Source organism: Acinetobacter genomosp. 15BJ (genome assembly GCF_000400715.1).
Classification (GTDB): domain Bacteria; phylum Pseudomonadota; class Gammaproteobacteria; order Pseudomonadales; family Moraxellaceae; genus Acinetobacter.
The window spans coordinates 115,343-230,015 of sequence record NZ_KE007350.1 but is presented as its reverse complement, the minus strand read 5'-3'; the positions used below and the strand labels follow the sequence as shown (position 1 = coordinate 230,015).

The following is a 114,673-nucleotide window of genomic DNA, read 5'->3' as shown; positions in this document are numbered from 1 at the left end:
AGGTGGAAGGTTGTAGGCATGTATCTTAGGCAAATCCGGGGTACTCTATGCTGAGAACTGATAGCAAGCTGTACTTGTACAGTGAAGTGGCTGATACCATGCTTCCAGGAAAAGTCTCTAAGCTTCAGTTACACAGGAATCGTACCCGAAACCGACACAGGTGGTCAGGTCGAGTAGACCAAAGCGCTTGAGAGAACTCTGCTGAAGGAACTAGGCAAAATGGTACCGTAACTTCGGGAGAAGGTACGCTGCTGACGGTGATGGGACTTGCTCCCTGAGCTATTGGCAGCCACAGAAACCAGGCCGCTGCAACTGTTTATTAAAAACATAGCACTCTGCAAACACGAAAGTGGACGTATAGGGTGTGATGCCTGCCCGGTGCTGGAAGGTTAATTGATGGGGTTAGCGTAAGCGAAGCTCTTGATCGAAGCCCCAGTAAACGGCGGCCGTAACTATAACGGTCCTAAGGTAGCGAAATTCCTTGTCGGGTAAGTTCCGACCTGCACGAATGGCATAATGATGGCGGCGCTGTCTCCAGCAGAGGCTCAGTGAAATCGAAATCGCTGTGAAGATGCAGTGTACCCGCGGCTAGACGGAAAGACCCCGTGAACCTTTACTGCAGCTTGACATTGAACTTTGACCTTACTTGTGTAGGATAGGTGGGAGGCTTTGAAGTTAGAACGCTAGTTCTAATGGAGCCGTCCTTGAAATACCACCCTGGTAATGTTGAGGTTCTAACTCTGCCCCGTAATCCGGGGCGAGGACCATGTCTGGTGGGTAGTTTGACTGGGGCGGTCTCCTCCTAAAGAGTAACGGAGGAGTACGAAGGTGCGCTCAGCGTGGTCGGAAATCACGCGTAGAGTATAAAGGCAAAAGCGCGCTTAACTGCGAGACCCACAAGTCGAGCAGGTACGAAAGTAGGTCTTAGTGATCCGGTGGTTCTGTATGGAAGGGCCATCGCTCAACGGATAAAAGGTACTCTGGGGATAACAGGCTGATACCGCCCAAGAGTTCATATCGACGGCGGTGTTTGGCACCTCGATGTCGGCTCATCTCATCCTGGGGCTGAAGCAGGTCCCAAGGGTATGGCTGTTCGCCATTTAAAGAGGTACGCGAGCTGGGTTTAGAACGTCGTGAGACAGTTCGGTCCCTATCTACCGTGGGCGCTGGAAATTTGAGAGGATCTGCTCCTAGTACGAGAGGACCAGAGTGGACGAACCTCTGGTGTACCGGTTGTGACGCCAGTCGCATCGCCGGGTAGCTATGTTCGGAAGGGATAACCGCTGAAAGCATCTAAGCGGGAAGCCTACCTCAAGATAAGATTTCCCTAGGAATTTATTCCTCTAAAGAGCCGTTCGAGACTAGGACGTTGATAGGTTGGGTGTGGAAGCACGGTGACGTGTGAAGCTGACCAATACTAATTGCTCGTGAGGCTTGACTATACAACACCCAAGCAGTTGTATATAAAGCTCAATTCGATTCAAAACCAAACAGTCAGAAGTGAAAACAACTGATTGAACTTGATTTAGTGAATAAACTAGTTACAATACAGACCAATTATCTAATCCGTTAATAACTCTTTGGACCGTAAGTAAGGCATACGACAATACATCGTGATTAAGACCCGAAAGCACCACAACAGTTTGCTGGCGACAATAGCAAGAGTGAACCACCTGATCCCTTCCCGAACTCAGAAGTGAAACCTCTTAGCGCTGATGGTAGTGTGGCACTTGCCATGTGAGAGTAAGTCATCGCCAGCTTTTAAATACTAAACACCCCCAACCTAACGGTTGGGGGTGTTTTTTATTGGACGGAAGAAAAGAAAATATTCTGTCAGCCAAGTGTAAATTTGATTATGCTATATTCTTGCTATGCTTAATGGCAGTTAAAATATAGTGTTAGTATACGGCGTGCAGTTCTTATAACTGTAGTTAGGCATAAAATGAAAAAGGATGAATACATATAAATTATTCAAAGATACAGGTTGGTTTAAAGGGCACTTACAAATAATTGAAAATAATTTTGCTATCGATTGTGATCTTTAAAAGAGAGTATTAGAAATTTTGTCTGAATATTCTGGTTTACATATTGGTGACGTTCAAGAAGATGAGAATGTGAGGCAAGTGATATCACTTTTCTCGAAAAATTAAATGGGGTATATGCTGAGGTTAGCGGTATTGGATATTTAGTCTTAGTAGCTTTAGCTCATTATCACTAAATATAAGTGTACTGATTAATAAGCATGGCAAATTTTATTTTACACTGATATAGATAAGAAGTTATATTTTGCTGGTAAAAACTTACGTGAAGTAGCCTCGAAATTATTACTTGGTTTAAATTATAGTCAATCACTATAAGTCGATCTTCGTTATTGTAATTAGATCCATTTAACGGTGATTAGTTAGGTGCATGAAAGTGAATCAAGAAGAACTTATTGAGGAAATTGAGGTTGCATTTTCAGATGTTAAAAGACCTAAAACATCGCTTCGTCAGTTCAAGATAACCGATGAGAAAGGTCTTTCCCAAGAAATATCTGCTGCAGAATGGAATATTGCTGGAATGCGGTGTACCGACAAGATATGGCAGGAAATTTCTGATTCAGAGTTGGAGGAGTGCGGTTGCCAGCTAGCTCATATGAAAGGTGATGAGTTTTTATATTATCTTCCAGCATTTATGCGTCATTCTGTTAGGTACTACAAGCGACCGATTTGGGAAGATAGTTTTGTTTTGTGTACTATATCCTCACTGCAAGATCCAACGCAAGCAGAAAATTATTACCCTGGTCTGGGGGAGTATATCCTAGAGCAGTTTTCAGAGCTTACCCTTAAACATGTAAATGTTATTATTGCCTATCTTAAGTTCATTGCAACAGAAGGTGATTATATTAATCAGCCAGATGCAATACGTGCACTCGATTACTGGCTCAGCTACTAAAGTGTTTAACATGATACCCAATGAATGGTATAGCTGATACGGACGGATAAAGCAGAAAGAATAAACAAAAAGAAGCCCCATCATCCTGACGGGGCTTCTTCATATTCAGTTTATGTCGTTGATATCCTATTAACGACCACATCCTGTGTCTGTTCTTATTCTCAATGAGACTTCCTGTCTCTCTATGCTTTATATATTAGCGATCAAGTCGAAAGTGGAATAGACGTAAATCGATCTAATCAACGTACGCTTAGGCTTACAATTAAGCGATATGATATTTCTGTAATTTGGCAACGAGAGCCGCTAAGCCTTTCACTTCAAACTCATTGGCTTCAAAGTTCTCATCTTTATTGCGTTTAAAGATGTCGCGAATTTCAATTACGGCATTGGGATCAACTAGACCTAAGCTTGAGGTTACTTGGCGAATTTGACTGATTGAACGTGAGCCATTGGTAGAACCATAGCCAATAAAGGCTGCAGGTTTGCCTTGCCATTCTTTACCCACATAATCCAAGGCATTCTTCAGTGCTGGACTATAGCCATGGTTATATTCAGGACTAATGAAGATAAAGGCCTGTGCCTGCGCAATTTTATCCGCCCATTGCTGTTGTTTCGGCTGATCATAGATGCCTGTCGCAGGTGGATGAGAACCTGCAAAGAGCGGTAAGTCCCATTCCTTAAGATCAACAACTTCGGTTTGAATATCTTTTAATGCGAGTTCAGTTGTCGCTTGTTGTACCCAATTTGCGACTTTGATCGCTGTACGACCTTCCCGAACACTTCCAACAATAATATAAATCAGCATGTTTAAATTCCTGTGTTATTGCTTTGATTTTAAAAATGAATGCCTTTAAATGATCTTATACTTTTTTTAGGCGATAAAAAAAGCTCTCATTTGAGAGCTTTTTTGTTACATCAATTTGATGCCTTGCTGGCCTGCTGGGGTGACTTTGAAGATTTCCACTTCAAAAGTAATATTTTTGCCTGCCAGTGGATGATTAAAATCGATTTCTGTGGTGTCATCATTGACCGATTTTACAACACCAAACAGCGTTGCTTTGGCCTTGTCTTCAAACTCAATCATATGACCAACGATTGGGCGTTGTTCAAATTTAACCGTATCAAAGATTTGGATATTTTCTGCATTCCAAGGTCCAAAAGCATCTTCAGGCGGTAAATGTACAGTACGACGGTCGCCTGCACGTAAACCAAATAAAGCCTTTTCAAACCCAGGTAACAGGTTACCATCGCCAATCACAAGACTGACAGGCTCTTCACGACCACGGGTATTGTCGATTTCAACACCATTTTCAACCGATACAGAAAAATGTAAGTCGACTTTTGAGCCATCTTGAATACGAATTTCTTCGTTTGGTTGGATAATTTCGTTCATCTTATGCATCCGTATTTTGGTTGCGTTTCTTCTCTAAGAAGAAAGTATCGATCAGCAGCAAAATCGTGCCTAGAGTAATTGAGCTATCCGCAAGATTGAAGGCTGGAAAATGGCTGTTTTGATAATAAACATGAATAAAGTCGACCACATAGCCTAAGCTGACACGGTCAATCAGATTGCCAATTGCTCCACCAAGAATTAACGCAATTGCCATCGGTAATACAATCATTTTCTTAGGCATACGCATCAGCCAGAAAACAAAAATTACCGAAACAAAACCTGCTAATGAGGTAAAGAAATAGCGTTGCCAGCCGCCTGCATCAGACAAAAAGCTGAATGCTGCGCCATAATTATGCAGCAGTGTCCAATTTAAAAACGGCAGAACGGGAACAGGGTCCGCATAGTTTAAATGCGAACTTGCAATCCATTTGGTCCATTGATCCAACACAATAGCAAGGACTGAAAGTCCAAGCCACATTAAGTTGTGTGGGTAAAATTGGAATAAGCCTTTTTTTGTTGGGCTTGTTTGCACAGAATTATGCATATTTTCTCACTTCGCCACTGCCAGTGACATTGATAATACAACGAGCGCATAAACCAGCATGACCAACGTGTGTATTTACATCAGGCAATACATGCCAGCAACGTACACACTTTTCACCGTCTGCCGCCGAAACTTGGACACGCAGACCTTCGAGGTCTGTGCTTTCGCCTTGTTCAGCATAAGGGTGAACGATGACTTGAGAGGTAATCAAGACAAAACGTAATTCATCAGCCAATTGGTTTAACAATGTTTGTAATGCTTCATCTGCCCAAAGTTCAACTTTAGCAGATAGGTTACTACCAATGAGTTTAGCGTTACGTGCCGCTTCAATCTGTTTATTTACTGCTGATTTTACGCTAATCAATGTTTGCCAATCTGCTTCAGACAGTAAGTTTGCTGTTGATGCAGTTGGAATGTCATACCATTCAGCGGTAAATACATATTTTCCAGTTTGTTCTGGAATCAATGGCCAAGCTTCTTGTGCGGTAAAGCTGAGGATCGGTGACATCCAACGAACAAAAGCTTGCACGATATGATACAGCGCAGTTTGCGCAGAATGACGTGCCTGTGAATCTGCTTTGGTGGTGTACTGACGATCTTTGATGATGTCGAGGTAGAAACCACCCAAGTCATTAATACAGAAGCTTGTTAATGCATTAGTGACGATATGGAAGTTCATCTCTTCATAGGCTTGCTGGATGGTTTTTTGAACCTCAGCAGCACGTTGTAAGATGTATTGATCCAATGCAATCAACTGGTCGACTGGTAAAGCATCTGTTGATGGTTTGAAGCCATTCAAGTTTGCCAACAAGAAACGTAAAGTATTACGAATACGACGATAACCATCTGATGCGCGGCTAAAGATTTCTTTACCAGCCGTCATCTCGTAACGATAGTCAGCAGATGCGATCCAGAAACGTAAGCCATCAGCACCCATATCTTTGATAATGTCTTGCGGGGTAATGATGTTGCCTAATGATTTAGACATCTTACGGCCTTTCTCATCAACCACGAAACCGTGGGTGAGTAGGCCTTTATATGGCGCACGCTCATTGATCGCGATTGAGGTTAACAACGATGATTGGAACCAGCCACGGTGTTGATCTGAACCTTCAAGATATAAGTCTGCTGGATCTTGTAGATCATCACGTTCACGAAGTACAGCGTAGTGTGTAGTTCCAGAGTCAAACCAAACGTCTAAGGTATCGCGTACCGCATTATATTGTTCTGCATCCGCACCGATGAACTCACTCGCTTCACGGTTATACCAACCATCGATACCTTCTTGTTCGATCAGTTTAGCCACTTCTTCGATCAATTCAGGCGTACGTGGGTGCAATGCATTGGTATCTTTGTGCACGAAAAATGGAATTGGCACGCCCCAAGTACGTTGACGCGAGATACACCAATCTGGACGACCTTCAATCATCGACTGAATACGGCTTTGTCCCCAATCAGGCACAAATTCGATATCATTTTCAATCGCATTCAAGGCATTTTGGCGCAGACCATTGGCATCCATGCTGATGAACCATTGCGGTGTCGCACGGAAGATAATTGGGGTCTTATGGCGCCAGCAGTGTGGGTAGCTGTGTTTAATTGGCTGATGCGCCCACAGACGACCGAGTGCACCCAATGCCTCAATGATTTGAGGGTTGGCTTTATAGATATGCTCACCTGCAAAAATTGGCGATGTTGGTAAATAAACACCATTACCACCGACAGGGTTTTCAACTTTAAGCTGATAAAGCAAACCGACTTTGTAATCGTCTACACCATGGCCAGGTGCGGTATGCACTGCACCTGTACCACTGGTTGCAATCACGTGCTCGCCTAAAATGACAGGTACTTGACGATCTGTTAACAGTGGGTGTTGCAATAACAGATTTTCAATTGCAGCACCTTTGAAATCTGCAAGCACGACTGGATTTTCCAGTTTGTAGCGTTCGATTGCAGATTCAACCAGATCTTTGGCCAAAATAAAGTTTTGAGTACCACGGTCAGTGGTTACTTGAACCAATTGATAGTCGATATCAGCGTGTAGCGCGACTGCTTGGTTGGCAGGTAAGGTCCATGGTGTAGTGGTCCAGATCACGATATCTGTCGCATCTTGAACATCAACATTCAAACGTGTGCTGAGATCTTTGAGATCAACAACCGTGAAGCCAACATCAATGGCATCTGATTTTTTATCTTCGTATTCAACTTCAGCTTCAGCCAGTGAAGAACCACAGTCCATACACCAGTTCACAGGTTTTAAACCCGGTTCGATATGACCTGCTTTGGCAATGGCGCCAAGTGCACGCACGATGTCAGCTTCTTGCTTGAAGTTCATGGTCAGGTACGGATTGTCCCAATCACCAAAAACGCCCATACGTACAAAGTCTTTCTTCTGTAATTCGACTTGCGTATACGCATATTCACGACAAGCCTTACGGAAAGTTGAGGCATCGACTTTAACGCCCACTTTACCGACTTTTTCTTCGACTTTTAGTTCGATTGGCAGGCCGTGACAGTCCCAACCTGGTACATATGGTGCATCGAAGCCATCTAAAACGCGGCTTTTAATAATGATGTCTTTTAAGACTTTATTGACTGCATGGCCTAAATGGATTTGACCATTGGCATATGGAGGGCCGTCATGCAGTACATATTTTTTCTTGCCAATACGCGCTTCACGAATCTGCTGATAAATGTTGTCGGCATACCACTCTTCTAACCATTTGGCTTCACGTACAGCCAAGTTTGCCTTCATGGCAAATTCAGTCGCTGGCAAATTGAGTGTGGCTTTATAATCCACTGCATTTTCAGGAGTTTGCTTATCGCTCATGCAAGTTTTCTTCCAGTTTGATCAGTTTGTAAACTGACATGTATTACAAATGAAAATTAAATTTAAAAAGGAAATTCAGCTGTGTTAGTACGATAGTCTCGTAACTTTTGCACATCATCATCAATTCCGGCTTTGAGGGCTTCAAGCGAAGGGTAATTCAGTTCACCATGCAAATAGTGAAGAAAGGTTACCCGCATCAATAAGCCATACAGATTAGCAGAAACATCAGGGAAATGTACCTCTAATCGCCATTCTGGCTGGTCTTGTTTGATGGCTGGACGAGTCCCCACATGACCTGCACCAAACAAACTGTCAGCTTGATAGCCTGCAATACCGTTAAGAGCAGGATCTGAATGTTTTATTTTTGCATTCAGCGAGGCATTTTCACAGACCACATCCACCGCATAAATTCCGTTTAAACAGGGTTTGTGACGGTTTAAACGAACATTAATCGTTGGAAAATCAAGGGTACGGCCAATCTGATCGCCATATTGTACTCGGCCTGTGATGCTATAAGGACGGCCCAATAGTTTTGCCGCTAATGCCAGATCACCCTGTTGAAGGACCTGACGAATACGAGTTGAACTGACACGTTCATCATTTAAAGCCACGGTATTTAAATTGGTGACATCAAAACCATAGTCGCGTAAAAATTCGCTGTTGCCTTGGCGGTCTTTCCCAAAATGAAAATCATCACCCAGCACCAAGCTTTGTGCATTGAGTTTTAATTTAAGTAGGTCGGCAAATTCAGTGGCATTTAAACTTCTAAAATATTGGTCAAATTTCGCAACTGCAATGTAGTCCACACCGAGCTCAGTTAAATATTCTACTTTTTCTCTGAGCGAGCTGATGCGAGGAGGTGCATCATAACCTTTAAAGAATTCAAGTGGTTGTGGCTCAAAAATCATCACCAATGTTTTTAAGCCTTGCGCTTCAGCCAACGTTTTGAGTTGAGCAATCATCGCTTGATGGCCGAGATGGACACCATCAAAATTGCCAATCGTTACCGCAGTTGGGGGTAACTGAAAATCTGGCGATAATGCGTTGAGACGAAGCAACTTCATGGGCGTTAAATACAGTGATTTTGCAAAGGCTATATATTGCCATATTCTCAGCGTTTCGTCTTGTTGTTGTGTTTTTACACAGGAAATTTTCAATATTTAGAGATTTTATATCAATTAAATTGATTCATTAAATAAAAATAAATCAATTTTTCTTATTTATATGTTCCGTTAAAATAGCTGCATAGTCGCTTGATATCGAGATAGAGATGAAAAAGCCGTTTTATCAGCTAGAGCAGAGCACCGATGTAATTCGCCATTTTACCCCGAACTGGTTTACTGCAACCATGGGAACGGGTGTAGTGGCGATGATTTTAGCACAGCTGCCTTTCGCTTCATCTGTCTTATTTATGCTTGCGACTAAATTATGGCAATTTAATATTTTGTTATTTAGCACCTTTAGTGTGCTTTATATCTTACGCTGGATTTTATTTCCGACTGAAGCCAAGCATATTTTTACTCACCCCAACATGAGTTTATTCCTCGGTGCGATTCCGATGGGCTTAGCGACGATTGCCAATGGTTTTCTCAGTTTCGGTACCCATTTATATGGCGATATTGCTGTACAAATTGCCACTTACCTTTGGTACTTCGATGTTGTTCTTGCGGTGGTGATTGCATGGGTAGTGCCATTTTGTATGTTTAGCTGCCAAGATCATCAATTACATCGTATGACTGCGGTATGGTTACTCCCGATCGTGGCGTGTGAAGTCGCTGCCAGCTCTGCGGGGCTGCTATTACAGCATTTAGCAGCAGATCAGCATGCTTTAACGATTTTGATCACAGGCTATGTGTTGTGGGGTATTTCTGTATTACCTGCTTTTGCGATCTTAACGATTCTGATGTTACGTTTGGCCTTGCACCAATTGCCGGAAAAAGAAGTGGCGATTTCAAGCTGGTTATGTCTAGGACCGATTGGAACAGGGGCCTTGGCATTATTATTATTGGGTGAACAAGCACCACGTATTATGCAGGCGATGGGCTTTGAAGGCTTAGCGACATTACTTCCAGCCTTGGGTATTGTGGCAAGTTTGGTGTTATTAGGTTTTGGCTTATGGTGGTTTGGGATTGCGATTTTGACCACACTGCGCCATATGCGTACTGGCATTCCATTTAACTTGGGTTGGTGGGGACTGACTTTCCCATTCGGTGTGTTTATTTTAGCAATCTTCAACTTGGCACATCAGTTACATATCGATTTCTTACAGTATGCGGCTGTGGTTTTAAGTCTGTTGTTGGTTGGTTTGTGGGCATTGGTGATGAAGAAAACGTTGGCAGGGGCATATAGTGGTCAATTATTTTTCTCTCCCTGTTTGGTCTCCTTACAGCAGAAGATGCAATAATATCAAGGTGTGCTAAAGCACACCTTTTTTGTGTCTTTATTTCGATTTGAACGAGTCTTTTCTATGAATGCTGATGTTGCTCTGATTATGGCCCTGCCGAATGAATCTAAAGGTTTGTTTGAACAAGCGGGTATTGACGTTCATTACAGTGGAATCGGCAAAATTAATGCAGCATTCAAGGCATTTGAAGTGATTCAAAAAACGGGGTGTAAAACGCTGATCAATTTAGGCAGTGCAGGCAGTTCGCACTTCGATGCACATAGTCTGGTTGAGGTGATTACTTTCGTGCAGCGCGATATGGATGTGTCGCCTTTAGGTTTTGCCGTGGGTGTGACACCAATGGATGATGAGATTCCTGCGGAGATCCATACCCAACCGCATTTTGAGCTTTTACCTAAAGGGATCTGTGGAACGGGTGATTCTTTTGAAACAGGTGTTCCAAAGGTCAGCTGTAACTTAGTCGATATGGAAGCTTACGCCTTAGCCAAAGTGTGTCAAAAGCTTGGGGTACGTTTGATTTCAGTCAAATATATTACTGATGGTGCCAATGATACTGCGCATCTGGACTGGGAAGAGAACCTGTTGCTTGGCGCACAAAAATTATTGGCGTTGTATCAGGCACATTTTTAAATGCAAAGGCATAATGCAGCTGTATGCATGGATAAACTTGAATTTATTAATAAGTTTTGAAATTAAAAATATTATTTTTAAACCGTAGAGCAACCATTATTTTAAACATTTGACTTACACTTTTAAATATAGTTGTATAGTACAACCATATTTGAAGGTGTAACTATGATAAATAATAAATTAATTGAAGAAATTCGTAGATCTTCCCGAATTATGGTTCGTGAACTTGGTTTTATGAGTGCGACTCTTGCCGCTACAGAATATTCACCTTCAGCGGTTCATACATTATTGGAGATTGAAAATAATGGATCTATGACTGCCATCCAATTAGCACAAATATTAGGCTTAGAAAAATCTAGTGTGAGTCGAATGCTGGCTAAGTTAATTGATGCTGGTGAAATTAAGGAAATTCAAGCAGTGAATGATGGCCGGTCTAAGTCAATTCAATTAACAGATAAAGGGCGAAGTACGGCAAAAAAAATAAATGAATATGGTGAAATGAGGGTTATTCAAGCTATAGAAAATTTAGCACTATCTCAACAAAGACAAATAGCTCAAGGCCTCAGATCTTATGCAGACGCTCTAGTTGCTTGCCGAAGTGATCCGATTACTGAGGTAAATAAAAATATTGAAATAGTATCTGGATACCGTGCAGGAATGATTGGTCGCATTGCAGAGATGCACGGAAATTACTATTCAAGAAACTATGGGTTTGGACATTTCTTTGAAGGTAAAGTTGCAACAGGCCTTGCTGAATTTTCGGAACGACTACATGAAGAATGCAATAACATCTGGCTTGCAATACAGAATGATCAGATCGTCGGTTCAGTCGCTATAGATGGGCAAGATTTAGGAAATAAAGAGGCCCATCTACGTTGGTTTATTCTTGATGATGGATGTCGAGGCAGTGGCATTGGAAAAAGACTATTAGCAGAAGCGATCGCTTTTTGTGATCAAAAAGAATTCTCTGCTGTGCACTTATGGACATTCAGTGGTCTTGATGCAGCTCGTAAACTTTACGAATTATTTGGATTTAAGCTGACAAAGGAATGGGAAGGGAATCAGTGGGGGAAAACAATGTTAGAGCAGCAATTTACCCGATAGATGCTTTGGAAGATCTCCTCAAACTAACACAATACGCCTTACGTGAAATACTTTAAGCCATTCTAGGGTTTAGCACACATGAGCGGTTTTTTTCATCATGTATAGAATAGAAAAAAGCGACTAACAAAGTCGCTTTTTAGTGTATTTCAATCGATAAAATTAAGGCTTTTAAAGAAAATTTAACGTGGCAATACGCCGTATAACATTACATGAATAGTATGTTCGATGGTGCGTTGAAACATGCTACGGTTGCGTAATGTTTTACCTGTGACCATTTCTATTTGCGTTGAAAAATCAGCATAGTTTTGAGTGATGGCCCAAATGTTGAGAATCAATAATTCTGGGTCGACCTCTGCCGACAATTTGCCTTGTTCTTGCCAAGTTTGAATCACCTTGGTTTTACGCTTAAATAGCTTTTTCAAAGGGCCCTTTAAGATTGGTAAAATATGCGGGGCACCTTGAATGATTTCGAGTGCAAATAAACGAGAGGCTTTTGGCTGATCACGTGAGCTTTCAATTTTTTGAATCAAATAGTGAGTGAGTGCTTCAGTAGGCTCAAGCTCAGACTCTAAGGTTTGTAAGGGTGCAAGCCACTTTTGCAATACAGTGGTGAGCACTTCGACATAAAGCGATTCTTTATTTTCATAGTAATAGAAAATATTCGATTTATGCATATTTGCAAGTTGTGCAATCTCATCCAGACTGGCACCACTAAACCCATAGACGGAAAAAACATCTAGGGCAGCATTCAGCAGTTGATTGCGCTTTTGTGTACTTTTCTTCTGTTCCATCTGCGAGCTTGATTCAAAAAATGTCATTGACATTGTAAGATAAATTGTCGGATTTGTGCACAATTGCAAAAATTTTTTATCGAAAAAAATATACTTTTTAGGCCAATGCAAACGATGTATTTGATAATTATTGAAATCTAAAAAAATGCATACATATTTTGTAAATAATTTTTTTCTGATCAGGAGGAAAGAGCACTATATTTTTATTATTTTGGTCACATTTTAGTGCAAATTAATGCGGCTTTAGGTGGCTAAAACCGCATCGAGGACTTGTTGCTCCAGTTGAGCGAATGCAATACTTTTTTTACGTGGTCGTGGTAGATTGACCTGAAAACTATGGGCGATATGCCCCTGATCCAAAAGAATAATTCGATCAGCCAATTGCACAGCTTCACTAACATCATGCGTAACCAAGATGGCGGTAAAGCCTTGTTCTTTCCAAAGGCGCTCAATCAGGTTCTGCATTTCCAAACGGGTCAGTGCATCTAAAGCGCCGAGTGGTTCATCTAACAACAAAATACGGGGTGTATGGGAAAGCGCCCGTGCAAGCGCAGCGCGTTGGCGTTGTCCACCTGAGAGCTGAGCTGGCCATTGCGTCGCCTTGTCTTTTAGCCCGACTTTTTCTAGCAATGCTTCTGCAAGCTGATGCTGATTTTTAGGCAAACCCAATTGTACGTTTTGTATAATACTTTTCCATGGTAACAGGCGTGGATCTTGGAACATGACACGAATATCGTGGTTGGTAATGCCTTCACGGAAATTGCGAGCGGATTGGAACTTGATTTCGCCATAACTGGCTTTTTCGAGTTGGGCAATCAAACGGAGCAGGGTGCTTTTACCACAGCCGCTACGGCCAACGATGGCAACAAACTCACCCGCTTGAATGTTCAGATCAAGGTCTTCAAGGACTTTGACTTCACCATAAAATTTATACAGTTGCTCAATCAGAATATGAGCACCATTGTCTGGCGAGGTTATGGTTTCTGGTTCAGCAACGGGCTGAATCAGGTTGTTATCGTAGAAGTTTAAATTTAAGTTACTCATCTTTATGTCCTTATTATTTTTGATAACCTGCATGCCAGCGCAGTAGATAACGTTCCAACACTTGAGCCAATACATCTGCTAATTTTCCGAGCAGGGCATACAGCAAAATACCCACCAAGACGATATCTGTTTGTAAAAACTCTCGTGCATTCATGGTCATATAACCAATTCCTGCTTGTGCAGAAATGGTTTCTGCGACGATCAGCAGTACCCAAACCAGACCTAAAGAGAAACGTAGCCCAACTAAAATCGAGGGCATCGCACCAGGTAAAATAATGTCTTTATAGAGTTGCCAACGATTGAGTCCGTAACTTTTACCCATCTCGATCAGTTGTGGATCGACCGAACGAATACCGTGATAGGTGTTGATGTACATTGGGAAAAACACACCGATAGCGACTAAAAAAAGCTTGGCAGTTTCATCAATCCCAAACCATAAAATCACCAGTGGAATCAGGGCCAGTGCAGGGATGTTGCGGATCATTTGTAAGGTGGTATCCAGTAAAGTCGATGCAATACGGGATGAACCATTTAATAACCCTAAAATCAGACCTAAACCACCACCAACCAGTAAACCGAGTAAGGCACGACCTGCACTGACTTTGACATGTTGCCAAAGTTCACCACTGATCAGTAAGTGCCAGAAGGCACTCACGACAGCGGTTGGGGCAGGTAATACTCTGCTTTGCAATACACCTGAACTTGAAGCCGCTTGCCAAATAAAAATCAGTAAAATTGGAAACAACCACGGTAGCAGACCTTTGCCTATTTTTTGTGTTCCACGTGAAACATCATTCAAAAAAGGTTTTGTACTCATGCGCCCTCCTTGATCAAGGCTTTAGCTTCCTTGGTCTCAGGGACATAGTTATTGGCAATGATTTCTCCGAAAGGCCCAGTTAAATGCGGTTGTGCCAGTTTTTCACGTGTTTTGAGCGGCAATAATGGGAACACCAGTTCGGCAAAACGGATCGACTCTTCCAAATGTGGGTAACCTGAGAAAATAAAGGTATCAATCCCCAAGTCTGCATATTCTTGAATACGTGCGGCGACGGTTTCAGGATCGCCAACTAATGCAGTACCCGCACCGCCACGAACTAGGCCAATGCCTGCCCATAAGTTTGGAGAAACTTCCAATTGATCTTTACGTCCGCCATGCAGTGCAGCCATACGTTGCTGACCGACCGAATCCATTTGCGCAAATTTTTTCTGTGCTGCGGCAATGGTTGCATCATCTAGGTATTGAATCAGTTCATCTGCAGCGGCCCAAGCCTGTTCATTGGTCTCGCGTACAATCACGTGTAAGCGAATGCCATAATTCAGAGTACGGCCTTTGGCTGCGGCTTTTGCGCGGAGGTGTTCAATTTTCTCTTTTACCGCAGCAGGAGGTTCACCCCAAGTCAAATAGGTATCAACTTGCTCCGCTGCCAACTCAGTTGCGGCCTCTGATGAGCCACCGAACCAAAGTGGTGGATAAGGTTTTTGGACGGGTGGATAGAGTAGTTTTGCATCATCCACACTGAGACGTTCGCCGTGAAAGCTAAACGGTTCACCCGTATGTGAGCGAGTGAGAATTTCGCGCCAGATTTTGACATATTCAGAAGCAGTTTGATAACGGGTACTGTGGTCCTCATAGAGTCCATCACCTTTTAATTCCTGTTCATCACCACCTGTGACAAGGTTGAGCAGGATACGGCCATTAGAGAGACGATCAAAAGTTGCTGCCATGCGTGCAGCAAGTGCTGGTGTGGTCAGCCCAGGACGAAGTGCGACTAAAAACTTAAGCTGGGTGGTTGCATCAATTAAACTGGCTGCCGTAATCCAAGGATCTTCACAAGAGCGTCCTGTTGGAATGAGTACGCCTGCATAACCCAGATTATCCACGGCAACTGCAATCTGTTTCATATAAGCATGATCGACCTGACGAGCGCCCTTGCTGGTGCCTAAATAACGACTGTCACCATGAGTGGGGATAAACCAGAAAATATTCATGTCGATGTTCCTTATGAAAATGAAATCAATGTTTATTGGGCAGACCAGACACTGTGCTGAATATCGATTTGCACAGGAATGAGTTGCTCTTGTTTAAATAAATCGGCGATTTGTTGCTGACTCTGTATGACCTCAGCTGTGAGGATGTGCACAGGCGATGGTTTTGGTCGTTTGTCTAAAACACGTTGCGCCACAGGAAGGCTCAGCCCCGTACTTTGTGCGTAAATCTGTAGTGCCTGATCTTGGTGCTGCACAATCCACTGATCCGCAATGTTGATGCTCTTAATCAGCTTTGGTGCAGAATCAGGATGCTTTTGAATAAAATCAGGATTACCAATATAAAAAGAATAAGTGGTTGGAAAAGCAGAGCCATCGACCAAGGTTTTGGTATGGCCTTGCAGTTCTGCTGTACCTAAGTAGGGTTCCCAAATTGCCCACGCATCAACGGCCTGTTTGTCAAAAGCTGCGCGTGCATCGGCAGGAGGTAACCAAATCGGTTGAATGTCTTGCCAAGATAGCCCTGCTTTTTGCAGGGTTTTGGCGAGTAGTTCGTGTGCACTGGAGCCTTTTTGAACTGCGACACGTTTGCCTTTTAAGTCTTGAAGGGTGCTGATTTTATCGTTGGCATGTACCAAAATAGCTTGGCCTGTTGGTGCAACCACTTCATAAGCCACATAGCTCAATGGTTTAGCTGCGGCTTGCGCAAAGATGGGTGGCGTATTGCCGACATAACCAAAATCGACTGCACCAACGGCAAGAGCTTCAAGCATTTGTGGCCCTGCTGGAAATTCTCGCCATTCAATTTTGGCATTCGGAAATTCTTGCTCAAATAGCTTTTGTTGTTTGGCAACTAATAAATTGAGGGAGGATTTCTGAAAGCCAATGGATAGGGTTTTGACAGCCGTATTTTCAGTTGCTGAAGTTGTCTTCTCCGTACTCTGCTCTGGCTTCTGGCAACCACTCAGTGAAAATGTAGAGATCAGCAACCCCAAAACAGAAACTTTAGATAGCAACTTCATGATGATCCTCAATTATTTAACATCGTTCTTTAATACGGCATCTTGGATCACAAGCTGCTTCGGAATCAGTTTCTGCGCAAAGAAGGCATCGGCGACGTATTGCTGCTCTGTTGCGACTTTTTCAGAAATCGGTTGAACCCCGAAGCCCATGCGTGAAATGGAACTTTTTAAGACATTAAACTCAAGCCCCGTCGGCTTTTCCAGCAATTTAGCTGCATCATCCGGATGTGCTTTGACCCAATCCGTAGTTTGATTGAGTGTGGTGACCAAGGTCGTTAAAACCTGAGGATGACTTTCAGCAAATTGGCGGTCGGCCAAATAGAATTGATGATTGCTGACTAAGTGTTCGCCTGTAGCGATCACACGGGCATGAATCTGATGTTCTGCTGCGGCAAAGAATGGGTCCCAGATCACCCAAGCATCTACTGCACCTTTTTCAAATGCTGCGCGTGCATCTGACGGTGGCAGGTAAACAGGTTGAATATCGTTTAAGCTGAGATTGTTTGCTTCTAATAGTTTGAGTAAGAGGTAATGAACATTGGAGCCTTTATTCAGCGCAACACGTTTACCTTTCAGATCTTGGATCGACTGAATCGGCGAGTCTTTCTGCACGATCAATGCTTCGGCCTTGGGTGCAGGCGGTTGGTTGGCGACATATACCAAGTTCGGATTGGCTGCTTGAGCAAAGATCGGTGGTGCTTCACCTGCCTCACCAAAGACCACACTGCCGACATTTAAACCTTCTAACAGTTGTGGGCCTGCAGGGAATTCAACCCACTTAACATTGACACCTTGAGCAGCAAGATTTTTTTCTAATTCACCTTTTGCTTTGAGAATCGGCAGGATGCCATACTTTTGAAAGCCGATATTTAATGTTGTGGTTTCTTGTTTTGTTGTCTCTTGCTGCTCTGGTTTTTTTGCACAACCTGCAACACTCATCAGACTGGCAAGACTTGCTGCGATGATGCTATATGTTGCCCATGAACGATGGATTGAAATGGTCATGTTGGTTGTGCTCCCCGACAAATCAAAAGATTTAAATAAGATGAGCAACTAAACTAAAACTTTTTTTATTGCATAAAAAATAAGTAATCGGGCTTTGCTTATGCTGAAAAGTGCAAAATAGAAAATTGCATAATCTTATCTATGGGTTGAATAAGTGTTGAATGGATTTTTTTGAATAAATTATTGTTTTTAATTATATTATTTTTATTTTATAGTTTGGTGAATTTATTCTTCATACTCCCTTAAGCAGAGATAATGATGAAGCGGAGATATCTTTATCAAAAATAAAAATATCTCCTTTTGTATGCGTTGCGCTTACGACAATGCTTTTTTAAAGACGAGAGAGTTACGTTGATAGTTATACAGTGCTTGGCGCGCATTAGGTAAATCATCTACGCTGGCAGGACTAAAGCCTTGCTCTAAGAACCAGTGTGCGGTTCGGGTGGTCAGCACAAACAGTCGCTGAATCCCTTGCTGTTTGGCTCTGCTTTCCAAGAATTGCAAAATCTGGCTACCACGATTGGATTTTCGATAGCTTGAATCCACTGCGACACAGGCAATTTCAGCAGAACGAATTTCATCTGATCCTACAGGTATCGGGTACAGCGCTGCACAAGCCAAAATCATACCGTCGCGTTCAATCACTGCAAAATGTTCAATTTCACTTTCAAGACGTTCGCGAGAGCGATACACCAGAATTCCTTCCTGTTCCAGCGGACGCAGCAGATTAATCAAGCCACCAACATCGTGAATATTGGCAATACGCACTTCTTCATAGTGGGCATCGGTGATCAAGGTACCAATACCATCGCGAGTAAATAGTTCTTCAATCAGTGCGCCGTCATAAGCATATGAAATCAAATGTACGCGATGTACGCCAGATAAAGAGGCTTGTTGCGCTTGTTTGAGGTGTAAGGAAAATTCTGGGTATTGTTGTTGGTTTTGTTGAATATAGGGTTCAAGCTGGCGTGGACTTAATTCACGTAATAACTGTTGTTGTTCATTCATCAAGCCTTGTTTTTCACCCAAGAAGATCAGTTTATCTGCTTTTAAGGCCGTCGCTGTTTTAGTTGCCACATCTTCAGCCAGTAAATTAAATACTTCACCTGTGGTTGAATAACCTGTTGGTCCAAGCAAAACAATATTGTGATTGTCTAAATGACGTTGGATGGCATCGGTATCAATGGAACGGACTTCACCTGTCAGTTGGAAGTCGATGCCATCGCGAATTCCATACGGTTTTGCCGTGACAAAATTGCCAGAGACGACATCAATGCGAGCACCATACATCGGTGAGTTCGCCAAACCCATGGAGAGGAGGGCTTCAATTTCTAGACGAATGGAACCCACCGCATTCATGACACCGCGTAAGGATTCGCGTGTGGTAATGCGACGGCTTTGATGGAATGGCGTTTCAATATTGCGTTCAAGCAGATTTTGATTGATCTGTGGACGTGCACCATAGACCAAAATTAACCGAATTCCTAAAGAGTGTAATAGGGCAATATCATGGATGATGTGTTGGAAATTTTCGTGTTGAACTGCTTCACCAGAGAACATCAGCACAAAGGTTTTATCACGGTGTGCATTGATATAAGGTGCGGAGTGGCGAAACCAATGCACATAATCTTTTGTTGTACTATGTGAATTTTCAGTCATTTGCTTCGCCATGTGGATCTCAGATATGCAGCACTTGCTCTGATTCTAACGAAAAAAATCAAAAGATAAATCTATTCCTAAAGCAATGATTCAACTTTAATTCTGCTGAACCAGTAAAAAGGACCTAGAAGCCCATGATTCGGATAATGCTGTTATCATCGGAATTGACTAAAATATAGTCGTTATTGATCTTGTACCACTGTTCGTTACGCCCTGGGCGAGGCAGATTACTGTCTTTATAGTCGACTTTATAACCGTTACCGCGATAGTGCTGTGGCATCACATAGCCTTCCTGCCAACGATGCTGTTTTAAACGTTCGACACCACGCTCTTCACGCATGCGACGTTCACGTTGACGATTTTCACCATCTGGACGATCAAAGCCACGACCATTTTGCCAGCCGCCACCACGCGAATCATCATCGCGATCATGTGGACCTGCAAAAGTCCCCAGGCTACTGAACAGGGTTGTCGAACCTAAAACCAAGATAATGAAAAATTTTTTCATGATGCACCTTATGGACTTCGGATGTCTCTCATGTGAACTACTGTACGTTAAAAATGCAGAGAAACTGTGAAGATCGATTCATTATTCCTTTAAAACAATGAAGATTTTTCACACATTTCTCTGAAAAAAGCAGTTTTAAGGTCAGTGTCCAATGTTATTTAGAATTATTGTAAGGATGAAATTAAGCTTGAGCGTCAATACTTTGGCCATTCATATCTAAACTGTCATCGCCCATGAGGTACAGATAGGCGGGCATAATACTATCTGGAGTTGGGAGCACTTTTGGATCTTCCTCTGGGTAGGCTTTCGCTCGCATAGCTGTACGCGTACCACCTGGATTGATGCAGTTAAAACGAATGTTTGGATAGGTATTTTCTGCCGCAAAGATTTTGCTCATGGCTTCAGTGCCCACTTTAGACACTGAATAGGCACCCCAAAGCGCACGTGCTTCACGGCCAACACTCGAACTGGTAAACACCACCGAGGCATGTTCAGATTTCTCTAATAAAGGCAACAAGGCTTGAGTGAGGGCAAACGGTGCACGCAAATTTACTGCGAGTACATCATCCCAAACATCGACAGGATAATGTGCCAGTTCAACCCGATCACCGAGCATGCCTGCGTTATGCAGGATACCATCCAAACGGCCGAATTGTTGCTCTAGCGTGCTCACCAACAGTTCATAATCATGGGTTGATGCCGTTGACAGTTGTAGCGGCAAAATAGCAGGTTGTGGTGCGCCTAAGCCTTCAATTTCATCATAGATCACTTCAAGTTTATTCAAGGTGCGACCATGTAATACAACGGTTGCACCATGTAGGGCATAACTCATCGCAGCAGCACGACCAATCCCATCACCAGCACCTGTGATCAGGATAATACGATCTTTCAATAAATCTGGACGAGGTTGATATTCTGAGTATTTCATTGTTATGCCTCCTATTCTTATCTTAAAAATTTAATTCATCATACCCTGATTTTCTGACAATACAGTGATTTTCTGTTTGATCAGCTGATGCAGTTCAGGAATGGTTTGAATAATGGCATCGGCTTGCCAAGCAGCAAGATCATCGCGGGATTCGACTGGCAAATAACCGTAAGCAGCCAAAATGGTATACATATCGGCATGACGACCTGCGTCAATATCTCGTGGATGATCACCGACATAGATAATCTCTTTCGCATCAAGCTCGAGTTGCTTTGCAGCCAAATACATCGGTTCTGGATCTGGTTTGGTTTTGCTGACATCTTCTGGGCAAACCAAGACTGCACAACGTTCAGTCAGATCCAATTTTGCCAAAAGAGACTCACTTAGACCACGAGGCTTATTGGTGACAATTCCCCATGGAATTTGATGTGCTTCCAGTTCTTCAAGTAATGGGTACATGCCGACAAACAGGTCGGTATCGACCACAATATTGTCACCATATACATCTAAAAAACGTTGGCGATGTGCCAAAAACACGGGGTCTGTGACCTCTAATTCAGGATAAACCAACTTCACCATGGCACGAGCACCTTCCGATACTTGTGTACGAATGGTATCAGCATCAACCACAGGGCGTTGTTCATCACGACACATTTGTTGAATGATACGAATAAAGTCTGCGGCAGTGTCAATTAATGTGCCATCTAGATCAAATAAAACCGCTTTCATTCGGCACCTGTATTGGTGGTATGCACCATGTAATTCACGTCAACATTCGGCGCTAACCAATAGTGTTTGGTAATTGGGTTGTAGTGCAAGCCTGTCATTTCTTTCAGCGTTAAACCTGCATTGCGAATATCATGTGCCATTTCTGAAGGGCGGATGAATTTATGATAATCATGCGTGCCTTTAGGCAATAAACGCAGCACATATTCCGCGCCAATAATCGCAAATAAATACGATTTAGGATTACGGTTAATAGTCGAGAAGAACACATGACCGCCTGGTTTTACCAAGGTTTGGCAGGCTTTCACGATTGACGCTGGATCAGGCACATGTTCCATCATTTCCATACAGGTCACCACATCGTATTGACCTGCTTGCTCTAGTGCCAATTGTTCAACGGGGATTTGACGATATTCAATGTTTTGTACATTGTCTTGTTCTGCGTGCAAACGACCTACAGCAAGGGGTGCTTCGCCCATATCGATGCCAAGGACATCTGCTCCGCGACGTGCCATGCTTTCAGCCAAGATGCCACCACCACAGCCGACATCAAGTACTTTTTTGCCAGCCAAGCCACCGACACGTTCATCCACCCAGTTTAAACGTAAGGGATTGATTTGATGCAGTGGGCGGAATTCTGAATGTTGATCCCACCATTTGGCAGCCAATGCTTCAAATTTTGCGATTTCTTGTGGGTCAACATTCAATTGCGACATGGTGTCACCTCTATATTAGGATGATTATTTAGGTTTAATCTGTTGGTAGTGTAGCGATTCTGGCAAAAAAAGCGATAAATCCAATAAAAAACTTCACAGAAGCAAAACGAATTGCTCGTGTTTGTTTTATATTTAGCATATAAACTTACGAAAAATGCTTAGAGGAAAAGCAAAGCCAATGAAAAAGTTAGTATTAGGTGGTTTAAGTGCAGTTGCGTTGGCATTCTCAATGAATGCGATGGCAGCAGATTTTGTGGCCGGTAAAGACTATACCGTGATTGCCAACCCAGGCAAAACTTCAGCACCTGCTGGACAGCTCGAAGTACGTGAGTTCTTCTGGTATGGCTGCCCGCACTGCTTCAAGCTTGAACCACATATGCAAACATGGTTAAAGCAAATTCCAAAAGACGTTTATTTCTTACGTACCCCTGCGGCGATGAATAAAGTCTGGGAGCAAGGTGCACGTGGTTATTACGTTTCAGAAGCACTGGGTGTACGCAAGAAAACCCATATTCCATTGTTCCATGCCATTCATGATGGCGGTCAGCAAATCTTTGACCAAGCCTCTCAAGCAAAATTCTTTGCGCGTTATGGTGTACCTGAGCAGAAATTTAACAGCATGTTTAACTCATTCCCAATTACGGCAAAAATTGCTGAGTCGAATAAGTTAGCGCAGCAGTACCAGTTGACGGGTGTTCCTGCCGTAGTCGTGAATGGTAAATATGTGGTTCAAGGTGAAGATGGTAAAGTGACTCAAGTGGTTGATTACTTGTTAGAAAAAGAGCGTAAAGCAAAATAATTTACGCATTTTAAAATAGAGAATGTCATACTCTTTTGGTGGGCATTCTCTTGAAAGGTCGAGTGTAAATAAAATAATGAGGTTCGTGATTAGTCCGTTCCACGGAGTTGGCCCTATCATTTTGGGAACTAGTGCCGCAAATATAAAAAAGTTATTTGGTACGGAATTGTATTATGAAGATTGGATGGGTGGAAATTTAGAAAATTTTCTTTTTTATCAAGGCTTATTGATAGGATTTTATACTGAAGACGTTGATAATCTTACTGATATTTCAATAGTAAGTAGTGTAATTATTAAGCCTACCCATGAACTAATATTATGGAATGAGAATATATCTAATTTTTCTAAATATCAGATAACGAATCTCCTAAAAAGGCAGAAAATGGATTTTAAAGAGATAAATGAAAACTTTATAGAATGTAAGCAGATAAAAATAAGATTTGGTTTCAATTCAGATATGTTTTTAGAGCAGCTTGAGATTACTCAATGAAGTTTAGTATCTCACTGAGTATTTTTAGCTAACTGTGTAAAAAATTTTATATGAAATTGATTTTTATAAAAAATCATTCATATCAATCTGAACTTTCTGTGTCGGTAGAGACAAAGCCTGATTCACATAAAGATTAATCAACTTCTCACGTGAACCAATCGAGCGTTGGTAATAGCTTGAGTTTAATAATAATGCTGCACCGTAGGTCAGTGACCAGATATAAGATAGGTAATCACGAATCGACATATCATAATTCTGTGATTTTAAATATTTTTCAGTCATATCTTTCAATGAAACAATGCGTTGCTGGCGAATCGCATACAGCTCATCAAACAAATGTTTTAACTTCGACTCAGTCATGGTCAGATGTTCTTCTAGCTGATGCAGTAGAATGGTACGACTAGGTGAGGTTAGGTGATAAAGCATATAACGCGGTGCGTATTCTTTGACATCGGTATTGTATTTATCTGAAATTTTTAAAATTTCTTTTTCATTTTGAATAATCAATTCCAGCAACAGTTCATTCTTGCTACGGAAATGTTTGTATAGCGTACCTTTGGCAATATCCAGTTCCGCAACCAGTTCATCTAAGGTCATTTCTTGGTTGTTTTCTAATAATAGCTTTTCCGCAACCTGCAAAATTTTTTCTTTACGAATTAAGAACTGAGTATGACGATCAGGATTCATGATGCTTATAAGCTCCTCATAGTGTTCTAGACTGCGTTTGCATTAGTGTCTAATGCATCATAACGCTAAGCAATGCTTTTATATATCAAACTTTGGTTTGGATCAGGTCAAGCGTTTTGTGGTTCCCAGTTGGAGATGCCACTGAAGAGTAAACGGACTTGAGTCGCTGCATTGTCGATAAATAGGTTCTGTTGTTCGAGTAGATGATCAATCGTGAATTGTTTTGGTAAATTGATCCACGTCATTGCCCACGTAAACGACATATTAATCAAAATCGTAGATAAGACTTGCAAGTCTTTGGCTTCTTTAATGTGTTTGAAGGTTTCGAGTTTGCATAGATCAATGGCGAGGTCTTCAATCAGAAACTCAATTTCACGTGCAATCGCAATGCGGACTGTTTCTGAGCCACCCCAACGTTCTGCAATCATAAATTGCCATTGTTGCGGGCTATGATTCACTGCCTGTACAAAAAGTTCAATACTGGTGCGGGTTTTGGCACTGCCACTGTGTTTCAAATAGCTTTGTCCTAATTGATGGATCAAGCTTTTTAAATGCAAAGAGACTTGATCAACCAGTTCTTGGCCCAGTGTGTCCATATCTTGGAAATGACGATAAAACGCTGTTGGGACTAAACCAACCTCGCGAGCAACTTCACGCAAGCTAATACTACTAAATGAGCGCCCAGCAGTGCTGAGATGAAGTGCTGCATCTAGTAGAGCCTGCCGACTCTGTTGTTTTCGTTCATCTCTAATCGACATGAATAAGACTCGTTGAAACCGTACAGCAGAGTCTAGCAAAAAAAACAGAAACTTTTTAGTCCTTGTCCATTGCTAAATGCCAATGTTTTTGATCTTTCACTGATCAACGCTTGCTATATATGAGTTCAAAGCCTGAGCAAATTTTAATTTTTTTCCTTATTTTAAATGGCTTATTAAAAAGTATAAAAAATATTCAAAAAATTAGTGAACAAGTGTTGACTCAGTGAGCACAAATAAATATAGTGTACACATGTTCACTACACGAACATTTGTTCACTCAAAATAAATAGCCAGATACAAAACGAGGAACGTATGAACGCAGAGTTAAGTTATCAGCCACATTGGATTCGAGAAGATTTTGTTGATTTTATTTTGCAAAAAATAAAGCCAACCTTTGCTTGGAAACGCATTCTTGCAGAAGTGACCGCCGTACAGCCACTTAGCTCGGATATGGTGTTATTGACTGTAAAGCCAAATCATAATTTTGATTTTAGCCAAGTCCAAGCAGGTCATAGTGTTTTGATTACCTTGATGATCAATGGGGTATATCAACAACGTAGTTACTCAATTATTGATGTCACACCACAGGGCGAAATTCGTCTTGGGATTAAAGTTCAAGGTGTGGTATCGAAAGCAGCACAACAATTGTGTGTAGGCGATCGTTTCGAGATCTCACAGGCACAAGGTGACTTCGTCTTACATCAAGGGCAGCAACCTGCATTACTGATTGCTTCAGGTTCAGGTATTACCGCGATTTATTCTTTATTGCAACAAGCGCTACAACAGCAGCTTGAACAGGTTCATGTGGTTTATTTTAACCGTGCAGAAGTGTTGCATCAGGACATTTTGGCATTGGCTGAGCAATATCCACAGTTGCACTATCATTTCTTTAATACCGCAGAGCAAAAACAGCATTTAGATGCAGCATTGTTAGAGAAATTAGTTCCAAATTTTAAAGAGATGCAGGCTTATGCGTGTGGTCACCACAGCATGATGCGCCAAGCGCAAGACATTTATACGCAACAGGATGCGGCTGGAAATTTCCATCAAGAGTTTTTCCAACCGATCCAGATTGAACATTCAAGTGCAGCTCAACCCATTAGTTTCCGTCGTGCGCAACAGAATTTTATTGCAACGACCAATCTGTTAAGTAGTGCAGAACAAGCAGGTTTACGTCCACAACATGGTTGCCGTATGGGTGTCTGTAACCGCTGTAGCTGTACCAAAGTCAGTGGTGTGACGCAGAACGTGGTCACAGGCGAAATTGATGATCAACCGAATCGTCCAATCAAGTTATGTGTGAGCCAGGCCTTAAGCCCAGTCACGATTGACCTATAAAAACAAAGATATTTGAGGATTAGTACAATGAATATGGCATTAGAATTTAAAACCGTATCAAAGTCAGCACATTTAACCCCTGAACAAGTCGAAGAGTTTGGTCGCCGTGTCGAGCAAATACGTCTAGATGTGATGCAAAATCTCGGTGAGCAGGATTCAAAATATATCTATAAAGTGCGTAACTTCGTACGTTATACCGAAATCGCCTCACGCGGCATGTTGATGTTCGGTGGCTGGATCCCACCTGTATGGTTGCTGGGGACCGCCATGCTGGGTGTGTCTAAAATCGTAGAGAACATGGAGCTTGGACATAATGTGATGCATGGTCAGTTTGACTGGTTGAATGACCCAAGCTTGCGTGGCGAAGACTACGATTGGGATAATACCTGTTCAGGCAATGACTGGCGCTATACCCATAATTATATGCATCACACTTATACCAATATTGTCGGTAAAGACCATGATGTCGGTTATGGCATTTTACGAGTGACAGAAGATCAAAAATGGGAAGTGCGTCATTTGGCCAATATTCCGTTGGCTTTACAGTTGATGTTCTTTTTCCAATGGTATGTCGGGGTACAAAACCTGCATTTGGAAGATGCGTTGGTCTATAAAACCAAAACTTGGAAACAGGTTTGGGCAGATGCATCTGATTTCCGTAAAAAAGCGACGCGTCAGGTGTTAAAGGACTATGTGTTTTTCCCTGCAATTGCAACGATTAACTTTATTCCAGTATTGGCTGGAAATGCAGTTGCAAACATCATGCGTAATTTATGGTCGTCAGCCGTGATTTTTAATGGTCACTTTACTGAAGATGCGGAAACCTTTGAAGCAGACAATACTGAGAATGAGACCAAAGCACAGTGGTATCTCCGTCAGATTCGTGGTTCGAGTAACTTTACTGGCGGTAAATGGATGCACTTTATGAGTGGTAATTTGAGCCATCAAATTGAGCATCATTTGTTCCCAGATATGCCTGCCAATCGTTATGAGCAAGTTGCACCACAAATCAGAGCTTTATGTGCTGAATATGGCGTGAACTACAACGAAGCCAACTTTATGAAGCAGTTCTGGACGGTTTGGGTTCGTTTAGCAAGATGTTCTTTGCCAAATGATATGGCTGCACAAGTGGCTCAAACTTGGACGAATCTCAAATCGAAGTTTAAGTTTGCTTAAGTGAAGACTAATTCTGTGAATTGTAACGAATAAGTAAAACTGGAAGCACGTGTAATTGAGATATACTATGGCGCAATGATATTTGTGCCATAGTTTTAAGGAATCGTTATGCGTATTGACCAAAGAACATTAGACCAATTACGTGAGGTCAAAATTACCCGTAACTTTACTCGTTACGCAGAAGGCTCAGTTTTGGTTGAGTTTGGTCATACTAAAGTGTTGTGTACCGCAAGCATTGAGAACTCAGTACCTCGTTTCTTGAAAGGTCAAGGTCAAGGTTGGGTAACGGCTGAATATGGCATGTTACCTCGCTCAACGCATACTCGCAGTGATCGTGAAGCGGCACGCGGTAAGCAAACGGGTCGTACCCAAGAAATCCAACGTTTAATTGGTCGTAGCTTACGTGCCATGGTGGATTTGAAGAAATTAGGCGAGAACACCATTACGATTGACTGTGATGTGATTCAAGCGGATGGCGGAACACGTACAGCAGCAATTACCGGCGCAGCAGTGGCTTTGGTTGATGCGATGAACGTATTACTCAGCAACAAGAAAATTAAACAGGATCCATTAAAAAGCTTAGTCGCAGCAATTTCAGTCGGGATGTATCAAGACGAAGTTTTACTCGATTTATGTTACGAAGAAGATTCAAATTGCCAAACCGATTTAAACGTGGTGATGACACAGGCTGGCGAATTTATTGAAATTCAAGGAACGGCAGAAGACAAACCGTTTACGCGCCAGCAGTGCAATGCCATGTTAGAGCTTGCAGAAAAAGGAATCGCGGAATTGATTCAGAAGCAACAGCAGGCACTCGGTTGGTAAACTCCAGTTGATAGTGCGGGCGGTCTGGTTTTTTTAGACCGCCTTTTTTTATCCAGTTTTGTCATCGAATTGCGATCAAATCATCATTGAACTGTCATTTAGATTGTATTGACTATCTGCACTGATATTTAACGGATAGTCAAATGCGAAATTTCCTTTTAGCGTTGCTCAGCAGCAGTTGCTTGTTACTCAGTGCCTGTAACGACAGTGATGGCGATAACAATAATAATCCTATACCAAGTCCAAAGCCGCCTACATCTACCTGCAAAATTCACTGCGCACCATAAACAATAATAATAAGGAAATAAACCAATGAATCGTCGTGATTTTTTATTAAATTCAACCAAAGCCTTGTTTGGTACAGCAGCACTCACCAGTTTCCCAATGAGTATTCAAAAGGCACTTGCGATTGATGCTAAGGTAGAAACAGGCACCATCAAAGACGTTAAACATGTGGTGATTTTGACCCAAGAAAATCGTTCTTTTGATAATTATTTTGGCACGCTAAAAGGTGTACGTGGTTTCGGTGACCGCTTTACCATTCCTTTAAGTCAAGGTCGTAAAGTCTGGGAACAGTATGATGCCAATAAGAATAAGGTCTATCCGTATCACTTAGACAGCAGCCGTGGTAATGCACAGCGTGTCAGCGGTACACCACACTCATGGACCGATGGGCAATATGCTTGGGATCATGGTCGTATGGGTAGTTGGGTTCAATACAAGCAACCGCAATCGATGGGCTATTACAAGCAACAAGAAGTTGAATTTCAGTTTGCTTTAGCCAATGCCTTTACCCTATGTGATGCTTACCACTGCGCGATGCACACGGGCACTAACTCAAATCGTATGTTTATCTGGACAGGAACCAATGGTCCAACAGGTGCCAATGTTGCCAGTGTGGTGAATGATTTAGATGCCATTGGCCCATCGACCACAGGCTATGACTGGACCACCTATCCTGAGCGTTTACAGCAAGCAGGCGTAAGCTGGAAAGTTTATCAAAACATGCCTGATAACTTTACTGATAATCCATTAGCGGGATTTAAAAAGTATCGTCGTGCCAATGAGTTATCAGGAAAACCAGTCAATAACAGCACCATTTGCCCAGCTTATGATCCAGCAATTGATGCCAGTCAACCTTTGTATAAAGGCATTGCCAACACCATGCCAGATGGTGGTTTCTTAGGGTCATTTAAAGAAGACATTGCTAAAGGGCAATTACCGCAAGTGAGTTGGTTGGTCGCACCCGCAACCTATAGTGAGCATCCAGGGCCATCAAGCCCAGTACAGGGAGCATGGTATATCCAAGAAGTTCTCAATGCACTCACAGAGCGTCCTGAGCTGTGGAGCCAAACCGTTTTCTTGATCAATTTTGACGAAAATGATGGTTTCTTTGACCATGTGCCTTCACCAAGTGCACCTTCAATGGATGCTTCAGGCACGGTATATGGCAAATCGACGCTCAGCAAAGAACAGATGTCGTATGAGTATGCAACGCATGCTAAAGCGTCGAATGGGCAGCCTAATTTCACCGATCCAAAAGTGAGTAATGGGGTCGGGGTCTATGGGCCGGGGATTCGTGTGCCGATGTATATCATTTCACCATGGAGTCGTGGTGGTTGGGTCAATTCCCAAGTGTTTGATCACTCTTCAGTAATTCGTTTCTTGGAACAATGTTTTGATGTGAAAGAGCCGAATATCAGTCCGTACCGTCGTGCAGTCTGTGGTGATTTAACCTCGGCATTTAATTTTAAAACCCCTAATTTACTCCCTATGCCAGATTTATCTGGTAAGAAGAGCAAAGCTGAGGCCGATGCGATTCGTAAAGCACAGGAGAGTTTATCTCAGGTCAGCCGTCCGCTCAGTCAGACCGATCCAGTGCAGGACATGGGGATTCGTCCATCGCGTGCACTGCCTTATGTCTTGCATAGCAGTGCCAAAGTCGATGCCGTGGCTAAAACTGTGAAATTGATGTTCTCAAATACGGGCACACATGCAGCCGTGTTTCATGTCTATGACAAATTGAATTTAGAAGCAGTTCCACGCCGTTATATGGTGGAAGCAGGTAAGCAACTGGATGATGTTTGGCAAAGCAAAGACAATCAATATGATTTATGGGTATTGGGGCCAAATGGTTTTCATCGCGGTTTTAAGGGAAATTTGGCTCAGCTAGCACAAATTCAAGCCCTTCCAGAAGTTCGTGTCTGTATGGAAGAGTGTGATCCAAAGATTTTCCTAAAAGTCCGCAATGATGCTACCCAACCTATAAAACTGGTGGTCAAAGCCAATGCCTACCTACCGAATAAGAGCTGGCAAATTGAAACGGCTGCGACTGAAAAAGAATTGAGTTGGGACATGACTGAGTTTGGTGGTTGGTACGATTTTACCGTCACGATTGAAAATGATCCGAGCTATAGCCGTCGCTTTGCTGGACGTATTGAAACCAATGAAGACTCAATTTCTGATCCGTATATGGGCTTTTCAGGAAATTAAGGTTGTTTGAAATGAGCCTAAAGCAGTCTAAGTAAATCTTAGGCTGCTTTTTATAGGTTGAAGATTATCGTAGTAGAAACCAGTAGATACATAGAAATATCAATATGAGCAGCGTGATAAAACCGACGACAAATACTTCAGTACTGTCAAAATCTACTCGTTGTCCAAGCCGATAGCAACGTACAACTCCATAGCCAAGGCTACGAATTACACCTTCAAAAATAATCTCAAAAATCAGGTCAATGATTAGAAAACGGAACAGCTTAAACAGCATATGAAATATGGCTTCGAATACGGTATCCATACTTATTATTTTAATAAATTGAGCTGTTTAGCATTTTAAGCTTACACAGATGGAAATGAAAGCAGACATAAAACTATCATCGTCAACACAACATTACCGAGAGTTTACATGCCTGTAACACAGCCCACTGATTTGACTCATTTTAATTTGATAAATTGAGCAAAATTGAAAGAAACAAGTTTAAGGGGAAATAAGGATGCTACAAGTATTTTTGGTTTTACTGACCGCAGTGACTTTTGTATTAATGGCGGCTGACCCTCGTCCAACTGATTCGACCGAAGCCAAATCAGCGTGGAGTGAGCGAGTCGGAACGACGCAACCGATTCAGACAGAGACTGTTGCTCAACAACAGTCTGTAAAGCAAGAAAAAGATATTGATCAGGCTTAAGCGTTAAAACGCATGGATAAATCAATTGCGCGTACATCTTTAGTCAATACGCCCATTGAAATGTAGTCCACGCCAGTGCTTGCCACTTCACGTAAATTCTCAATGGTAATATTGCCAGAGGCCTCTAATTTACAACGGCCACCCACGTGTTTGACCGCATCAATCATTTGTTGCTGACTAAAATTATCCAGCATCACAATATCAGCACCTGCTTCAAGTGCTTGATTGAGTTCATCCCATGTCTCAACTTCAACCTCTACAGGTTTACCTGGTGCAATGGTATGTGCCTTGGCAATTGCTTGGGCAATTCCACCCGCTGCCATGATGTGATTTTCTTTAATCAAAAATGCATCAAATAAACCTAAACGATGATTTTGACCACCGCCGACAGCAACCGCGTATTTTTGTGCAATACGTAAGCCGGGTAATGTTTTACGGGTATCGAGTAGTTTGGTGTGTAATCCATCAAGCTGTTGGACATAGCTAGCCGTTTTGGTTGCCACTGCTGAAAGGGTTTGCACAAAGTTCAAAGCAGGGCGCTCTACGGTGAGTAAACTACGCGCTGAACCCGCCAGTTTTAAAAAGGCTTCATTTGCTGCAACATGTTCGCCTTCTTGCTTGAGCCATGTGATTTGAACAGAGCTGTCGTAGGCTTGAATTAACGCATTGACCCAAGGCTGACCTGCCAACACCATATCTTCACGTGTAATAATGGTTGCAGTGGCTTGTTCATCTTCAGGTGTGAGCATGGCGGTAATATCGCCGTCCCCAATATCTTCTTGTAATGCTTGTTGAATATTGATTTGAATAGATTGTTCAAGCAAAGATTGAGGGATACTCATACCAGTTCCAGTGTATGTTTGACTAAAAAACGTGTGCGTTATAATAGGGTCTATTAACATTTCAACCATGCAGTGCGTTATTGGCTAAAACGACATAAACAAGGCATGAAATGTAGGCAATGGCGCCACCCTTGTCAAGTTTCATAACGCTGTTTATGGAGGTTTTAGTCATAACCCTTCGGGACAGGCATATTTTTTGCCGCTCCTGCGTTATGACTTGGCTCATTTAGAATGACTAAATTTCGCAAGTCATGCCTTGTATCGTCTAAAAATATTCTCTGTCGCAAGCATCTGTGAACTGTCAATAGACCCTAATACTCTATTCATAAAAAATAAGTATTTCATCTCGATTATTCGTGATAAAGCATGTCAGAATGGGCAAGATAAATATTAAACTGCTGATTCGAGTCCTAATGCAACACGCTAGATTTGCTCAAGTACAAGATGGGATCTTAGAGGGTGCAACTCAAATTGCCTCCCCTAATTTTAATGCGCGCCCTGTCGATACCGAGATCCAATTGATCGTTATTCATAATATTAGTTTGCCACCCTCACAGTTTGGCGGAGGCTATATTCAGCAATTTTTTCAGAATCAATTGGATTGGTCTGTACATCCTTATTTCCAAACCATTGAGGGGATGCAGGTTTCTGCGCATTTGCTGATTTTGCGTAGCGGCGAAGTGATTCAATTTGTGAATTTTAATGACCGTTCGTGGCATGCTGGTCGTTCCAGTTACCTTGCACAAAAAGAATGTAATGATTATTCGATTGGGATTGAGTTGGAAGGTAGTGATGATTTACCTTTTGAGCCTGAACAATATCAAGCTTTAGTTGAAGTGGTCCGTACCTTGCAGCAGGCCTATCCGAAGATTCAGCATCATATTGCAGGTCATTCCGACATTGCGCCAAAACGTAAAACCGATCCAGGTGAACACTTTGATTGGCAATTATTTCGAAATTTGCTGTCTAAACAAAAAACACGCTAAAAATATGACCAGATTTAAGATTTCATAACGAAATCTATTTGGACTTTCATTACAATAACGCTTTTTAAAAGATAAGCCGTAGGTGAATGCGATGGCATTGTGGCGATCGACTGTAATTGTCAGTGCAATGACGATGTTATCTCGAGTATTGGGTTTAGTACGTGATGTGGTGCTACTCAATGTATTTGGTGCAGGCAAGGACTTCGATACCTTCGTTGTTGCCTTTCGTATTCCCAACTTTTTCCGGCGTCTATTTGCGGAAGGGGCTTTTTCTCAGGCCTTTATTCCTGTCCTGACTGAATATAAGACCAGCCGCGCCCATACCGAAGTCCAGATTTTAATTAGTCGGGTGTTTGGCTGTTTGCTCACGGCCATGTCCTTATTGACCTTTGTTGCTATGGTGGCTGCCCCAGCGATTATTTATCTGTATGCGCCCGGGTTCCATAACGATCCAGAGAAATTCGATCTTGCTGTGGACATGTTCCGCCTGACTATTCCCTATTTGATGTTCATGTCATTGACGGCCTTTGCCAGTAGTATCTTAAACAGCTATGGTTCATTTGCTTCACCTGCATTCTCTCCTGTATTACTCAATGTCGCAATGATTGCAGGGGCGTGGTGGTTGACACCATATATGGCAGAGCCAATCATGGCTTTGGGTTGGGCTGTAGTTGCTGCGGGTGTTTTACAGTTGGCGATCCAGATCCCTGAATTATGGAAAAAGAACTTATTGATTCCACCTAAAGTGGACTTCAAACACGAAGGTGTGGATCGTATTTTAAAACTGATGCTGCCTGCTTTGTTTGGGGTATCAGTGACTCAGATTAACTTATTGCTCAATACAATCTGGGCATCATTTATGCAAGATGGCTCGGTGTCATGGCTCTATAGTGCTGAACGGATGACTGAACTACCGTTGGGTTTAATTGGTGTGGCAATTGGTACGGTAATTTTACCTTCGCTGTCTGCGCGTCATGCAGAGCAGGATCAAGCCAAATTTAGAGGCATGATAGATTGGGCTGCGAAGATTATTATGCTGGTCGGTATCCCAGCAAGCATTGCGTTATTTATGTTGTCGACACCGATTATTCAAGCACTATTCCAACGTGGTGAATTTACCGTGGAAGATACACGAATGACGGCATTGGCCCTGCAATGTATGAGTGCAGGTGTGATTTCATTTATGTTGATCAAAGTATTTGCGCCAGGCTTCTATGCACAACAAGATACCAAAACCCCGGTTCGTGTCGGCTTAATGGCGGTGGCAGCCAATGCCATTCTAAACGTAGTCTTTATTGGCTTCTTTAAGTTAATCGATTGGCATGCTGAGCATATGGCGCTCGCACTGGCGTCTTCAGGCTCGGCTTTGGTGAATGCGGGTATGCTTTATTTCTATCTGCATAAACGTAATATCTATCGCTTTGGGGCGCATTGGAAAAAACTGGCATTGCAATATGCGGTTGCTAATATCGCCATGATTGCTGCGCTTTGGTATGGCTTAACTTGGTACCAAGGCGATATTTCTCAATGGCTACGTATTGCAGAAGTGGTTGGCTTATGTGTCGTTGGTGTCGTTGCCTACCTTGTTGGACTGTTGGCTATGGGTTTCCGACCAAGGCATTTAAAAGCTTAAATTAGATTGAATTAAAAAATTAAACCCTCCATTTGGAGGGTTTTTTATTATTTCACTTCAAGTAATTCAATATCAAAAATCAACGTACTATTAGGGCCGATCGCATCGCCTGAACCGACATCACCATAGGCTAGATTTGCTGGAATAAAGAAACGTGTTTTGCCACCTTCTTTCATCGTTTGAACACCTTCGGTCCAACCCGCAATCACTTGGCTGAGCTTGAACTCAAGAGGGTGGTTGCGTGCGATTGAACTGTCGAACACCGTTCCATCGAGCAAGCGTCCTTCATAGTTTACTTTAACCGTTGATACCGCTTTCGGTGATTTACCTTGGCCTTGTTGTAGTACTTGGTACTGTAGGCCTGATTTCGTGGTCACGATATCTGCTTTCTTGCCATTTTCAGCTAAAAAGGCTTTACCTACCTGATCATTTTTTTGTGCTTGTTCTTGGAACTCAACCAGTTGTTTGGCTTCTAGGCGCTTTTTATATTGATTGAGTACAGTCGCCATTTCCTCATCGGTTAAAGATGCCGTTTTACCTTGAATAGCTTCTTGTAAGCCTTGTACAAAAGTTTCGATATTTAAGTCTTTTAAAGTCTCGGCATTGCCTCTGCCCATGAGATAACCGTAGCTATATCCGAGTTGATCTTTTTGTGGGCTTTTTTGTGTAATGGGTGCTGCTTGAACCGTTCCGATGGTTGAAGCAATTAAAATGAGACTTAATCTTTTCATTATTTCTTCCAAAAAATAAAGGAGAGCATAGGCTCTCCTTAAGATCATTTACTTAACAGCGATTAATTCTACATCAAAAATTAATGTGCTATTTGGTGGGATCGAACCAGGAACACCTTGTTCACCGTAACCTAAGTTTGCAGGAATATAAAGTGTTGCTTTACCACCTTCTTTCATCAGCTGTAAACCTTCAGTCCAGCCTGGAATTACTTGATTCAGCGGGAACTCAATTGGCTCGCCACGGTCATAAGAGCTATCAAAGACTTTACCATCAGTAAGTTGACCTTTGTAGTGAACTTTCACAACAGAAGTCGCGGCAGGTTGTTTACCTGTACCTTCTTTAGTGATTTTATATTGCAAGCCTGAAGCGGTGGTTTTCACACCTTCTTTTTTCGCATTTTCTGCTAAAAAGCTGTTGTTGGTCGCTTCGACTTTTTTGGTCTCATTCGCTTGCTTTTGTTGAAGCTCTTTTTGGAACTCGATATAAGCCGCTTGTAACTCTTCTTCTGTGTAGGCTGCTGGTTTTTGTGCATGTCCGTCACGGAAACCAGTAATAAATGCACTGGTTTCTAATTCTGGTGGGGTTTGTTTTGCGACTTCATAACCTAATGCATAACTGATTTTTGCCACAGGTGCTGCATTTTTGTCAGCCTTGGCGCCAAACTCAGTGGTTGGATTTTTAGTAGCGTAGTAAATAGGAACGAGCGCTGCACCGCCTAAAACAGCTGCGACAACGAAAGGTAAAGCTTTACTCATGAGATGTCCCAAAGCGAGATTTTAATAAAAAATATGCCGTTGATCTTAGCATGTATAGGCTTAGGCATTGAATAATAAACAGCAAAAATGCATGGATTTTTTGTATGAGGATTGAGTCATTTTTGAAATCAACAGACATTCCTCTAGGAATAAAAAAACCAGAGAATTTAGAGCTCTCTGGTTCCTTTTATTCAATATTAGAGCAATTATTTGCTGGTCCGATATTGATATTGATTAATTTGATAGCTCGGGATCTGATCTAGAATAAGACCGTCAATCTCAAGCCCCGCATTCACAAAATAAGATTTTGCGAGTTCAATATCTTTCAGTTGTGTCTGACCATATTGCACTAAACAGAGATTAAAACCTGTAAATTGAGCAAGGTTTAAGCTGTCAGAGGTTGCAAGTACGGGTGCAGAACTGATCAAGATGTAGTCATATTGATTACTGATCTGTTGCATTAACTGTGCAAAAATTGATTGATGTGAGCTAATAGAAGCTTCATCATTGCTTTGTCCACGACCAATTAGACTCAAATTCGGATAAGTTGTATTCACGATAATTTGATCTAGGTTGGCTTGTCCGCGTAAATATTCAGCTAGGCCCACTTTTGAAGTGCTCTTAAAAAGTTGGTCAAGTTCACCACGATAAAGGTCGCTATCAATGACTAAAACTTTCTGCCCAGCTTGACTGAGATAAAGTGCCAAATGTTGAGCAATCACACCTTGATTTTGATCAGGTGTAACACTTGTTATGAGTGCAACGTTATGTTGTTTTTGCTGTAACTTAAAACGCAAAGTCGGGATAAATGTTTTGAGTGCGTGTAACTCAGGAGCAACTTTCTTTTTTGCTTTAGGTAATTCAACGTAGGTCTTAATCCCGACAGCTTGCTCAATTTCCTCACGATGACGCACGCCTGTTTGCAACATTTTACGAACTAGGGCAATTAATACACCAATGAAACCACCAACAAAAATAGAGAGGATTAAAATAACTAGCTTTTTCGGTTTAATCGGCTCTATTGGGTAGTCTAAGATTCTGATATTTCCCATTTCACCAGCTTTAGCAAGGCTGAGCGTTTGATAAGTACCGAGTAAATTCGTATACAGTTGGGTCTGTACCTGTACTTCTCTGAAATATTGTAAATACTGACTTTGCTTATTTGGTAATTTTGTTAAAGCATTGTCTAAAGTGCTGATTTTATCGCTAAGCATTGCAATCTGTGCTTGAATCGCCTGAATTGCCGGATGTTGTGCCGTATATTGTGCCGTAAGCTCAGCTTTTTTTTGCTCTAATTGGATTTTTTGTGTTTCTAATTCAATACTTTGTTTTAAATAAAGTGCAGACTCTTGTTGAATATCGATCGTACCATTTGTTTCACGAAAGGTATTAAATTTTTGTTCAGCTTGCTCTAAGCTTTTTTTCAACTGAGGTAATTGATTATCTAGAAAATTTAAAGTCTTTTCTTTCTCTGCTGATTTGGTTGCTAATCTTTGAGCTTGATAAATCTTTATAATTTGATTAAGCACTTTAATAATATGTGCTTTATCTGTACCACTATAAGTGATGTTGACAATTCCTGTTTGCTTAGCGGTTTCAGCTATTTTTAAAGCTAACAATACTGTCTTAACTGCTGTAAATGTCGTCTGCTTTTGTGTGATATATTGCCCTTGAACTGGTTGCTTACTCGCAATAATGATATTCCAACCATTAATTGAAAGATTTTGATTTACTTTACCCTTTAATAATTCTAAGCCTGTTTTCTCATCACTTAAGCTAAAGTTATAGCCATTAAAACTTAGTATTAAATTCTGATCTAAATATTCTTTAGGAATCTCAATTTTTTTTATAGAAAAAATATTTTTATTGTCAAATATTTGTACCGCCTCTTTACTATAATCGGTATAGAATTTATCGCTTGTTGTAATTTTTTGCCATAAACTATTTACAGGTTTAATTTGAATATCAAGATTTAAATCTTCAATTGCCTGTACTAAAACAGAACGTGATTTTAAAATTTCGATTTCTGTTTGGGTTGTTTGTTGGCTACCGCCGATATCAAGTCCAGCTAAGCTACTTAGTGATGCTAACTGTGGAGCTAAGCTAGATAAAGGGTTTTGCTTACTATCAATTATTTGAATTTTTGCATCAACAGAATATGTATCTTTTGTAATTTTTAAATAAATGAGAGTACTGATTACAGTGAATAATATACATATAAAAATAACTTTCCACTGCTGGAGTATGGAAAATAATAATTCTTTTAGATCAATTGTATCATCAATAGACTGAGTATTCTGATTCATGGGATAGACAACTATATAAAATTTAGCGAACTGTACTTGCGTGAAAGTATATTAAATTAAATGGTTAGATCAATTACTTGCCTAACTGATCAAAACTATAAAGCGCGCTAGAGAATGGTACGATTTGACTTATAATACGTTGCCAACGGGTTAAGCCTGTTGCATCAATATAGACAATATCATTCTTTTGCATAGCAAATTGATTTGCTAAAGCAAGATTACCTAAGCTGCTTAAGTTCAACTGATAGATTGTTGAATGCCGAGTACTTAAATCAGTCCGCATGACATAGATTCGAGCAGCACTTGCAGTATAAGGGTTAATCCCTTCACTTTCACCTAAGACATCACTTAAAGTCATACCCTGATCTCGGATAGCTAAAGCTTGGCTACGGCTAGATTCACCCATAACATATAGTTTTTGGTTTTGTTTAGTATTAACAACAATCGTATCATTCGGTTGAATCAATAACTTGTGTAATGAAAAACCATTTTTTTCTAAATCGACTAAATTTAAATTATACGTAATGCCCTGACGAATGAGTTGTATGGAAGTATTATCACCTGTTTCAGTATTAATGCCCCCAGCCATACCAAGTGCAGTATATAAGCTAACGGGTTGATCATTTAAGGTGTATTGACCGCTTTTCATCACTTGGCCATTTACGAAATAACGATTTCCTTCATATGAAAGCACTCGCACGACAACATCTGGTGTTTTTAAATATTTTGCAAATTGGCTACGCAGATAGCGATTCGTTTCGGCTAGGGTTTTCCCTGCAATATGTACTTGCCCAACTAATGGTAGTTGTATATTGCCACTGCTATCAATTGGATATCCAATCGCTAATGCTGATTGATTATTATTAACAGTGTTATTGATTGGTGGTGTGATTTCAGGATAAGCCCATAACTGAATGGAGAGTACATCTCCTGCGTTTAAGCGATATTGAGTGTGTGATCGACCGAACAGCGTCGAAACATTATTTTGATAAGAGGTATGCGGGTTGGTATTAAGTAGTTGTAATTTATCCTGAGTCAGTTGTACAACTGAGATGTCTGCACCTTGCTCAGTTTTATAATTACCTTCTTCTGGAATATCATAGGTTTGAAGTCCTGAAGTGATTGCGCAACTAGCAGCACTTATGCTGATCGTAAGAATAGAAAAAAGTTGGTAATACTTCACATCGAACCCTTGGATAATCTTATTTTTAATCAAATCTATTGCCTTGTATGGATAGCTTACAGGACAAAGGATCGTAAATCGTGATGATTTTATCCCAAAATATTAAAAAAACATAATAATCTTTTTTTTGTAGAGGAACGTATTTTGATAAAATTCCAGTTTTTTGTGAATCTAATTGATTTAATTGATTTTTTAAAAAAAATAGTCTATGCGTAAGGTTCCAAGTAACAGAAAAATCATTCAAATAAAGTAAAGCAAAGTGCTAACAAAGCCATTAAATTTGTTATATTATGCTACGTCGTATTCCATTAACTTATTTTAAATGTTAGTACGCTGTTTTTATATTTTCAGTCTAAGTTAAATAGAGAGAATTTAGCATGGTGCGACAATTAGCATTTTATAAGGGAACTATTCGTCTCCCAAGATGCTTTTAAAGTAAGTCTGAATATATAAGCTTAGATATAGAGTTAACTCGATGCGGTATAGTGGAAAAATATGAAAATATTATTAACTGGCGGCGCTGGATTTATTGGTTCTGCTGTAGTACGTCATATTATAAATACAACGAATGATACGGTTTTAAATATAGACAAGTTGACCTATGCTGGAAATTTAGAATCATTAAGAGAAGTTGATCAAAATACACGATATCAATTTCAACAAGTTGATGTTTGCGATGCTTTAAAACTAGGACAAATTTTTGAACAGTTTCAACCTGATGCAGTTATGCATTTAGCGGCTGAATCTCATGTTGATCGTTCTATTGATGGCCCAAGTGCATTTATTCAGACCAATATTGTAGGAACGTATACCTTATTAGAAGTAACACGTAAGTATTGGCAGGCATTAGATAACAACCAAAAAGCAAGTTTTCGTTTTCACCATATCTCAACAGATGAGGTCTATGGTGATCTAGAGAGTACAACAGATTTATTTACTGAAACAACTCCTTATGCCCCAAGTTCTCCCTATTCTGCAAGTAAGGCGAGTTCAGATCATTTGGTTCGTGCTTGGCAACGTACGTATGGCTTACCGACCATTATTACCAATTGTTCTAATAATTATGGTCCTTATCACTTCCCAGAAAAGTTAATTCCTTTGGTCATTTTAAATGCTTTAGATGGTAAAGCATTGCCGATCTATGGGAAGGGTGATCAGATCCGTGACTGGTTGTTCGTTGAAGACCATGCTAGAGCACTATATCAAGTCGTTACTCAAGGTGTGATTGGTGAAACCTATAATATTGGTGGACATAACGAAAAGCAGAATATTGAAGTAGTTCAAACTATTTGCAAAATTCTAGATGAGTTAAGACCACAAGCCAATGCTCAATCTTATGAAGGTTTAATTACCTTCGTAAAGGACCGCCCTGGGCATGATCTTCGCTATGCGATTGATGCTGCAAAAATTGAGCGGGAACTTGGCTGGAAACCACAGGAAACCTTTGAAACAGGTATCCGTAAAACAGTTGACTGGTATTTAAATAATTTAGAATGGTGTCGCCGTGTACAAGATGGTAGCTATCAAGGTGAAAGATTAGGAGTAAATGTCTAATGTCAACGAAAGGTATTATTCTTGCTGGAGGCTCAGGCACACGGTTATATCCAATTACTAAGGGTGTATCTAAGCAATTACTGCCGATTTATGATAAACCGATGGTATATTATCCTTTGTCAGTTCTAATGCTGGCAGGCATTCGTGAAGTCTTAATTATTAGTACACCAGATGATATTGATGGCTTCAAGCGTTTACTTGGTGACGGTTCGCAATTTGGCATTGAATTGAGTTACGCAGTTCAACCAAGCCCTGATGGTTTAGCACAGGCCTTTATTATTGGTGAAACCTTTATTGGCAATAGTGATGTCTGTTTAGTGCTTGGCGATAATATCTTTTATGGTCAAGGTTTTACGCCAATGTTGCGTCAGGCTGTTGCTCGTCAAAAAGGTGCAACGGTGTTTGGATATCAAGTTAAAGATCCTGAGCGTTTTGGTGTTGTTGAGTTTGATGAACAAAAACGTGCTGTTTCATTAGAAGAAAAACCAAAGCATCCAAAATCACATTTTGCGGTGACGGGACTCTATTTTTATGACAACGATGTTGTTGAAATTGCGAAACAAGTTAAACCATCTGAGCGTGGTGAGCTAGAGATTACTACAGTTAATCAGATGTACCTTGAACGTGGTGATTTAAATGTGGAGTTACTTGGGCGTGGTTTTGCTTGGCTAGATACAGGAACTCATGCAAGTTTACTAGAGGCAGCACAATTTGTAGAAACGATTGAAAAGCGCCAAGGTTATAAAGTCGCTTGTTTAGAAGAAATTGCTTTTAATAATGGTTGGTTGGATAAAGAGCAAGTTCTAACAATTGGCCAAAGTATGAATAAAAATGATTATGGTCAATACTTAATTTCTTTGGTGAATGAAATATGAGCTTAAATAAATTAATTGATCTACCAAACTTAGGTGATGAGCGTGGTGGGCTTGTTTCAGTAGAGGCGAATCAGCATATTCCTTTTGATATTAAACGTATTTATTATATTTTTTCGACATCTAAGGATAAGCCTAGAGGATTCCATGCACATAAAGATTTAAAACAGCTGGCTATTTGTCTTCATGGAGAATGCCGCTTTGTTTTAGATAATGGAGCACAAAAAGAAGAAATTATTTTAAATGCGCCAACACAAGGTCTAATTATTGAAAACATGACTTGGCGGGAGATGCATGATTTTTCAGAAGATTGTGTCTTATTAGTATTGGCAAGCGAACATTATGATGAAAGTGATTATATTCGTGATTATGATGAATTTTTAAAAATGGCTAAATGCAATGCAATTTAAATATCTAAAAGCTAACACAATTCATTTCAAACTAGTTGAAGAAAAAGATGCTGAATTCATCTGCTCACTCAGAACTAATCCTGATTTAAATAAACATTTGTCTCAATCCACAGCTCTTGTTGAAGAGCAAAAATTATGGATAAAGAATTATAAGGATCGAGAGAGTAAAGATTTAGAATATTACTTTATTATTTATCGAAACGATAATAATGAAAAAATTGGTACGATCCGACTATATGATTTTCAAGAAAACCCTAAATCTTTCTGTTGGGGAAGTTGGATCTTGAATGCCAATAAAACGAGATACGCAGCAATAGAAAGTGCTATGTTGGTTTATAAAATTGCTTTTGAAGAGCTTGGTTTTGAACAATCTCATTTTGATGTTCGAAAAGAGAACCTCGGCGTACATAAGTTTCATCTTAGATTAGGTGCGATGCATATAGATGGAAATGAGCTTGATAATTTTTATATTTATCCTGCTGCAAAATATTTTGAAATTTTACCTGAATATCAGGATTTTTTAGGTTGAGATATGACAAATTTGAAAATTTCTAATATTAAAATTGGTGATAAAGTTGAGCTTGTACGTCAGTTTTCAATTGAAGATGTAACCCTTTTTTCTAAACTATCTGGTGATATAAACCCAGTACATTTGGATGAAAATTACGCAAAAGAAACTATGTTTGGGCAACGAATAGTTCATGGTGCCTTGCTAACAAGTATGTTTTCTACGATTTTTGCTAATCAGCTCCCTGGCCCAGGTTGTATTTATTTAAAATCTGAAAATAAGTTTTTAAAACCTGTTTATTTAGATCAATTAATCACTTTTCGCGTTGAAGTCATAGATATTCTTGTTGAAAAAAAGCGTGTAATTTTTAAAACAGTAGCTGAAGAAAATCAACACGAATACATTGTTGGAACTGCTGAATTATATATACCTGAGTAATAGTTAAAAATGATTACATTTTTAGATTTAAAAATTATTAATCAACAGTATCGTCAACAATTGATTGATGCGTGTACACGTGTTATCGATTCGGGTTGGTATATTGGTGGTACAGAGCTTGATCGATTCGAACAGAATTTTGCAAAATACTGTGGTACAAGATATGCAATTGGCGTAGCGAACGGTTTAGATGCACTTATTCTAACCTTGAGAGCTTGGAAAGAACTTGGAAAACTACAAGAAGGTGATGAAGTCATCGTACCTTCAAATACTTATATTGCCAGTATCTTAGCTATTAGTGCCAATCAACTTATCCCCGTACTTGTTGAGCCAGATCCGAATACTTTTAATCTTGATCCATCAAAAATTGAAGCTGTTATTACAAATAAAACCAAGGCTATTTTACCAGTTCATTTATATGGTCAGCTTGCTTCAATGCCTGAGATTATGGCAATTGCAGAAAAATATAGATTATTGGTTTTAGAAGATTCTGCACAAAGCCATGGTGCTGCAATTCTAGGGAAAAAAGCAGGTAATTGGGGAGATGCATCAGCATTTAGCTTTTACCCAGGCAAAAATTTAGGTGCTTTAGGGGATGCTGGAGCAATTACGACTAATGATTCTGAGCTTGCGAATATGCTCAAGGCCTTACGTAATTATGGGTCGCATGAAAAATATAAAAATCTAGTACAGGGTGTAAATAGTCGTCTTGATGAGATTCAAGCTGCCATGCTTGATATTAAATTAAGTTATTTGGGTCAAGAAATTCTACATCGTCGAGAGATCGCGCAGGTTTATTTGCAAGGAATTAATAATCCTTTAATTGAACTCCCGAAAATAGAGGGAAGTGCCGTTGAAGATCAACAACATGTTTGGCACTTGTTTGTTATTCGCACTCTTCATAGAGATGCTTTACAGCAATATTTGGCAGAAAATGGAATACAAACCTTAATTCACTATCCAATTCCACCTCATAAACAGCAAGCATATCGTGAATGGAATGATTTTAGTTTTCCAATTTCGGAGAAGATTCATTCGACAGTGCTCAGCTTGCCAATGAGTCCCGTATTAGATATTCAAGATGCTCAACATGTAGTTGAAGTGTGTAATAAGTTTAGTCTTTAATATGAATTTGCTGAAGACTAGTGCTTTAAATGGAGTAGCTGTTTTAATTAAAATAGCTACTTTATTTATTCTAAATAAAATTTTGGCAGTTTACGTAGGTCCTGCTGGTTACGCAGTAATTGGGCAGTTTCAAAATTTTATTCAAATGATTACCACCTTTTCTGGGAATATGATTAATACAGCTGTAACAAAGTATACGGCTGAATATTATGAAGATGAAAAAAAACAAAGGAATATTTGGCAGAGTGCTGGTAGCATAGTTTTTATTTTAAGTATAATTTTTTCATTTTTACTTATTTTTTTTAAAAAAGATCTTTCTTTATATATATTTCATACTCTTGAATATCAATCTATTTTTATTTGGTTTGCAGTATTTCTCATTTTTTTTAATTTTAATACTTTGTTTTTGGCAATACTAAACGGTAAGAAAGAAATATTAAAACTAGTAATAGCCAATATTTCAGGAAGTTTGGTTTCATTATTCATTACCAGTGTTCTTGCAATAAAATATCATTTATATGGTGCATTACTTGCACTATCTATGTACCAATCGATAGCTTTTTTTGTAACTCTCTATATTTGCCATAAGGCAGATTGGTTTCGCTTTTCATATTTATTTGGAAAAATTGATAAAGACACTGCAAAAAAAATTAGCTCTTTTGCAATCATGGCCTTAGTAAGTGCTATTTGTGTGCCTCTTTCACAGATTGTTATACGAACATATTTAGCACAAAAATTTGGTGTTGATTATGCTGGCTATTGGGAGGCGATGATTCGCCTAAGTAGTGCATATCTAATGCTGGTGACAACAACTTTGGGCGTATACTATCTACCTAGATTATCAGAGTTAAAAACTTTGGTTGAAATCAAAACTGAAGTTTATTTGGGATATAAATTTATATTCCCACTGGCAGTAGCGGGGGGACTGTGCGCATATTTGCTGCGAGACTGGATTATAGTCATATTGTTTAGTACAAAATTCTTACCAGTAGCAGATTTGTTTCTATGGCAAATGATAGGTGATGCTTTAAAAATTGGAAGTTGGATACTTGCTTATTTAATGTTAAGCAAAGCAATGACAAAATTATTTGTAACGACGGAAATAATATTTTCAGTAAGCTCTATCATATTAACTTATATTTGTACTCAAAAATTTGGTTTTGAAGGTGTATCAATTGCACATCTAATTAATTATGGGCTGTATTGGTTTATTATGAGTATTTTTGTTTTTAAACAACTGCGAAAGAGAGTAGTAGAATAATGCAATCGAAAAGTCAGCCTTTAGTTTCTGTTATAATTCCATGTTATAACCATGCGCAGTATGTTCAAGATTGTATTCAAAGCGTGATTAATCAGACTTATAAAAATATTGAGTTGATCATTATTGATGATGGTTCAAAAGATAATTCTATAGAAAAAATAGAAGAGATGCTATCTGTTTGTGAGAAACGATTTAATAGATTTGAGTTTAGACATCGACCAAACCAAGGGTTAAGTTCGACTTTAAATGAGGCATTAGAATGGTGTAATGGAGAGTTTGTATCACCAATCGCCTCAGATGATCAGATGCTTAGCAAAAAAATAGAACTTCAAATACCGTATATGTTAGAAAATGAAGAGTGTGTAGCTATATTTGGTGGTATTAACCAGATTGATGATACCAATAATATTGTTCGTACTTTATCAAAGAGGGCACGGAAATATGAATTTTCTTCAATTGCTAAGCTGGACTATTTTTTGCAAGCGCCCACTCAATTAATTAGAATGAAAGATCTAATTGATATAGGTGGCTATAACTTAGATTATAAAATTGAAGACTGGTATAGTTACTTGGTTTTGACTAAGAATGGGAAATATTTATATTTAATGCAAGATGTAGTTTGCAACTATAGACGACATGAGAATAATAGCTCCAAAAATATGGGCTTAATGCTAGAAAAAATAAAAATATTAAATAATATTGGTTTAGATGAAACAGAAGTTAATAGATATATTCCTTATGTGCTTTTATCAATTTCTTCTGATTTAGCTGTTGACTATAAAAAAAGGGCAGTGTTTTTTTGGTTGAAAACATTTTTTAGTAACCCATTAATTTTGTTGGATAAAAAAATGTGGGTTGTTTGGTTGAAGATTATTCTACCTAAAAAAATACTATGGAGAAATAGATAATGAATTCTCCTGATCAAATTATTGGGTTTTTTTATCAAAATTGGATTTTTTATTCAATACTAAGTGTTTTAGTTTCTCTAAGTTTATATTCCCTTACAAAAAAAATGAGTATAGGTCTTTTAGATCCAATAAATTTTTACTGGACTTTTACTTTTGGGACATCATATGCGGTAGTGTTATTACTTTTTATTAATGGTTTTCTGAGTTTTTTATCTTTCTTTATTATTTTATTTTATTTTATTTTGCTGTTGGTTTCAATGTGGGTGGGATTCTTAGCTAAAAAAGTAGAGCTAGGGTTTAGGAAATTCAAAATAGATGGGGGAATTAATAGCTTAAAAAATGTTTTAGTTATTTTTTTGTTAATGTATTTTTTTCTAGCTGCTTTTTATATATCAAAAATTGATTGGAGTATATTTTTTATATCTCGATTTGAGGCAAATAAAGGGATCGGGTTTGTTGTAAGAATAATGGATGTTCTTAGACTATTTATTATTTCGATGATTGCAATATTTATATTTTCAAAGGAGCAAGGGAATAAGCGCAAATGGGGCTTTTTAATATTGTTTGTAATTTTAAGTTCATTTTTTAATGGGGCGAAATTTGCAATATTAGAATCAATTTATCTTATTATTGTTGTTTATTGTTTGTATTTTGGAAAATTTTTAAAAATCAAGGCAACAAACTTTCTCCAATATACGGTTTTAGGAATCATGGTTCTCATGATGGCCTTATTTTTTACTAGCCAATTGGCAGAAAAACTCGATTATGAAAGTCAATATACTGATCTTAACCCAGCTGTAGAAATGTTTATTTCCAGAATTATTGCCAATGGGGATATGTATTATTTGGGGTTGGTAAATGATGTTGTTTTTAGAGTTAGCGAACAAACATCAGGGTTATTTGAACTAATATTTCGTCCTTATTTAGGGGAGGATTTAACTGTAAAAATATTTTCTACAGGAGTTGAATCTAACTCTTTAAACATTGGTCGAGCAATTTGGGAATATTGGTTTCCCTTTAGTTTGAGTGGCGGTAGTGTAGATCACTTTGATCTAGCAGCATATGCTTATTGTGGTATTGTAGGTGGTGCTTTTTTTGTAATTTTTCTTGGTTTTTTCCTTGGCAGAGTAAATAAAATAAAGCTTCAACTTATTGGCCGTAAGGATAAAAATGTTTTTGTCATAGTGTTTTTTTCGATTATTTATATAAAGAGCTATTTGATGTTACTATCCCCAGTAGTTGCGTTAACAACATTAATAGATATTTTCTTTATTTTCATTCTATGTAATTTTTTATTGCTAGTGGTTAAGAAGTAATTGTTATGACAAAAAATATTGTTGATGTTTGTTGGACGATGTATAGGTCGAATACGACATTTGATTTTATCTATTTTGTGATGAAAAGACAGAAGGGTTTTAATCTTTCATTTTTTTTACTTAACACATTTGTGGTTAAGTTTCTTTTAATTGCTCTTGGTAGAATTTTCAAGAGAGATTATTATAGATATTTTTATATCAGGCTTCTTAAAGGTTATCATTATGACGAGTTGGTCAAATATATTGATCAATTTTATCAAGAGTTTTTAATTAGCAGGCAGATTGAATTTACATTCAATCTTCTAGATGGTTTTGTTGATAAAGCTGATGTTATTTTATGCTCAGCAAGTCTAGATATTATTGTTGAAAAAGTAGCAAATAATTTTGGTGTGGAATATTTTGCATCGCATTTAGCATTTAAGAAGGCTTTGTTGCACAAAGATTTGAAAGGCAAAGCGCCCCTAATTGAGCCAAATTTAAGGCGTAACTTGGGTAAGTGGTCGACCTAATTCCGTAAATCTGTTGAGGACTGCTACACGTGCATGAACCTCATTGACTTGGCTATCAAAGCTCCTTGCACTGAGTTTATCTCCTAATAATTTGATGCAGTGCATTTTAGTCTCAACCAAACTTCGGCGATGATAGCCTGACCATTTTTTCCATAGTGTCCTACCTAAACGTTTAATTGTTCGAAGTAATTCATTTCGCTCTAGCGAGCTACTCTTTGTATCTTTCCATGGTTTCGCATTTTTTCTAGGTGGAATCACCGCATGTGCTTGCCGATCTGCAATGACCTGACGGCATTGCTTGGTGTCATAAGCTCCATCGGTATAAACAGAGTCAATCTGCTCATCTTGTGGAATCTGATTAAGTAAATCACCAAGCACCTGTGAATCACAGACATTATTGGTTGTGAGCTGAATAGCGCGTATTTGTAGGGTTTTGGCATCTATACCAATATGTAGTTTACGCCATTGGCGACGATATTCAGCTCCATGTTTCTTGCGTTTCCATTCGCCCTCACCTAGAAACTTCATCCCTGTAGAGTCTACGAGTAGATGCAGCCCATCGCTACTTTTTTGGTAGCTGATTGCAATATCAATATGCTTTTGTCTTCTACAAAGCGTACTGTAATCTGGTGCGGTCCAATTTAATCCGCAAAGTTTAATCAGACTTTGCACAAAGCCAGTGACCATACGTAAAGATAGACGGAATAAGGATTTAATCATTAAGCAGCATTGGATGGCTGCGTCGGAGTAGGTTTGATTTCGCCCTTGTTTGCCTTTTGATGGAGCATACCATTGCGTAGCAGGATCAAACCAAAGGGCAATATTTCCGCGATTAATGAGTGCTCGGTTATATGCGGGCCAATTGGTTGTGCGGTAGATTTTGTGTGTAGGCTTCTTCATTTGAAAATTATATCGCTGAAAAAGCCTTTACAGATAGGTTTGTGCAACAAAGCCATTTAAGAATAATGTTTGCTTGGGCTTGTTAGAGAGTGATTTATTGTTTTCAAAGCATGAATTATTTTCTGATGTAGAAATAGACTGTGTTATAACGGATAACTTGTCCGATTATAACTTGGTGAAGAGGGCGAAAAACCCAATAATATTATCTAATAAAAAGAATGTGATATTTTGGGAAGAAAGAAACATTCATGTTAATTATATTTTTGAAGGTGAGTAAATGTTTTTTCTGTTTGTTCCCTTCTTTTATACATTTCATACTCGATTAAAGACTAATTTTTCAAAAGTTGCGTGGTTTTTTACTTACGTTATTCCTGTTTTGATTTGCTGTTGTTACTTTAATCTTACTTTGCTTTTTTCTGTTTTATTAATTTTTTCAATATATTCTTCTTATGAAATTGGGTATATATATAATGATTGTGAGGTGGTTAAGAAGGAGGTAAACCCTACTTTACGCTTGTCAGTTTCTGAAAGAAAATTTTATGAAGAAAATAAAATTGCTATTTACTGTATTAGAACTATTTTTCTTGCTCTAATTCTTGTATGTATTTTTAGTTTTTATCAATCTTTTTTTTCACCTACATTCTTGGTTGTATTCTTTATTTTCTTAACTTATTTGGTTTATAATAATATTAGAAATAATTTAAATTTACCACTTTACTCATTTCTAGTCTTTCTTCGTTATTTTGCTTTTTTCCCTTTTTTATTATGGGATGCTACTTTGGCGATTTTGCTCTTTTTAGCATATCCTTTGTGTGCATTTATTGAATTCTCCACAAAAGAAAGATTTTTGACAAGTCAGTTTATCAAGATAGATAATGTGGATAAGTTTAGGGTTTTCTATTACGCTTTATTGTTGCTATGTTCCTCATTTTTATACTTTACTTCTAATCAATATTTTTTAGTATTGTTTATATTGTCATTTTACTTTTTTAGTTATCGTCTTTTGTCTTTTCTATTTTTATCTAAAAAAGTTAGAGGAGCGGAGTAATAAAATGAATTTTTCAGTACTACTTTCTCTGTATCATAAAGAAAAGCCTGAATATTTTGAAATGTGTTTTCAAAGTATTTGGGATCAACAGACTTTAAAACCTACTGAAATAGTATTGGTTTTAGATGGTCCTATTGGTGAAGAACTTACGAAATCTGTAGAACATTGGCAGCAAAAACTTGGTAGCATTTTAAAAATAGTTGCCTTAGCAGACAATGTTGGTCTGGGTAAGGCCTTAAATGAAGGTTTAAAACATTGTACGAATGAATGGATTTTCCGTATGGATACGGATGATATCTGTATGGCTGATCGTTTTGCTAAACAAGTTGCTTTTATTCAAGAAAACCCTGATGTGGTTTTATTTGGTGGACAAATTCTAGAGTTTAATCAAAATACTTCAGATGCCCAAGTATTAAAAGCGGCTCCTGAAAATCATAATGAAATTAAGCTCTTTGCACAAAAGCGTTGTCCATTTAATCACATGACTGTTGCCTATCGTCATGATGTCATTACTGCACTTGGTGGTTATCAACATCATTTATTCATGGAAGATTATAATCTTTGGCTACGTGTGATTGGCGCAGGTTATAAAGTTGCTAATTTACCCGATGTAATTTTATTTGCTCGCGTGGGAAATGGAATGCATGCTCGACGTAAAGGCTTGGAATATATTAAAAGTGAAAAAAAGTTGTTGGATTTAAAAAAAGAGTTGAAGTTACAAGATCCAATTCATGCTAATATAGTTTTTTTGTTACGGTCAGTGTTTCGACTACTACCATCCACGATGTTGGGGAAAATTTATAATAATTTTCTTAGGAAGAAAGTCTAAATTATTTTGATATATGGGTTTCAAACAATGAAAAGGCTTGTTGATATAGTTGTTGCATCTGTAGCAATTTTATTACTTTCTCCGATATTTATCTTCGTTGCTTATAAAGTTAGAAAAAACTTAGGCGCTCCTATCTTTTTTTATCAGGAACGGCCTGGTAAAGACGGTAAGTTATTTAAAATGATTAAGTTCCGCTCGATGAAAGATGCGACAGACTCCGAGGGTAATGCTTTACCTGATGAGCAGCGGATTACACCATTTGGACAAAAATTACGCTCTACCAGCTTGGATGAAATGCCGCAACTATTTAATGTGCTAAAAGGCGATATGAGCGTAGTTGGGCCTCGGCCGATGTTGAAAGAGTTTGTTGAACTCTATTCACCTGAGCAAGCGCGTCGTTTGGATGTAAAACCTGGGATGACCGGCTTAGCACAAGTGAGTGGGCGTAATGAATTAGATTATGAAGACCGCTTTAAATGTGATGTTTGGTATGTCGATCATCATAATACCTTCGTTGATTTTAAAATCATGTGGAAAACATTAGGTGTTATGTTGAAACGTGAAGGAATTAATGCGCCTGGACATGTTGGTCCCTCTTTATTTAAAGGGAATAATTTACAAGAACAAGATAAAATTAACTCTTGAAGATCTATCTAAATCAATGAAGTAGTAATGTAATGATCAAGAAAGCAATTTTACCTGTCGCAGGTTTAGGTACACGATTCTTGCCAGCAAGCAAATCTATTCCAAAGGAAATGGTGACGGTTGTTGATCGTCCAGCCATTGAATATGTGGTACGTGAAGCAGTTGAAGCTGGGATTGAACAAATTATTTTGGTCACACATTCATCTAAAGCCTCGATTGAGAATTATTTTGATCGTAATTTCGAGTTAGAAACAACTTTAGAACAAAAAAAGAAATTTGATCTACTCAAAGAAATTACTGATATTTTACCTAAGCATGTCAGCGTTGTGAGCGTGCGTCAGCCACAGCCTCTAGGCCTTGGGCATGCTGTGCTTTGTGCGAAAGATATCGTGGGTAATGAAGCCTTTGCCGTATTATTACCTGATGTTTTAGTCAAGAATCAAGTCTCTGAGAATGATTTGTCTCTGATGATCCAGCGCTTTGAGACATCTCAAGCAGCACAGATTATGGTTGAAGCAGTACCTGATCATTTGGTTGATCAATATGGTATTGTGGATGTCGCGGTTTCTCCGAATGAAGGTGAAAGCGTTGTGATGCAGGGAATCGTTGAAAAACCTGCGGTGGGCGCAGCACCTTCAAACTTATCTGTGGTTGGTCGTTATATTTTACCAGCACAGATTATGGCGCTTTTAGAAAATACCCCACGCGGAGCAGGAAATGAAATTCAGCTCACTGATGCCATCGCAGCATTACAGCAAGCAGAAGCTGTTGAAGCGTATCGCATGAAAGGGCAGACTTTCGATTGTGGTAGTAAGCTTGGATACCTTAAAGCTGTATTACACTATGGTATTGAGCATCCCAAATTGGGCGCAGATTTTAAGGGCTTAATTCAAGAATTGGCCCTGTAGTTTAGGGCATGTGGTTATGAAAGTTGCAATCTTTGGCAATACATTATATGCAGGCGTGATGTCTGCATTATTGTCTGAATCTGGGCACTTTGTGTATTGGTGTTCACACCTCAATGATAATTCCGCTGATCAGCAGTACTCATTTCATGATGAAAATGTTAGCCGCTTACTGGAACAACAGTTAAACAGTGGTTTTCTCAGTTATCGTGATTTGGATGCTATTCCTTTAGATATAGATGTCTATTTATTTAGTTTTAATCAAACACAAGAACAACAAGTTTTTCAACTGCTACAGTCGTTAAAACAGCGTCCGATTATTCATCCAAAACTGATGATCAATGCTTCAACCTTTGGTTTGCAGGGGACTGAGCACTTTAAGCAAATCCTTTCTGAAGATGACTGGGTATACTTACCAGATACGATTCAAGAAGGAAATGCTTTACAGAGTTTAACTCAAGCAAAACAAATGATTGTGGGATGTATGCAAGTTGACGTTCAGAGTAAAGTGAAAGAATTATTAAGGCCTCTTTTTCCTTTGACACAGCAGTATCTGTTTATGCCAATTTTGGATGCTGAATTTACGAAGCTCAGTATTTCAGGCATGTTGGCGACAAGAATTAGCTATATCAATGATTTGGCTGTGGTTGCTGAGAAACTCGGGATTGATATTGCATCAGTGCGTCAGGGTATGGCGGCGGATAACCGTATTGGTTCAGCTTACTTAGCCCCTGGTGCTGGTTTTGGCGGTGAAAATTTTTCTCATGATATTCTGACACTCTCTAATACAGTTGCAAATACAGGCGTTAAAAGCCAATTGCTTGCACAAGTATGGGAAATTAATGAGCAACAAAAAGAAATCCTATTCCGTAAGTTTTGGAATTATTATCATGGTGATTTAAAGGGTAAGTCCGTTGCAATTTGGGGGGCTTCTTTTAAAGAAAATACCTCAAGTATTCAGCAATCACCCATTCACCAAATGCTTGCAGCACTGTGGGCGCAAGGCGTGACGGTTCATCTACATGATCCGCAAGCTTTGGATGAAATTAAGCAGATGTATGGGCAGCGCGATGATTTAATCCTCTGCGATGATCAGTATGATGCGGTTAAGAATGTGCACGGTCTATGTGTGTTAACCGCATGGAAGCAATACTGGAGTCCAGAGTTTAAACAGCTTGAACAACTGATGGCACATCCTTTGATTTTGGATGGCCGTAATATTTATGATCCAGACTATGTGAAATTACAAGGCTTTGCATATATGGGCGTGGGGCGTTAATGATGATCAAGCAAATTCAGCCTTTTGCCGTTAAGGCACCAGCGTCAGTGCTTGAGCATTTATCATCTTTGCAAAAGCAAATTAAAGAGGTTCATCTCAAGACCTTATTTGCAGCAGATCCCTCACGCTTTAAACGGTTCTCAGTTGAACATGATCAAATTGTTCTCGATTTTAGTAAACATCGTATTGATCAACATATTTTAAATGGCTTGGTCGACTTAGCCCAGGCACAAGATTTAAAACAATGGATTAAGACATTATTTTCTTCGGAACAAATTAATTATACCGAGCATCGTGCCGCAATGCATTGGGCTCTACGCTTGCCGCAATCGAGTCCAGATTTTCCTCAGGAGAATCAACAGGTACAGCAACAGCTGGAGCGGATGTATGCTTTGGTGGATAAAATCCATGCTGGACAATATCGTGGTGCAACAGGTGAAGTCATTCAGGATGTGGTCAATATTGGTGTCGGAGGCTCTGACTTAGGTCCTTTAATGGTGACACATGCATTGTCCGATTTTAAGGTGACGAGTACTAAGCCTTTAGATGTGCACTTTGTCTCGACCATGGATGGTAGTCAACTATCTGACCTGCTACATCAGCTGCGCCCAGAAACGACATTATTTATTATTTCCTCAAAATCATTTGGCACCATTGATACCTTATCGAATGCGCAAACGGTTCGTCAATGGTTAGAAAAGTTGCTTGGACAGAATGAAAAAATTCTGCAGAATCATTTTATTGGGGTTTCGACCAAACCTGAAAAAATGACGGAATGGGGCATTGCCGCTGATAAACAGCTGTTGCTATGGGACTGGGTTGGTGGCCGTTATTCACTTTGGTCATGTATTGGTCTGCCGATTGCGCTGACGATTGGAGTTGCTGGTTTTAAGCAATTGTTAGCGGGTGCGCACGAGATTGATCAACATTTTCAAACAGCACCATTTCAGCAGAATATTCCGGTATTGATGGGGTTGTTAGGGGCATGGAATAATAACTTCCTTGAGATCCAAACCCATGCTGTGTTGCCCTATGACGGCCGACTCAAATATTTCGCCGCTTATTTGCAACAGCTTGAAATGGAGTCCAATGGTAAATCGATCCAGCGTAATGGGGAAAAGGTGAATACAGCGACTTGCCCGATTGTGTGGGGTGAGGTTGGACCCAATGCACAACACGCATTTTATCAGCTATTACATCAAGGGACACACTCCGTGAGTTGTGACTTTATTGCACCAGTAAAGCGCTATAATGCCAATCAATTTACTTATGCTGAAAGTGCCGAGGCTTTGGTTGAACAGCATCATCTGGCCTTATCGAATTGTTTGGCGCAGTCGCGATTATTGGCCTTTGGTAATCAAGCTTTGGCAGCAGATGAACTTGAAGATTTACCCGCTTATAAGCAATACGAAGGCAATCAGCCAAGTTCAACCATTTTACTCAAAGAGCTGAATCCTTATAGTTTAGGGATGCTAATCGCGACGTATGAACATAAAGTTTTTGTGCAGTCGGTATTGTGGAATATTAATCCCTTTGATCAATGGGGTGTTGAAAAAGGTAAAGAGATTGCCAATCAACTGTTACCGATTTTAAACCGTGAGCAAGATGATTTGTCCGCTTTTGATGCATCGACGCAAGGTTTGTTGAAAATATTGTTAGGAAAAATAGATGGCTAAAATTTTAGTCACAGGTGGTGCGGGTTATATTGGCTCACATACCTGTTTAGAACTACTTAATGCAAGTCATGAAGTTATTGTATTTGATAATCTTTCAAATAGTTCTGAAGAAGCTTTACGTCGTATACAGAAACTTGCCAATAAAAGCTTGGTTTTTGTAAAAGGTGATATTCGTAATCAGGATGCGTTAGATCAGGTCTTTCAGGACTATTCTATTGATGCGGTCATTCATTTTGCAGGTCTAAAAGCTGTCGGTGAGAGCCAACAGGTTCCATTGACTTATTTTGATAATAACATTGCTGGCAGTGCTCAGTTGGTCAAGGCGATGGAACGCGCTGGGGTATTTAACTTGGTATTTAGTTCATCTGCAACGGTATATGATGAAGCCAATAGTTCTCCGCTGAATGAAGATATGCCAACAGGCATGCCAAATAACAATTATGGTTATACCAAACTGATTGTCGAACAAATGCTGCAAAAACTGGCACAGGCAGATTCGCGTTGGTCGATTGCTTTACTTCGTTATTTTAACCCTGTCGGTGCGCATAAAAGCGGTCAAATTGGTGAAGATCCACAAGGAATTCCAAATAACTTAATGCCTTATGTCACACAAGTCGCAGTCGGTCGTCGTGAAAAACTGGCAATTTATGGCAATGATTATGACACCGTTGATGGTACAGGGGTTCGTGACTATATCCATGTGGTGGATTTGGCCAATGCCCTTTTATGCGCCTTAAATAATCGATTGTCTGCACAGGGCTGTCGTGCTTGGAACATTGGAACGGGCAATGGCTCATCTGTATTACAAGTCAAAAATACCTTTGAGCAAATCAATGCTGTGCCTGTTGCATTTGAATTTGCACCACGTCGTGCAGGCGATGTCGCCACTTCATTTGCAGATAATACCCGTGCGATTACAGAGTTGGGTTGGCAGCCTCAATATACTTTAGAAGATATGTTGGCAGACAGCTGGAACTGGCAGAAGCAAAATCCAAACGGCTTTAATTAAATCAAATGCAAATAAAAAAGGAGCATATTGCTCCTTTTCTATTGGGATGAATTAACTCTGAATTAACTGGGTTAATTCATCGACATAATGTTGCATCGGTTGCGGGTTTTGATCGGCACGACTTTCAATGTTTAAACGCAGTAAAGGCTCCGTATTAGAAGCACGGACATTTAGGCGCCATGCGCCAAAATCAAGGCTCACACCATCAGTACGATCTACTTGCGGATTTTGATCGGCATAATGATCAAAGATCTTTTGTACGGTTACTTGTGTGTCAGCTACTTTAAAGTTGATTTCACCGCTACATGGGAATTTGGCAATCATGTTTTCAACTAAAGTTGAAAGAGATTGTCCAGTTTCCGAAAGCAGGGCAATGGTCAGTAACCAAGGGATCATACCGCTATCGCAATAGGCAAAGTCACGGAAATAGTGATGCGCGCTCATTTCCCCGCCGTACACGGCATTGTGTTCACGCATGACATCTTTAATGAAAGCATGTCCAGATTTAGATTGTACTGCGATGCCTTGGTATTGATCGACGATGTCAAAGGTATTCCAGACCAGACGTGGGTCATGCACAATCTTTTCACCTGATTGTTTGATCAGAAAGGCCTGTGCCAATAAGCCAACGATGTAATAACCTTCGATAAACTGTCCTTTTTCATCAAATAGGAAGCAGCGGTCAAAGTCACCATCCCAAGCAATGCCCATATCAGCCTGATGTTGCAGCACAGCATCACGAGTACTATCGCGGTTTTCAATTAGGATTGGATTCGGAATACCATTCGGGAAGCGACCATCTGCTTCGTGGTGAATTTTAATAAATTCTACTGGAATATTTAGTTGCTGGAATTTTTGTTCGATGGCGTCAATCACATGACCTGCTGCGCCATTGCCTGCATTGACCACAAGTTTAAGGGGTTTAATTTTTTGTGGATCAATATAGGTGAGTAGGTGTTCAATAAACTCAGGCAAAATATTGTAGGGTTGGGTAGTGCCTTTTTGTGCGACCTCTACAAATTGCCCTGTTTCAGCCAGTGCTTGAATTTCTTTTAAGCCTGTTTCTGCACTGATTGGACGTGCATTTTCACGCACCAATTTCATCCCGTTGTAATCCATCGGATTATGGCTGGCTGTAACCTCGATCCCACCTTGTACATCTAAATGAAAAGCTGCGAAATAGACTTCTTCTGTGCCGGTCATGCCCAAATCAAGCACATTCACCCCTGCATCATTCAAGCCCCGAATCGTGGCCTGTTTTAAGCCTTCGCTACTTAAACGGATATCACAACCAATCACGACTTTTTTGGGTTGATAGATCTGTCCATAGGCACGGCCAATGTTATAGGCAATCTCTTCATTCAGTTCTGTGCCGAGTTTGCCGCGAATATCGTAGGCTTTAAAGCAAGTCAGTTGAGTCATATTGTTCAATTCATAGTGATGTGATTTGAGTTGTGAACAGATTATACAGATATCGCTACAAAGTCATATTTATTGTTTTATCTTCAGCGTTTGAGGATTTGAGCCGCATAAATTGAATGCTGTTTGAAAATTTTTTATCAGACTTTAGTCGAATGCTGAAAGCAGACATAAATAAAAAAGGATTGATTTATCTTAATTATTATTGGTCATACCAATTATTGTTGTGGTAGTGGGGTTGATCCTGATAATTCATATAATTAAGATGCATGAAGTTTGCAAATCAGCAATATTTGCTGATGTATTAAATATTGGTCATACCAATATTGTGAAGATTCGTTAAATATCGAAGTAAAAACAAAATGACGCCCAGCATTTCAAGGAGATGAGAATGCTAAATGTGTGGCAACAACTATATGACCCTTTAAATAATATCTGGCTATCTAGTGCAGTCGCGCTGATCCCAATTATTTTCTTCTTCTTGGCGTTGGCGGTCTTTCGTATGAAAGGTAGTGTTGCGGGGACTTGTACCGTGATGATTGCCTTGCTGATTGCACTGTTTTTTTATCAAATGCCAGCTGAAATGGCATTTGCTTCCGTGGTTTATGGCTTTTTTTACGGTTTATGGCCGATTTCGTGGATTATTATCGGTGCCGTGTTTCTGTATAAAATTTCGGTCAAAACGGGGCAGTTTGATGTGATTCGCTCCAGTATTTTGTCGATTACTGAAGATCAGCGGTTACAGATGCTATTGGTCGGTTTTGCCTTTGGTACCTTTCTGGAAGGTGCAGCAGGCTTTGGTGCGCCTGTGGCGATTACTGCCGCTTTACTGGTCGGTTTGGGCTTTAAACCGCTATATGCTGCTGGCCTCTGTCTGATTGTGAATACGGCTCCTGTGGCTTTTGGTGCTATGGGGATTCCGATTATTGTGGCAGGGCAGGTGTCTGGTGTCGATACCATGGAAATCAGCCAGATGGTGGGGCGTCAGTTGCCTTTTTTAACCATCATTGTGCTGTTCTGGATTATGGCGATCATGGACGGTTGGCGTGGCGTGAAAGAGACTTGGCCAGCGGTACTGGTTGGCGGGAGTGCCTTTGCCATTGCACAATATCTGACCTCAAACTTTTTGGGTCCCGAATTGCCTGATATTACCGCTGCGATTGCCTCATTGGTCAGTCTCACCCTGTTATTCCGCGTTTGGAAACCGAAACATATTTTCCGTTTTGAAATGACCGGTGAACAAGCAGCCAGTCATGCGGCCTCATCACAACAGCGTTATAGCATTGCACAGATTGCCAAAGCGTGGTCGCCGTTTATGATTTTGACCGTGATGGTAACCATTTGGAGTGTGAAACCATTTAAAGCGCTCTTTGCCAAAGAGGGTGCCTTGGCAGATTGGATTTTTAAAATCGAAGTCCCGTATCTGCATAAGCTGGTGGAAAAAATGGCGCCGATTGTGCCCGAAACCACCGCTTATGAAGCAATTTATAAATTTGATTGGTTCTCTGCGACAGGTACGGCTATTTTTATTGCTGCAATTATTACCATCGTATTCCTGAAAATGAAAACCCGTGAGGCGGTCAGTACCTTCGCTGAAACATTAAATGAATTAAAAACCCCGATTTATTCGATTGGCATGGTATTGGCCTTTGCCTTTATTGCCAATTATTCAGGTTTGTCTGCGACGCTGGCTTTGGCACTCTCGCATACCGGCCATGCCTTTACTTTCTTCTCGCCCTTCTTGGGCTGGCTGGGTGTCTTCCTGACCGGTTCTGATACCTCATCCAATGCGCTGTTCTCAGCTTTGCAAGCGACTACGGCACAGCAAATCGGTATTCCAGAAGTGTTGTTGGTGGCCGCTAATACCAGTGGTGGTGTAACCGGCAAGATGATTTCACCGCAATCGATTGCGATTGCCTGCGCAGCAGTGGGCTTAGTAGGAAAAGAGTCAGACCTGTTCCGTTTCACGGTAAAACATAGCATCATATTTACAGTCTTTGTTGGCATCATCGTCACGGTTCAGGCTTATCTGGTGCCGTGGATGATTCCATAACTCTAATCAAGGAAATGTGATGAGAATCTCCGATCAAGTGGTCATGAAATTACAGACACTCATTGAGCAACGTCAGATGAAAAAGGGTGATCGTCTACCTGCTGAGCGTCAACTTGCAACCAGTTTAGGGGTATCTCGTCCATCCTTACGTGAAGCGATCCAACAGTTGAATAGCCAGGGCGTGCTCAGTAGCCGCCGTGGTGATGGGACATATATCCAACAATTACCTGAGCAGTGGCCGCAACAGCTCATCGTCAATCCAATCAGTCATTTGATTGAAGAAGATCCGTTGTACCGTTTTGATGTACAGGAAGCGCGGCTTTTGCTAGAAGGCGGCACTGCATGGTATGCCGCTCTGCGTTCGACCCCTGAGGATCGTGCCAAAATTCATCATTGTTTTGATGAGATCAGCCGTTATCAAAATGCAGGCGATTCAGCTCGGGCGGCAGTGGCGGATGCTGAATTTCATCTGGCGATTGCCGAAGCTTCACACAATATTGTGCTGATTCAAATGATGCGTAGTCTGTTTGATTTGCTGCAATACAACGTCTTGCTCGGGCGTAACAAAGTTTATAACCATCCTGTTAATGGTGACTTGCTCAGTGAGCAGCATTTTCAGGTGATGGATGCGATTGATCGTCAAGATCCCGAGGCCGCACGCCAAGCCGTGTGTGGTCATATTGAATTTGTGATTAATCATGTACGTGCTCTGGACGAAAATGAAGCTCGCCAGAAACGTGCAACACGTTTAACTAGATTGGATTCAAAATGATTATTTCTTCTGGCAATGATTATCGTGCTGCGGCACAGCGCCGTTTACCGCCTTTTTTATTTCACTATATTGATGGTGGAGCGTATTCGGAACATACCTTAAAACGTAATGTGCAGGATCTTTCAGACATCGCCTTACGTCAGCGGGTGCTGAATGACATGTCGGCATTGAGTCTGGAAACCAAGCTGTTTAACGAAACCTTGTCCATGCCAGTGGCTTTGGCACCTGTGGGTTTAACTGGTATGTACGCACGTCGTGGTGAAGTTCAGGCCGCAGTGGCAGCAGATCAAAAAGGCATTCCATTTACCTTATCGACAGTTTCAGTCTGTCCGATTGAGGAAGTGGCGCCTGTGATTCAACGTCCAATGTGGTTTCAGCTCTATGTATTACGTGATCGTGGCTTTATGCGTAATGCGCTGGAACGTGCCAAAGCAGCAGGCTGCTCGACACTAGTGTTTACCGTGGATATGCCTGTGCCGGGCGCGCGTTATCGCGATGCACATTCAGGCATGAGTGGGCCAAATGCAGCGATGCGTCGTTATCTGCAATCGATGTTGCATCCGCATTGGGCATGGAATGTTGGCATGTGTGGTCGTCCGCATGATTTGGGTAATATTTCTAAGTATCTGGGTAAACCGACTGGGCTTGAAGATTATATCGGCTGGTTAGGTTCTAACTTTGACCCGTCAATCTCATGGAAAGATTTGGAATGGATTCGTGAGTTTTGGGATGGCCCGATGGTGATTAAGGGTATTCTGGACCCTGAAGATGCTAAAGATGCGGTGCGCTTTGGTGCGGATGGTATTGTGGTGTCGAATCATGGTGGGCGTCAGTTGGATGGGGTGATGTCTTCTGCACGGGCCTTGCCTGCGATTGCCGATGCGGTGAAGGGTGATCTGGCGATTCTGGCAGACTCAGGCATCCGTAATGGTCTGGATGTGGTACGCATGTTGGCGCTTGGTGCAGATACGGTGTTATTGGGCCGTGCCTTTGTGTATGCCTTGGCAGCAGCAGGTGGGCAAGGGGTGTCGAACTTATTGGATCTGATTGAGAAGGAAATGCGGGTAGCAATGACGTTGACGGGTGCTAAGTCGATTCAAGAGATTAATGCTGATTGTTTGGTACAGGCTTTGAAGCTCTAAATTTTCGTATTAATACGTCGCTTGTCTATTTCTGATGAGATTGGCGCGACGGAGTCTTATCGAGAAAAGTTCGATATAAGCCGTTAACAGACGTTACTTTTTTAAAAAAGTAACCAAAAACCTTTGCTTCGATGACGGTACGTCCTTGCTACCGCATCGAAGCAGGCGGCATCCCTGCCGCCAACCACGATAGTAAATATAGGGCTGATTCGTATTGAAGAATGAGCTACTCGAATGACAAATACTAAGATTCTGTCGTGCTGGTCTAAGTTTATAAATGGATGATCCTAAGGAGCCATCATGCAAACATTTTCTCCCAAAGTGGTGATTGATCGTTTACAGCAGATTGTTGGACGTCAGCATGTACTGAGTGATGATCAAAGTACCCGCCAGTATCGTCAAGGTCGTCGTTTTGGTGAGGGTAAAGTCTTTGCAGTGGTCATCCCTGGCACCTTGCTGGAACAATGGCAGGTGCTACAAGCCGCCATCGAAGCCGATTGTATTGTCATCATGCAAGCGGCCAATACGGGCCTGACGGGTGGCTCAACGCCCTATGGCGATGATTATGATCGACCTGTTTTGGTGATGAGTACGCGCCGTTTAAAAGGCATCCAAGTCATTCATGACGGCAAGCAGGTGATTTGTTTGCCGGGGGCGACCTTGGACAATCTGGAGCAGATACTGAAAGGCTATGATCGTGAGCCGCATTCGGTGATTGGTTCTTCCTGTATCGGTGCTTCGGTGTTAGGTGGGGTGTGTAACAATTCAGGTGGCGCTTTGGTACGTCGTGGGCCTGCCTATACCGAACTGGCGCTATACGCACAGGTCAATGCGCAAGGTCAATTGGAATTGGTGAATCATCTGGGTGTGAACTTAGGCTCAACCCCAGAAGACATCCTGACCCGTTTAGAGCAGCAGCAATACCAAGCCATCGATATTCTGGATGATGCTGAAAAGCAGGCATCCGATCAGCGTTATGCGCAAGATGTCACTCAGGTCGATGCGGATAGTCCTGCACGCTTTAATGCCGATCCATCGCGTCTGTTTGAAGCTTCGGGTTCGGCAGGCAAAGTCTGTGTGTTTGCAGTGCGTCTCGATACCTATGAAAAGGTAGAGAGCAGCGTTTTCTATATTGGCACAAATGATGCCGATGATCTGACTGCGATTCGTCGCTATTTACTCACTTCATTGCCAAGCTTGCCAATTGCAGGGGAATACATTCACCGTGATGCGTATCATATTGGCGAAAAATACGGCAAAGATACCTTCCTGTTTATTGAGAAATTCGGTACGGCCAATGTACCGAAGGCCTTCGCGCTTAAGGATAAGGTCGATGGCTTTTTAGAAAAATTTAAAATCAAAGGGCTGACCGATCATATTTTACAAGCGGTCACTTCGTTGTTACCGAGCCATTTACCGAAACGGATGACTGAGTATCGTGATCGTTATGAACATCATCTGATGTTGCGAGTTGAAAATAATTGCAAAGCCCAGACCGCGCAATTTTTACAAGACTATTTTGCAGTGCATGCCTCAGGCAATTTCTTTCTTTGCGATGCTGATGAAGGGCGTAAAGCCTTTTTGCATCGTTTTGCGGTAGCAGGTGCCGCGATTCGTTATCGTGACACCCATCGGGATGAGGTTGAAGATATTGTGGCATTAGACATTGCATTACGCCGTAATGACCGTGAATGGGTCGAGCAATTGCCTGCGGAGATGGAACAGCAGATCATTCATAAACTCTATTACGGGCACTTTTTTTGTCATGTCTTTCATCAGGATTACATCCTTAAAAAGGGTAATGATCCTTTAGCGATGGAACATCAGATGTGGCATTTACTGGATGCTCGCCGTGCCGAATATCCTGCCGAGCATAATGTTGGCCATCTGTATATTGCCAAGCCTGCATTGGCCAATTTCTATCAGAAACTTGATCCGAATAATTGTTTTAATGTCGGGATTGGACAGACTTCTAAATTGAAGTATTGGGGTAAGGCCAAGTCCTAAATCCCAAAAAAACAGGCAATAAAAAAGGCGCTTCAAGCGCCTTTTTTATGCGTGATAACTTAAGCTGTTGCCGCAGATTTTGCTAAAACTTCAGCCACTGCTTTGGCAACTTTGTATATGTTGTTCATGTTTAGACCTGCAACACAAATACGGCCACTGCGTACCAAGTAGATTGCATATTCTTCACGAAGAATGTCCACTTGCTCAGCGGTTAAACCAGTGTAGCTGAACATGCCTTTTTGGTTCACAAGGTAGCTAAAGTCACGCTCAGGAAGGGCTTTAGTTAGCTCATCTTTTAAGATGCTACGCATTTTGATAATACGTTCACGCATCTCTTTCACTTCGCCTTGCCATTGTTGATTGAGATCAGCGTCATTTAACACTTGATCAACCAACCATGCACCTGTTGTTGGCGGGCTAGAGTAGATACGACGTACCGTTGCTTTCAACTGACCGAATGTGCATTTTGCTGCCTCAGCATCGTCACATACGAAAGTCAAACCGCCAACACGCTCACCGTAAAGTGAGAAGATTTTTGAGAATGAATTGCTGACAATAAAGTTTAGACCTGCTTGGTCTAAGGCACGAATGGCATAAGCATCTTGTTCCATATCATCGCCAAAACCTTGGTAAGCGATGTCGAGGAATGGAATCAGGTTACGTTCTTTTAATACCACAATCACTTGATCCCATTGTGCTGGGTTTAAGTCTGCACCTGTTGGGTTATGGCAGCATGGGTGCAATAACACAATACTTTGTTCTGGCAATGTTTTCAGTGTAGACAACATCCCATCAAAATCAACGCCACGTGTTTCGGCATCGAAGTATGGGTAGAAGTTGCTCTTGATGCCTGCACCATTGAAGATCGCAACGTGGTTATCCCAAGTTGGCTGGCTCACCCAAACTTCTGAATTCGGGAAATAGGTTTTTAAGAAGTCTGCGCCGACTTTTAATGCGCCAGAACCACCAAGCGTTTGAATCGTTGCAACACGACCTTGTTGAATTGCAGGGCTGTTTGCACCAAACAATAAGGCTTGAATCGCATCACGGTAAGGTTTGAAACCTTCCATTGGTAAATAAAGCTTGGTTTGCGTATTTTTAGGTGCAATACGTTTTTGCGCTTCGATAATGGTATCAAGCTGAGGAACGATACTGTCTTCGTTATAGTACAAACCAATACTGAGGTTTACCTTTTCAGCACGTGGATCAGCATTGAACTGTTCCATCAATGAAAGGATTGGATCGCCTGCATAAGGTGGGATATGTTGAAACATTAACAATGTCCTTTTCTTCAACAAAGTGCATAGATGTCTGGAGAGGTTGGCGCTTCAGAAGCGGAACCTTAGATGCCCAATAATGTATCAATAAAGACTGCATGAAGCACGCTGTTATTTACATTTTGGTGCAGTATTTACTTACAAAATTTGTCGCTACAAGCTGATTATAAAGATTGTCTACAATCAAGCTGTCATACCATGGTCGTAGCATTAACAGTCTAAGCCTGCTCAGTCAATCAAAGCTTAGGGTTGAGTGATGAGTGGTAATATTATTAAGTTATTGTTTTATCTGTTTTTATATAAGGTTTTTGGCAGTGTATTGATCAGCCACTGAGTGATCGCAATCTAGTCGAATTGAAAGCACCAGTCTAATTTATTGTCGACAATCCTATTGCATTTTTTCTTTTATCTGGTTATAAAATCATAAAAATTGTAGAGATTGTCGACAATATGCAAGATACCCTTGTTCCTCAAGCCCTCAGCACCAGTCAGGGAATGACCCTGACGGAACACGTATTCAAGCAAATTCAGTCGGCGATTGTATTGGGACATATTCCTGCGGGCAGCAAGATTTCAGAACCTGAACTGGCACGGATGTATGGCATCAGTCGCGGGCCTTTACGTGAAGCGATTCACCGTCTGGAAGGGCAGAAACTGGTAGAGCGAACTGCGCATGTCGGTGCCCGTGTGGTGTCACTGTCGCTACAGCAGTTTCAGGAACTCTATCAAATCCGTGCTTCTTTAGAAGGCTTGGCGTGTAAACTCGCAGCACAGCATATTGATAAAAAACAGATTCTGGCCTTGCGTGATGTATTGCGTATGCATGCCGAGGATGAAAACTTTAAAGCAGGCAAGGGCTACTATCTGCAAGAAGGTCAGGACGATTTCCATTACTGCATTATCAAAAGCAGTGGCAATAAAACCCTAGAAAAAATGTTATGCGATGAGCTGTATCACCTCATTCGTATGTATCGAATCCAGTTTTCAAATACCCCAGATCGACCAAGCAAAGCTTGGGACGAACATATCCGCATTTTAGATGCGATTGCCGAAGGTGACGGTGAGCTTGCCGAAATGCTGATGCACCGTCACATCAATGCATCTTACAAAATTGTTGAGCAAACATTGCTACAAAATCAAGGAGAACAACAACATGGCTAAACAGTCTGCTGGTCAGCTATTCCGCGACGCGGTCGCAAATGAAAAACCATTACAAGTGGTCGGTGCGATCAATGCCAACCATGCGTTATTGGCGAAACGTGCAGGCTATAAGGCGATCTATTTGTCAGGTGGTGGTGTTGCGGCTGGTTCTTTGGGTTTACCTGATTTAGGCATCAGTAACCTTGATGATGTCTTGACCGATGTACGCCGTATTACTGATGTGTGTGATCTGCCGTTATTGGTTGATGTCGACACTGGTTTCGGTGCTTCTGCATTTAATATCGCGCGTACGACCAAGTCGATGATCAAGTTCGGTGCTGCTGCAATGCACATCGAAGACCAAGTCGGCGCCAAGCGTTGTGGTCACCGCCCGAATAAAGCCATCGTAACTCAACAAGAAATGGTCGATCGTATTAAAGCCGCGGTCGATGCACGTACCGATGACAGCTTTGTGATCATGGCACGTACTGATGCACTTGCAGTTGAAGGCTTGCAGGCAGCGATTGACCGTGCAGGGGCGTATATCGAAGCGGGTGCGGACATGCTGTTCCCAGAAGCGATCACTGAATTGGCCATGTATAAGCAATTTGCTGATCTGACTAAAGTACCCGTTTTAGCCAATATCACCGAATTTGGTTCAACGCCATTATTTACCACTGAAGAATTGGCTTCTGCCGATGTCAGCATTGCGCTCTATCCACTTTCTGCATTCCGTGCCATGAACAAGGCTGCAGAAAATGTCTATGAGACCTTGCGTAAAGAAGGCACGCAAAAGAATGTGGTCGATACCATGCAAACCCGTCAAGAACTGTATGAACGCATTAACTACCATGCGTTTGAACAATATCTTGATGCATCGTTTGAAAAAGCAAAATAAGAAATCCCCCTAAATCCCCCTTTTTCAAAGGGGGACTTCCCTCCCTTTGGAAAGGGAGGTGAGGAGCGGTTGTAGCTCCGCAAGTGGGATTTTAGAACTCATAATTCACATAGAAAGAACAGAAAAGGACAATCTTATGAGCAGTAATGAAACACCAACAGGCTTCAAACCAAAAAAATCAGTTGCACTCAGCGGACAAGTGGCAGGCAACACTGCACTCTGTACCGTAGGCCGCAGCGGTAACGACTTACACTATCGTGGCTATGACATTCTCGACCTTGCAGTCGGTAGCCAGTTTGAAGAAGTGGCACACCTCTTGGTACACGGCAAACTCCCAAACAAAGCCGAACTCAAAGCTTATAAAGCAAAATTAAAAGCATTGCGTGGCTTACCTGCTGCATTGAAAACCGCACTTGAACAACTTCCACCATCTGCACACCCAATGGATGTGATGCGTACGGGCGTCTCTGTACTGGGTTGCTTAACCCCAGAACACGAAGATCACAACGAAGCAGGTGCAAAAGACATCGCTGATAAATTGATGGCAAGCTTAGGCTCAATGTTGTTGTACTGGTACCACTTCAGCAACAACGGTCGTCGCATTGAAGTGGAAACCAATGATGATTCGATTGCTGCACATTTCTTGCATCTCCTTCATGGCGAAGCGCCATCGGAAGAGTGGATTCAAGCTATGCACACCTCTTTGATTCTGTATGCAGAGCATGAGTTCAATGCATCAACCTTTACCTCTCGTGTAGTGGCAGGTACAGGTTCAGATATGTACTCAGCCATCACAGGCGGTATCGGTGCGCTGCGTGGGCCTAAACATGGTGGTGCCAATGAGGTTGCGTTCGTGATTCAACAACGTTACGACAATGCAGATGAAGCAGAAGCTGACATCCGTAGTCGTGTTGAGAAAAAAGAAGTGGTGATCGGTTTTGGTCACCCAGTTTATACCGTTTCTGATCCACGTAATGAAGTGATCAAGCAAGTGGCGCGTGAACTTGCTGAAGCACAAGAAAATACCAAGATGTATGTGATTGCTGAACGTTTAGAAGCGGTGATGAAAGAAGTGAAAAACATGTTCCCGAACCTCGACTGGTTCAGTGCAGTGAGCTATCACTTGATGGGTGTGCCAACAGCGATGTTTACCCCATTATTTGTGATTGCACGTACTGCGGGTTGGTCTGCACACGTGATTGAACAACGTCAGGATGGCAAAATCATTCGTCCAAGCGCGAATTATACTGGCCCTGAAAATCTTGAATTCAAACCATTGGCGGAGCGTGGTTAATGAACACAAAATATCGTAAACCGCTGGCAGGTACCCAGCTCGAATACTATGACGTGCGTCAAGCCGTTGAAGATATTCAGCCAGGCGCATACGAAAAGCTGCCATACACCTCGAAAGTGCTCGCTGAACAGCTGGTACGTAAAGCGGATGCAGAAAATTTAACGGCCTATTTAACCCAGTTAATCGAACGCCGTCAGGATCTGGATTTTCCATGGTATCCAGCGCGTGTCGTTTGTCATGATATCTTGGGGCAAACCGCATTGGTGGATCTTGCTGGTTTGCGTGATGCGATTGCCGATAAAGGCGGTGATCCTTCTAAGGTCAATCCTGTGGTGCCAACCCAGTTGATCGTCGATCACTCTTTGGCAGTGGAATTCGGCGGCTTTGATCCAGATGCGTTTGAGAAAAACCGTGCAATTGAAGATCGTCGTAACGAAGACCGTTTCCACTTTATTGAGTGGACTAAAACAGCTTTTAAAAATGTCGACGTGATCCCTGCGGGCAACGGCATCATGCATCAGATCAATTTGGAGAAAATGTCTCCAGTGATTCAAAACCGTGATGGCTTAGCTTTCCCTGATACCTGTGTCGGTACAGATTCACATACCCCACATACTGATGCGCTTGGCGTGATTTCAGTGGGTGTCGGTGGTTTGGAAGCTGAGAACGTGATGCTCGGCCGTGCATCTTGGATGCGTTTACCTGACATCATCGGGGTTGAGTTTGTTGGTCAGCGTCAAGCAGGCATTACTGCAACCGATATCGTCTTGGCATTGACTGAGTTCTTGCGTAAAGAACGTGTCGTTGGTGCTTACCTCGAGTTCTTTGGTGAAGGTGCTGACAGCATGTCTGTGGGCGACCGTGCCACCATCTCGAATATGACCCCAGAATATGGCGCAACTGCGGCAATGTTCTATATCGACCAGAACACGATTGACTATTTACGTCTGACCGGTCGTGAAGATGCGCAAGTGGCTTTGGTTGAACAATATGCCAAAGAAATTGGTCTTTGGGCATCGGATATGACCCAAGCTGAATATCCACGTGTACTTCGTTTTGATCTTTCAACGGTGACTCGTAACATTGCAGGCCCATCAAACCCACATGCACGTGTCTCTACTGCTGACTTGAAAGCAAAAGGTATTGCAGGGAATTTAGAGCTTGCCAAGGCACAAGAAGCAGAAGGTTTAATTCCTGATGGTGCGGTGATTATTGCGGCAATTACCTCTTGTACCAATACCTCTAACCCACGGAATACCGTTGCTGCAGGTCTATTGGCACGTAAAGCCAATGAACTGGGCTTGGTACGTAAACCTTGGGTGAAATCTTCATTTGCACCAGGTTCTAAGGCAGCTGCGCTGTATTTAGAAGAAGCGGGTGTGTTGGGTGATCTTGAGAAACTTGGTTTTGGTATTGTTGCTTACGCATGTACTACCTGTAACGGGATGTCGGGCGCACTTGATCCTGTGATTCAACAAGAAATTATTGAGCGTGACTTGTATGCGACAGCCGTGCTTTCGGGTAACCGTAACTTCGATGGCCGTATTCATCCATACGCAAAACAAGCGTTCTTGGCATCTCCGCCACTTGTGGTAGCGTATGCGATTGCAGGAACCATTCGTTTTGATATCGAAACAGATTCGCTCGGAAATGACAAAGACGGTAATCCAATTTACCTGAAAGATATCTGGCCTTCAGATGCTGAAATTGATGCTCTGGTGAAAGAAGCCGTGAAGCCTGAACAGTTCCGTAAAATCTATATTCCGATGTTTGATTTGGGGGTTAATGAAGAAGCGGCAAGCCCACTGTATGATTGGCGTCCAATGAGTACCTATATCCGTCGTCCTCCATACTGGGAAGGGGCGTTGGCTGCACCGCGTACTTTAGCCAACATGCGTCCGCTTGCGATTTTGGGTGACAACATCACTACCGATCACTTGTCACCATCGAATGCGATTGTGTTAGACAGTGCTTCAGGTGAGTATTTGGCGAAAATGGGTGTGCCTGAGGAAGACTTTAACTCTTATGCAACTCATCGTGGTGATCACTTAACCACGCAACGTGCAACCTTTGCCAACCCGAAACTGTTTAATGAAATGGTGGTTCGTTCAGACGGCACTATTAAGCAGGGTTCAAAAGCGCGTGTCGAGCCAGAAGGCGAAGTGATGCGTATGTGGGAAGCGATTGAAACCTACATGAACCGTAAACAACCGTTGATCATTGTGGCGGGTGCGGATTATGGTCAGGGTTCAAGCCGTGACTGGGCAGCCAAAGGTGTTCGCCTTGCAGGTGTTGAAGCGATTGTTGCCGAAGGTTTTGAGCGTATTCACCGTACTAACTTAGTGGGTATGGGTGTTTTACCACTTGAGTTTAAAGCTGGTGTAAACCGTAAGACCTTAAAGCTAGATGGTACTGAGCTTTATAGCGTGATTGGTAATATTGCACCGCGTTCGACTTTAACTTTAGTGATTGAGCGTGCCACAGCAGATGGTAAGGAAGAGATTGTTGAAGTGCCTGTGACCTGTCGCCTAGATACAGAAGAAGAAGTGTCTGTTTATGAAGCGGGTGGGGTATTACAACGTTTTGCACAAGACTTTTTAGAAGGTCAGGTGGCATAATACTTTGATCTGAAAATAATTGATTCAGTTTAATAAAAGCCCTATCTTAATGATGGGGTTTTATTTTTTGAGCGTATATGCGAGATTTAGGACAATTAGGTGAAAGCACTTTTGCAATGTGGTGTGCTCAAGTTGGTTTAATTGCAAATAATTCATCAATTGATAAAACTGGATGGGATTATTATGTAGAATTCCCAATATCTTCAAATATAACTACTCATGAATTACATAAATCAGCTTTTGAATGTAAAGTCCAAGTTAAAGCAACGGATAAGCAAGATAGGAAACTGCCTGTTACTGTTTCAAATCTTCGGCGGATGGCAACTTTACAAATGCCAGCGTTTTATATTTTTCTAGAATTTGATGGTAAGAATGAAGTTCAAAATGCATTTGTTTTACATATAGATAATGAATTGATTTATAAAATTCTTAAAAGAGTCCATCAAATAGAACAAAGTGAAAATAATAAAGATCTAAATAAGAGAACAATTACTCTTACTTATAGTGAACAGCAAAGAATTGAGAAATTAGATGGTGAAAATCTAAAACAAACTCTGCTGAAATATATAGGTGAAAACTATTCTGACTACATAGTTAGTAAAAATAAATACTTAAAAGAGTGTGGTTTTGAGGATGGATATGGGACGGTTCAATTCTCTATTGAAGGTGAAGATGGTATTCGGAAAATTATTGATGCTTCTTTGGGGTTAGAGGAGGAGATAGATGTCCAAAATTTAATTAATATTGAAAAGAGATTTGGAATACCATCTAAAAAGTCTAGTTTTGAAATACCTAACGCAAAATTAAGTTTAGGAATGCAACCACCAAAAAGAGGAAAAATTAGATTTAAAGAAGACAGCCTCTCTAGTGGTTTAGTATTTGATATAGTTTTTTATAACTCACCTTTTAGTTTTAATGAGTTTAGAGAATTTGCAAAATTTAGAGTTGTTGGTGATTTCTTTGATATGACTTTAGAGCCATATAAAAAGCAATCTAATTATAGTTTTACTTTAGGTGAGAATAAGAGGTTTGAGTTAAAAAAATTAAAAGATGCTATTGGTTTAATTGAGCTGATGAGTAGAGATAACCAAAATATTATTATGGTGTTGGAAATAGAAAATTTTAAGCCTTTACTCTTTGATTTAAAAACTAAATTTGTAAAAAGAGAGTTAAGTATATTTGATGACTTGTTGAGTAAGGCATTACAAATATGTTTTCAAAAGAAAATTTATGATGAAATATCTATTTCTATACAGGAATTATATAACTATAGAGAAGAAATTAAACAGTTTCATACTATAATTACTAAAACGAATGAATGTGATTTTAGAGCTGAGTTTGAGGTGGATAGTAAATATACATTTGAATTCGAGAAGACGACTTCGATTTCGGCCATATTTTGTAGGTTAGGTAGTCATGGTATAGGAGCAATCCTAACAATTATTGGTAAACCTGAGGAAATATCAGAAAATAAATTTAGGATTGATAAAGGTGAGTTAATGATAGAAAGAATCCTGGTTTTTACGCGAGAACATGAAAATATTAATGAAGATATTAGTAGAGTAATAAAAAGTACAATAAGCAAATATACAGATACATATGATGTTTTTTATAACTGGGGGGATGAAGCTGTATAGAATGCCTGACATTCCTATAGAAATATTTCATATATGATTTGTGCCGTATTTTATGAAATTATTTTTAGAGAGAAAAGTATAAATTTTACTCTTCACCTTTCCGCCATCACCACTCGTCGGAAAGGTCAATAAATAATCAAAACTATCACGCTATAGTATATGTACCATTTCTAAAATCTATGGAGAGCAAAGATGGTCACTGCTGGCGAAAAACCTGGAACAGGCTTCTATTTTTGTGTTCAATGCGGACACCGCACCTATTTAGAAATTGGTACTGATCGTTTACCTCCGTGTACCAAATGCCTTGGCAATCAATTCAACAGTAAGAATGCCTAAGCCGCAAAACACCAAACAGTTATCCACTGTTTGAATAAAAGCCCTATCCCTTGATAGGGCTTTTTGTTACCTTAAAAATAAGATGTAAATAACAAGACCTGTCATAGGCATAGAAAGGTAATCCGTGATGGAAACAATTTTAGGACTCTGTATTGGTGTTGGACTCAGCGCAGCCTGTGGCTTTCGCGTCTTTGTACCGCTATTGGCCATGAGTATTGCTACCCTCATGGGATGGTATCAACCTGCCCAAGGTTTTGAATGGCTGGCACTTCCTTCGGTCTGTATGGCACTGGGCTTTGCCACGATCTGTGAAATTGCGGCTTACTATGTGCCGTGGGTAGATAATCTATTAGATACCATTGCTACACCTGCGGCTGTGGTGGCAGGTACACTGACCACGATGGCAGTCAGCAGTGGTGAAATGTCCCAGTTTGCCACTTGGGCAGCGGCACTGATTGTCGGTGGTGGAACAGCAGGCGTAGTGCAAATGAGTACCGTAGCGGCACGTGGGGTTTCGACGGCAACCACAGGTGGGCTGGGTAATTTTGTGATCTCGACAGGTGAGTTGATAGGTTCAGTTGTGTTATCAATTTTGGCTTTTATCATGCCTGTGGTGATTACGGTCTTGGTGATTATTCTTATTATTGTTGCCGCACGTTGGATTCATGCAAAACGCCAAGAGCAAGCCACTCCTGCACGGTAAGCTTATATTTTAAAATCTATAATTTTTATATTGTGAATACGGATAATAAAAACGCTTCTTTAGGAGTTATAAGTAGATGTCACTTCGTTTGATCAAACCTCATTCAAGGTTTAAACAGAGTTATAACGACTATATGGATGAACTTGCTGATGAAGAACGTTACCCGCTCACATTGGACTTTGATCACACAGATTTTGACAAGTTTTTGAATAAATTAGAACAATATGAAAAAGGGCAATATTTACAAGAAGGACATGTAGCCAATATTACGTATTGGTTAGTCGATGATAATGAAATTATCGGTGTGTCGAATCTAAGACCTCAGCTCAATGCACAGATTCAACATTGTGGTGGACATATTGGTTTAGGGATTCGTCCTTCTAAACGCAGACAAAATTTAGGTACTAAGTTATTGCAACTTACCATTCAGGAAGCGTGGGAGCTGGGCTTAACGCAATTGCATATACATTGCTATAAATCCAATTTGGCTTCTGCAAAGATGATTCAAGCAAATAATGGCTATCTTGATTCTGAAATTACCCTAGATCAAGTGATTCAAAGATACGTGTTAAATAAATCAATAGAAAAAATCTAAGTTGGTGCTGAGCAAATAAATGCTTGGTGTGAATGTTAATCGATATTAAAAAATGATGGACTTATGAAAACTCAACTCATTGCCGCCTTACTCTTATTTTCAGGCTTAGCGATACTGCCACAAGTCAGCTTTGCCCAACAACAACCATCGGCAGAAGAACTGAAACTGCGCAAAGATAAAGTCACTTATAAAGCTTATATCCCTGAAAAATATCAACTCTTTGAGGCGATTGAAGGTGATCTCAATAAAGATGGTTTGAAGGATGTGGTGCTGATTGTTAAAGCGACTGATCCCAAAGCCTTTGTGGATGATGAATATCGTGGGCATTTAGACCGCAACCGCCGAGGTGCAATTGTATTACTCAATAAAAAAGGCAAATACAAACCCGTAGTGAGTAACCTCAACTGTTTTAGCTCAGAAAATGAAGATGGAGGTGTCTATTTCCCACCCGACCTATGGATGGAAATTAAAAATAACGTGTTGAGTGTTTATTATTCGCATGGACGTTATGGCTATTGGCGTTATCTATTTCGCTTGGAAGGCAATGATCTACGTCTGATTGGCTATGATGATTCAAATAATCATGGCCCCCTCATTCAAAGCCAAACCAGTATTAACTTTTTAACGGGCAGAAAAGTGATACGGAAAAATATGAGTGAAGATGAAGAAGCGGAGCCAAGGTTTAAAGAAACATGGAGCAAAATCAATCAGGCACCGATCTATCTCTCCAAAGTGAAGGACTTTAATGATTTAAGTTTTTAAAGACTGGCGACTATCGAAAAACCAGTCAGAACAGCGTAAATTAGCGGCACTGACAATATTGCGTTCAAGCTTATGATGCTTACTTGGATTCTGTTCACGCTCATGGCTGCATTTATGCAGGCTTGGCGCAATGCATTTCAAAAACAACTCAGTACGAGCGTGGATGTCTATGGCACCACACTGGCGAGATTTATCTTTTCACCGATCTTTGCTTTTAGCTATTTGGCCTTTCTCTATTGGCATCAGCCTGTCACAACATCGGTGCATTTTTCCGATAAATTCTGGCTGTATATCGTGATTGCAGGCATTAGTCAGATCTATGCCACAGCATTGATGGTCAAACTGTTTCAACAAAAGAACTATGCTATTGGGGTGGGACTGGCCAAAAGTGAAGCGATCTTGGCAGCCTTGGTCGGTGTGCTGTTCTTACAGGAGCATCTCAGTACTTGGGGTTGGGTTGGGGTGGTGATTGGAGGGCTTGCGGTATTTTTACTCAGTAAAGGCAAGCAACAGTCCGATCTGTCCTTTAAAACCTTGATGATTGGACTCGGGAGTGGCCTGTGTTTTGCCATAACCTCTTTATTGGTGCGTGAAGCCAGTTTAGAACTGAGCATGTTGCCATTCTTACATCGTGCTGCTTGGGTACTGTGCAGTCTGATCAGCTTCCAATGCATTGTACTGTTGGTCTATCTCGGATTTTTTAGCCGTCCGACCCTGTATAAAATGTGGCAACGTGTTGGCTTAACCTTAAGAGTCAGCATCTGTAGCTTTTTAGCTTCCGTCGGTTGGTTTAGTGCCATGAGTATGCAGACTGTGGCGATTGTGAAAACGCTAGGTCAGGTCGAAATTCTATTCAGTTTATTAATCTCAGCCTTCTTTTTTAAAGAAAAGCTCGCTAAAACTGATCATTTAGGCCTGTGGCTAGTGATTGTAGCAGCGATTATGGTGATTTGGGCTTAGATGAGAAGCTCTATTTGAAAAAATACACATGTAAATTTGATTTTATCGGAATATAAATCGTAGTTTTTTGTTAGATATGGGAAATATTTTAACTTTTGTAATGTAGTATGCAAAATTATTTCATTGATCATCGAAAATAGCTGTTTTTAGGAAAACAATCCCACAGTGATCTGCCTAAACTATGTCTCAAGGGTGTGAAAGGGATCGAAAAGAGTAGCATGCACCGACGCTTATAAAGCAAGTGTGTACGAACCCAAAAGGTCTCGATTCGGCTTAGGACGCTATAGATCAAAAGTTTATAGGCAAAGGTTATGGCTTACAAAGTCATAGGTGTTGAAGTAAACAACCTCTGTTTTCCCTTGATACCCTAAAAAATTTAATTGAAGAGAACATCAATAATTCGATCAAAATAATAAAAACTAGATCAATAAAACTAAAACTGAGTGTGAAACCAATCCTGTAATATGAATATTGTGAATATAAATCGATATTTTTATATTAAAAAACAAAGTGATATAATTATTTTTATATTAATAAATCAAAAAATCACAGCTATAGGTCAGCACTATAATGAATGAGTTCGAGCTTAAAATCCGCTATCCACATCAAATGAATCACAATGACATCGATCATATCGGTCGCTTTGATTTGGCAACGATTTTAACGAAGTTTGACGAGATGACTTGGCGTCAGCAGTTGGTTCGTCAATTACAACTCAATGGTGCTGATACCAGTTTTATTGTCAGCGATCATCGGACAGAACAGACCATTTCCATTACCCTTGATGCCTATGCCAAGTCACAACAGCTTGAATTCAAACTGGACAGTGATATTCCCGTCATCATACCTAAAAAAGATCTGTTTGGTTTGGTCACGCGTAAAAGCAAAGACAGTATTTCCTTTAAACAATTGAGCTTGGTGCGTGTCAAAGATTATCTGATTGCATTCTTAAATCGGGACATTGCTACATTAGAAGAGATCTATAAACAAGGTTTGGGCAAGGGTTTAAAAACGTCATCTTGATCGTAACAGCGATGAGGAAAATCAGCGGTTGCGAAAGCCGTTGGCGCAACTATAATCACTCCCCATCCTGTAACCGATTTAATTTGTTCTGCTGCCATGGCTCTAAACGACAATTTTATTTATACCCCGCCACAAGATCCTTTAGAAATCGTCTATGAAGATGATGATTTACTGGTGATCAATAAGCCTGCTGGGCTATTGTCTGTGATGGGGCGTTTACCTGAACATCAGGACAGTGCCTATTTACGGGTTTTAGAAAAATACCCTGCTGCCAAAGTCACGCATCGTCTGGATATGGCAACGTCGGGCTTACTCATGTTTGCCAAACACCGTGATGCAGAAGTGGCGATCAGTAAAATGTTTCAGGCACGTACTGTCAAAAAATACTATGTGGCCTTGGTACAGGGACAGATTCAGCCAGAGGGCAGTGTGGAAGTCCCGCTGATTACCGATTGGGAAAACCGCCCGCGTCAGATGGTGCACTTTGAGTTGGGTAAGCCTGCCAAAACCTTATTTCAGCTCATGCAATATGATGAAGTAAGTAATCAAAGCCGTGTCCGTTTAGAACCCGTCACAGGCCGTTCCCATCAATTACGCGTGCATATGATGCACATCGGCCATCCGATTATGGGCGATAAACTCTATCATCCTGAACCTGCCAAATTTCATTTAAAACGTATGGCGCTGCATGCGGCTTATTTGGCATTTCAACATCCTTTAAAAAAGCATGCAGTTGAACTCCATTCTGAGCTAAAGTTCTAAACACGACCAGAAATAGGCCAGCTCATGTATTCGATTCAACAGGCTAAATGGATAGCACTCTCAGAGATACAGCAACTGCAATTAAAGCCACTTTTATTAGAGGCTGATCCAAGTTGGCAGCAGGTCTTAACTTATTTATTGCAGTCGAATCTGTTCGTAATGTTGAATGATCAGGCACAGATTATTGCGCAACTTTGTTTATTAAGAGTAGATGATCAAGCTGAAATTAAAAATCTAGCCGTAGATTCACGCTATCAAAAACAGGGGCTTGCCAAAGCTTTGATTCAATTTGCCATTGAAAATACCAAAGATCAAAATATCCAAACATTATGGGTCAAAACGGGCAACTCCAGTCTGGATCAACTGGCGCTTTATCAGAAATGTGGATTTCGTCTGTCGCATATTGAGCGAGATGTGTTTAGAGACTATGCAGAACCGATCTATGAAAATGGCATAGCTTGCCTTGATCAGATCGTACTGGGCATCGTATTCCGTTAAGGCACACGAGTCTCAGGACGTTTACTTTGATCGTTTTTTGACTACAATATTGCTATTAATCCGTCTAAAAAATGACATAAAAGTCGGTTAATCTATAGCCAAATATCAAGTCCAAAACACAACAAAGGATATTTATATGACTCGCGACTATGACCAATTCCCAGACAATGATAATGGCAACGTGCTATGGCAGATGGTTGAAGATGGTAATGAACTCAACGAGCCACATGAAGTCGAATTTTCGATTGTTTTTGAAAAACAAGAACAGGTTGAAAAATGTGCCTTGCATCTTTTACACCAAGAACAAAAAATTTCACTTTTTCAGGAAGAAGTCCATTCAGATGGTTCTGATCTTTGGGTGCTCAATATCCATGTCAACATGATTTTGGAATATGAAGATATTGAAGACTTGGAAGAATGGATGACCAAGATCGCCAAAGAGTTCAATGGCGAGTATGATGGTTGGGGTTGTATGAGCTATATTTACGACGAAGACGAGTAACTTAATTATGTGAATTGTTATTGAAATAACAATTCACTACACTATTTTTCCCTACCTTGCACATTGCGGTGGTTGACTTTTGATTTATAACTTTTTGAAAGATATGTATTTTAGTTATCTCTGTGATCTACTAATCTCTTCTGCTTTAATTCGTGCCGTAATTTGACATTTTTTTAATAGAAGAACTTTCTCGTATTCATAAATTATGGAACATTTTGAAACTTTAACTTTTCGAAAAAATAATTTAAGCTTCGCTGGAAAATAAGGCTAGTGCAAAGATTAAGCACTTACAGGGGGTCGGATGGATGAGCAAACATCCAGTTTAAAAGGATTACCACGGTTAAAACCCCGTGGCGGACTGCAAGTCATGTATGCAGCAGTTCGTGCGCTTTTTTTACGAGAGTTGCAAACCCGTTTTGGTCAGTTTCGCCTTGGCTACTTATGGATTCTACTTGAACCAGCACTTCATATCGGGTTTCTCCTTCTTTTATTCGGTCGAATTAGCCATACCATACCAGGGATGGATTTTGAGGTTTTTCTAGTCAATGGGATTATCCCATTTTTCTTATTTAGAACCACTGTTATACAATCATTAAGTGCAGTACAAGCCAATAAAGGGCTATTTAGTTATCGGCCTGTAAAACCGATTGATACACTCTTAGCTCGTTGTTTTCTAGAGTTATTTCTTTATTTTATTGCTTATTTGTTTTTTAGCGCTATTTTGTTGTGGTTTGGTTTTACTATAAGTTTTGAGGCAATTCCAACTCTATTGGGATATTGGTTTTTATTATTCATTTTTAGTTTTAGTTTGTCATTAGTTTTTATGGTAGTTGGTGATATTTCCCAAGAACTAAATAAATTTATTCCAATGCTTTTTCTGATTCTATATTTTTTATCAGCGGTAATTTACAGCATTCATTTAATACCTACTGAATATCAACAGTATTTATTGTGGAATCCAATAATTCATCTTTTGGAACTGATGCGTCATGCTATTGCACCAAGCTATCCACTAGTACAAGGTATTTCCTTGAACTATGTAGTTGAGTGGATTATCGGTTCATTATTTTTAGGTTTACTGCTTTATAAGCGTTTTGAACAGCGCATGGTAAAAACAAAATGATCGAGCTGCGTAATTTAACTAAGTCTTATGTGACTCCTAAAGGACGGCATTACGTCTTTAAAGACTTAAATGTCACATTACCAGAAAATAAAAGTGTAGCCATCTTAGGCAAAAATGGCGCGGGTAAAAGTACCCTGCTTAGAATTATTGGTGGTATTGATTTTGCGGATAGTGGCAAGGTCGTAACCAATAAGACCATTTCTTGGCCTGTGGCATTGTCAGGTGGCTTTCAAGGCAGTTTAACCGCACGTCAAAATGTTCGTTTTGTCGCTCGACTTTATCTAAGTAATGAAGATGAAGTGAACCAGATTATTGATTTTGTTGAATCCTTTGCGGATATTGGTAAATATTTTGATATGCCAATTAAAAGCTATTCATCGGGCATGCGCTCAAGAATTAGTTTTGGGATGAGTATGGCGTTTAATTTCGATTATTATCTACTCGATGAAACTGGTGCTGTAGGTGATGCCAATTTTAGAAAGAAGAGCCAAGTCTTATTGGATGAGCTAAAGCAGCGCTCTAATATTATTATGGTTTCCCATAATCTCAATGATTTGACTCAGAATTGTGATGTGGCTTTTCTAATGCGGAATGGTCAAGCGGAATTTTTTGAAGATATTGCAGAGGCAATAGAGGTTTATAAAGCGTATGCGGTCAATAACAAATAAAGGCTTAATCATAAGCTATAGTGCAATTGTGATTATTCCACTATTGTTGATTATTATTTATCTCAGCTTTTTTGCTCAACAACGTTATGTTTCTCAATCCACTTTATTGGTAAAGCAGGTAGGGGAAGTCTCTGATGCTTCTGCTTCAAATGGGTTGAGTACATTATTGGGTGTTAGCAATACCAGTAGTGAAGATGCGCATATTCTGACCGCCTATATTAGTTCGCGGAATATGGTTGAAAGCCTAGATAAAAAACTTAACTTACGTAAGGCCTTTGTAGCATCGAATGATCCTGTTTTTGGCTTGGACTCTGATGCTTCAGTTGAAGATTTAGTCAAGTATTTTAATCAACGAGTGCAAGTCTCTTTGGATGAAAAAACCATGATGATGACTATTGCATCACAAGGTTTTAGTTCAAGTTTTGCTTTGCATCTAAACCAAGAAATTCTAAAAAATAGTGAAGCTTTTATTAATGATCTTTCACAACAGATTGCTGAAGAGCAACTAAAATTTGCCGAAAAACAATTGAATGAGGCAAAAGAGCAATTAGATGCTTCACGTGATGCGCTATTAGACTATCAGAATAAAAACCAGATGTTCGACCCTCAAGCGCAAGCACAAGTGATAGCGACAGTGGTTGCGAGCCTAGAATCGAATTTGGCACAGTTACGCACCGAGGAAAGAACCTTATTAAGCTATTTAAACGAAACCGCTCCACAAGTGGTAGCGATCCGTAGTCAGATAGAGTCGGTACAAAAACAAATTGCTGATGAGAAAGCCAAACTCACCTCACCGAATACCAGTAAGCTGAATAAAAGTGTAGCGGATTTTGAAGCCTTAAAGGCCAATGTCGACTTTGCAACTGATCTTTATAAACTTTCATTGGCCTCACTCGAAAAAGCCCGTTTGGAAGCTTCGCGTAAATTGAAAAAATTGGTCGTCGTTTCTACCCCTGAATTGGCACAAGATGCAGTTTATCCAAGAACACTCTATTTGATTGCAACCTATTTCTTAGTCTTAAATATTTTATTTGGTATCACGATGTTGATTTACTCGATTATCCGTGAGCATAAGGAGTAAGCACAATGAAAAAACTATTAATTACCAGTATGCTCGCATTGTCTTCTTTTTATAGCCTTGCCGCAGATACACAGTCTCTCTTACCACAAGAGATAACAAATAATTTTCCTCAAACAAATACTAATGTTACGGACAATACTATTTTACCAAGTCAATCGGTGGTTGGGCTTTCTCCAAGTAGCGCACAGAAATACCCAACAGCAACCAAAATGTTTGGTGAACAACTGTTCAAAGGGGCTTTTGCCAGTACCGCAGGTTCAACCTTTAACGACAGCTATGTACTGAATCCTGGCGATAATATTAATTTACGTCTATGGGGCGCTTACCAGTTTGCCGGCACTTTAACTGTAGACCCGCAAGGCAATATTTTTATTCCCAATGTAGGCCCTGTCAAAGTCGCAGGTACCACCAATGGTCGCTTGCAATCCTTGATTGAAGGCTATGTCCGTAAAACCTATGTCGCCAATGTTGGCGTCTATGCAGCCTTGGTTCAGTCGCAACCCGTGAAAGTCATGGTCACTGGCTTTGTGAATCAACCCGGTGCTTATGGTGGTGTCGCCAATGATAGCGTATTGGCATATCTTGACCGTGCCGGTGGAGTTGATGCACAACGGGGGAGTTATGTCGATATTCGCATCATGCGTAATGGGCAGCTCAAGCAATACGTCAATCTCTATGACTTTTTAATTGCAGGCAAACTACAGCCTTATAGCTTCCGCGATGGCGATGTGATTGTGGTAGCACCGCGTAGCCATACCTTCTCAGTGTCGGGTGAAGTATTTAATGCCTATGACTTTGAATTTAACGTTCCCGAAGTCACCGTTGCTCAGGCGTTATCGGTAGCGAAACTGAAACCAGGGGCAACCAATGTCAGTATTATGCGCCGTCAGGGTACAGAGTATCGCAGTGAATACTATCCACTCTCGGCTGCCAATAATGTGGTGATTGAAGATGGTGATATTTTAACTGTTACGGCTGATCGCTTTGCGGGCACGATTCAGGTACGGATTGAAGGGGCACACAATGGTGCCCATGCGGTGGTGTTGCCATATGGTTCTAAACTATCAGAAGTGATGAAGCAGATTCAGCCAAATACCCTATCTGAGGTGGATGCTTTACAGCTTTTCCGTCCATCGGTTGCTAAGCGGCAAAAGGAAATGTTAAACGTTTCTTTAGATAAACTTGAAGAAGCAACACTTTCTGTACGCTCAACCACACAGGAAGAGGCTAATCTACGTGTAAAAGATGCCGAGTTGGTCAAACAGTTTATTGCCAAAGCCCGTACGATTCAGCCTAAAGGTCAAGTGGTCTTGAATCCTAAAGATTTTGATGACGTAATTTTGGAAAATGGCGATATTTTAAATATCCCAGAAAAAACCTCAGTGGTTATGATCCACGGTGAAGTGACTTTCCCGAATGGTGTGGTATGGCAACCGAATATGACGGCACAATCGTATATTGATCAGGTCGGTGGCTTTACCCAGAAATCGAATAAATCAAAACTGGTGGTGATTCATCAGAATGGTGAGTCTGAACTGGTGAGTAAGCGTTATAAGATTCAACAGGGGGATGAAATTTTAGTCCTTCCTAAAGTACAAACCAAAGTTGTGGAATTAACGCGTGGGATTACTCAAGTATTGTTCCAAATTGCGGTTGCAGCCAAGGTGGCATTGGATTTATAGGAATAACTTGATTGTTGCATGGATAGCTGATAGGTCTCTGACGCATAAATAGCTCAGGGTTAAAAAAAATTGTGTATAGAGTATGGTGTTGAAGCAATAATTTTTTAATAAATTATTGAATAACTTGGTGAAAGTATGAAAGTGTTAGTTGTGTTTGGAACAAGACCTGAAGCGATTAAAATGGCGCCTTTGGTAAAACTATTAAGTGCAGATCCCTTTTTTGAAACAAAAGTCTGTATCACAGCTCAGCATCGACAAATGCTGGATTCAGTCTTATCTGTATTTGATATTCAACCTGACTATGACCTCAATATCATGAAAGCAGGCCAAAGCTTAACTGAACTGAATGCCAGAATGATGTTGGCGTTGGAAGAGGTTTTAGTGGATTGTAAACCAGACTTAGTCCTAGTACATGGTGATACCTCTACCACACTGAGCACAGCAATGGCAGCCTTCTATCAAAAGATTGATGTGGGTCATGTTGAAGCAGGCTTACGTACTTATGATATTTACTCGCCATGGCCAGAAGAAGCCAATCGTCAATTGACCAGTGTGATTGCGAAATGGCATTTCTGTCCAACAGAGACCTCTGCTAACCATTTACTCCAAGAACATATCGACAAAAGCAAAATCTGTATTACTGGTAATACCGTAATTGATGCACTATTTTATGTGAAAGATCAGCTTAATAATAATGAAGCGCTACAGCAGGAAATGCGTGGGCATTTTCATATGCTGGATCTCAACAAAAAGCGTGTTTTGATTACTGGCCACCGTCGTGAAAACTTTGGTGAGGGTTTTGAGAATATCTGTAAAGCGATTAAGGCACTTGCAGAAAACTATCCAGAGGTCGAATTTGTATACCCTGTACATATGAACCCGAATGTGATGCAACCTGTTTATCAATATCTTGATGGTGTTGAAAATATTAAATTGATTGAACCGCAAGAATATGTCCAGTTTATTTGGTTAATGCAACATAGCCATATCATTTTAACTGACTCTGGTGGTATCCAAGAAGAAGCACCATCTTTGGGTATTCCAGTTTTGGTGATGCGTGATACCACAGAACGTCAAGAAGCTGTGGAAGCTGGCACGGTAAAACTGGTGGGCACTTCAAAAGAATTAATTATTCAGCAGACCTCTGCTTTATTAGATGACCAAGCACTACATCAGCAAATGAGTCTTGCGCATAATCCTTATGGCGATGGATTGTCATGTAAAAGAATTATTGAGCATTTAAAGCAATTTGCTTAATCGCAAAGCGTGAATGAATAGTAGAAGCATATTTTAAATATTGTAGAGAATCTCCATGTCAGAGTTAAAAATTTCAGTCAGTGGTTTGGGCTATATTGGTTTGCCAACAGCAACCATGTTTGCAAATGCTGGGGCACAAGTGATTGGACTTGATGTTAATCAATATGCGATTGATACCATCAATGAAGGCAAAATCCATATCGTAGAGCCGGGTTTAGAAGAAATCGTAAAAAAAGTAGTGTCTTCGGGTCATTTACGAGCTTCTCTTCAAGCAGAGAAAGCCGATGCTTTTCTGATAGCAGTGCCGACACCATTTAAAGGTGAAGATTACACACCAGACCTTTCGTATATCGAAGCTGCAGTCAATACCATTGCACCTGTATTAGAGCAAGGCAATATCATCATTTTAGAGTCAACTTCGCCAGTCGGGGCGACAGAACAGATGGTCGAGTGGTTATCTGTCCTACGTCCTGATTTAAAATTTGCAAAGCATGAAACAGACACTGAAGTGGATGTGCATATTGCGTACTGCCCTGAACGTGTCCTGCCTGGTCATGTGATTCGTGAATTGGTTGAAAACAACCGTACCATTGGTGGTATGACAGCAGCATGTACCCAAAAAGCAAAAGATGTTTATCGTATCTTTGTTAAAGGTGAGTTGTTAGAGACCAATGCACGTACTGCAGAAATGACCAAGCTGACAGAAAATGCTTTCCGTGATGTTAATATTGCTTTTGCCAATGAGCTTTCTTTAATCTGTGACAGTCTTGATATTGATGTATGGGAGTTAATTAAACTGGCCAACCATCATCCTCGTGTCAATATCTTAAGACCGGGGGCGGGTGTCGGTGGGCACTGTATCGCAGTAGATCCATGGTTTATTGTCAACAAAACTCCTGAGTTGGCAAAAATGGTGCGTTCAGCGCGTGAAGTGAATGATTACAAACCAAAATGGGTGATTCAGCAAATTGAAAATGAGATTGAAAAACTCGGCGCTTTAGGACGTAAACCAAAAGTGGTTTTATTAGGTCTAGCTTTTAAACCTGATATTGATGATTTACGTGAAAGCCCAGCGGTTGAAATTGCGAAAGAATTTGGCTTGAAGCATGATGTAGAGCTATTTTTGGTTGAACCGAATATTCATAAATTGCCAGCTGAAATCACAAATGGTCGTTTAGTCGACTTAAATGAAGCTTTAGAACAAGCTGATGTACGTGCAGTTTTAGTGAAGCATACTGAGTTTATTCAGCTTCCAGCTGATTCTGTGATGAGTTTTGTGGGGTAATCATGAGAAAAAAGGAATCACTTCGTACTAGACGAGTTGGAATTAAACAGAACGCTAACGAACAAAAGTTGGATGATCAGATGGTTATATCCTCTGAAAAGAATGACGAAAAAAAACCAGATACTTTTAATTCAAATGAAAACTTGAATAAAGCAGGGGCTAATCAAGAGAAGTTGAATAAAAACTTATCATCTAAGTTAGTTCAAAGTGATAGTGATAGTAGTGAGATTGTTTTATTTAAAATAATAGAGCAATTAGAAACTATTCATAAGAAGCAAGAAGCTTTAGAAAAGCTTTTTAAAAAGACAGTGACAGAACAAAATAGCTTAAATACTAAACAAGAAGCTATTGCTGTTAAAGACTTTGAAAAATTGAATGAAACTCTAGAGATAGTAGTGAATAAAGTTCAATCACTTGAAGATCTTAAAAATGAATCTTTAAAAATACAAGAACGATATTTATCTCAGATTGATGAAAACTTGCATGTTATAAAATCTTCATTTTCTAATGAGCTAAAAGATATTTCGTCAAATGTTCAGAATATTCGTGATTTTATTAATAAAGTCTTATTTAGCTTTGGGCAAAAAGTTGATAATTTGGTTTCTAATACTCAAGATATAAAAATTGAGAGAACTATTTCTTATCAGCTAGGTAAGATGTTGATTGATAGTAAAAAGAACGTAACTCAACTGCTCAAACTACCTAATGCATTAATATCCTTAAGAAAGGAAAATATTAATCGGAAAGAGCTTAAAAAGGAAATCTTAGTTAAACCAGTTCAAACTTCCCTTGAAAGCAAAGAGTTGAAAGAGGAAACTAAAACCGAGTTAAAAAGTACAACTATTTCTGTACCTAAACTACATCCTGATGTTTTAAATAAAAAATTTAGTAAAGGCTTAACACTTTTAGATCCTATCTCTGAATTATGCTGGCAAGATGGGTTTCCTGGGTTTGCAATTAGTAGAAAAAAATTTGAAGCACAAATCGCATCAACTACTAGCGATTTTGCTTTTTTTGAAAGTGCATGGAAAGCAAATAAGTCACAATGGCTATATGCATTCAACTCACCAAATTTACAGCACAATAATGCCCAAGATCTGCTAAAAGTAATAGGATTGCTTCGAGCTAAAAAATTACCAGTAATTTTTTGGAATAAAGAAGATCCTATGCATTATGAAATGTTCAAGCCTATTGCTAAAGAAGCAGATTATGTTTTTACGACTGACTCATTAAAAGTTGAAGAATACAAAAAAGACTTAGGACATAGTAATGTTTGGTCTTTACCTTTCGCAGCACCAATCAAAATCACGAATCCAATTAATCGCTTTAAATTAGATACTGAGACGGTATGTTTTGCGGGTACGTATTATGCAAAAAACCATCCTGATCGCAAAAAACAAATGGATATGTTACTCCCAACTTTATTAAAGTTTGACGGAGCAATATATGATCGTGCGTCAAATTCAACAAGTGAAAACTATCAATATCCAGAGGTTTATCAAAAGGTAATTCGTGAAGGGGTTGATTTTGATGAAATGACCCAACTTTATAAAAAATTTAAAGTATTTTTAAATGTTAATACTATTACACAATCTCCGACAATGATGTCTAGACGTGTATATGAATTACTTGCAAGTGGTACGCCTGTTGTATCTACACCTTCAAAAGCAATTACTGAACAATTCCCAGGGATTGTGTTAACGGTAAGAAATGAAGATGAAGCAAAGATTGCTGTCGAAAAACTTCTTACTGATAGTCACTTTTGGAATAAACAATCAGTTCTTGGTATTCGTGAGGTAATGGCTAATCATACCTATGAAGATCGTTGGCTAGATATTAAAGCTAAAATGCAAGGTGAAAATGAAATAAAAATTAATAAACCTTCATTACGTATTATAGCTATATATCATGGTTATCAAGATATTAATTTCTTTATTAAAAATCTTATTGACCAGTCTGAAGAAGTTAGTGAAATAGTTATACTGAAATCTTCAAAATTAGAAGTTTCACTTACAGCTGAGCTTGCTAATAAAAAAGAAGTTTTAGTAAAAAATACCTCTGACTTTAATGTAAATTCTTATGTGAAATCTGATTTAGAAGGTTACACTTTCTTTACAACAGATAGTGTAATTAGTTTTAAGAATTGTATAAAAGATATGCTATTGTCTTTTAAATATCATGATGGTTACGCTGTAAGCCGTAAGATTATCTATGATATGAACACAATATTAAAATCCAAGGATTTATCCTTGCCTGAATCAAATTGGTTCTCATATATTCATTCAGCTAATTTAAACTGTTTGTTAGTGAAGAATAAGTTTAAGGATAATATTGTTATTGATATTAATGGGCACAAAACTAAGATATTAGATTCTGAAAATAAAATCTACTTAATTGATCCTTTCAACATAGCAACTGTTGAAAAAAGACCTGTTTCTAATCCATCTATAAAGAAACATGAGAAATTTAAGTATGTATTTGAACCAAATCTAGGAATTTAAAATAATGAAAGTTGCTCTTTTTGATACAATCTTAGAACGCCATTTACCTGAAAGTCTTAAGCGTGCTTTAGAATCTCTTGGTCATACAGTTGTTTATACAGATTTGTTATTACATGGTCACGATATGATCACAAAAGAATCTGATATTAAATTCATGTGGGAACAAATATATAAGATTGAAAAAGAAAATCCTGATTTACTGATAGCATTTCGACCAATGAATTTAACTGTTGAAATGCTCGAGTATTTAAGAAAAAAAATGAAAACAGCCATCTGGCTTTCAGATGATCCTGTATTATACAAAACTTGTTATGCTCAAGTGGTTAACCATTATGATATCGTTCTTCATTGTGGTTATGCCGATGTCATGGCATTTTATGAATCAAAAGGACATCCAAAAGGTTTTAATTTTCCTTTTTGGACTGATCACCATAGCTTTCCAGCGATATTTAACCCTGATAATGCACAAACAGACGTTGTTTTCTTAGGAAATATGAATGGACAAGTGCGGCGAAAGCGTTACATGGAACTCGCAGCATTACCTTTTTCTAAGAAAGTGTATGGTTTATTAGATTCAGATCCATTAGGAATCCATGGAGGATTTTTAAAGGAAGCGTATCTACATACCAATTTAGTAACAGATGTATTGAAACATGCTAAAATTGGTGTGAGCATTCCACAATTCTTTAGTGAATACAATGGATTGCATTATGATTTCCCTGAGTTGGCGGGGCTAGGATATTTCCAATTCCCAAGCAGAGTTATTCAGTATGCTGCTAGTGGTTTGCCTATTGCTGCTATTGGTGATTCAAGAATGCAAGAGGTTTTTCCTGAGATTTTCGTTGCAAAATCCATTCAAGAATTACAACCATTTATTGAAAAGGTAGTAAATGATCGTAATTTTGCTTTAGATACCTCGAAAAAAATATTAGCAAGATTTAGAAGATCATATTCTGCATTGAGTCGCGCCAAGATGCTTGTAACTATTTTTGATTCTCTTGAAACATATCAAAATTTAACTACTCAAGAGCGAGCAGTACTGTTCACAGAATTTGATGCGAATTATCGATAGGGAATTTATTAATGGCTTTTTTTGATTTTGTTGTTTCTCAAGTGGATGAAAAAGATTTCTCTAAAGATGAGGTTAGCTTTAAAGGGGACGAGGATGGATATGGGTTCTCTGCATATTTATTTCAAAAAAAGGAATCTAAGAAGCTTTATGTAGTTTTTAATGGTGCTTTAAATAAAGATCGACAAGATGCGAAGGTATACCACCGTTGGAGTTGGAATTCATTATTTGATGGATCTGTTCTATATATTTCTGATCCGACACTGTTTAAATATCCAGAAACTAATTTAGCTTGGTATATTGGAGATAAGAATGTCCAATTTCAGCAAATTTTAAAGGATTTTATCCTTAAAGTTTCAAAAAGAATGAGTTTAAGCCCCGAGCAAATTATCCTATATGGGTCTTCTGGTGGAGGATTTGCCGCTTTAAAGCTTGCTAGTATAATAGGTAATGGTATATTGGCTGTTGCAATTAATCCTCAAGTTAATGTTTTTAACTATATTAAAAATCAAGTAGATGACTATTTAAATATTTGTTGGGAAGAGAATGATTTTAACAAATTGAAAAATAGAACTGAATTTGATGTATTAAGTACTATATGTAAATCAAATTGTAGGGTTCTTTTTATACAAAATTCGAAGGATGAATTTCATTTCAAAAATCATTTTATTCCATTCCTAGAAAAATTTGGTATTGCTAATTCAGAAAATTATAAATCGCTTAAACAGCAAAGTTCAAGAATTAGATATATGATTTATGATCATCCTTCAGGACATGCAGCCGAACCTAAGGACATGTTACCTGAGATTTTAGAATCAGTTAATTATATGCAACAAAGTGTAGGGTGGTCTAAAAAGAACTTTTTTATTTTAGGTTCATGTATTTCTAGAGATGTTTTTTTACCATCATATAGAGAAGATATAGGCTCAATAGGGTATTATCCTCGAACTAGCTTTGCTCGTTTGGCATTAGAGCCTGTAGAATCCATCCCTGATTTAAATGAGTTAAGTTCTCCTTTTCAGCGAAAAATAGTCAAGCAAGATATGAAGTTAGATGTACTTCATGCATTAGCGACTACAAGTTTTGATTATATTCTCATTGATCTAATCGATGAGCGGTACGGTCTAGTTAAATATGGAAATACATTTATTACCAATTCTTATGAAGTAAATGTTTCTGGAATTTTAGGAAATGTATCTCAGCTTGAAAAAATAGAAGCTGGTTCGGATGAATTTTATAGCTTATGGGAGAAAGGCTTTAAAGTCTTTGTTGATTATTGTGAAGAAAATAATTTATTAGATAAAGTTATTGTTAATAAAGTTTATTGGGCATCAATGTTGGATGATGCAAGTCCAATACCTAACCTTGATAAAGAAAAAATTATTATTAATAACTCTGTTTTAGATAAATTATATAGTATTATGCAAAAATATATTTCAGAAAGTAACTTTATTGTTTATCCGAAGAGTTATTTTGTGGCTAAAAAGGATCATAAGTGGGGGGTTATGCCTTTTCATTATGTTGATTCATTTTACAAGCATACATATGAAGAATTGAATAATCTGAAATAAAATAATTAATGTAAATCAATAGAAATCTATTGATTTACATTTTTCCAGTATAGCATTTCAAAGGATATTCCGATCGGAATATTGTTGTCTAAATAACATTGTGCCCTTTCATTTATTATTTCTTTAGGCGTGGGTACATATGAATTGTTTGAATTTTTATTCAACATAAACAACTCCATATTTACTTTTAAATCTTTAATATTTGTATTTTTGATTGAATTTCTTAATATTGAATAATTTCCTTTAGTATTGGAGCACTCGTCACTTTCACTGCTAAAGTTCCTGTTTTTTATGGAGGAGTTTAAGCACGATGAAGCTGTACAAGAAATAGATGAGGTCTGCCCAAGAAAATCTTGGAAATGTAACCATGTTATTTTCGGGGTATTTTTAAATAAATCATTTAAATTGTTTGTAAGTTTGTTTTTCTGATTGTCTGAAAGTTTATTATAAGGCATCCAAAATGCAGGTGACCAAAGTATCTGTGTCTTTTTAGTTTTATATAGCGATTCGGATAGATTTTTTAAGTAATACTTATAACCATCTTTTATTCTGTCATCCGCAAAATAATTTAAGTTTGCTTCATAACTGATGTACCAATTAAAATCGAGATTAGGATATTTTTTCTTTATATTTTGTGCATTTTTTAGTGCATATTTTATATTATCATTTACAAAGTTTTGATCTATTATAGCATTGTAGTACTTTGTGTCTTTCCAATCGTTACTATTTCTATTCCATTTTTTTGAATCAACAGAAAAGAATATATTATCAAAACATTTATAGTAGGGTTGTACTTGGTTCAATAGCTTTTCATTAAGAGTTCCATCACTATTAAATTCATTAATTATGACTAAGTTATGATTTCCTTTGTTTTGACATATATTATTTAATGTGTCTAACCGATTTTTCTCTCCATAACGATCCATTTGTTTAACGTCTAAAAAAAATGATGAAATCTCAGCATTTGCATAACTGCAGACCAGTAACGATAAAGGAATAAAGAGACTATATTTCATGGGTAATCCTAATTTGATGGATTAGTTACTTCTTAACTTAATTTTGCTCAGATTAACTTAAAAGAATATTAATCTTATAAAATATAGCTTTCCTATAAAAAAGGTATGTGTAGAAAGTAAGAATAGATTTTAAATTGTAATTCTTTATTTTCGCAATTTATGCCCTTGAATCTCCGCCCAAAGTGCTGAGTATTCAGGGCGATTGAGAGAATGCTGTGCTAATAACTGAAAGAATGCTTTTAACAGATAAGGTGGGGCTGTATCAGTGACTGTCGCTTCTGCATTTATCTGTTGTTTGAGTTTCATTTCAAAGCGTTGTTGGTTGGCTTGCCGCTGTTGGTGATAGAGACTCTTTTTATCTTTCTCATGGTGGATATGTAAAAAGTATTGTTTATTAAGCAATTGTTCCAGTTGGCTCTCTGCCAAAATGGCTCGAAAACCTGTAGCCATCATCGGTGCGAGATAGGTTTCATCAAGTAATAAGGCTGGTTGATAGTCGATCAAGCCTTTATGCTGAAACAAGCGCAACATAAAATCAAAATCTTCATAGCCATGTCCTATAAACTGTTCATCAAAACCATGAATTGCGTGTACAGACTTCAAGTCGGTAATGATGATGGACGATGGGAAGGCGAGATGTAAAATCAGATCTCGCCTAAAGTCATAATAGGCGTGTCTAAACGCTGCTAATGTCAGGCGGTTGACCTGCTTGCTGCCCTTTTTACTCAAATATAAACATGGGTACATACACAACTGTGCAGGATGCTGTTGTACCTCGGTAAATGCGTTATGGATTTGCTGAAGATTGATATGAATATCGATATCAAGAAACATGACATAGCGTGTTTGTACCTGCGCCAATGCAATATTTCTTAGCCGAGAAAGATGGCCGCTGGTACTGTGGTCAATTACCAGCGTGATTTGTGGGCAGCCTGCAATGATCTTTTGCAGTTGTTGTACTTGGCGTTCTGGCTGTGCATTACAGCCTAAAATAAAACCAATGGACTGGTCTTGTGCGATCGCGACCAGACGTTTGATTCGTTGTAAAATATCATGGCTACGATAGCTTAAGTCGATCGGAATGACGATTGATAAATCAACTGCATCATAATCTGGTCTTTTCTTTTTCGAGAAAAAAAATTTAAGCATATAAGTAGGGGTGATCGATTTGGCAACTGTTGAGGATGTCTTTTAACCATTGTTTCACCGTATAGTGGGTGAATACATGATCACAAGCATAACTTATTTTTTCGTTTTGTTGCTGACTTAATCCATAGCTGAGTTGGGTAAATAATTCATCTGCCTGTTCCTGTGTTTCAACCACTTCACAGAGATCTGGAAATAAATTCTGTAGGGCAAGACTCGGGTTACTAATCACCAGACGACCGCAAGCCATGCCTTCTACTACTCTTCTTGAGAGCATGGTTGGGGAAGTGGTAACAGAGTTGACGTTAATGATTTGTTGAAATTTCCGCATAATATGTCCCGTCTCACGATAAGGGACCGAGTGTAAATATTCAGCTTTTAGTGTTGCGGGGAACTTATAATTTTTATCTTTTTTGTCATCGTGTCGGTTGATGATACATAGGCCATGCGGTGCCGCAGCTTCAAATAAGATATCTTGCCATTTACGACGTTCCGGGAACATATGATGCATATAGCTGCCCATAAATAAGCTGGAGCGAGAAACTGTTTGGCTGATTGGGGCAGGATAGTGAATTTTGGGCTGGAATGGGAAATTCAAATAATTTATTTTCGAGTCTGGACACAAGCGTTGATAATTCGGGATGGATGCACGGTCAGTGGTAAAAATAAAATCAAATAAACGTGCAGAATCAATAAATTGATCAAAATGATACGGGTCTTCTTTATTCCAGAAAATTGTTGGAATTTGATGTTTTTTCGCCCATTGAATCAGTGCTTTGACTTTATCATTATTGCGTCTTGGATGTTCGGGATAGTCCGCGATATGGTATTGCCATTTCCGCTGTTGACCTAACCATGCAGATTCAACTAAAACAAAATCAATCTTCCCTGGGAAAAAATGATAGAACCAGTGCTGGTATGAAATTAAATTTACGTTAGCTTCTAAATCAAGCGCGCTAAAGGTAAAGTCATCCAAGACAGCTAAAATGTTAATTGATTTTTCCATTAAAAAACTTAATTTGAATTAGTGGCTTAGTTTCAAATATCCCCCACCATAGGTTAGGAAAAATTTTGAAAAGAATATGTGATATAATAGTAAATGAACTGCGCCAACATTGTAAACGTTCATATGTTAGATTACATTCCTTCTGGGATTAAGAAAATATATTTTTTTAAAAACAATGATTTATATAACTCATTGACTCAAGAGATTAAAAAACGCACAAACACGAAAAATAATAAAATATTTTGGGGTTGGGGGCGTAAGAACAGTTTTAAAAAAGCACAAACATTCGCTTTGGAGCAGCATGGTATTGCCATGTGTGCAGAAGACGGCTTTATCCGTTCTTTGGGTCTCGGTAAAGCGGGTTATCAACCACTTTCTGTCGTTTTAGATCAATCGGGTATTTATTTTGATGCGACACAATCCTCGGATTTAGAAAAAATTATCTTGGCGTTATCACTTTCTGAAGATGAGATATTACAAGCGCAAGCATTGATTCAAAAGATTTTGAATGCGGGTATCAGCAAATACAATTTACATTACCAATCACTTGAATTAAGCAAATTTCATAATCAAAAAAATATCCTTGTGGTTGATCAAACCATGGGGGATCAATCGATTCGCTATGCAATGGCATCGGCAGAAAGTTTTAATCGCATGCTGCAACAAGCGCTAACTGATCATCCTGATGCAACTATTTGGGTGAAAATACATCCTGATGTTTTAGCTGGAAAAGCCCAAAGCCACTTTTCACTTGAGCACCTCAACGCACCCAATATCAAGCTACTGACAGAGAATTATAATCCGATCGAATTGTGCCAGCACATGTCGGAAGTCTATGTGGTGAGTTCTCAATTGGGCTTCGAAGCATTATTGTGCGGCAAGCCAGTGAATTGCTTTGGCATTCCGTGGTATGCAGGTTGGGGGTTAACACACGATCGCATGCAATTGCCTGAATCGATTCAAAGCCGTAGACATGTCTCGCGGAGTATTGAACAACTCTTTGTCGCGGCTTATTTACGCTATGCCAAATATATTTCGCCTGTTTCACAGCAGATCTGTGAATTGCAGGAAATTGTAGATACTCTGATTCCTAATATTGAATTTCAAAAACAAATCCCCGCAACAACTGTGGTGGCTTATGGTTTTAGTCGATGGAAGAAGAGCTTTATCAAAGATTTTCTGGCCTTTCCTCAGGTTGAACTACGCTTTAAACACTGGCATAAACCATCTAAAGATCAAGCCATTGTGGCATGGGGGAAAAAGGCTGCGCTACTCAAGCAACAGGGCTACCAACAGGTATGGACGGTTGAAGATGGTTTTCTTCGCTCGTTGGGACTCGGTGCTAAGTTAATTCGGCCTTTTTCATTGGTCTTTGATGATGTTGGAATCTACTACGATGCCACGCGTCCATCACGCTTGGAACAGCTACTGAATCAGGTACAGCTCAGCCCAGAGCAGCAGTGCCGTATTCAGTCGTTGGTACAGCAGATCATTCAAAATAAACTGACTAAATATAACGTTGGTCAGCAGCTTTTAGATGGTATTCAAGCGCTTCAGAATATTGAGAAAAAAATCATTTTAGTGGTGGGGCAGGTCGAGGATGATTTGTCGATTCAGCTGGGTGGGATCGATATTAAAACCAATCTGGCTTTGATCGAAGAAGTTCGAAAAAATCACCCCGATGCTTATATTATTTACAAACCTCACCCAGATGTCGAAGAAGGCCTTAGAAAGGGCAGAATTGCATGGGATGAGATGAAGCATCTGGTCGATCAGGTTGAAAAAAACGTATCTATTATCACACTATTCGAATATATTGATGAGCTGCACACAATCACCTCTTTATCTGGATTTGAAGCACTGTTAAGAAACATTAAAGTATACTGTTATGGTATGCCGTTTTATGCAGGTTGGGGGGTTACAGTTGATCGACACACATGTGAGAGAAGGCAACGTAAGCTCACAGTGGACGAGTTAGCGTTTAGTGTTTTGGTAGAATATCCTGTTTATAATTTACCGCAGACGCGTATATTACAGATTCCGTTGGTCACACCAGAACATGTGATGCAACAGATATGCAAATTACAGCAAACGGCCGAGAAATCTCCATCAAGCGTTTGGTCATGGATGTTTACACGCTTGCGTGAATTGAAAATAAAGTTTTAGGATTAGAGATTGTCTATATATCTAGATGAGCTATTGTCAGCCAAAAAAGTTGTGTTATTACAAGGTCCAATAGGCTCATTCTTCACAGATTTGTCAGACTGGCTTACAACCAAACAAATTGAGTGTTTTAAAGTCAATTTTAATGCGGGGGACTGGCGTTACTATCACTCTCGCCCGAATATTTGGCATTACCGAAAAAAATCAACTGATTTTGGCGCTTGGTTGTCTGAACATATTCAGCAAAATCAAATTGATGCGATTGTATGTTTCGGCGATTGCCGTTTCTACCATCAACAGGCACATGCGGTTGCGCAACAGTTGCAGATCAAGTTCTATGTGTTTGAGGAAGGTTATATTCGCCCAGACTACCTCACCTTTGAGGCGGATGGGGTCAATGACTTTTCGAATTTTAAACAACTGTTCTTAGCTGAAAATAATCAGGACGCTGTAGAGCTGCATCGCGAATCCAGTGATAACCACTACCACCTGATGCTGTGGAGCGGTTTTCAATATTATCTGTGTTGGGCTTTGCTGTTCTGGCTTTATCCTTTTTATCGACATCATCGGGGTTATAACCCAGTACAAGAGTTTGGCTACTGGTTTATGGCGATGTTACGTCGTTTTAAAAACTCTTTGGTTGAGCCGAAGCGCTTTGATGCCTTTATTCAGCAACACAGTAAGAATTATTTTATCTATACCTTACAAGTACATAATGATTCACAAGTTCGTGTACATAGTGATTACACGGATATTCGCGACTGTATCGTCGAGATACTTCACTCTTTTGCACAGCATGCCAACCCAGCGCATCATTTAGTACTCAAGCATCATCCAATGGACCGTGGTTATCGTCAGTATGCTCAGTTGATTCATGACGTCTCAGCAAAGCTGGGGATAGAGGATCGGGTTCATTATTTCTGTGACATCCATTTGCCGACTTTATTAAAACATGGTCTAGGTTTGGTCACGATTAATAGTACAACGGGGATTCAGGCACTGTATCACCACATTCCGGTAAAGACTCTGGGGCGTTCGCTATATGATCTGCCTGGGTTAACCGTACAAGGTGATCTGGATGGGTTCTGGTGTAATCCGACTCCACCCGATGAAGCCTATTTTCATCTATTTAGAGAAAAACTGATTGAAATAACCCAATTAAATGGGGCCTATTACGGCAAAAATTTCTGGATGAAATAATAAAAAAGCCCTTAAAACAGGGCTTTTTTATTGGGTACAAGTTTATATCCCCATATCTAAATATAAAGACTCTTTGACTTCTTCCATCACAATATAGCTATGTGAAGAGGCGGAGGCTGGCAGTTTTTTTAATAAATCACCTAATAGGCGGCGATAGGCACTCATTTCCTTTAAGCGTGCTTTGACTAGATAATCAAACTCACCTGAAATCAGATGGCATTCCAGTACTTCTGGAATATCAACCAGATCTCGTGCCACCTGATCAAATACATCGCCAGATTTGGCAGACAGTTTGATTTCAAGAAACACCAGTAGGCTGCGATCGACATAAGCTGGGTTGAGTCGAGCATAGTAGCCCACAATAATCCCTTCACGCTCCAAACGCTTCACTCGTTCTGAGCAGGGCGTGGTGGACAGGTTGACCCGTGAGGCCAACTCACTGATGGCAATGCGGCCTTCACGTTGCAAAATATCTAAAATCTGGCGATCAATCCGGTCTAATTTACGCATAGAAGATTCCCTTTTATTTTAATTTTTTCGCGACGAAAATATTAAATTACCTAGATTATAGTCATAAAATCAGTGAAAAAAACTATTGATCCAAAAATATACTAGTTAAATAACCTAGTGTGTGCTTGAGGGATCTGTTATGCGCGTAATCGTTTTAGGAAGTGGCGTCATTGGTGTGGCAAGTGCTTATTATCTTGCACAACAAGGTGCGCAAGTGACGGTACTTGACCGTCAATCAGGACCTGCCAAAGAAACCAGTTTTGGTAATGCAGGTCAAATTTCCCCAGGATACTCAACCCCATGGGCAGCACCGGGTATTCCTTTTAAAGCAGTCAAGTGGATGTTCCAGCATCACGCGCCATTAGCCATTAATATTGATGGCAGTATGTGGCAGTTGCAGTGGATGGCACAGATGCTGAAAAACTGTAATCCACAAAGTTATGCGGTCAACAAAGAACGCATGATGCGTGTGGCAGAATACAGCCGTGACTGCTTACGTGATTTAAGAGCACAAACTGGCATTAACTACGAAAACCGTTCGAAGGGCACCTTACAAGTGTTCCGTAGTGACGCGCAACTTGAAGCGGTACAACGTGATATTCAAGTGTTGCAAGAATGTGGTGTCGACTTCGCTTTACTCAATGCCCAAGAACTGGCGAGTGTAGAGCCTGCTTTAGCCCATACCGATAAACTGGTCGGTGGCTTACATTTACCGAATGATGAAACCGGCGATTGCTATTTATTTACCAATGCCTTGGCAAAACTGGCGCAAGATTTGGGTGTTGAATTCAAATTCGACCAAAATGTCGAAAACCTGATTGTTGAAAGCGATGAAATCAAAGGCGTCAAGGTCAATGGTGAGGTTCTCACTGCGGATCGTTATGTCTTGGCCTTTGGTAGTTACTCTCGTGACTTCCTGAAACCACTGGAACTGAATTTACCAGTTTATCCAGTGAAAGGTTATTCGCTGACCATTCCGATTGTAGAGCCAAAATTTGCACCACAATCAACGGTATTGGATGAAACCTATAAAGTTGCGATTACCCGTTTTGATCAACGAATTCGTGTGGGTGGTATGGCTGAATTGAGTGGCTTCAATCTTGGATTGAATCAAGATCGTCGTGCCACCTTGGAAATGGTGACGCAGGACTTGTTCCCGGGTGGAGATTTAGCTCAAGCCTCATTCTGGACTGGCCTACGTCCAATGACCCCAGACAGCACGCCGATTATTGGTGCAACCCAGTACAAGAATCTGTTCCTGAATACAGGGCACGGCACTTTAGGTTGGACCATGGCCTGTGGTTCAGGCAAGTTGATCAGTGATCTGGTCATGAACCATCGCCCTGACATCAGTACCGATGGTTTGTCGATTCAACGTTATTCGCACGCCGCTTAATTGCACAGACAGGGAAGTTAATTATGCCTCGTCCAATTACTGCGGTGATCCATGCCCAAGCCTTACGTCAAAACCTTGCGGTGGTAAGGCAATCGGTTCCGAACAGCAAAGTGTTTGCGGTGGTCAAAGCCAATGCTTATGGGCATGGAATTGAACGTGTTTATGCATCTTTTAAAAGCGCCGATGGTTTTGCCTTGCTCGATCTGGACGAAGCAAAACGTCTGCGGGCATTGGGCTGGACTGGTCCGATTTTATTGTTGGAAGGAATTTTCTCGGCCCAAGACCTGTTTGATTGTGTGCAGTATCAATTGAGTTTTACCGTACACAATACCCAACAGGTGGCTTGGATACAGCAGCATGCCTATCCCGCTCAATTCGATATTTTCCTCAAGATGAACAGTGGTATGAACCGTTTAGGATTCAAACCACAACAATATCGTGACATTTGGCAGCAGTTGAGTCAGTTGAACAACATTGCCAGCATCACCCATATGATGCATTTCTCCGATGCCGATGGTGACCGTTTTGGAGAAACCGGCATTGACTATCAACTGCAGCAATTCGATGCCGCGATTGAAGGTTTACCGGGAGAAAGATCGGTTAGTAACAGCGCTGCAATCTTAAGATATCAAACTCAATTACAGTCGGACTATGTCCGTGGCGGCATCATGCTGTACGGCAGTTCGCCTGATTATCCCAAACACACGATTCAGGACTGGGGCCTTGCGCCGAGCATGAGCTTGCGCAGCGAGATTATTGCCGTACAAGAACTCAATGCCAATGAAAGTGTGGGCTACGGTTCTAGCTATGTGGCCGAGCAACCGATCCGAATTGGCATCGTGGCCTGTGGCTATGCCGATGGTTATCAACGTATTTCAGCAACAGGAACCCCTGTTCTGGTCAATGGGATTCGGACCCAGATCATTGGACGGGTCAGCATGGATATGCTGGCGGTAGACCTCAGCCCGATCAGCGATGCTGATGTTGGCAGTGAGGTGGTGCTTTGGGGTCAGTCCAGTTCAGGCACAATTTTAGCCATTGATGAAGTGGCAGCAGGTTCAGGCACCATCGGTTATGAACTGATGTGTGGCGTGACTGCACGTGTTTCATTTATTACTCAGGAATAAGGATTTCTTATGTCTAACTCAGATATTCAAAAGCTCAATACCAATGAAGTCATGAGCGCAGTGACGGTCTTCAATCAAGTGGTGTATTTATCAGGACAAGTGCCTAAAAATGCGGACTTAGATATTGAAGGGCAAACCCGTGAAGTGTTGGCAACCATTGAACAACTTTTGGCTTCAGCAGGAACGGATAAATCACGTTTATTGTCTGCGCAATTATTTCTTAAAGACTTGTCTGATTTCCCTGTGGTTAACAGCATCTGGATTGACTGGTTAAAAGGTCATGTTGCACCTTCGCGTGCCACCATTCAGGCAGACTTGGTCAATCCGAAGTGGTTGATCGAAATTGCAGTCGTTGCAGCACAAAAATAAAGCGATCCGCTTTATTTTTGTTTAAAAAATATAAAAAAAGAAGAAAAGTAACGTATTTGCAGTAGATAAAACGTAGTCAGATACGTATTTTCTTGCAATCGAAATGAGTCAGCCGTCTTTAAAAGACAGCTAGGGTATGGCGTATAAATCAAGTGCTGACTCATTTAGGAAAAAAGTAAAAGGAACTTTATATGACGGTTACATCTCATCAGTCAGAAGGCGAACAGTCGCCCCAAGACTTACAACGTAAACTCTCCAATCGCCATTTGCAGTTGATCGCCATCGGCGGTGCCATTGGTACAGGGCTCTTTATGGGCTCAGGCAAAACCATCTCTTTGGCAGGCCCATCAATTCTGTTTATTTACATGATTATTGGTGGCATGTTCTTCTTCTTAATGCGGGCGCTCGGTGAATTGTTACTTGCCAACCTGCATTACAAATCCTTTGTCGATATGGCGCATGATCTGATTGGACCATGGGCAGGTTATTACATGGGCTGGACCTATTGGTTGGGTTGGGTGCTGGTCGGGATTGCCGATCTGGCTGCCGTAATCAATTATCTCACCTTCTGGCTGCCTGAAGGCACCATGTTTACTCCAATTGGACAGGCCGCCATTAGTGCAGGCTGTGTATTGTTTGTGCTGTTCTTAAACCTGCTCACCGTGCGCCTATTTGGTGAAATTGAATTCTGGTTTGCCCTGATCAAGATTTTAGCGATTATCGGTTTGATTGGTGTTGGTGGTTATATGATCTTTAGCCATTTCCATGCACCGCATGGTGCTGTCGCTTCGCTCAGTAATGTTTGGTCGCATGGTGGTATGTTTCCAAAAGGTTTGGATGGCTTCTTGGCTGGTTTTCAGATCGCAGTCTTTGCCTTTGTCGGTGTGGAATTGATAGGAACTACCGCTGCTGAAACCAAAGATCCGCATAAGAATTTACCCAAGGCCATTAATGCGATTCCGATTCGGATTATCTTGTTCTATGTGTTGGCTTTATTGGTGGTAATGTCAGTGACACCTTGGAACATTATCCGTGCAGACAAGAGCCCATTTGTCGAATTGTTCTTAAATGCTGGGATTGTGACATCGGCGATCATCATGAATTTGGTGGTCCTGTCTTCAGTGATGTCTTCGATGAACAGTGGAGTGTTCTCCACCAGTCGGATGCTATTTGGTTTATCTAAAGATGGTCAGGCGCCGAATGCCTTTGGTCGTTTATCGAAAAGTGCCGTGCCAGCCAATGGTTTGATTTTCTCTTGTGTCTTCATCATGGGCGGTGCGGTACTACAATATTTTGTACCGAATACCCTTGAGGCCTTTACGCTGGCGAGTTCACTGTGTGTGATTCTATTCATTAGTGTCTGGAGTCTGATTATGGTCTGCTATCTGCGCTACCGTAAATTACGTCCAGAATTGCATGCTCAATCCAAGTTTAAAATGCCGGGTGGCGTATTCATGTCTTATATCGTGATTGCCTTCTTGTTATTTGCGTTGGTGATTTTGGCACTTGAACCAGATACCTTAAAAGCCCTGTATGTTAGCCCGTTGTGGGTGATCATTTTGGCTGTAACCTATCAGTTGATGTATAAACCACGCATGAAAAAAATGGGTCGTGAATTGGCACAATAATTCTTGTCTATTGAGTAAGAAACCGATCTATATTGATCGGTTTTTTATGGTCTAGCCAATGTGTTTAATCCACCAATAAGTGCTGATATTGATCAGCCTGTTTGCGTAGATAATCCCAGACCAGTTTAATACGGGGCTCATGCTGTAGATCGACAAAGGTCAGCATCCAAAAGGTATGGGTATAGCGCACCTGTTGCTCCAATACGGCTTCAAGCTCGGGCTTATCATCGGCCAAAAACTTGGGCAAAATAGCGAGTCCCGCGCCAGAACTGACAGCAATTTGCTGCGCTAAAATACTGCTGCTGCGAAAGTTTGCATTCAGTTTTAAGGGTAAGCGTTCCAGACAATACAGCTCAGGACTATAGACCAGATCATCAATATAATTGACGAAGCGATGTGGGGTTAAATCTTGTAAATCACGGATGGGTGGATTGAGTGCCAGATATTTTTTACTGCCATAAATTTTTAAACAATAATCCGAGAGTCGCGTAATGATATAGGGACCAGAGGTGGGTCGTTCAATCGAGACCACAATATCTGCTTCACGATGCGACAGTTTGATCATTTTCGGCACTGGAATCAGGTCAATGGTGAGCGAGGGATATTGTATGGAAAACTCCGCCAGTAAGCGCGCCAAAAAGGCAGTACCAAAACCTTCAGGTGTGCCAATTCGCACACGGCCTTGCAAAGGTTGATGCGGTTTTTCAATTTGCAGAAAGGCATATTCCATTTGCTCAACCCGTGGCACCAATGCCATTCCTTCTAGCGTCAGCTCATAACCAGAGGCTTCGCGTTTAAATAGGGTAATGCCTAAAGCCTGCTCCAACGCCTGAATCCGCCGCGCTACAGTGCTGTGTTCCACGCCAATAATGCGGGCGGCATTGGTTAAGGTTTTGGTCCGTGCCAACACTAAAAAAAACTGTAGATGATCCCAATCCACTTTCATTATTATGGTCTTCCTTGTGCATATTTGCACAATGATCGTGCATTAATTTGCGTTGGTGGTCAAAGCTTTCTTTGCTAGTCTCGAATAAAACCTGAATAAAGAAAATACGACGATCGATATTTTCTGAACACTGAACACAATAAAAATACGGCCTATGGAGAGGTTATGAACACAATCCAAACTATTCAATTGGAAACAGCCAAGTTACTCATTAATGGCCGTTTTATCGAATCTGAAACCCAACAATGGCAAGACATTATTAATCCTGCAACGCAGGAAGTGATTGGTCGTGTGCCATTTGCTACGGTGCAGGAAGTCGATGCGGCAATTCAGTCTGCTCAAGCAGCTTTTGCTTCTTGGCGTCAAACCCCGATTCAGGCGCGTATGCGTATCATGCTGAAACTGCAAGACCTGATTCGTGCCAACATGAAGGAGATTGCACAGGTACTGACTGCGGAACAAGGCAAGACTTTGGCGGATGCAGAAGGTGATATTCAACGCGGTCTGGAAGTAGTTGAGCATGCATGTTCAGTCGGTACTTTGCAGATGGGTGAATATGTTGAAGGCGTGGCACGTGGTGTAGATACCTATACCTTACAACAGCCTTTGGGTGTCTGTGCAGGCATTACCCCATTTAATTTCCCCGCCATGATCCCGCTCTGGATGTTCCCAATGGCGATCGTCTGTGGCAATACCTTTGTATTGAAACCTTCTGAGCAAGATCCGCTTTCGACCATGATGTTAGTCGAACTTGCGATTCAGGCAGGCATTCCAGCAGGGGTGCTCAATGTGGTACATGGTGGTAAAGAGGTGGTTGATCGCCTGTGTACGCATGCTGATATTAGAGCGATTTCCTTTGTCGGTTCAACTGCGGTCGGAACTCATGTGTATAACCTTGCAGGACAACATGGCAAACGGGTGCAGTCGATGATGGGCGCGAAAAACCATGTCGCGGTAATGCCTGATGCCAATAAAGAACAAACGCTGAATGCTTTAGTCGGTGCGGCATTTGGTGCAGCAGGGCAACGTTGTATGGCGTTGTCAGTTGCGGTGATGGTCGGAGACAGTAAACACTGGATTGCAGAGTTGGTTGAAAAGGCCAAAACATTAACTGTTAATGCAGGGCATGAACCGAATACTGATATTGGCCCTGTGATTTCAAAACGTGCCAAAGCCCGGGTACTGGATTTGATCAATAGTGGTGTTGAACAGGGTGCAGAACTACTGCTTGATGGCCGCGATGTTCAGGTACACGGCTATGAGTCAGGCAACTTTGTCGGAGCCACAATTTTCAGTGGTGTAAGTACGGATATGCGTATTTATAAAGAAGAAATCTTTGGTCCTGTACTGTCTATTATTTGTGTCGATACGCTTGAAGAGGCGATTGCGCTGATCAATGCCAATCCATTTGGTAATGGTGTGGGATTATTCACGCAAAGTGGTGCAATTGCGCGTACTTTCCAGAACCTCATTGATATCGGTCAAGTCGGCATCAATATTCCAATTCCTGTCCCTGTACCGTTCTTTAGCTTTACCGGTTCTCGTGGTTCAAAACTCGGTGATTTAGGCCCTTATGGCAAACAGGCTGTGCAGTTCTATACCCAAACCAAAACCATTACCAGTCGCTGGTTTGAAGACAGTCATGAAGTGGGCGGTGTCAACACCACTATCAGTTTACGTTAACAAGGGGATCACGGATGAATATCGCCTTTATCGGTCTAGGCAATATGGGCGGCAGAATGGCCCACAACCTACTTAAATCCGGACTTACCGTCTATGGTTATGACCTCAGCGAAGTGGCCATTCAGCACTTTGCCGAGGCGGGTGGTGTGGTGTGTGACAGCCCTCAAGCGGCTGCCAAACAAGCCGATGTGCTGATCAGCATGTTACCTGCGGCCAAACATGTTAAAGAGGTCTATCTTGGTGAAAATGGAGTACTTGAAGTACTGAAAGCAGACAGCTTATGCATTGATAGCAGTACCATTGACCCGCAAACCATCAAGGACATTGCTGCGGTTGCCCAAAGTAAAAATATTCACATTTGTGATGCACCTGTTTCGGGTGGCACCATTGGTGCGCAAGCGGGGACCTTGACCTTTATGGTGGGTGCCAATGATCAGACTTTTGATGAAGTCAAACCCGTACTCAGTCACATGGGCAAAAACGTGGTGCATTGCGGTGAGGTGGGTGCAGGTCAAATTGCTAAAATCTGCAATAACTTGATTCTCGGCATTTCTATGGCTGCCGTGGCAGAAGGCATGGCGCTTGGTGCCAAACTGGGCATTGATCCACAAGCCTTGGCTGGTGTAATTAACACCTCAAGTGGTCGCTGCTGGAGTTCGGAAGTCTGTAATCCATGGCCACAGATTAATGAAAATGCGCCCGCTTCGCGTGGCTATCGAGATGGTTTTGCCACGCAGTTGATGTTGAAAGACTTGGGTCTTGCGGTAGAAGCGGCAGGGCAAGTCAAACAACCGATTGTGTTGGGTGGTATGGTGCAGCAGCTGTATCAGCAAATGTGTATGCGCGGCAATGCGCATCTCGATTTTTCCAGCATTATTCAGCAATACCTGCCGCCAGAGGCATAACAGCTCAAGCCAAAGGATGGCTATCAAAAAATTAAACCCTGTCATGAATAACAATCAAACCAGACTGAGGGAACACAGATGTTGAATTATAAAGAGACGGTACAGGCTTTTGATCTACAAAGTACAGCAACACAGATGCTGTCAGGTTCAGTCGATGCATTGAATGCCTGTTATGAATGTTGTGATCGCCACGCACAAAGCGACAAGATCGCATTGTATTGGCAAGGCAAAGATGGTCGAAAAGAACAATACACTTTTCGCCAGTTACAGCAATGGTCGAGTCAATTTGCCAATTTCTTAAAATCGCAGGGTGTAAAAGCAGGTGATCGTATTTCAGGATTATTGCCGAGAACACCAGAGCTGTTGGTAACGATTTTCGCCGCTTGGCGAATTGGTGCGGTATATCAACCTTTGTTTACTGCATTTGGGCCAAAGGCGATCGAGCATCGTCTGCAACTGGCACAAAGTAAGTTGGTGGTGACGGATACGGGTAACCGCCGCAAACTCGATGAAGTTGAGCGTTGCCCCGCAATTGTCACGGTTGCAGATTCAAAAGGCGAGCCGCTGAAGTCAGGTGATTTCAATTTTTGGGATGAAGTTAAACAGCAGCCTGATCAATGTGAATTGGTGATGCGAACCCTTCAAGACCCATTTTTATTGATGTTTACCTCGGGAACCACGGGCCCCGCTAAACCACTAGAAGTCCCGTTAAAAGCCTTATTGGCGTTTGCTCGCTATATGCAAGATGCGGTTGGTTTAAGGGAGGAGGATTCATTCTGGAATATTGCTGATCCAGGATGGGCGTATGGTCTGTACTTCGGTATTACTGGCCCCTTGTTTTTAGGGCATGCCATCTTGTTCTATGACGGCGGTTTTAGCACGGACAGCCTGTGTCAGATTGTGAAGGATTATCAGATTACCAATCTGGCGGGTGCACCTACGGCTTACCGCATGATGATGGCGGCAGACCCTGCTCAAATGGCCGAGTTAAAAGGTCAGTTCCGTGTGGTCAGTAGTGCAGGAGAGCCATTGAATCCAGAAGTGATTCGCTGGTTTAAACAGGTGTTGGATGCACCGATTTATGATCATTATGGGCAAACTGAAGTGGGCATGGTGGTGTGTAATCACCATGGTTTAAGCCATGAGGTTCGTGCTGGTTCAGCGGGTTTTGCCAGTGCAGGCTATCGTGTTGCCGTGGTGAATGAACAAGGCAAAGAATTGCCTGCAGATACCCCCGGGATTTTAGCGGTCGATATCAGCCAATCCCCGATGATGTGGTTTGGTGGCTATCATGAAACGCGTAAATCGCCTTTTATTGGTCAGTACTATTTAACGGGTGATACCGCCGAGTTGCATGCCGACGGCAGCATGAGTTTTGTTGGGCGCAGTGATGATGTGATCACCACCTCGGGCTATCGGATTGGACCGTTTGATGTAGAAAGTGCCTTGCTGGAACATGATGCAGTGGTTGAAGCAGCAGTCATCGGGGTACCTGACCCAGAACGTACCGAGGTGGTGAAAGCCTTTGTCATTTTATCGGCAGGCACTCAGCCTTTGGAGCAACTGGCAGAAGAATTGAGCCAGTTTGTGAAAAAACGCCTGTCTGCACATGCCTATCCGCGTTTGGTGGAGTTCGTTACCGAACTGCCAAAAACCCCAAGTGGCAAAATTCAGCGCTTTTTATTACGTAATCAGGAAATTGCGAAACAGCAAGCAAAGGCAGGGTAAGGAACAAAAGATGCAATTAACTGAAGAACAAAACTTAATTCGTGATATGGCGAAAAGCTTCGCCCAAGAACAAATCAAACCCAATGCCAGTGACTGGGATCGACATGGCACTTTTCCAAAAGCAGCACTGGCACAGATGGGCCAACTCGGCTTTATGGGTATGTTGATTCCAGAGCAATGGGGCGGTTCTGATACAGGCAACCTCGCTTATGTGTTGGCACTTGAGGAAGTGGCCGCAGCCGATGGTGCCACTTCAACCATCATGAGTGTACATAACTCAGTGGGCTGTGTGCCGATTTTAAAATTTGGTAGCGATGAGCAAAAACAACACTTTTTAAAACCCTTGGCACAAGGTGAAATGATTGGTGCTTTTGCCCTGACTGAACCGCATACCGGTTCGGATGCGGCAGCGATTAAAACCCGTGCCGTGAAAGATGGCGATGACTATATTCTCAATGGTGCTAAGCAGTTTATTACCTCGGGCGACAACGCAGGCGTGATTATCGTCTTTGCCGTGACTGACCCCAATGCAGGCAAAAAGGGCATTAGTGCCTTCCTTGTGCCACGTGATACAGCAGGTTATGAGGTGATTCGAGTGGAAGAAAAACTTGGTTTACATGCCTCGGATACCTGTCAGATTGCCCTGACGGATGTGCGTATTCATAAAAGTCTGATGTTGGGCGCGGAAGGTGAGGGGCTGAAAATCGCGCTTGCCAATCTGGAAGGTGGTCGCATCGGCATTGCGGCACAGGCCGTTGGATTGGCACGTGCAGCGCTGGAAGAAGCCACGCGCTATGCCAAAGAGCGGCTGACCTTTGGCAAACCAATTTTTGAGCATCAAGCACTGGCATTCCGTCTTGCTAGTATGGCGACCGAGATTGAAGCAGCTCGACAACTGGTGCATTACGCTGCACGTCTTAAAGAAGCAGGGCAACCTTGTCTCAATGAAGCTTCCATGGCCAAGCTGTTTGCTTCGGAAATGACTGAACGTGTCTGCTCGGCTGCGTTACAGGTGTTTGGTGGCTATGGTTATCTGAAAGATTTTCCGATTGAACGCATCTATCGTGATGCTCGAATTTGTCAGATTTATGAAGGCACCAGTGATATTCAACGTTTAGTGATCGCCCGTAGCTTATAACCAGAGAACAAGGAATCGATGATGCAGTGGCAAACCATTTTATTAGAAAAACGCAATGGTGTAGGCTTGATTACGCTGAATCGCCCGCACGCCATGAATGCACTGAATAGTGAATTGATTAGCGAAGTGAATCAGGCTTTAGATGAATTAGAAAAAGATCGAGAGATTGGCTGCATGGTGTTGGCTGGCTCAGAAAAGGCCTTTGCCGCAGGTGCCGACATTAAGGAAATGGCTGCACTAAACTTTCCTGACATTTACTTTGATGATTTTTTCCATCTTGCCGATCGTATCGCCCAACGCCGTAAACCTTTGATTGCTGCGGTTAGTGGCTATGCGCTTGGCGGCGGCTGTGAATTGGCACTGATGTGTGACTTTATCTATTGTGCAGACAATGCCAAGTTTGGTCTGCCTGAAGTGACTTTGGGTGTGATTCCAGGGATTGGTGGTACGCAACGTTTAACCCATGCGATTGGCAAAGCCAAAGCCATGGAAATGTGCTTTACCGCACGGCAAATGGGTGCAGTCGAAGCTGAGCAAAGCGGGTTGGTGGCACGTGTATTGAGTAAAGAACAATTACTTGAACAAACCCTACAAGCCGCAGAAAACATTGCTGCGCGCTCTTTAACGGCCAATATGATGCTGAAAGAAAGCATTAATCGCGCCTTTGAAGTCAATCTGACCGAAGGCTTACGTTTTGAAAGACGGATGTTCCACTCCATTTTTGCCACATCGGATCAGAAAGAAGGCATGCAGGCTTTTGTGGAAAAACGTCAGGCGAAATTTAAAAATCGATAAGAGATCAACAACCATGAATATCGAAAATCAGTTAATGATTGAGCAAAAGGGTGGTCTTGGTCTGATCAGCTTAGATCGGGTCAAACATTTAAATGCCTTGTCACTGGAGATGATTGAGGGCATCTGTAGCCAACTGGAACTGTGGCGTTATGATGCAGCAATTCAGGCGGTCCTGATTAAATCGAATAGCCCCAAAGCTTTCTGTGCAGGTGGGGATATCCGTTATCTATATGATAGCTATAAAAATGATACGGCTGATTATAAAGCTTATTTTAGTGCCGAATATAAAATGCTGAACCTGCTGCGTGACTATGCAAAGCCTGTGGTGGTGGTGCTTGATGGTTATGTGCTGGGCGGTGGTTTTGGACTAGTACAAGCCTGTCATATTGTGGTGAGCAGTGAAAAATCTCGATTTGCCATGCCTGAAACTGCAATTGGCTTTTTCCCGGATGTGGGTGCGACCCATTTCCTGTCTCGACTGGATGATATCGGCGTTTATCTGGCCATTACGGGTGAGCAGATCAGCAGTAGTGACGCGCTTTATTTAGACTTGATCGACTATCACGTACCCAGTGACAAGTTGGATGCTTTGCAAGAGGCATTGATCAATGAGCCGAATTTAAGCAAACAGAATATTGAGCATATTGTTGCGTGCTTTATTACCCGACCTGCTGAAAGTGAACTGAAACAGTTGGCAGATGGTATTCGCAAACATTTCGGTTTTCAGCATTTAGACGAAATCGAGCAAAGCCTTGCGAATGAGCAGGAGGAGCAATTGCAGCCTTGGGCAGATAAAATGCTCAGCATCTTGCAGCAGCGCTCATTCATTGCCAAACAAACCAGTTTGAAGCTGCAACATTTAGGCCGTGGTCTTTCCTTGCCACAATGCATGCAACTGGAGCGAGACCTACAAGATATCTGGTTTGAACACGGTGACTTTATTGAAGGGGTACGTGCCCTGATTGTGGACAAGGATAAACAGCCACAATGGCAACAACGTAACCCAGAGTTGGAACAGATTCTGGAAAAACTCAGCTAAATCCAATCATGCATATTGACTCATCGAAGGAGTAGTAAAATGTCTGACATGCTGATGGTCAGGATTGATGATCAGCAAAAAAACCTAAAACAAGAAGATCTAAGAAAGGAACATGATGATGCAAACAATACATGGAAACGGTTCATCTGCTAAAAAGTCCTCTCATCGCTTGGCGGGTATCTCAAGTATGGTAGGCACCACCATTGAGTGGTATGACTTTTTTATCTACGGTGCGGCAGCAGCTTTAATTTTTAATAAATTGTTTTTCCCTAACCTTGATCCGTTGACGGGTGTACTTGCCGCATTCGCCACCTATGCGGTGGGATTCATTGGTCGGCCGTTGGGCGGTCTGGTGTTTGGACATTTTGGTGACAAGATCGGGCGTAAATCGATGTTATTGCTCACCTTGATGTTGATGGGGATTCCAACCGTCCTGATTGGTTTGTTACCCACTTATGAGTCGATTGGTTACTGGGCTGCCATCTGCTTGGTGATCCTGAGATTTATCCAAGGTATGGCCATGGGCGGCGAGTGGGGCGGTGCCGTATTAATGGCGGTTGAACATGCGCCAGAAGGCAAAAAAGGCTTTTGGGGCAGTCTGCCTCAAGCCAGTACTGGCGGTGGATTAATGCTCGCATCTATCGCACTTGGATTAGTCTCTTTATTGCCCGAGCAAGCTCTATTTAGTTGGGGGTGGCGGATTCCATTTCTAGCCAGCATCGTGTTGCTGGCAGTCGGTTGGTACATTCGAGTCAAAGTGCCCGAGTCGCCCGATTTTGAAAAAGTTAAACAGCAACAAGAAGAAATTAAAGTGCCTGCTTTACAGGTATTTAAAAATCATCCGAAGCAACTCATCACCATTATTGTGGCACGTGCGGCTGAAAATGCATGGTTTTATATTGCTTCTACCTTTACTTTGGCCTATACCACCACACAGTTAGGGATTGCCAGACAAGAGATCCTATTTGCCACTATTTGTGGGGCTATTGTGATTATGTTTATGACCCCATTATGTGGACATTTGTCCGATAAAGTCGGTCAGCGTAATATGTTTATGTTCGGCCTATGTGTACTGGCACTGTATAGCTATCCATTCTTTAGCATGCTCAATACCAAAGACCCTGTGTTGGTCTGGACTGCAATCGTGTTGGCAATTGGCGTAGTATTCCCGATTATGTATGCACCGCAAGCGCAGCTGTTTGCGCGGCAGTTCCCCGCAGAAATTCGTTATAGCGGGATATCAATCTCGGTGCAATTGGCAGGTGTGCTAGGTGGAGGGTTGGCGCCGTTGATTGCCACGAAACTGCTCAGTGTCGGTAATGGCAGCCCTTATCTGATCATGATGTATATTGGCAGCATGGCGGTGATTGCGATTATTGCAACGACATTTATGCCACGTGATGGACTGCTGGCGGGGATGGAAACCGAGCGCAAAAAAACTGTGAACGTGCAAGCCAAAGTCACAGAATCATCTTAGTGAAAAGACATCAATCTAAAAAGGTGTTTCCAAGTAATTGGAAGCACCTTTTTCTTTGAAGAATTTAAAAGGTTCCACGTGGAGCATCAAATATTTAGGTATAAAAAGTGGGTTGATTTTTAAGCTTTGTTGCAAAGTGTATTTATTCAAGCTTATTTAAATTGAAATACGCTAGTATTTTGAGTGAGTCCATAATAAAGGAAGGATGATCAGAATGAACACAGTCGCTGAATGGGTTAAACAGGCAAAATCAGAGATTGAAAATCTGACCCCAGATCAAGTTGAACAAGAATTAGCCTCAGGACAGGTAATTCTGATTGATGTGCGAGATGCAGAAGAGCGTGTCGCTGGAACAATTCCAAGCGCATTACATATCTCCCGTGGCACTTTAGAGTTTGCTGCTGATCCGAGTAGCCCACTGTATAAGTCTGAATTACAACCGAATACCAGAACCATTCTACATTGTGCCGGCGGTGGACGTTCGGCGTTAGCGGTGAAGACTTTGCAGGCTTTGGGGTATCACAATGTGGCGCATTTAGAGGGTGGATTTAAAGCATGGGTCGATGCAAATAAACCAGTGATTTAATATATAGATTAAACTAAAGCACAAGAAAAAAGCCCTAATCTTTCGACTAGGGCTTTTTTGAATCTGGAGCGGGAAAGGAGACTCGAACTCCCGACCCCAACCTTGGCAAGGTCACCGAGATTTATTCCATTAAATGACGCTAATTATAAGTATATGATTTAATTGATAGTATGTGTTTTTTGGTGGAGTAAAATTTTTAGTAATTTAGATCATTTAAGGGTATTTTGGTCACTTTATTTTAGACATTTTAGTTTGTAAAAGTCACCTATTTTTTGATACTGATTTTCATGAGAAATAACAATATTATATGATTTAATATAATGATTCTTAATCCTCATGAAAATGTTTTATATTCAATTCAATAAATGAATATTATGCTCAATCCTATTTTGGATCATTTGGATAGTTTCTGCTTGAATTTGTCCAGGTAATAGATCATGAGCGATATTGCTGAATCGGATTGCAACCTTACAAATCGAACTAATAATTTCATCGACTTCTTGGGCAGAAAGTTCCGCTTCCTGAGTACCAAGTTTTACAAGAGCTTGTCGAGGAATATCCAGTGCCTCACCCATGATATCCATTTGATGATATCCACCTGGCCCTTCACAGAAAGTAACATCATAGGCAGGGGAGAGTTTCCATTGCCCATTTTGGGACATCAGAAATGAAAAGTTTTTGCAATGATCATCTCGATTATTGAAGACTACATTGAAAACAGCTCGCTTGAATGCAATTGCTTTTTCGCGAACATCATTGGTGCAAAAGTGTGCAGCGCGAAGAAAGTTACTGTAGTCTAAACTCCCTGGTGATTTAAAATCAGCTCCGGTGAAGGCAGCTAAACTTTGCATAGGGATACGCATACCTTCATGGCGGTCAAATCTTTTTGATGCAAATGCGGTTAATCCATTCGGAAGAGTAAAATATTGAGTATCAGGGGTGTCAATATGACAATGACGCAAACATTCTGCATAGACAGCTTCAATTGCACAAACTTCAGGATGCTCTTGCTGAGCGGGAAATTTGATCAGCCATGCTTCATGTTGATGTGAGCTAACTGTTGAGAATT

At 40.7% G+C, this 114,673-nt stretch carries 104 protein-coding genes and 2 rRNA genes (1 of these 106 only partly in view); 73 read left to right on the top strand and 33 right to left on the bottom strand.

Translation table 11 applies throughout. The features are described 5' to 3' along the window. The 3 genes from F896_RS02225 to F896_RS02235 form a co-directional block, all read left to right on the top strand. Window positions 1-1,442, top strand: a 23S ribosomal RNA gene (locus F896_RS02225); the annotation flags it as partial. 203 nt (window positions 1,443-1,645) lie between these two features. Then, window positions 1,646-1,760: ribosomal RNA gene (gene rrf / locus F896_RS02230) — 5S ribosomal RNA — on the top strand. Between the two features lie 655 nt (window positions 1,761-2,415). Continuing rightward, the gene (locus F896_RS02235; protein ID WP_155765795.1) at window positions 2,416-2,934 is read left to right on the top strand and encodes a DUF6714 family protein; all 519 of its coding nucleotides are present in this window, start codon (window positions 2,416-2,418) and stop codon (window positions 2,932-2,934) included. A 262-nt stretch (window positions 2,935-3,196) separates the two neighbouring features. Here F896_RS02235 and F896_RS02240 read toward each other — a convergent pair whose 3' ends face one another. The 5 genes from F896_RS02240 to ribF form a co-directional block, all read right to left on the bottom strand. Beyond that, window positions 3,197-3,739 carry an NADPH-dependent FMN reductase gene (locus F896_RS02240; RefSeq protein WP_005320015.1) on the bottom strand — a complete coding sequence of 181 codons (543 nt, stop codon included), beginning with the start codon at window positions 3,737-3,739 and terminating at the stop codon, window positions 3,197-3,199. A gap of 105 nt (window positions 3,740-3,844) precedes the next feature. Continuing rightward, window positions 3,845-4,327: an FKBP-type peptidyl-prolyl cis-trans isomerase gene (locus F896_RS02245; protein ID WP_005320012.1), complete on the bottom strand. Its 483-nt coding sequence runs from the start codon at window positions 4,325-4,327 to the stop codon at window positions 3,845-3,847. A gap of 1 nt (window position 4,328) precedes the next feature. Further along, window positions 4,329-4,871, bottom strand: coding sequence for a signal peptidase II (gene lspA, locus F896_RS02250; protein WP_016164955.1), 543 nt, complete (start codon window positions 4,869-4,871; stop codon window positions 4,329-4,331). Further along, entirely contained in the window at window positions 4,864-7,701 is a 2,838-nt protein-coding gene (gene ileS / locus F896_RS02255; protein WP_016164954.1) for an isoleucine--tRNA ligase, read from the bottom strand. Before ileS ends, lspA begins: the two co-directional genes overlap by 8 nt. A 62-nt stretch (window positions 7,702-7,763) precedes the next feature. Further along, window positions 7,764-8,765: a riboflavin biosynthesis protein RibF gene (ribF, locus tag F896_RS02260; RefSeq protein ID WP_016164953.1), complete on the bottom strand. Its 1,002-nt coding sequence runs from the start codon at window positions 8,763-8,765 to the stop codon at window positions 7,764-7,766. A 206-nt stretch (window positions 8,766-8,971) separates the two neighbouring features. On the opposite strand from ribF, the gene F896_RS02265 reads away from it, so the two are divergent. The 3 genes from F896_RS02265 to F896_RS02275 all read left to right on the top strand — a co-directional run bounded on the left by F896_RS02265 (window position 8,972) and on the right by F896_RS02275 (window position 11,839). Then, the gene (locus F896_RS02265; protein ID WP_016164952.1) at window positions 8,972-10,105 is read left to right on the top strand and encodes a TDT family transporter; all 1,134 of its coding nucleotides are present in this window, start codon (window positions 8,972-8,974) and stop codon (window positions 10,103-10,105) included. 63 nt (window positions 10,106-10,168) lie between these two features. Then, complete coding sequence (locus F896_RS02270; protein ID WP_016164951.1) at window positions 10,169-10,735, top strand: phosphorylase family protein; 567 nt, start codon at window positions 10,169-10,171, stop codon at window positions 10,733-10,735. Between the two features lie 165 nt (window positions 10,736-10,900). Continuing rightward, window positions 10,901-11,839 carry a bifunctional helix-turn-helix transcriptional regulator/GNAT family N-acetyltransferase gene (locus tag F896_RS02275; protein ID WP_016164950.1) on the top strand — a complete coding sequence of 313 codons (939 nt, stop codon included), beginning with the start codon at window positions 10,901-10,903 and terminating at the stop codon, window positions 11,837-11,839. A 179-nt stretch (window positions 11,840-12,018) separates the two neighbouring features. Here F896_RS02275 and F896_RS02280 read toward each other — a convergent pair whose 3' ends face one another. From F896_RS02280 to ubiG, 11 genes are all read right to left on the bottom strand, one after another. After that, complete coding sequence (locus F896_RS02280; protein WP_032882534.1) at window positions 12,019-12,630, bottom strand: TetR/AcrR family transcriptional regulator; 612 nt, start codon at window positions 12,628-12,630, stop codon at window positions 12,019-12,021. Between the two features lie 243 nt (window positions 12,631-12,873). After that, a complete protein-coding gene (locus F896_RS02285; RefSeq protein ID WP_016164948.1) occupies window positions 12,874-13,674 on the bottom strand; it encodes an ABC transporter ATP-binding protein in 801 nt (266 codons plus the stop codon). A 13-nt stretch (window positions 13,675-13,687) separates the two neighbouring features. Further along, entirely contained in the window at window positions 13,688-14,491 is an 804-nt protein-coding gene (gene ssuC / locus F896_RS02290; protein WP_016164947.1) for an aliphatic sulfonate ABC transporter permease SsuC, read from the bottom strand. Further along, the gene (ssuD, locus tag F896_RS02295; RefSeq protein ID WP_016164946.1) at window positions 14,488-15,663 is read right to left on the bottom strand and encodes an FMNH2-dependent alkanesulfonate monooxygenase; all 1,176 of its coding nucleotides are present in this window, start codon (window positions 15,661-15,663) and stop codon (window positions 14,488-14,490) included. The genes ssuC and ssuD overlap by 4 nt, the downstream gene beginning before the upstream one ends. 32 nt (window positions 15,664-15,695) lie before the next feature. After that, window positions 15,696-16,682, bottom strand: a complete 987-nt coding sequence (locus F896_RS02300; protein WP_016164945.1) for an aliphatic sulfonate ABC transporter substrate-binding protein — start codon at window positions 16,680-16,682, stop codon at window positions 15,696-15,698. 12 nt (window positions 16,683-16,694) lie between these two features. Next, window positions 16,695-17,687, bottom strand: a complete 993-nt coding sequence (locus F896_RS02305; protein ID WP_016164944.1) for a sulfonate ABC transporter substrate-binding protein — start codon at window positions 17,685-17,687, stop codon at window positions 16,695-16,697. 315 nt (window positions 17,688-18,002) lie between these two features. Continuing rightward, entirely contained in the window at window positions 18,003-19,358 is a 1,356-nt protein-coding gene (gene argA, locus F896_RS02310) for an amino-acid N-acetyltransferase (RefSeq protein WP_016164943.1), read from the bottom strand. 112 nt (window positions 19,359-19,470) lie between these two features. Beyond that, a complete protein-coding gene (locus tag F896_RS02315) occupies window positions 19,471-19,854 on the bottom strand; it encodes an RcnB family protein (protein ID WP_004801755.1) in 384 nt (127 codons plus the stop codon). Between the two features lie 181 nt (window positions 19,855-20,035). Then, window positions 20,036-20,782 (bottom strand): YciK family oxidoreductase, encoded by a 747-nt coding sequence (locus tag F896_RS02320; RefSeq protein ID WP_016164942.1) that lies wholly within the window; start codon window positions 20,780-20,782, stop codon window positions 20,036-20,038. Window positions 20,783-20,812: 30 nt separating this feature from the next. After that, a complete protein-coding gene (locus tag F896_RS02325; protein ID WP_004801757.1) occupies window positions 20,813-21,511 on the bottom strand; it encodes an HAD family hydrolase in 699 nt (232 codons plus the stop codon). Beyond that, the gene (gene ubiG, locus F896_RS02330) at window positions 21,508-22,224 is read right to left on the bottom strand and encodes a bifunctional 2-polyprenyl-6-hydroxyphenol methylase/3-demethylubiquinol 3-O-methyltransferase UbiG (RefSeq protein WP_016164941.1); all 717 of its coding nucleotides are present in this window, start codon (window positions 22,222-22,224) and stop codon (window positions 21,508-21,510) included. The genes F896_RS02325 and ubiG overlap by 4 nt, the downstream gene beginning before the upstream one ends. A 178-nt stretch (window positions 22,225-22,402) precedes the next feature. On the opposite strand from ubiG, the gene F896_RS02335 reads away from it, so the two are divergent. Both F896_RS02335 and F896_RS02340 read left to right on the top strand, forming a co-directional pair. Further along, a complete protein-coding gene (locus F896_RS02335; protein WP_004801760.1) occupies window positions 22,403-23,023 on the top strand; it encodes a thiol:disulfide interchange protein DsbA/DsbL in 621 nt (206 codons plus the stop codon). A gap of 85 nt (window positions 23,024-23,108) precedes the next feature. Beyond that, a complete protein-coding gene (locus tag F896_RS02340) occupies window positions 23,109-23,513 on the top strand; it encodes a hypothetical protein (protein WP_155765794.1) in 405 nt (134 codons plus the stop codon). Between the two features lie 63 nt (window positions 23,514-23,576). On the opposite strand, the gene F896_RS02345 is transcribed toward F896_RS02340, so the two are convergent. Beyond that, entirely contained in the window at window positions 23,577-24,200 is a 624-nt protein-coding gene (locus F896_RS02345; protein WP_016164939.1) for a TetR/AcrR family transcriptional regulator, read from the bottom strand. A 107-nt stretch (window positions 24,201-24,307) separates the two neighbouring features. Next, window positions 24,308-24,958 carry a TetR family transcriptional regulator gene (locus F896_RS02350; RefSeq protein WP_004801762.1) on the bottom strand — a complete coding sequence of 217 codons (651 nt, stop codon included), beginning with the start codon at window positions 24,956-24,958 and terminating at the stop codon, window positions 24,308-24,310. Window positions 24,959-25,270: 312 nt separating this feature from the next. On the opposite strand from F896_RS02350, the gene F896_RS02355 reads away from it, so the two are divergent. The 4 genes from F896_RS02355 to F896_RS02370 all read left to right on the top strand — a co-directional run bounded on the left by F896_RS02355 (window position 25,271) and on the right by F896_RS02370 (window position 30,790). Further along, the gene (locus tag F896_RS02355; protein WP_016164938.1) at window positions 25,271-26,296 is read left to right on the top strand and encodes a flavin reductase family protein; all 1,026 of its coding nucleotides are present in this window, start codon (window positions 25,271-25,273) and stop codon (window positions 26,294-26,296) included. 33 nt (window positions 26,297-26,329) lie between these two features. Continuing rightward, window positions 26,330-27,472: a fatty acid desaturase family protein gene (locus F896_RS02360; protein WP_171069729.1), complete on the top strand. Its 1,143-nt coding sequence runs from the start codon at window positions 26,330-26,332 to the stop codon at window positions 27,470-27,472. A gap of 108 nt (window positions 27,473-27,580) precedes the next feature. Continuing rightward, entirely contained in the window at window positions 27,581-28,297 is a 717-nt protein-coding gene (gene rph / locus F896_RS02365; protein ID WP_004801766.1) for a ribonuclease PH, read from the top strand. A 312-nt stretch (window positions 28,298-28,609) separates the two neighbouring features. Next, window positions 28,610-30,790, top strand: coding sequence for a phosphocholine-specific phospholipase C (locus F896_RS02370; protein WP_016164936.1), 2,181 nt, complete (start codon window positions 28,610-28,612; stop codon window positions 30,788-30,790). A gap of 64 nt (window positions 30,791-30,854) precedes the next feature. Here the strand turns inward: F896_RS02370 and F896_RS21410 are convergent, their stop codons facing one another. Beyond that, window positions 30,855-31,094, bottom strand: coding sequence for a hypothetical protein (locus tag F896_RS21410; RefSeq protein WP_016164935.1), 240 nt, complete (start codon window positions 31,092-31,094; stop codon window positions 30,855-30,857). Window positions 31,095-31,290: 196 nt separating this feature from the next. On the opposite strand from F896_RS21410, the gene F896_RS02375 reads away from it, so the two are divergent. Next, window positions 31,291-31,482 (top strand): ABZJ_00068 family colistin stress protein, encoded by a 192-nt coding sequence (locus F896_RS02375; RefSeq protein ID WP_016164934.1) that lies wholly within the window; start codon window positions 31,291-31,293, stop codon window positions 31,480-31,482. Here the strand turns inward: F896_RS02375 and nadC are convergent. After that, complete coding sequence (gene nadC / locus F896_RS02380; RefSeq protein ID WP_016164933.1) at window positions 31,479-32,324, bottom strand: carboxylating nicotinate-nucleotide diphosphorylase; 846 nt, start codon at window positions 32,322-32,324, stop codon at window positions 31,479-31,481. The genes F896_RS02375 and nadC overlap by 4 nt on opposite strands. A 413-nt stretch (window positions 32,325-32,737) precedes the next feature. Here nadC and ampD point away from each other — a divergent pair, with 413 nt between their 5' ends. Further along, window positions 32,738-33,310 (top strand): 1,6-anhydro-N-acetylmuramyl-L-alanine amidase AmpD, encoded by a 573-nt coding sequence (gene ampD, locus F896_RS02385; protein ID WP_016164932.1) that lies wholly within the window; start codon window positions 32,738-32,740, stop codon window positions 33,308-33,310. Window positions 33,311-33,392: 82 nt separating this feature from the next. Next, window positions 33,393-34,943, top strand: a complete 1,551-nt coding sequence (gene murJ, locus F896_RS02390; protein ID WP_171069725.1) for a murein biosynthesis integral membrane protein MurJ — start codon at window positions 33,393-33,395, stop codon at window positions 34,941-34,943. Window positions 34,944-34,990: 47 nt separating this feature from the next. On the opposite strand, the gene F896_RS02395 is transcribed toward murJ, so the two are convergent. The 4 genes from F896_RS02395 to F896_RS02410 all read right to left on the bottom strand — a co-directional run bounded on the left by F896_RS02395 (window position 34,991) and on the right by F896_RS02410 (window position 39,919). Next, entirely contained in the window at window positions 34,991-35,674 is a 684-nt protein-coding gene (locus F896_RS02395; RefSeq protein WP_016164930.1) for a BamJ family beta-barrel-assembly machinery protein, read from the bottom strand. Between the two features lie 48 nt (window positions 35,675-35,722). After that, window positions 35,723-36,430 carry a BamJ family beta-barrel-assembly machinery protein gene (locus F896_RS02400; RefSeq protein ID WP_005319944.1) on the bottom strand — a complete coding sequence of 236 codons (708 nt, stop codon included), beginning with the start codon at window positions 36,428-36,430 and terminating at the stop codon, window positions 35,723-35,725. A 206-nt stretch (window positions 36,431-36,636) separates the two neighbouring features. Further along, window positions 36,637-38,736, bottom strand: coding sequence for a GNVR domain-containing protein (locus F896_RS02405; RefSeq protein WP_016164929.1), 2,100 nt, complete (start codon window positions 38,734-38,736; stop codon window positions 36,637-36,639). A gap of 73 nt (window positions 38,737-38,809) precedes the next feature. After that, window positions 38,810-39,919 carry a polysaccharide biosynthesis/export family protein gene (locus F896_RS02410; RefSeq protein WP_016164928.1) on the bottom strand — a complete coding sequence of 370 codons (1,110 nt, stop codon included), beginning with the start codon at window positions 39,917-39,919 and terminating at the stop codon, window positions 38,810-38,812. Window positions 39,920-40,414: 495 nt separating this feature from the next. Between F896_RS02410 and rfbB the strand changes: the two genes are divergently transcribed. From rfbB to F896_RS02460, 10 genes are read left to right on the top strand one after another with little or no spacing between them, the layout of a single operon-like run. Then, entirely contained in the window at window positions 40,415-41,473 is a 1,059-nt protein-coding gene (gene rfbB / locus F896_RS02415; protein WP_016164927.1) for a dTDP-glucose 4,6-dehydratase, read from the top strand. Next, on the top strand, window positions 41,473-42,348 hold the full coding sequence (gene rfbA / locus F896_RS02420; RefSeq protein ID WP_016164926.1) for a glucose-1-phosphate thymidylyltransferase RfbA: 876 nt from the start codon (window positions 41,473-41,475) through the stop codon (window positions 42,346-42,348). The genes rfbB and rfbA overlap by 1 nt, the downstream gene beginning before the upstream one ends. Beyond that, window positions 42,345-42,755: a sugar 3,4-ketoisomerase gene (locus F896_RS02425; protein ID WP_016164925.1), complete on the top strand. Its 411-nt coding sequence runs from the start codon at window positions 42,345-42,347 to the stop codon at window positions 42,753-42,755. The genes rfbA and F896_RS02425 overlap by 4 nt, the downstream gene beginning before the upstream one ends. Next, window positions 42,745-43,284 carry a GNAT family N-acetyltransferase gene (locus F896_RS02430; RefSeq protein WP_016164924.1) on the top strand — a complete coding sequence of 180 codons (540 nt, stop codon included), beginning with the start codon at window positions 42,745-42,747 and terminating at the stop codon, window positions 43,282-43,284. The genes F896_RS02425 and F896_RS02430 overlap by 11 nt, the downstream gene beginning before the upstream one ends. Before the next feature lie 3 nt (window positions 43,285-43,287). Then, window positions 43,288-43,701 (top strand): MaoC family dehydratase, encoded by a 414-nt coding sequence (locus tag F896_RS02435; RefSeq protein ID WP_016164923.1) that lies wholly within the window; start codon window positions 43,288-43,290, stop codon window positions 43,699-43,701. 9 nt (window positions 43,702-43,710) lie between these two features. After that, entirely contained in the window at window positions 43,711-44,826 is a 1,116-nt protein-coding gene (locus tag F896_RS02440) for a DegT/DnrJ/EryC1/StrS family aminotransferase (RefSeq protein WP_016164922.1), read from the top strand. 1 nt (window position 44,827) lies between these two features. Continuing rightward, complete coding sequence (locus F896_RS02445; RefSeq protein WP_016164921.1) at window positions 44,828-46,087, top strand: O-antigen translocase; 1,260 nt, start codon at window positions 44,828-44,830, stop codon at window positions 46,085-46,087. Further along, on the top strand, window positions 46,087-46,995 hold the full coding sequence (locus F896_RS02450; protein ID WP_016164920.1) for a glycosyltransferase family 2 protein: 909 nt from the start codon (window positions 46,087-46,089) through the stop codon (window positions 46,993-46,995). Before F896_RS02445 ends, F896_RS02450 begins: the two co-directional genes overlap by 1 nt. Beyond that, the gene (locus F896_RS02455; RefSeq protein ID WP_016164919.1) at window positions 46,995-48,311 is read left to right on the top strand and encodes an O-antigen polymerase; all 1,317 of its coding nucleotides are present in this window, start codon (window positions 46,995-46,997) and stop codon (window positions 48,309-48,311) included. Before F896_RS02450 ends, F896_RS02455 begins: the two co-directional genes overlap by 1 nt. Window positions 48,312-48,316: 5 nt before the next feature. After that, entirely contained in the window at window positions 48,317-48,820 is a 504-nt protein-coding gene (locus F896_RS02460; RefSeq protein ID WP_016164918.1) for an HAD family hydrolase, read from the top strand. On the opposite strand, the gene F896_RS02465 is transcribed toward F896_RS02460, so the two are convergent. Further along, on the bottom strand, window positions 48,788-49,720 hold the full coding sequence (locus F896_RS02465; protein ID WP_005064486.1) for an IS5 family transposase: 933 nt from the start codon (window positions 49,718-49,720) through the stop codon (window positions 48,788-48,790). The two genes, F896_RS02460 and F896_RS02465, sit on opposite strands and share 33 nt — an antisense overlap. Before the next feature lie 277 nt (window positions 49,721-49,997). On the opposite strand from F896_RS02465, the gene F896_RS20620 reads away from it, so the two are divergent. Genes F896_RS20620 through galE form a run of 7 tightly spaced genes read left to right on the top strand, consistent with a single transcriptional unit; the run spans window position 49,998 to window position 57,111 of the window. Beyond that, window positions 49,998-50,768, top strand: coding sequence for a hypothetical protein (locus tag F896_RS20620; RefSeq protein WP_016164917.1), 771 nt, complete (start codon window positions 49,998-50,000; stop codon window positions 50,766-50,768). Window positions 50,769-50,772: 4 nt separating this feature from the next. Beyond that, a complete protein-coding gene (locus F896_RS02470; protein WP_016164916.1) occupies window positions 50,773-51,597 on the top strand; it encodes a glycosyltransferase in 825 nt (274 codons plus the stop codon). Between the two features lie 27 nt (window positions 51,598-51,624). Next, window positions 51,625-52,242 carry a sugar transferase gene (locus tag F896_RS02475; RefSeq protein WP_016164915.1) on the top strand — a complete coding sequence of 206 codons (618 nt, stop codon included), beginning with the start codon at window positions 51,625-51,627 and terminating at the stop codon, window positions 52,240-52,242. A 32-nt stretch (window positions 52,243-52,274) separates the two neighbouring features. Further along, window positions 52,275-53,150: a UTP--glucose-1-phosphate uridylyltransferase GalU gene (galU, locus tag F896_RS02480; RefSeq protein ID WP_016164914.1), complete on the top strand. Its 876-nt coding sequence runs from the start codon at window positions 52,275-52,277 to the stop codon at window positions 53,148-53,150. Window positions 53,151-53,166: 16 nt separating this feature from the next. Continuing rightward, window positions 53,167-54,426: a nucleotide sugar dehydrogenase gene (locus tag F896_RS02485; protein WP_016164913.1), complete on the top strand. Its 1,260-nt coding sequence runs from the start codon at window positions 53,167-53,169 to the stop codon at window positions 54,424-54,426. Beyond that, entirely contained in the window at window positions 54,426-56,102 is a 1,677-nt protein-coding gene (pgi, locus tag F896_RS02490) for a glucose-6-phosphate isomerase (RefSeq protein WP_016164912.1), read from the top strand. The genes F896_RS02485 and pgi overlap by 1 nt, the downstream gene beginning before the upstream one ends. Then, window positions 56,095-57,111 (top strand): UDP-glucose 4-epimerase GalE, encoded by a 1,017-nt coding sequence (gene galE / locus F896_RS02495; protein ID WP_016164911.1) that lies wholly within the window; start codon window positions 56,095-56,097, stop codon window positions 57,109-57,111. Before pgi ends, galE begins: the two co-directional genes overlap by 8 nt. A gap of 51 nt (window positions 57,112-57,162) precedes the next feature. On the opposite strand, the gene F896_RS02500 is transcribed toward galE, so the two are convergent. Continuing rightward, the gene (locus F896_RS02500; RefSeq protein ID WP_016164910.1) at window positions 57,163-58,533 is read right to left on the bottom strand and encodes a phosphohexomutase domain-containing protein; all 1,371 of its coding nucleotides are present in this window, start codon (window positions 58,531-58,533) and stop codon (window positions 57,163-57,165) included. Between the two features lie 382 nt (window positions 58,534-58,915). Here F896_RS02500 and lldP point away from each other — a divergent pair, with 382 nt between their 5' ends. The 4 genes from lldP (at window position 58,916) to dld (ending at window position 64,504) form a co-directional block, all read left to right on the top strand. Further along, window positions 58,916-60,583 carry an L-lactate permease gene (gene lldP / locus F896_RS02505; protein ID WP_171069724.1) on the top strand — a complete coding sequence of 556 codons (1,668 nt, stop codon included), beginning with the start codon at window positions 58,916-58,918 and terminating at the stop codon, window positions 60,581-60,583. 19 nt (window positions 60,584-60,602) lie between these two features. Next, complete coding sequence (gene lldR / locus F896_RS02510) at window positions 60,603-61,355, top strand: transcriptional regulator LldR (RefSeq protein ID WP_016164908.1); 753 nt, start codon at window positions 60,603-60,605, stop codon at window positions 61,353-61,355. Then, window positions 61,352-62,497, top strand: a complete 1,146-nt coding sequence (gene lldD, locus F896_RS02515; protein WP_016164907.1) for an FMN-dependent L-lactate dehydrogenase LldD — start codon at window positions 61,352-61,354, stop codon at window positions 62,495-62,497. The genes lldR and lldD overlap by 4 nt, the downstream gene beginning before the upstream one ends. Before the next feature lie 300 nt (window positions 62,498-62,797). Beyond that, complete coding sequence (gene dld / locus F896_RS02520; RefSeq protein ID WP_016164906.1) at window positions 62,798-64,504, top strand: D-lactate dehydrogenase; 1,707 nt, start codon at window positions 62,798-62,800, stop codon at window positions 64,502-64,504. Between the two features lie 59 nt (window positions 64,505-64,563). On the opposite strand, the gene F896_RS02525 is transcribed toward dld, so the two are convergent. After that, window positions 64,564-65,778 carry an amino acid aminotransferase gene (locus tag F896_RS02525; protein WP_016164905.1) on the bottom strand — a complete coding sequence of 405 codons (1,215 nt, stop codon included), beginning with the start codon at window positions 65,776-65,778 and terminating at the stop codon, window positions 64,564-64,566. A 453-nt stretch (window positions 65,779-66,231) separates the two neighbouring features. On the opposite strand from F896_RS02525, the gene F896_RS02530 reads away from it, so the two are divergent. The 23 genes from F896_RS02530 to F896_RS20245 all read left to right on the top strand — a co-directional run bounded on the left by F896_RS02530 (window position 66,232) and on the right by F896_RS20245 (window position 91,746). After that, window positions 66,232-66,942: a GntR family transcriptional regulator gene (locus tag F896_RS02530; RefSeq protein WP_005209855.1), complete on the top strand. Its 711-nt coding sequence runs from the start codon at window positions 66,232-66,234 to the stop codon at window positions 66,940-66,942. Next, the gene (gene prpB, locus F896_RS02535) at window positions 66,935-67,819 is read left to right on the top strand and encodes a methylisocitrate lyase (RefSeq protein WP_004801838.1); all 885 of its coding nucleotides are present in this window, start codon (window positions 66,935-66,937) and stop codon (window positions 67,817-67,819) included. Before F896_RS02530 ends, prpB begins: the two co-directional genes overlap by 8 nt. Before the next feature lie 136 nt (window positions 67,820-67,955). Continuing rightward, a complete protein-coding gene (gene prpC, locus F896_RS02540) occupies window positions 67,956-69,113 on the top strand; it encodes a bifunctional 2-methylcitrate synthase/citrate synthase (RefSeq protein ID WP_004656677.1) in 1,158 nt (385 codons plus the stop codon). Continuing rightward, complete coding sequence (gene acnD / locus F896_RS02545; protein ID WP_016164904.1) at window positions 69,113-71,731, top strand: Fe/S-dependent 2-methylisocitrate dehydratase AcnD; 2,619 nt, start codon at window positions 69,113-69,115, stop codon at window positions 71,729-71,731. Before prpC ends, acnD begins: the two co-directional genes overlap by 1 nt. A gap of 77 nt (window positions 71,732-71,808) precedes the next feature. Beyond that, a complete protein-coding gene (locus F896_RS02550) occupies window positions 71,809-73,368 on the top strand; it encodes a hypothetical protein (RefSeq protein WP_016164903.1) in 1,560 nt (519 codons plus the stop codon). A 192-nt stretch (window positions 73,369-73,560) separates the two neighbouring features. Continuing rightward, window positions 73,561-73,704, top strand: a complete 144-nt coding sequence (locus F896_RS20610) for a zinc ribbon-containing protein (RefSeq protein ID WP_004637424.1) — start codon at window positions 73,561-73,563, stop codon at window positions 73,702-73,704. A 127-nt stretch (window positions 73,705-73,831) separates the two neighbouring features. After that, a complete protein-coding gene (locus F896_RS02555) occupies window positions 73,832-74,407 on the top strand; it encodes a DUF4126 domain-containing protein (protein ID WP_016164902.1) in 576 nt (191 codons plus the stop codon). 76 nt (window positions 74,408-74,483) lie between these two features. Continuing rightward, window positions 74,484-75,002: a GNAT family N-acetyltransferase gene (locus F896_RS02560; RefSeq protein ID WP_016164901.1), complete on the top strand. Its 519-nt coding sequence runs from the start codon at window positions 74,484-74,486 to the stop codon at window positions 75,000-75,002. A gap of 63 nt (window positions 75,003-75,065) precedes the next feature. Then, window positions 75,066-75,764 (top strand): hypothetical protein, encoded by a 699-nt coding sequence (locus F896_RS02565; protein WP_016164900.1) that lies wholly within the window; start codon window positions 75,066-75,068, stop codon window positions 75,762-75,764. Window positions 75,765-75,836: 72 nt separating this feature from the next. Next, window positions 75,837-76,724, top strand: a complete 888-nt coding sequence (locus F896_RS02570) for a DMT family transporter (protein WP_016164899.1) — start codon at window positions 75,837-75,839, stop codon at window positions 76,722-76,724. A 570-nt stretch (window positions 76,725-77,294) separates the two neighbouring features. Beyond that, a complete protein-coding gene (locus tag F896_RS02575) occupies window positions 77,295-77,747 on the top strand; it encodes a hypothetical protein (RefSeq protein WP_016164898.1) in 453 nt (150 codons plus the stop codon). 96 nt (window positions 77,748-77,843) lie between these two features. After that, window positions 77,844-78,509 (top strand): RluA family pseudouridine synthase, encoded by a 666-nt coding sequence (locus F896_RS02580; RefSeq protein WP_016164897.1) that lies wholly within the window; start codon window positions 77,844-77,846, stop codon window positions 78,507-78,509. A 24-nt stretch (window positions 78,510-78,533) separates the two neighbouring features. After that, complete coding sequence (locus tag F896_RS02585; protein WP_016164896.1) at window positions 78,534-79,007, top strand: GNAT family N-acetyltransferase; 474 nt, start codon at window positions 78,534-78,536, stop codon at window positions 79,005-79,007. Between the two features lie 136 nt (window positions 79,008-79,143). Beyond that, window positions 79,144-79,509, top strand: coding sequence for a ribonuclease E inhibitor RraB (locus F896_RS02590; protein ID WP_004801857.1), 366 nt, complete (start codon window positions 79,144-79,146; stop codon window positions 79,507-79,509). A gap of 301 nt (window positions 79,510-79,810) precedes the next feature. After that, the gene (locus F896_RS02595; protein ID WP_016164895.1) at window positions 79,811-80,632 is read left to right on the top strand and encodes an ABC transporter permease; all 822 of its coding nucleotides are present in this window, start codon (window positions 79,811-79,813) and stop codon (window positions 80,630-80,632) included. Further along, window positions 80,629-81,300 (top strand): ABC transporter ATP-binding protein, encoded by a 672-nt coding sequence (locus F896_RS02600; protein ID WP_016164894.1) that lies wholly within the window; start codon window positions 80,629-80,631, stop codon window positions 81,298-81,300. Before F896_RS02595 ends, F896_RS02600 begins: the two co-directional genes overlap by 4 nt. Beyond that, window positions 81,281-82,381 carry a KpsE/RkpR family capsule polysaccharide export protein gene (locus tag F896_RS02605; RefSeq protein WP_016164893.1) on the top strand — a complete coding sequence of 367 codons (1,101 nt, stop codon included), beginning with the start codon at window positions 81,281-81,283 and terminating at the stop codon, window positions 82,379-82,381. Before F896_RS02600 ends, F896_RS02605 begins: the two co-directional genes overlap by 20 nt. A 5-nt stretch (window positions 82,382-82,386) precedes the next feature. Next, complete coding sequence (locus tag F896_RS02610) at window positions 82,387-84,063, top strand: polysaccharide biosynthesis/export family protein (protein ID WP_016164892.1); 1,677 nt, start codon at window positions 82,387-82,389, stop codon at window positions 84,061-84,063. A 135-nt stretch (window positions 84,064-84,198) separates the two neighbouring features. Further along, window positions 84,199-85,320, top strand: coding sequence for a non-hydrolyzing UDP-N-acetylglucosamine 2-epimerase (wecB, locus tag F896_RS02615; RefSeq protein WP_016164891.1), 1,122 nt, complete (start codon window positions 84,199-84,201; stop codon window positions 85,318-85,320). A 55-nt stretch (window positions 85,321-85,375) separates the two neighbouring features. Then, window positions 85,376-86,605, top strand: a complete 1,230-nt coding sequence (gene wecC / locus F896_RS02620; protein ID WP_016164890.1) for a UDP-N-acetyl-D-mannosamine dehydrogenase — start codon at window positions 85,376-85,378, stop codon at window positions 86,603-86,605. Between the two features lie 2 nt (window positions 86,606-86,607). Further along, on the top strand, window positions 86,608-89,106 hold the full coding sequence (locus tag F896_RS02625; protein ID WP_050576736.1) for a CgeB family protein: 2,499 nt from the start codon (window positions 86,608-86,610) through the stop codon (window positions 89,104-89,106). Between the two features lie 4 nt (window positions 89,107-89,110). Further along, on the top strand, window positions 89,111-90,178 hold the full coding sequence (locus F896_RS02630; RefSeq protein WP_016164888.1) for a CgeB family protein: 1,068 nt from the start codon (window positions 89,111-89,113) through the stop codon (window positions 90,176-90,178). An 11-nt stretch (window positions 90,179-90,189) separates the two neighbouring features. Next, entirely contained in the window at window positions 90,190-91,746 is a 1,557-nt protein-coding gene (locus F896_RS20245; protein ID WP_016164887.1) for a YqiA/YcfP family alpha/beta fold hydrolase, read from the top strand. Window positions 91,747-91,772: 26 nt separating this feature from the next. On the opposite strand, the gene F896_RS02635 is transcribed toward F896_RS20245, so the two are convergent. From F896_RS02635 to F896_RS02645, 3 genes are all read right to left on the bottom strand, one after another. Continuing rightward, complete coding sequence (locus F896_RS02635; RefSeq protein ID WP_016164886.1) at window positions 91,773-92,762, bottom strand: hypothetical protein; 990 nt, start codon at window positions 92,760-92,762, stop codon at window positions 91,773-91,775. A 144-nt stretch (window positions 92,763-92,906) separates the two neighbouring features. Beyond that, the gene (locus tag F896_RS02640; protein ID WP_016164885.1) at window positions 92,907-93,911 is read right to left on the bottom strand and encodes a galactosyltransferase-related protein; all 1,005 of its coding nucleotides are present in this window, start codon (window positions 93,909-93,911) and stop codon (window positions 92,907-92,909) included. Further along, complete coding sequence (locus tag F896_RS02645) at window positions 93,904-94,914, bottom strand: CgeB family protein (protein ID WP_016164884.1); 1,011 nt, start codon at window positions 94,912-94,914, stop codon at window positions 93,904-93,906. The genes F896_RS02640 and F896_RS02645 overlap by 8 nt, the downstream gene beginning before the upstream one ends. Before the next feature lie 93 nt (window positions 94,915-95,007). Here F896_RS02645 and F896_RS02650 point away from each other — a divergent pair, with 93 nt between their 5' ends. Continuing rightward, the gene (locus tag F896_RS02650) at window positions 95,008-97,080 is read left to right on the top strand and encodes a capsular polysaccharide biosynthesis protein (RefSeq protein WP_016164883.1); all 2,073 of its coding nucleotides are present in this window, start codon (window positions 95,008-95,010) and stop codon (window positions 97,078-97,080) included. Window positions 97,081-97,089: 9 nt separating this feature from the next. Next, complete coding sequence (locus tag F896_RS02655) at window positions 97,090-98,277, top strand: capsule biosynthesis protein (protein ID WP_016164882.1); 1,188 nt, start codon at window positions 97,090-97,092, stop codon at window positions 98,275-98,277. A gap of 42 nt (window positions 98,278-98,319) precedes the next feature. Here the strand turns inward: F896_RS02655 and F896_RS02660 are convergent, their stop codons facing one another. After that, window positions 98,320-98,787, bottom strand: a complete 468-nt coding sequence (locus F896_RS02660) for an Lrp/AsnC ligand binding domain-containing protein (RefSeq protein ID WP_005200824.1) — start codon at window positions 98,785-98,787, stop codon at window positions 98,320-98,322. A gap of 139 nt (window positions 98,788-98,926) precedes the next feature. Here F896_RS02660 and F896_RS02665 point away from each other — a divergent pair, with 139 nt between their 5' ends. From F896_RS02665 to F896_RS02680, 4 genes are all read left to right on the top strand, one after another. Next, complete coding sequence (locus tag F896_RS02665) at window positions 98,927-100,183, top strand: D-amino acid dehydrogenase (RefSeq protein WP_016164881.1); 1,257 nt, start codon at window positions 98,927-98,929, stop codon at window positions 100,181-100,183. Window positions 100,184-100,206: 23 nt separating this feature from the next. Continuing rightward, entirely contained in the window at window positions 100,207-101,310 is a 1,104-nt protein-coding gene (gene alr / locus F896_RS02670) for an alanine racemase (RefSeq protein WP_016164880.1), read from the top strand. 9 nt (window positions 101,311-101,319) lie between these two features. Then, entirely contained in the window at window positions 101,320-101,679 is a 360-nt protein-coding gene (locus F896_RS02675; RefSeq protein ID WP_016164879.1) for a RidA family protein, read from the top strand. A 191-nt stretch (window positions 101,680-101,870) separates the two neighbouring features. Further along, the gene (locus tag F896_RS02680) at window positions 101,871-103,307 is read left to right on the top strand and encodes an amino acid permease (protein ID WP_016164878.1); all 1,437 of its coding nucleotides are present in this window, start codon (window positions 101,871-101,873) and stop codon (window positions 103,305-103,307) included. 64 nt (window positions 103,308-103,371) lie between these two features. Here the strand turns inward: F896_RS02680 and F896_RS02685 are convergent, their stop codons facing one another. Next, window positions 103,372-104,253, bottom strand: a complete 882-nt coding sequence (locus tag F896_RS02685; RefSeq protein ID WP_016164877.1) for a LysR family transcriptional regulator — start codon at window positions 104,251-104,253, stop codon at window positions 103,372-103,374. A gap of 165 nt (window positions 104,254-104,418) precedes the next feature. Here F896_RS02685 and F896_RS02690 point away from each other — a divergent pair, with 165 nt between their 5' ends. The 8 genes from F896_RS02690 (at window position 104,419) to F896_RS02725 (ending at window position 113,604) form a co-directional block, all read left to right on the top strand. Next, window positions 104,419-105,936, top strand: coding sequence for a CoA-acylating methylmalonate-semialdehyde dehydrogenase (locus tag F896_RS02690; RefSeq protein ID WP_016164876.1), 1,518 nt, complete (start codon window positions 104,419-104,421; stop codon window positions 105,934-105,936). 14 nt (window positions 105,937-105,950) lie between these two features. After that, a complete protein-coding gene (gene mmsB / locus F896_RS02695; RefSeq protein WP_016164875.1) occupies window positions 105,951-106,841 on the top strand; it encodes a 3-hydroxyisobutyrate dehydrogenase in 891 nt (296 codons plus the stop codon). Between the two features lie 78 nt (window positions 106,842-106,919). Then, the gene (locus tag F896_RS02700) at window positions 106,920-108,569 is read left to right on the top strand and encodes an AMP-binding protein (RefSeq protein ID WP_016164874.1); all 1,650 of its coding nucleotides are present in this window, start codon (window positions 106,920-106,922) and stop codon (window positions 108,567-108,569) included. A gap of 10 nt (window positions 108,570-108,579) precedes the next feature. Further along, the gene (locus F896_RS02705; RefSeq protein WP_016164873.1) at window positions 108,580-109,707 is read left to right on the top strand and encodes an acyl-CoA dehydrogenase family protein; all 1,128 of its coding nucleotides are present in this window, start codon (window positions 108,580-108,582) and stop codon (window positions 109,705-109,707) included. A 21-nt stretch (window positions 109,708-109,728) separates the two neighbouring features. Then, window positions 109,729-110,502 (top strand): enoyl-CoA hydratase, encoded by a 774-nt coding sequence (locus F896_RS02710; RefSeq protein ID WP_016164872.1) that lies wholly within the window; start codon window positions 109,729-109,731, stop codon window positions 110,500-110,502. A 13-nt stretch (window positions 110,503-110,515) separates the two neighbouring features. Then, a complete protein-coding gene (locus tag F896_RS02715) occupies window positions 110,516-111,541 on the top strand; it encodes an enoyl-CoA hydratase/isomerase family protein (protein WP_016164871.1) in 1,026 nt (341 codons plus the stop codon). 118 nt (window positions 111,542-111,659) lie between these two features. Beyond that, window positions 111,660-113,018, top strand: a complete 1,359-nt coding sequence (locus tag F896_RS02720; protein WP_032882532.1) for an MFS transporter — start codon at window positions 111,660-111,662, stop codon at window positions 113,016-113,018. A 214-nt stretch (window positions 113,019-113,232) separates the two neighbouring features. Next, complete coding sequence (locus F896_RS02725; RefSeq protein ID WP_016164868.1) at window positions 113,233-113,604, top strand: rhodanese-like domain-containing protein; 372 nt, start codon at window positions 113,233-113,235, stop codon at window positions 113,602-113,604. Between the two features lie 353 nt (window positions 113,605-113,957). Here F896_RS02725 and F896_RS02730 read toward each other — a convergent pair whose 3' ends face one another. Beyond that, window positions 113,958-114,673: the 3' portion of a type II toxin-antitoxin system HipA family toxin gene (locus F896_RS02730; protein WP_000914409.1), read on the bottom strand. 544 nt of this gene lie beyond the right edge of the window; only the last 716 of its 1,260 coding nucleotides appear in the window; the start codon falls outside the window, past its right edge; it ends in the stop codon at window positions 113,958-113,960.

What these genes read in the sequence shown, in the direction of transcription:
- ssuD (WP_016164946.1), bottom strand. Translation starts at nt 15,663, where the DNA reads ATGAATATTTTCTGGTTTATCCCCACTCATGGTGACAGTCGTTATTTA.
- F896_RS02440 (WP_016164922.1), top strand. Translation starts at nt 43,711, where the DNA reads ATGATTACATTTTTAGATTTAAAAATTATTAATCAACAGTATCGTCAA.
- F896_RS02660 (WP_005200824.1), bottom strand. Translation starts at nt 98,787, where the DNA reads ATGCGTAAATTAGACCGGATTGATCGCCAGATTTTAGATATTTTGCAA.
- galE (WP_016164911.1), top strand. Translation starts at nt 56,095, where the DNA reads ATGGCTAAAATTTTAGTCACAGGTGGTGCGGGTTATATTGGCTCACAT.
- F896_RS02425 (WP_016164925.1), top strand. Translation starts at nt 42,345, where the DNA reads ATGAGCTTAAATAAATTAATTGATCTACCAAACTTAGGTGATGAGCGT.
- ileS (WP_016164954.1), bottom strand. Translation starts at nt 7,701, where the DNA reads ATGAGCGATAAGCAAACTCCTGAAAATGCAGTGGATTATAAAGCCACA.
- F896_RS20620 (WP_016164917.1), top strand. Translation starts at nt 49,998, where the DNA reads ATGTTTTTTCTGTTTGTTCCCTTCTTTTATACATTTCATACTCGATTA.
- galU (WP_016164914.1), top strand. Translation starts at nt 52,275, where the DNA reads ATGATCAAGAAAGCAATTTTACCTGTCGCAGGTTTAGGTACACGATTC.
- F896_RS20245 (WP_016164887.1), top strand. Translation starts at nt 90,190, where the DNA reads ATGGCTTTTTTTGATTTTGTTGTTTCTCAAGTGGATGAAAAAGATTTC.
- F896_RS02665 (WP_016164881.1), top strand. Translation starts at nt 98,927, where the DNA reads ATGCGCGTAATCGTTTTAGGAAGTGGCGTCATTGGTGTGGCAAGTGCT.
- F896_RS20610 (WP_004637424.1), top strand. Translation starts at nt 73,561, where the DNA reads ATGGTCACTGCTGGCGAAAAACCTGGAACAGGCTTCTATTTTTGTGTT.
- F896_RS02360 (WP_171069729.1), top strand. Translation starts at nt 26,330, where the DNA reads ATGGCATTAGAATTTAAAACCGTATCAAAGTCAGCACATTTAACCCCT.
- F896_RS02630 (WP_016164888.1), top strand. Translation starts at nt 89,111, where the DNA reads ATGAAAGTTGCTCTTTTTGATACAATCTTAGAACGCCATTTACCTGAA.
- F896_RS02725 (WP_016164868.1), top strand. Translation starts at nt 113,233, where the DNA reads ATGAACACAGTCGCTGAATGGGTTAAACAGGCAAAATCAGAGATTGAA.
- mmsB (WP_016164875.1), top strand. Translation starts at nt 105,951, where the DNA reads ATGAATATCGCCTTTATCGGTCTAGGCAATATGGGCGGCAGAATGGCC.
- F896_RS02680 (WP_016164878.1), top strand. Translation starts at nt 101,871, where the DNA reads ATGACGGTTACATCTCATCAGTCAGAAGGCGAACAGTCGCCCCAAGAC.
- F896_RS02430 (WP_016164924.1), top strand. Translation starts at nt 42,745, where the DNA reads ATGCAATTTAAATATCTAAAAGCTAACACAATTCATTTCAAACTAGTT.
- F896_RS02400 (WP_005319944.1), bottom strand. Translation starts at nt 36,430, where the DNA reads ATGAGTAAAGCTTTACCTTTCGTTGTCGCAGCTGTTTTAGGCGGTGCA.
- lldP (WP_171069724.1), top strand. Translation starts at nt 58,916, where the DNA reads ATGAGAATGCTAAATGTGTGGCAACAACTATATGACCCTTTAAATAAT.
- F896_RS02325 (WP_004801757.1), bottom strand. Translation starts at nt 21,511, where the DNA reads ATGAAAGCGGTTTTATTTGATCTAGATGGCACATTAATTGACACTGCC.
- F896_RS02275 (WP_016164950.1), top strand. Translation starts at nt 10,901, where the DNA reads ATGATAAATAATAAATTAATTGAAGAAATTCGTAGATCTTCCCGAATT.
- prpC (WP_004656677.1), top strand. Translation starts at nt 67,956, where the DNA reads ATGAGCAGTAATGAAACACCAACAGGCTTCAAACCAAAAAAATCAGTT.
- F896_RS02485 (WP_016164913.1), top strand. Translation starts at nt 53,167, where the DNA reads ATGAAAGTTGCAATCTTTGGCAATACATTATATGCAGGCGTGATGTCT.
- prpB (WP_004801838.1), top strand. Translation starts at nt 66,935, where the DNA reads ATGGCTAAACAGTCTGCTGGTCAGCTATTCCGCGACGCGGTCGCAAAT.
- F896_RS02625 (WP_050576736.1), top strand. Translation starts at nt 86,608, where the DNA reads ATGAGAAAAAAGGAATCACTTCGTACTAGACGAGTTGGAATTAAACAG.
- F896_RS02300 (WP_016164945.1), bottom strand. Translation starts at nt 16,682, where the DNA reads ATGAAGTTGCTATCTAAAGTTTCTGTTTTGGGGTTGCTGATCTCTACA.
- F896_RS02465 (WP_005064486.1), bottom strand. Translation starts at nt 49,720, where the DNA reads ATGAAGAAGCCTACACACAAAATCTACCGCACAACCAATTGGCCCGCA.
- F896_RS02585 (WP_016164896.1), top strand. Translation starts at nt 78,534, where the DNA reads ATGTATTCGATTCAACAGGCTAAATGGATAGCACTCTCAGAGATACAG.
- F896_RS02575 (WP_016164898.1), top strand. Translation starts at nt 77,295, where the DNA reads ATGAATGAGTTCGAGCTTAAAATCCGCTATCCACATCAAATGAATCAC.
- dld (WP_016164906.1), top strand. Translation starts at nt 62,798, where the DNA reads ATGCAAACATTTTCTCCCAAAGTGGTGATTGATCGTTTACAGCAGATT.
- F896_RS02570 (WP_016164899.1), top strand. Translation starts at nt 75,837, where the DNA reads ATGATGCTTACTTGGATTCTGTTCACGCTCATGGCTGCATTTATGCAG.
- F896_RS02335 (WP_004801760.1), top strand. Translation starts at nt 22,403, where the DNA reads ATGAAAAAGTTAGTATTAGGTGGTTTAAGTGCAGTTGCGTTGGCATTC.
- F896_RS02305 (WP_016164944.1), bottom strand. Translation starts at nt 17,687, where the DNA reads ATGACCATTTCAATCCATCGTTCATGGGCAACATATAGCATCATCGCA.
- F896_RS02645 (WP_016164884.1), bottom strand. Translation starts at nt 94,914, where the DNA reads ATGGAAAAATCAATTAACATTTTAGCTGTCTTGGATGACTTTACCTTT.
- acnD (WP_016164904.1), top strand. Translation starts at nt 69,113, where the DNA reads ATGAACACAAAATATCGTAAACCGCTGGCAGGTACCCAGCTCGAATAC.
- F896_RS02690 (WP_016164876.1), top strand. Translation starts at nt 104,419, where the DNA reads ATGAACACAATCCAAACTATTCAATTGGAAACAGCCAAGTTACTCATT.
- F896_RS02640 (WP_016164885.1), bottom strand. Translation starts at nt 93,911, where the DNA reads ATGCTTAAATTTTTTTTCTCGAAAAAGAAAAGACCAGATTATGATGCA.
- alr (WP_016164880.1), top strand. Translation starts at nt 100,207, where the DNA reads ATGCCTCGTCCAATTACTGCGGTGATCCATGCCCAAGCCTTACGTCAA.
- wecB (WP_016164891.1), top strand. Translation starts at nt 84,199, where the DNA reads ATGAAAGTGTTAGTTGTGTTTGGAACAAGACCTGAAGCGATTAAAATG.
- F896_RS02405 (WP_016164929.1), bottom strand. Translation starts at nt 38,736, where the DNA reads ATGAATCAGAATACTCAGTCTATTGATGATACAATTGATCTAAAAGAA.
- F896_RS02595 (WP_016164895.1), top strand. Translation starts at nt 79,811, where the DNA reads ATGGATGAGCAAACATCCAGTTTAAAAGGATTACCACGGTTAAAACCC.
- F896_RS02435 (WP_016164923.1), top strand. Translation starts at nt 43,288, where the DNA reads ATGACAAATTTGAAAATTTCTAATATTAAAATTGGTGATAAAGTTGAG.
- lspA (WP_016164955.1), bottom strand. Translation starts at nt 4,871, where the DNA reads ATGCATAATTCTGTGCAAACAAGCCCAACAAAAAAAGGCTTATTCCAA.
- F896_RS02565 (WP_016164900.1), top strand. Translation starts at nt 75,066, where the DNA reads ATGAAAACTCAACTCATTGCCGCCTTACTCTTATTTTCAGGCTTAGCG.
- F896_RS02700 (WP_016164874.1), top strand. Translation starts at nt 106,920, where the DNA reads ATGTTGAATTATAAAGAGACGGTACAGGCTTTTGATCTACAAAGTACA.
- nadC (WP_016164933.1), bottom strand. Translation starts at nt 32,324, where the DNA reads ATGAGTATCCCTCAATCTTTGCTTGAACAATCTATTCAAATCAATATT.
- F896_RS02350 (WP_004801762.1), bottom strand. Translation starts at nt 24,958, where the DNA reads ATGTCGATTAGAGATGAACGAAAACAACAGAGTCGGCAGGCTCTACTA.
- F896_RS02550 (WP_016164903.1), top strand. Translation starts at nt 71,809, where the DNA reads ATGCGAGATTTAGGACAATTAGGTGAAAGCACTTTTGCAATGTGGTGT.
- F896_RS02445 (WP_016164921.1), top strand. Translation starts at nt 44,828, where the DNA reads ATGAATTTGCTGAAGACTAGTGCTTTAAATGGAGTAGCTGTTTTAATT.
- ampD (WP_016164932.1), top strand. Translation starts at nt 32,738, where the DNA reads ATGCAACACGCTAGATTTGCTCAAGTACAAGATGGGATCTTAGAGGGT.
- F896_RS02605 (WP_016164893.1), top strand. Translation starts at nt 81,281, where the DNA reads ATGCGGTCAATAACAAATAAAGGCTTAATCATAAGCTATAGTGCAATT.
- F896_RS02705 (WP_016164873.1), top strand. Translation starts at nt 108,580, where the DNA reads ATGCAATTAACTGAAGAACAAAACTTAATTCGTGATATGGCGAAAAGC.
- F896_RS02285 (WP_016164948.1), bottom strand. Translation starts at nt 13,674, where the DNA reads ATGAGTAACTTAAATTTAAACTTCTACGATAACAACCTGATTCAGCCC.
- F896_RS02610 (WP_016164892.1), top strand. Translation starts at nt 82,387, where the DNA reads ATGAAAAAACTATTAATTACCAGTATGCTCGCATTGTCTTCTTTTTAT.
- F896_RS02710 (WP_016164872.1), top strand. Translation starts at nt 109,729, where the DNA reads ATGCAGTGGCAAACCATTTTATTAGAAAAACGCAATGGTGTAGGCTTG.
- F896_RS02600 (WP_016164894.1), top strand. Translation starts at nt 80,629, where the DNA reads ATGATCGAGCTGCGTAATTTAACTAAGTCTTATGTGACTCCTAAAGGA.
- F896_RS02245 (WP_005320012.1), bottom strand. Translation starts at nt 4,327, where the DNA reads ATGAACGAAATTATCCAACCAAACGAAGAAATTCGTATTCAAGATGGC.
- pgi (WP_016164912.1), top strand. Translation starts at nt 54,426, where the DNA reads ATGATGATCAAGCAAATTCAGCCTTTTGCCGTTAAGGCACCAGCGTCA.
- F896_RS02590 (WP_004801857.1), top strand. Translation starts at nt 79,144, where the DNA reads ATGACTCGCGACTATGACCAATTCCCAGACAATGATAATGGCAACGTG.
- F896_RS02450 (WP_016164920.1), top strand. Translation starts at nt 46,087, where the DNA reads ATGCAATCGAAAAGTCAGCCTTTAGTTTCTGTTATAATTCCATGTTAT.
- F896_RS02355 (WP_016164938.1), top strand. Translation starts at nt 25,271, where the DNA reads ATGAACGCAGAGTTAAGTTATCAGCCACATTGGATTCGAGAAGATTTT.
- F896_RS02455 (WP_016164919.1), top strand. Translation starts at nt 46,995, where the DNA reads ATGAATTCTCCTGATCAAATTATTGGGTTTTTTTATCAAAATTGGATT.
- rfbA (WP_016164926.1), top strand. Translation starts at nt 41,473, where the DNA reads ATGTCAACGAAAGGTATTATTCTTGCTGGAGGCTCAGGCACACGGTTA.
- F896_RS02470 (WP_016164916.1), top strand. Translation starts at nt 50,773, where the DNA reads ATGAATTTTTCAGTACTACTTTCTCTGTATCATAAAGAAAAGCCTGAA.
- F896_RS02525 (WP_016164905.1), bottom strand. Translation starts at nt 65,778, where the DNA reads ATGTTTCAACATATCCCACCTTATGCAGGCGATCCAATCCTTTCATTG.
- F896_RS02715 (WP_016164871.1), top strand. Translation starts at nt 110,516, where the DNA reads ATGAATATCGAAAATCAGTTAATGATTGAGCAAAAGGGTGGTCTTGGT.
- F896_RS02395 (WP_016164930.1), bottom strand. Translation starts at nt 35,674, where the DNA reads ATGAAAAGATTAAGTCTCATTTTAATTGCTTCAACCATCGGAACGGTT.
- F896_RS02280 (WP_032882534.1), bottom strand. Translation starts at nt 12,630, where the DNA reads ATGGAACAGAAGAAAAGTACACAAAAGCGCAATCAACTGCTGAATGCT.
- F896_RS02320 (WP_016164942.1), bottom strand. Translation starts at nt 20,782, where the DNA reads ATGAAATACTCAGAATATCAACCTCGTCCAGATTTATTGAAAGATCGT.
- F896_RS02475 (WP_016164915.1), top strand. Translation starts at nt 51,625, where the DNA reads ATGAAAAGGCTTGTTGATATAGTTGTTGCATCTGTAGCAATTTTATTA.
- rph (WP_004801766.1), top strand. Translation starts at nt 27,581, where the DNA reads ATGCGTATTGACCAAAGAACATTAGACCAATTACGTGAGGTCAAAATT.
- ribF (WP_016164953.1), bottom strand. Translation starts at nt 8,765, where the DNA reads ATGAAGTTGCTTCGTCTCAACGCATTATCGCCAGATTTTCAGTTACCC.
- ubiG (WP_016164941.1), bottom strand. Translation starts at nt 22,224, where the DNA reads ATGTCGCAATTGAATGTTGACCCACAAGAAATCGCAAAATTTGAAGCA.
- rfbB (WP_016164927.1), top strand. Translation starts at nt 40,415, where the DNA reads ATGAAAATATTATTAACTGGCGGCGCTGGATTTATTGGTTCTGCTGTA.
- F896_RS02345 (WP_016164939.1), bottom strand. Translation starts at nt 24,200, where the DNA reads ATGAATCCTGATCGTCATACTCAGTTCTTAATTCGTAAAGAAAAAATT.
- F896_RS02685 (WP_016164877.1), bottom strand. Translation starts at nt 104,253, where the DNA reads ATGAAAGTGGATTGGGATCATCTACAGTTTTTTTTAGTGTTGGCACGG.
- F896_RS02650 (WP_016164883.1), top strand. Translation starts at nt 95,008, where the DNA reads ATGAACTGCGCCAACATTGTAAACGTTCATATGTTAGATTACATTCCT.
- ssuC (WP_016164947.1), bottom strand. Translation starts at nt 14,491, where the DNA reads ATGAGTACAAAACCTTTTTTGAATGATGTTTCACGTGGAACACAAAAA.
- lldD (WP_016164907.1), top strand. Translation starts at nt 61,352, where the DNA reads ATGATTATTTCTTCTGGCAATGATTATCGTGCTGCGGCACAGCGCCGT.
- F896_RS02270 (WP_016164951.1), top strand. Translation starts at nt 10,169, where the DNA reads ATGAATGCTGATGTTGCTCTGATTATGGCCCTGCCGAATGAATCTAAA.
- F896_RS02375 (WP_016164934.1), top strand. Translation starts at nt 31,291, where the DNA reads ATGCTACAAGTATTTTTGGTTTTACTGACCGCAGTGACTTTTGTATTA.
- F896_RS02580 (WP_016164897.1), top strand. Translation starts at nt 77,844, where the DNA reads ATGGCTCTAAACGACAATTTTATTTATACCCCGCCACAAGATCCTTTA.
- F896_RS02675 (WP_016164879.1), top strand. Translation starts at nt 101,320, where the DNA reads ATGTCTAACTCAGATATTCAAAAGCTCAATACCAATGAAGTCATGAGC.
- F896_RS02635 (WP_016164886.1), bottom strand. Translation starts at nt 92,762, where the DNA reads ATGAAATATAGTCTCTTTATTCCTTTATCGTTACTGGTCTGCAGTTAT.
- F896_RS02560 (WP_016164901.1), top strand. Translation starts at nt 74,484, where the DNA reads ATGTCACTTCGTTTGATCAAACCTCATTCAAGGTTTAAACAGAGTTAT.
- F896_RS02240 (WP_005320015.1), bottom strand. Translation starts at nt 3,739, where the DNA reads ATGCTGATTTATATTATTGTTGGAAGTGTTCGGGAAGGTCGTACAGCG.
- wecC (WP_016164890.1), top strand. Translation starts at nt 85,376, where the DNA reads ATGTCAGAGTTAAAAATTTCAGTCAGTGGTTTGGGCTATATTGGTTTG.
- lldR (WP_016164908.1), top strand. Translation starts at nt 60,603, where the DNA reads ATGAGAATCTCCGATCAAGTGGTCATGAAATTACAGACACTCATTGAG.
- F896_RS02530 (WP_005209855.1), top strand. Translation starts at nt 66,232, where the DNA reads ATGCAAGATACCCTTGTTCCTCAAGCCCTCAGCACCAGTCAGGGAATG.
- F896_RS02720 (WP_032882532.1), top strand. Translation starts at nt 111,660, where the DNA reads ATGCAAACAATACATGGAAACGGTTCATCTGCTAAAAAGTCCTCTCAT.
- F896_RS21410 (WP_016164935.1), bottom strand. Translation starts at nt 31,094, where the DNA reads ATGGATACCGTATTCGAAGCCATATTTCATATGCTGTTTAAGCTGTTC.
- F896_RS02555 (WP_016164902.1), top strand. Translation starts at nt 73,832, where the DNA reads ATGGAAACAATTTTAGGACTCTGTATTGGTGTTGGACTCAGCGCAGCC.
- F896_RS02500 (WP_016164910.1), bottom strand. Translation starts at nt 58,533, where the DNA reads ATGACTCAACTGACTTGCTTTAAAGCCTACGATATTCGCGGCAAACTC.
- F896_RS02460 (WP_016164918.1), top strand. Translation starts at nt 48,317, where the DNA reads ATGACAAAAAATATTGTTGATGTTTGTTGGACGATGTATAGGTCGAAT.
- F896_RS02265 (WP_016164952.1), top strand. Translation starts at nt 8,972, where the DNA reads ATGAAAAAGCCGTTTTATCAGCTAGAGCAGAGCACCGATGTAATTCGC.
- F896_RS02315 (WP_004801755.1), bottom strand. Translation starts at nt 19,854, where the DNA reads ATGAAAAAATTTTTCATTATCTTGGTTTTAGGTTCGACAACCCTGTTC.
- argA (WP_016164943.1), bottom strand. Translation starts at nt 19,358, where the DNA reads ATGGCGAAGCAAATGACTGAAAATTCACATAGTACAACAAAAGATTAT.
- F896_RS02370 (WP_016164936.1), top strand. Translation starts at nt 28,610, where the DNA reads ATGAATCGTCGTGATTTTTTATTAAATTCAACCAAAGCCTTGTTTGGT.